This window comes from Vibrio tasmaniensis, from assembly GCF_024347635.1.
In the GTDB taxonomy this organism is placed as follows: domain Bacteria; phylum Pseudomonadota; class Gammaproteobacteria; order Enterobacterales; family Vibrionaceae; genus Vibrio; species Vibrio tasmaniensis.
The window spans coordinates 461,372-576,714 of the sequence record NZ_AP025511.1 but is presented as its reverse complement, the minus strand read 5'-3'; the positions used below and the strand labels follow the sequence as shown (position 1 = coordinate 576,714).

General features: G+C 44.0%; 93 protein-coding genes and 1 pseudogene (2 of these 94 running past the window's edge). 43 read left to right on the top strand and 51 right to left on the bottom strand.

All coding sequences use genetic code 11. The annotated features are described in order from the left end of the window. From OCV44_RS16885 to OCV44_RS16875, 3 genes and pseudogenes are all read right to left on the bottom strand, one after another. On the bottom strand, positions 1–636 hold the 5' portion of the coding sequence (locus OCV44_RS16885; protein ID WP_139683694.1) for a Gfo/Idh/MocA family protein. The gene continues 375 nt to the left of window position 1, outside the view; only the first 636 of its 1,011 coding nucleotides appear in the window; it begins with the start codon at positions 634–636; its stop codon lies off the left edge, out of view. Between the two features lie 113 nt (positions 637–749). Beyond that, positions 750–1,649, bottom strand: a complete 900-nt coding sequence (locus OCV44_RS16880; RefSeq protein WP_139683695.1) for a homocysteine S-methyltransferase family protein — start codon at positions 1,647–1,649, stop codon at positions 750–752. Positions 1,650–1,785: 136 nt separating this feature from the next. Then, positions 1,786–1,983, bottom strand: a pseudogene (locus tag OCV44_RS16875) (IS110 family transposase); the annotation flags it as partial. 91 nt (positions 1,984–2,074) lie between these two features. On the opposite strand from OCV44_RS16875, the gene OCV44_RS16870 reads away from it, so the two are divergent. The 3 genes from OCV44_RS16870 (at position 2,075) to OCV44_RS16860 (ending at position 4,086) form a co-directional block, all read left to right on the top strand. Next, positions 2,075–2,902, top strand: a complete 828-nt coding sequence (locus tag OCV44_RS16870; protein ID WP_108192308.1) for a TIGR02391 family protein — start codon at positions 2,075–2,077, stop codon at positions 2,900–2,902. A gap of 62 nt (positions 2,903–2,964) precedes the next feature. Next, complete coding sequence (locus tag OCV44_RS16865) at positions 2,965–3,312, top strand: DUF3024 domain-containing protein (protein WP_139683696.1); 348 nt, start codon at positions 2,965–2,967, stop codon at positions 3,310–3,312. A gap of 72 nt (positions 3,313–3,384) precedes the next feature. Further along, entirely contained in the window at positions 3,385–4,086 is a 702-nt protein-coding gene (locus tag OCV44_RS16860; RefSeq protein WP_139683697.1) for a lipoate--protein ligase family protein, read from the top strand. A 168-nt stretch (positions 4,087–4,254) separates the two neighbouring features. On the opposite strand, the gene OCV44_RS16855 is transcribed toward OCV44_RS16860, so the two are convergent. Beyond that, positions 4,255–5,064, bottom strand: a complete 810-nt coding sequence (locus OCV44_RS16855) for an SDR family NAD(P)-dependent oxidoreductase (protein ID WP_139683698.1) — start codon at positions 5,062–5,064, stop codon at positions 4,255–4,257. A 392-nt stretch (positions 5,065–5,456) separates the two neighbouring features. Continuing rightward, on the bottom strand, positions 5,457–6,299 hold the full coding sequence (locus tag OCV44_RS16850; RefSeq protein ID WP_246091693.1) for a DMT family transporter: 843 nt from the start codon (positions 6,297–6,299) through the stop codon (positions 5,457–5,459). 265 nt (positions 6,300–6,564) lie between these two features. Here OCV44_RS16850 and OCV44_RS16845 point away from each other — a divergent pair, with 265 nt between their 5' ends. The 3 genes from OCV44_RS16845 to OCV44_RS16835 all read left to right on the top strand — a co-directional run bounded on the left by OCV44_RS16845 (position 6,565) and on the right by OCV44_RS16835 (position 8,381). Then, entirely contained in the window at positions 6,565–6,954 is a 390-nt protein-coding gene (locus OCV44_RS16845) for a VOC family protein (protein WP_139683700.1), read from the top strand. A 51-nt stretch (positions 6,955–7,005) separates the two neighbouring features. After that, complete coding sequence (locus OCV44_RS16840) at positions 7,006–7,530, top strand: hypothetical protein (RefSeq protein WP_139683776.1); 525 nt, start codon at positions 7,006–7,008, stop codon at positions 7,528–7,530. Between the two features lie 290 nt (positions 7,531–7,820). Beyond that, positions 7,821–8,381 (top strand): sugar O-acetyltransferase, encoded by a 561-nt coding sequence (locus OCV44_RS16835; RefSeq protein WP_139683701.1) that lies wholly within the window; start codon positions 7,821–7,823, stop codon positions 8,379–8,381. Positions 8,382–8,496: 115 nt separating this feature from the next. Here OCV44_RS16835 and OCV44_RS16830 read toward each other — a convergent pair whose 3' ends face one another. Both OCV44_RS16830 and OCV44_RS16825 read right to left on the bottom strand, forming a co-directional pair. Next, positions 8,497–8,994: a hypothetical protein gene (locus tag OCV44_RS16830; protein ID WP_139683702.1), complete on the bottom strand. Its 498-nt coding sequence runs from the start codon at positions 8,992–8,994 to the stop codon at positions 8,497–8,499. Positions 8,995–9,133: 139 nt separating this feature from the next. Next, positions 9,134–9,700: a dihydrofolate reductase family protein gene (locus OCV44_RS16825; RefSeq protein ID WP_139683703.1), complete on the bottom strand. Its 567-nt coding sequence runs from the start codon at positions 9,698–9,700 to the stop codon at positions 9,134–9,136. Between the two features lie 61 nt (positions 9,701–9,761). Here OCV44_RS16825 and OCV44_RS16820 point away from each other — a divergent pair, with 61 nt between their 5' ends. Continuing rightward, the gene (locus OCV44_RS16820) at positions 9,762–10,331 is read left to right on the top strand and encodes a TetR/AcrR family transcriptional regulator (protein WP_139683704.1); all 570 of its coding nucleotides are present in this window, start codon (positions 9,762–9,764) and stop codon (positions 10,329–10,331) included. 207 nt (positions 10,332–10,538) lie between these two features. After that, complete coding sequence (locus OCV44_RS16815; RefSeq protein WP_139683705.1) at positions 10,539–12,071, top strand: phospholipase D family protein; 1,533 nt, start codon at positions 10,539–10,541, stop codon at positions 12,069–12,071. A 121-nt stretch (positions 12,072–12,192) separates the two neighbouring features. On the opposite strand, the gene nfsA is transcribed toward OCV44_RS16815, so the two are convergent. The 3 genes from nfsA to OCV44_RS16800 all read right to left on the bottom strand — a co-directional run bounded on the left by nfsA (position 12,193) and on the right by OCV44_RS16800 (position 15,832). Next, entirely contained in the window at positions 12,193–12,915 is a 723-nt protein-coding gene (nfsA, locus tag OCV44_RS16810; RefSeq protein ID WP_139683706.1) for an oxygen-insensitive NADPH nitroreductase, read from the bottom strand. A gap of 215 nt (positions 12,916–13,130) precedes the next feature. Next, positions 13,131–14,243, bottom strand: a complete 1,113-nt coding sequence (locus OCV44_RS16805) for an OmpP1/FadL family transporter (protein ID WP_139683707.1) — start codon at positions 14,241–14,243, stop codon at positions 13,131–13,133. Positions 14,244–14,431: 188 nt separating this feature from the next. Beyond that, positions 14,432–15,832, bottom strand: a complete 1,401-nt coding sequence (locus OCV44_RS16800) for a DUF1254 domain-containing protein (RefSeq protein WP_139683708.1) — start codon at positions 15,830–15,832, stop codon at positions 14,432–14,434. Between the two features lie 242 nt (positions 15,833–16,074). Here OCV44_RS16800 and OCV44_RS16795 point away from each other — a divergent pair, with 242 nt between their 5' ends. The 6 genes from OCV44_RS16795 (at position 16,075) to OCV44_RS16770 (ending at position 22,633) form a co-directional block, all read left to right on the top strand. Then, the gene (locus OCV44_RS16795; RefSeq protein ID WP_139683709.1) at positions 16,075–17,226 is read left to right on the top strand and encodes an anaerobic sulfatase maturase; all 1,152 of its coding nucleotides are present in this window, start codon (positions 16,075–16,077) and stop codon (positions 17,224–17,226) included. 17 nt (positions 17,227–17,243) lie between these two features. After that, positions 17,244–18,140, top strand: coding sequence for a LysR family transcriptional regulator (locus OCV44_RS16790; protein WP_139683710.1), 897 nt, complete (start codon positions 17,244–17,246; stop codon positions 18,138–18,140). A gap of 184 nt (positions 18,141–18,324) precedes the next feature. Beyond that, on the top strand, positions 18,325–19,863 hold the full coding sequence (locus OCV44_RS16785) for a sulfatase-like hydrolase/transferase (protein WP_139683711.1): 1,539 nt from the start codon (positions 18,325–18,327) through the stop codon (positions 19,861–19,863). A gap of 61 nt (positions 19,864–19,924) precedes the next feature. Further along, positions 19,925–20,602, top strand: a complete 678-nt coding sequence (locus tag OCV44_RS16780; RefSeq protein ID WP_139683712.1) for a hypothetical protein — start codon at positions 19,925–19,927, stop codon at positions 20,600–20,602. A gap of 12 nt (positions 20,603–20,614) precedes the next feature. Continuing rightward, positions 20,615–22,063: a DUF1254 domain-containing protein gene (locus OCV44_RS16775; RefSeq protein ID WP_139683713.1), complete on the top strand. Its 1,449-nt coding sequence runs from the start codon at positions 20,615–20,617 to the stop codon at positions 22,061–22,063. Positions 22,064–22,396: 333 nt separating this feature from the next. Next, on the top strand, positions 22,397–22,633 hold the full coding sequence (locus tag OCV44_RS16770) for a YdcH family protein (RefSeq protein ID WP_139683714.1): 237 nt from the start codon (positions 22,397–22,399) through the stop codon (positions 22,631–22,633). Between the two features lie 212 nt (positions 22,634–22,845). Here the strand turns inward: OCV44_RS16770 and OCV44_RS16765 are convergent, their stop codons facing one another. From OCV44_RS16765 to OCV44_RS16740, 6 genes are all read right to left on the bottom strand, one after another. After that, entirely contained in the window at positions 22,846–23,655 is an 810-nt protein-coding gene (locus OCV44_RS16765) for an SDR family NAD(P)-dependent oxidoreductase (protein ID WP_139683715.1), read from the bottom strand. A gap of 254 nt (positions 23,656–23,909) precedes the next feature. Continuing rightward, entirely contained in the window at positions 23,910–25,469 is a 1,560-nt protein-coding gene (gene glpD, locus OCV44_RS16760) for a glycerol-3-phosphate dehydrogenase (protein WP_139683716.1), read from the bottom strand. 270 nt (positions 25,470–25,739) lie between these two features. Then, positions 25,740–26,525, bottom strand: coding sequence for a DeoR/GlpR family transcriptional regulator (locus OCV44_RS16755; RefSeq protein WP_017096306.1), 786 nt, complete (start codon positions 26,523–26,525; stop codon positions 25,740–25,742). 275 nt (positions 26,526–26,800) lie between these two features. Next, positions 26,801–28,321 (bottom strand): glycerol kinase GlpK, encoded by a 1,521-nt coding sequence (gene glpK, locus OCV44_RS16750; protein WP_139683717.1) that lies wholly within the window; start codon positions 28,319–28,321, stop codon positions 26,801–26,803. A gap of 59 nt (positions 28,322–28,380) precedes the next feature. Then, positions 28,381–29,235, bottom strand: a complete 855-nt coding sequence (locus tag OCV44_RS16745) for an MIP/aquaporin family protein (protein WP_004732234.1) — start codon at positions 29,233–29,235, stop codon at positions 28,381–28,383. Between the two features lie 448 nt (positions 29,236–29,683). Beyond that, positions 29,684–30,115, bottom strand: coding sequence for a PACE efflux transporter (locus OCV44_RS16740; RefSeq protein ID WP_139683718.1), 432 nt, complete (start codon positions 30,113–30,115; stop codon positions 29,684–29,686). 129 nt (positions 30,116–30,244) lie between these two features. Between OCV44_RS16740 and OCV44_RS16735 the strand changes: the two genes are divergently transcribed. Continuing rightward, entirely contained in the window at positions 30,245–31,126 is an 882-nt protein-coding gene (locus tag OCV44_RS16735) for a LysR family transcriptional regulator (protein WP_139683719.1), read from the top strand. Between the two features lie 85 nt (positions 31,127–31,211). Here OCV44_RS16735 and arsB read toward each other — a convergent pair whose 3' ends face one another. Both arsB and OCV44_RS16725 read right to left on the bottom strand, forming a co-directional pair. Further along, positions 31,212–32,267 (bottom strand): ACR3 family arsenite efflux transporter, encoded by a 1,056-nt coding sequence (gene arsB, locus OCV44_RS16730; RefSeq protein WP_139683720.1) that lies wholly within the window; start codon positions 32,265–32,267, stop codon positions 31,212–31,214. 102 nt (positions 32,268–32,369) lie between these two features. Then, the gene (locus OCV44_RS16725; RefSeq protein ID WP_016794841.1) at positions 32,370–32,711 is read right to left on the bottom strand and encodes an ArsR/SmtB family transcription factor; all 342 of its coding nucleotides are present in this window, start codon (positions 32,709–32,711) and stop codon (positions 32,370–32,372) included. A 494-nt stretch (positions 32,712–33,205) separates the two neighbouring features. On the opposite strand from OCV44_RS16725, the gene OCV44_RS16720 reads away from it, so the two are divergent. From OCV44_RS16720 to OCV44_RS16710, 3 genes are all read left to right on the top strand, one after another. Next, positions 33,206–34,003 carry a Cof-type HAD-IIB family hydrolase gene (locus OCV44_RS16720; RefSeq protein ID WP_139683721.1) on the top strand — a complete coding sequence of 266 codons (798 nt, stop codon included), beginning with the start codon at positions 33,206–33,208 and terminating at the stop codon, positions 34,001–34,003. A gap of 182 nt (positions 34,004–34,185) precedes the next feature. Next, positions 34,186–34,833, top strand: coding sequence for a DsbA family oxidoreductase (locus OCV44_RS16715; RefSeq protein ID WP_139683722.1), 648 nt, complete (start codon positions 34,186–34,188; stop codon positions 34,831–34,833). Positions 34,834–34,867: 34 nt separating this feature from the next. Next, positions 34,868–36,076 carry a winged helix-turn-helix domain-containing protein gene (locus tag OCV44_RS16710; RefSeq protein WP_139683723.1) on the top strand — a complete coding sequence of 403 codons (1,209 nt, stop codon included), beginning with the start codon at positions 34,868–34,870 and terminating at the stop codon, positions 36,074–36,076. 45 nt (positions 36,077–36,121) lie between these two features. Here OCV44_RS16710 and OCV44_RS16705 read toward each other — a convergent pair whose 3' ends face one another. Further along, positions 36,122–37,060 carry a LysR substrate-binding domain-containing protein gene (locus OCV44_RS16705; RefSeq protein WP_139683724.1) on the bottom strand — a complete coding sequence of 313 codons (939 nt, stop codon included), beginning with the start codon at positions 37,058–37,060 and terminating at the stop codon, positions 36,122–36,124. 106 nt (positions 37,061–37,166) lie between these two features. On the opposite strand from OCV44_RS16705, the gene OCV44_RS16700 reads away from it, so the two are divergent. From OCV44_RS16700 to OCV44_RS16665, 8 genes are all read left to right on the top strand, one after another. Then, on the top strand, positions 37,167–37,490 hold the full coding sequence (locus OCV44_RS16700) for a putative quinol monooxygenase (protein ID WP_139683725.1): 324 nt from the start codon (positions 37,167–37,169) through the stop codon (positions 37,488–37,490). Positions 37,491–37,493: 3 nt separating this feature from the next. Then, positions 37,494–38,468, top strand: a complete 975-nt coding sequence (locus OCV44_RS16695) for a Gfo/Idh/MocA family protein (RefSeq protein ID WP_139683726.1) — start codon at positions 37,494–37,496, stop codon at positions 38,466–38,468. Positions 38,469–38,667: 199 nt separating this feature from the next. Then, positions 38,668–39,006, top strand: coding sequence for a Fis family transcriptional regulator (locus OCV44_RS16690; RefSeq protein ID WP_139683727.1), 339 nt, complete (start codon positions 38,668–38,670; stop codon positions 39,004–39,006). 304 nt (positions 39,007–39,310) lie between these two features. Then, positions 39,311–40,879 (top strand): hypothetical protein, encoded by a 1,569-nt coding sequence (locus tag OCV44_RS16685; RefSeq protein ID WP_139683728.1) that lies wholly within the window; start codon positions 39,311–39,313, stop codon positions 40,877–40,879. Positions 40,880–41,279: 400 nt separating this feature from the next. After that, positions 41,280–43,514 carry a hypothetical protein gene (locus OCV44_RS16680; protein ID WP_139683729.1) on the top strand — a complete coding sequence of 745 codons (2,235 nt, stop codon included), beginning with the start codon at positions 41,280–41,282 and terminating at the stop codon, positions 43,512–43,514. A 56-nt stretch (positions 43,515–43,570) separates the two neighbouring features. After that, a complete protein-coding gene (locus OCV44_RS16675; protein ID WP_139683730.1) occupies positions 43,571–44,761 on the top strand; it encodes a glycerate kinase in 1,191 nt (396 codons plus the stop codon). Positions 44,762–45,045: 284 nt separating this feature from the next. Next, positions 45,046–46,497, top strand: a complete 1,452-nt coding sequence (locus OCV44_RS16670; RefSeq protein WP_139683731.1) for a catalase — start codon at positions 45,046–45,048, stop codon at positions 46,495–46,497. A 259-nt stretch (positions 46,498–46,756) separates the two neighbouring features. Next, on the top strand, positions 46,757–47,629 hold the full coding sequence (locus OCV44_RS16665) for a patatin-like phospholipase family protein (RefSeq protein WP_139683732.1): 873 nt from the start codon (positions 46,757–46,759) through the stop codon (positions 47,627–47,629). 147 nt (positions 47,630–47,776) lie between these two features. Here the strand turns inward: OCV44_RS16665 and OCV44_RS16660 are convergent, their stop codons facing one another. The 5 genes from OCV44_RS16660 to OCV44_RS16640 all read right to left on the bottom strand — a co-directional run bounded on the left by OCV44_RS16660 (position 47,777) and on the right by OCV44_RS16640 (position 54,528). Beyond that, positions 47,777–48,772 carry a 2-hydroxyacid dehydrogenase gene (locus tag OCV44_RS16660; protein WP_139683733.1) on the bottom strand — a complete coding sequence of 332 codons (996 nt, stop codon included), beginning with the start codon at positions 48,770–48,772 and terminating at the stop codon, positions 47,777–47,779. 223 nt (positions 48,773–48,995) lie between these two features. Further along, positions 48,996–49,328 carry a DUF1971 domain-containing protein gene (locus OCV44_RS16655; RefSeq protein ID WP_139683734.1) on the bottom strand — a complete coding sequence of 111 codons (333 nt, stop codon included), beginning with the start codon at positions 49,326–49,328 and terminating at the stop codon, positions 48,996–48,998. A gap of 67 nt (positions 49,329–49,395) precedes the next feature. Further along, complete coding sequence (locus OCV44_RS16650) at positions 49,396–50,199, bottom strand: ferredoxin--NADP reductase (protein WP_139683735.1); 804 nt, start codon at positions 50,197–50,199, stop codon at positions 49,396–49,398. 402 nt (positions 50,200–50,601) lie between these two features. Beyond that, positions 50,602–53,736 carry an efflux RND transporter permease subunit gene (locus OCV44_RS16645; RefSeq protein ID WP_139683736.1) on the bottom strand — a complete coding sequence of 1,045 codons (3,135 nt, stop codon included), beginning with the start codon at positions 53,734–53,736 and terminating at the stop codon, positions 50,602–50,604. A gap of 9 nt (positions 53,737–53,745) precedes the next feature. Next, entirely contained in the window at positions 53,746–54,528 is a 783-nt protein-coding gene (locus tag OCV44_RS16640; protein WP_139683737.1) for an efflux RND transporter periplasmic adaptor subunit, read from the bottom strand. 188 nt (positions 54,529–54,716) lie between these two features. Between OCV44_RS16640 and OCV44_RS16635 the strand changes: the two genes are divergently transcribed. The 3 genes from OCV44_RS16635 (at position 54,717) to OCV44_RS16625 (ending at position 57,881) form a co-directional block, all read left to right on the top strand. Beyond that, positions 54,717–55,397: a response regulator transcription factor gene (locus OCV44_RS16635; RefSeq protein ID WP_139683777.1), complete on the top strand. Its 681-nt coding sequence runs from the start codon at positions 54,717–54,719 to the stop codon at positions 55,395–55,397. A 59-nt stretch (positions 55,398–55,456) separates the two neighbouring features. Continuing rightward, positions 55,457–56,749 (top strand): sensor histidine kinase, encoded by a 1,293-nt coding sequence (locus tag OCV44_RS16630; protein WP_139683738.1) that lies wholly within the window; start codon positions 55,457–55,459, stop codon positions 56,747–56,749. Between the two features lie 178 nt (positions 56,750–56,927). Then, a complete protein-coding gene (locus OCV44_RS16625) occupies positions 56,928–57,881 on the top strand; it encodes an acyltransferase (protein ID WP_139683739.1) in 954 nt (317 codons plus the stop codon). A 154-nt stretch (positions 57,882–58,035) separates the two neighbouring features. Here the strand turns inward: OCV44_RS16625 and OCV44_RS16620 are convergent, their stop codons facing one another. From OCV44_RS16620 to glgX, 3 genes are all read right to left on the bottom strand, one after another. After that, positions 58,036–58,758, bottom strand: coding sequence for a tRNA (adenine(22)-N(1))-methyltransferase (locus OCV44_RS16620; RefSeq protein ID WP_139683740.1), 723 nt, complete (start codon positions 58,756–58,758; stop codon positions 58,036–58,038). A 153-nt stretch (positions 58,759–58,911) separates the two neighbouring features. Beyond that, complete coding sequence (locus OCV44_RS16615) at positions 58,912–60,654, bottom strand: sensor domain-containing diguanylate cyclase (protein WP_139683741.1); 1,743 nt, start codon at positions 60,652–60,654, stop codon at positions 58,912–58,914. Between the two features lie 270 nt (positions 60,655–60,924). After that, complete coding sequence (glgX, locus tag OCV44_RS16610) at positions 60,925–62,898, bottom strand: glycogen debranching protein GlgX (protein ID WP_009845870.1); 1,974 nt, start codon at positions 62,896–62,898, stop codon at positions 60,925–60,927. Positions 62,899–63,330: 432 nt separating this feature from the next. On the opposite strand from glgX, the gene OCV44_RS16605 reads away from it, so the two are divergent. The 3 genes from OCV44_RS16605 to OCV44_RS16595 all read left to right on the top strand — a co-directional run bounded on the left by OCV44_RS16605 (position 63,331) and on the right by OCV44_RS16595 (position 66,694). Then, complete coding sequence (locus tag OCV44_RS16605; protein ID WP_139683742.1) at positions 63,331–64,734, top strand: carbohydrate porin; 1,404 nt, start codon at positions 63,331–63,333, stop codon at positions 64,732–64,734. A 75-nt stretch (positions 64,735–64,809) separates the two neighbouring features. Next, entirely contained in the window at positions 64,810–65,691 is an 882-nt protein-coding gene (locus OCV44_RS16600) for a MalM family protein (RefSeq protein WP_139683743.1), read from the top strand. Between the two features lie 175 nt (positions 65,692–65,866). After that, positions 65,867–66,694, top strand: a complete 828-nt coding sequence (locus OCV44_RS16595) for an alpha/beta hydrolase (protein WP_139683744.1) — start codon at positions 65,867–65,869, stop codon at positions 66,692–66,694. 115 nt (positions 66,695–66,809) lie between these two features. Here OCV44_RS16595 and OCV44_RS16590 read toward each other — a convergent pair whose 3' ends face one another. The 3 genes from OCV44_RS16590 to OCV44_RS16580 form a co-directional block, all read right to left on the bottom strand. Then, complete coding sequence (locus tag OCV44_RS16590; RefSeq protein WP_139683745.1) at positions 66,810–69,710, bottom strand: amylo-alpha-1,6-glucosidase; 2,901 nt, start codon at positions 69,708–69,710, stop codon at positions 66,810–66,812. A gap of 30 nt (positions 69,711–69,740) precedes the next feature. Next, the gene (gene malE, locus OCV44_RS16585; RefSeq protein WP_004732148.1) at positions 69,741–70,919 is read right to left on the bottom strand and encodes a maltose/maltodextrin ABC transporter substrate-binding protein MalE; all 1,179 of its coding nucleotides are present in this window, start codon (positions 70,917–70,919) and stop codon (positions 69,741–69,743) included. Between the two features lie 367 nt (positions 70,920–71,286). Next, positions 71,287–72,918 (bottom strand): glycoside hydrolase family 13 protein, encoded by a 1,632-nt coding sequence (locus OCV44_RS16580; RefSeq protein WP_139683746.1) that lies wholly within the window; start codon positions 72,916–72,918, stop codon positions 71,287–71,289. 194 nt (positions 72,919–73,112) lie between these two features. On the opposite strand from OCV44_RS16580, the gene OCV44_RS16575 reads away from it, so the two are divergent. Both OCV44_RS16575 and OCV44_RS16570 read left to right on the top strand, forming a co-directional pair. After that, entirely contained in the window at positions 73,113–74,030 is a 918-nt protein-coding gene (locus OCV44_RS16575; protein WP_139683747.1) for a LysR family transcriptional regulator, read from the top strand. A 170-nt stretch (positions 74,031–74,200) separates the two neighbouring features. Further along, the gene (locus tag OCV44_RS16570) at positions 74,201–74,449 is read left to right on the top strand and encodes a type II toxin-antitoxin system Phd/YefM family antitoxin (RefSeq protein ID WP_139683748.1); all 249 of its coding nucleotides are present in this window, start codon (positions 74,201–74,203) and stop codon (positions 74,447–74,449) included. A 516-nt stretch (positions 74,450–74,965) separates the two neighbouring features. Here the strand turns inward: OCV44_RS16570 and OCV44_RS16565 are convergent. Further along, on the bottom strand, positions 74,966–75,211 hold the full coding sequence (locus OCV44_RS16565; protein ID WP_139683749.1) for a response regulator: 246 nt from the start codon (positions 75,209–75,211) through the stop codon (positions 74,966–74,968). A gap of 502 nt (positions 75,212–75,713) precedes the next feature. Here OCV44_RS16565 and OCV44_RS16560 point away from each other — a divergent pair. Beyond that, a complete protein-coding gene (locus OCV44_RS16560; RefSeq protein ID WP_315973254.1) occupies positions 75,714–76,496 on the top strand; it encodes an IS4 family transposase in 783 nt (260 codons plus the stop codon). A gap of 78 nt (positions 76,497–76,574) precedes the next feature. After that, positions 76,575–77,585: a GlxA family transcriptional regulator gene (locus tag OCV44_RS16555; RefSeq protein ID WP_133146392.1), complete on the top strand. Its 1,011-nt coding sequence runs from the start codon at positions 76,575–76,577 to the stop codon at positions 77,583–77,585. A gap of 70 nt (positions 77,586–77,655) precedes the next feature. Here OCV44_RS16555 and OCV44_RS16550 read toward each other — a convergent pair whose 3' ends face one another. The 7 genes from OCV44_RS16550 to pulA all read right to left on the bottom strand — a co-directional run bounded on the left by OCV44_RS16550 (position 77,656) and on the right by pulA (position 88,565). Next, positions 77,656–78,510 carry a dienelactone hydrolase family protein gene (locus OCV44_RS16550; protein WP_102461743.1) on the bottom strand — a complete coding sequence of 285 codons (855 nt, stop codon included), beginning with the start codon at positions 78,508–78,510 and terminating at the stop codon, positions 77,656–77,658. Continuing rightward, the gene (locus OCV44_RS16545; RefSeq protein WP_102536781.1) at positions 78,510–79,694 is read right to left on the bottom strand and encodes an aminotransferase class I/II-fold pyridoxal phosphate-dependent enzyme; all 1,185 of its coding nucleotides are present in this window, start codon (positions 79,692–79,694) and stop codon (positions 78,510–78,512) included. Before OCV44_RS16545 ends, OCV44_RS16550 begins: the two co-directional genes overlap by 1 nt. Before the next feature lie 34 nt (positions 79,695–79,728). Then, complete coding sequence (locus tag OCV44_RS16540) at positions 79,729–80,970, bottom strand: MFS transporter (protein ID WP_102461745.1); 1,242 nt, start codon at positions 80,968–80,970, stop codon at positions 79,729–79,731. After that, positions 80,970–81,737, bottom strand: a complete 768-nt coding sequence (locus OCV44_RS16535) for a TenA family transcriptional regulator (protein WP_139683750.1) — start codon at positions 81,735–81,737, stop codon at positions 80,970–80,972. The genes OCV44_RS16540 and OCV44_RS16535 overlap by 1 nt, the downstream gene beginning before the upstream one ends. 13 nt (positions 81,738–81,750) lie before the next feature. Continuing rightward, positions 81,751–82,338, bottom strand: a complete 588-nt coding sequence (locus tag OCV44_RS16530) for a hypothetical protein (protein WP_261900940.1) — start codon at positions 82,336–82,338, stop codon at positions 81,751–81,753. Positions 82,339–82,812: 474 nt separating this feature from the next. Beyond that, positions 82,813–84,579, bottom strand: a complete 1,767-nt coding sequence (locus OCV44_RS16525; protein ID WP_139683752.1) for an alpha-amylase family protein — start codon at positions 84,577–84,579, stop codon at positions 82,813–82,815. Positions 84,580–84,851: 272 nt separating this feature from the next. Next, on the bottom strand, positions 84,852–88,565 hold the full coding sequence (gene pulA, locus OCV44_RS16520; protein ID WP_139683753.1) for a pullulanase-type alpha-1,6-glucosidase: 3,714 nt from the start codon (positions 88,563–88,565) through the stop codon (positions 84,852–84,854). Between the two features lie 377 nt (positions 88,566–88,942). Here pulA and OCV44_RS16515 point away from each other — a divergent pair, with 377 nt between their 5' ends. Continuing rightward, entirely contained in the window at positions 88,943–89,332 is a 390-nt protein-coding gene (locus OCV44_RS16515) for a DUF1294 domain-containing protein (RefSeq protein ID WP_139683754.1), read from the top strand. A gap of 54 nt (positions 89,333–89,386) precedes the next feature. Here OCV44_RS16515 and OCV44_RS16510 read toward each other — a convergent pair whose 3' ends face one another. Beyond that, on the bottom strand, positions 89,387–89,971 hold the full coding sequence (locus OCV44_RS16510; RefSeq protein ID WP_139683755.1) for a LysE family translocator: 585 nt from the start codon (positions 89,969–89,971) through the stop codon (positions 89,387–89,389). Between the two features lie 141 nt (positions 89,972–90,112). On the opposite strand from OCV44_RS16510, the gene OCV44_RS16505 reads away from it, so the two are divergent. The 3 genes from OCV44_RS16505 (at position 90,113) to OCV44_RS16495 (ending at position 93,096) form a co-directional block, all read left to right on the top strand. Then, a complete protein-coding gene (locus tag OCV44_RS16505) occupies positions 90,113–90,553 on the top strand; it encodes an Lrp/AsnC family transcriptional regulator (protein ID WP_009845852.1) in 441 nt (146 codons plus the stop codon). A 26-nt stretch (positions 90,554–90,579) separates the two neighbouring features. Next, entirely contained in the window at positions 90,580–91,509 is a 930-nt protein-coding gene (locus OCV44_RS16500) for a LysR family transcriptional regulator (protein WP_012600171.1), read from the top strand. Between the two features lie 336 nt (positions 91,510–91,845). After that, positions 91,846–93,096: a tetratricopeptide repeat protein gene (locus OCV44_RS16495; RefSeq protein ID WP_139683778.1), complete on the top strand. Its 1,251-nt coding sequence runs from the start codon at positions 91,846–91,848 to the stop codon at positions 93,094–93,096. Between the two features lie 295 nt (positions 93,097–93,391). Here OCV44_RS16495 and sstT read toward each other — a convergent pair whose 3' ends face one another. The 7 genes from sstT to malT all read right to left on the bottom strand — a co-directional run bounded on the left by sstT (position 93,392) and on the right by malT (position 102,573). Continuing rightward, positions 93,392–94,609: a serine/threonine transporter SstT gene (sstT, locus tag OCV44_RS16490; protein ID WP_009845849.1), complete on the bottom strand. Its 1,218-nt coding sequence runs from the start codon at positions 94,607–94,609 to the stop codon at positions 93,392–93,394. Between the two features lie 427 nt (positions 94,610–95,036). Further along, positions 95,037–96,101, bottom strand: coding sequence for a ribosome small subunit-dependent GTPase A (rsgA, locus tag OCV44_RS16485; RefSeq protein ID WP_139683756.1), 1,065 nt, complete (start codon positions 96,099–96,101; stop codon positions 95,037–95,039). A gap of 466 nt (positions 96,102–96,567) precedes the next feature. Next, complete coding sequence (locus OCV44_RS16480; protein WP_139683757.1) at positions 96,568–97,026, bottom strand: copper chaperone PCu(A)C; 459 nt, start codon at positions 97,024–97,026, stop codon at positions 96,568–96,570. A 113-nt stretch (positions 97,027–97,139) separates the two neighbouring features. Beyond that, positions 97,140–97,736 (bottom strand): SCO family protein, encoded by a 597-nt coding sequence (locus OCV44_RS16475; RefSeq protein ID WP_139683758.1) that lies wholly within the window; start codon positions 97,734–97,736, stop codon positions 97,140–97,142. Next, positions 97,733–98,173 carry a hypothetical protein gene (locus OCV44_RS16470; protein WP_139683759.1) on the bottom strand — a complete coding sequence of 147 codons (441 nt, stop codon included), beginning with the start codon at positions 98,171–98,173 and terminating at the stop codon, positions 97,733–97,735. The genes OCV44_RS16475 and OCV44_RS16470 overlap by 4 nt, the downstream gene beginning before the upstream one ends. A 203-nt stretch (positions 98,174–98,376) precedes the next feature. Next, positions 98,377–99,297: a DUF368 domain-containing protein gene (locus OCV44_RS16465; RefSeq protein WP_139683760.1), complete on the bottom strand. Its 921-nt coding sequence runs from the start codon at positions 99,295–99,297 to the stop codon at positions 98,377–98,379. Positions 99,298–99,864: 567 nt separating this feature from the next. Beyond that, positions 99,865–102,573 (bottom strand): HTH-type transcriptional regulator MalT, encoded by a 2,709-nt coding sequence (malT, locus tag OCV44_RS16460; RefSeq protein WP_139683779.1) that lies wholly within the window; start codon positions 102,571–102,573, stop codon positions 99,865–99,867. 566 nt (positions 102,574–103,139) lie between these two features. Between malT and OCV44_RS16455 the strand changes: the two genes are divergently transcribed. From OCV44_RS16455 to glgB, 3 genes are all read left to right on the top strand, one after another. Further along, the gene (locus tag OCV44_RS16455) at positions 103,140–105,593 is read left to right on the top strand and encodes a glycogen/starch/alpha-glucan phosphorylase (RefSeq protein WP_139683761.1); all 2,454 of its coding nucleotides are present in this window, start codon (positions 103,140–103,142) and stop codon (positions 105,591–105,593) included. A gap of 175 nt (positions 105,594–105,768) precedes the next feature. After that, positions 105,769–107,949: a 4-alpha-glucanotransferase gene (gene malQ / locus OCV44_RS16450; RefSeq protein WP_139683762.1), complete on the top strand. Its 2,181-nt coding sequence runs from the start codon at positions 105,769–105,771 to the stop codon at positions 107,947–107,949. A gap of 175 nt (positions 107,950–108,124) precedes the next feature. Continuing rightward, positions 108,125–110,305 (top strand): 1,4-alpha-glucan branching protein GlgB, encoded by a 2,181-nt coding sequence (gene glgB, locus OCV44_RS16445; RefSeq protein ID WP_139683763.1) that lies wholly within the window; start codon positions 108,125–108,127, stop codon positions 110,303–110,305. Between the two features lie 130 nt (positions 110,306–110,435). Here the strand turns inward: glgB and OCV44_RS16440 are convergent, their stop codons facing one another. From OCV44_RS16440 to OCV44_RS16420, 5 genes are all read right to left on the bottom strand, one after another. Then, positions 110,436–111,275: an energy-coupling factor transporter transmembrane component T family protein gene (locus OCV44_RS16440; protein ID WP_139683764.1), complete on the bottom strand. Its 840-nt coding sequence runs from the start codon at positions 111,273–111,275 to the stop codon at positions 110,436–110,438. Then, positions 111,272–112,966: an ABC transporter ATP-binding protein gene (locus OCV44_RS16435; protein WP_139683765.1), complete on the bottom strand. Its 1,695-nt coding sequence runs from the start codon at positions 112,964–112,966 to the stop codon at positions 111,272–111,274. Before OCV44_RS16435 ends, OCV44_RS16440 begins: the two co-directional genes overlap by 4 nt. A 6-nt stretch (positions 112,967–112,972) precedes the next feature. Then, positions 112,973–113,521: an ECF-type riboflavin transporter substrate-binding protein gene (locus tag OCV44_RS16430; RefSeq protein ID WP_139683766.1), complete on the bottom strand. Its 549-nt coding sequence runs from the start codon at positions 113,519–113,521 to the stop codon at positions 112,973–112,975. 308 nt (positions 113,522–113,829) lie between these two features. Beyond that, a complete protein-coding gene (locus OCV44_RS16425) occupies positions 113,830–114,960 on the bottom strand; it encodes an HlyD family secretion protein (protein ID WP_086050582.1) in 1,131 nt (376 codons plus the stop codon). Then, positions 114,960–115,343, bottom strand: the 3' portion of a protein-coding gene (locus OCV44_RS16420) for a DUF3302 domain-containing protein (RefSeq protein WP_139683767.1). 12 nt of this gene lie beyond the right edge of the window; 384 of the gene's 396 nt are visible here — the last part of the coding sequence; the start codon falls outside the window, past its right edge; its stop codon occupies positions 114,960–114,962. The genes OCV44_RS16425 and OCV44_RS16420 overlap by 1 nt, the downstream gene beginning before the upstream one ends.

Below are 115,343 nucleotides of genomic sequence, written 5' to 3'. Positions count from 1 at the left end.
ATAAAGACACGACATCTCTACCTGAGGTTTTGAAGGTTTCACAACTAGCGTTCGACACAGATCGTAGAAGAACCAAAGCCCATAGACCCCAACATCGAGCGTTGCTCCGCCTGACAAATCCGGATTGAAGATAAACAAGTCGGGCTCATAGTCGTGATGGTTACCAAAGCTGGCTTCGATTGAATCTATCTGAATGTTGTTGTCGACCAAGAATGATTGGAGCTCACGATACGCGGGAAACACCACGGTTTTCATCGCTTCTAGCAACATCACACCATTTTGATTTGCGAGAGCTTTCATCTCCAGCCAATCACCAAGATTAGTGAAAGCCGGCTTCTCAACCAATACGTGTTTTTTATGGCTTAGAAACAGTTGGGCGAGTGGCTGGTGGTATGGGTGAACCGTAGCGATGTAAACCGCTTCAACACTTGGGTCATTCGCCATCTCTTCATAAGACCCATAAGCCTTGTCGCAACCAAACTTATTGGCGAACGTAGCTGCGCGTGAGTGATCCCTTGCGGCAACGGCATACAATTCACCATGCAGACAGTGCTCGGTTACAGCTGTTGCGAATCGATTGGCGATATTGCCTAGCCCTGCGATACCCCATTTAATTTTACGCTGCGTGTCGCTCATCAGTTGCTCCAAATCGTTGTTTTGTATCAGTGTACTCAGAGACGCCACATACAAATAGAGAACAGATTTCTCAACCTGTTCTCTATTTATTTTATTCTAGTTGAAGCTCTGGATCAGCTCTGTGTGGAGCGTTTCCAAGCGGCTAGGGCTTTAATGTGTTTTGGCCCGATGCCACAACAGCCACCGACAATATTCGCTCCCAGCGCGTGCCAGCGTTTTGCGTAAACTAAATAACCTTGACCATCCAGTTCACGTATCTCTTGAAGCATATCATTTGCTTCATGTTCGCTACTGATCGGTGCAAAGTTATTGGCGTAGACACCTATTTCTAAATCACTGCCTAGCTCACCAATCACTTTCTTAGCATCAATAATGGCTTGATCCATCACTTCTGGCACTGAGCAGTTAAACATAATGCCTGTCGCGTTTGATTGGCACGCAAGTTTGATGGCGTCTATTACGCTTTCGCCAGAACGAATGCTGGCAGAGTCGCTCTTGGTGTCTTCCAAGCTAAAGGCGTAATAACACGGTTTGTTTGATTGCTTGAGTACCGCATGAATTGATTCGAATTCTTGCAGGCTACAGATGGTTTCTGCTATCCAAAGGTCGATGTTCGGGTCTTGTGCATCGTAAAGCGTTTGGATGATTGGCGCGGCCTCTTCGACCTTAAATAAGTCTGGTCGGTAGCTGCCAAATGGCGGTGGAATCGCGCCCGCCACTTTCACTGTGTGAGAAGCATTGTCAGCAACTGCTTTAGCCAGTTCGCCAGATAGTGCAGCGAGTTCAAAGCCTCGTTGTTCAAAGAGCTCTTCACCCAAATGAAAAGGCACACACGCGTAGCTATTGGTGATCAAGATTTCAGCACCTGCATCGACAAAGTTTTGATGCGCTTGGCTGACAAATTCGGGTGCTTCAATCAGCGCTTGAGCACTCCAAAGCGGTTGAGAAAATGGCGCGCCAATTTCTTTGAGTTCTCGGCCCATGCCGCCATCAAGTATGGTTAGTGTTTTCATATTCAATACTATCTAAACAATTGCTGAAGTTCTGCCGCCACCATATCAGACAACCTTGTCAGACAGAAGCCATCAATACCCTGTGTTAGCGAGAAAAGGTGTCGGACTGTTTTAGAGATAGCCACGGCATAATTTAGATCGCTCTTTGACAATAATGTGCACTACCACACGCATCAATATCTATACGCATGAGTGGCATATTTGCTATTGTAGTCAGCAGTTTAGAGCGAGTTACCGACTTATGAAGTAAGACTTTACCGTTTTGGTCTATGGCATGAAGGCTAAAGTGGTTCTTAGCTCGGGCGATACCGCAGAAATAAGAATAATCAGGCATGGTGCCTCCGATGCATTTAAGTACCACATAAGTGTGGCAGATCCTCGGGAGGGGGAATCCGTGTCATTCGTTATATTTTTTAAGGTTATTTATGGCAAGAGTAGAAAGTTTAGATTTTAGTGTGGTGGAATCTATTTGCCGATTACTTGGTGATACTTCTAGTGGTTTTACTGGAACAGAAATAGGAAAGTTACTTTACGAATCTGGTATTGAAGATATTGATTCAGCTAATACCAAATGGAAAAGGTTGAACTCAGCATTAGCAAATAAACAAATGATTGACGGGTGCGCTAACAATGTTTTGGCTTTTATCCAAAATGCGATTAATCCGGCTCGTCATTACAATAATTTAGAATGGTTTAATGATACTCGGTTCCAATTAAACCAGATTCTCAGTTTTGCTGGTTTCAATATTGGCGAAAATGGAAAGTTAGGCACAGTAACTAAATCGAATACGATCAGTGAAGCTGCCGCAAGGGCTTATAAATTAAAGGATCATTTAGTCTCTCGTAATGTCCATCCCGATGTTCTGAAATACTGTAAAGAAGAATTAGTTGTAGATAATTACTTTCATGCTGTATTCGAGGCGACTAAAAGTGTAGCTGATAAAATCAGAAATAAAACAGGTTTAACTTCTGATGGTTCAGCGTTGGTTGATGAGGCTTTTTCTTTTAAGCAAGTACCGCATTTAGCATTAAACTCTTTAGTTAGTGAAAGCGAGAAAAGTGAACAAAAAGGCTTTATGAATTTACTAAAAGGGCTATTTGGTACATTTCGTAATACTACAGCCCATGCACCAAAAATCACTTGGACTATAGAGGAAATTGATGCATTAGATATCCTTTCTATGGTCTCTTTGGTCCATCGCCGATTAGACAAAGCTGTCCAGGCTAAAATGATGTACGAATCAAAAATATAACAAATGCGTACGACTACTTTTACGTCGTAAACTGAAGTTGATTAATAGCTTAGGTAACTGATATGGCATTCTCTGAAATCGAACAAAAACGATATGAAAAAACAGTTGAGATCTATCTGGACTCTCGTCGACCACCTGTAGAAATTAGGGACCAGTTAGATTTAGGATATCGAGTGAATGGGCAAGCAATAGAAATATTCGAAGTTCGCCCGAAATGGAACGACCCAAGTGAAAAAATGGAAAGTCCTATAGCCAAAGTGAAGTACTACAAATCACGTAATGAGTGGGCAATCTATTGGATGAAATCTGATTTAAAATGGCACATTTACGAACCGACAGCAGAGGTGAAGAGCCTTGAGGCGTTTTTTGAGGTTCTAAATGCGGATGTGTACGGAAGTTTTTGGGGATAACTAGCCCTATCTATAATCAACCATCCCAGAACGCTAAATATTAGGTCACCACAATCTGTAGAGGAAAGTGCTTTGAAGTTAACCAATAAACTCGTACGTTACCCGCACATTGATGTTGATCGTGCGTTTGAAAAAGAAGATGAGTTATTGCAGCAAATACAGGCCGGTGAGATTGGACAAGCCTTAATGCTCTGGCAAGCAAAAACACCGACACTCGTTTTGCCTGCAGGTAAAAAGTGGCCAGTGACGTTAGAGTCTAGAAAGCAACTTGCGGCACAAGGCTGGCAACTCACCTCGCGAAAAACAGGTGGCGCTCCCGTTCCCCAACTGCCGGGGATCATTAACCTATCGCACATTTACCATTGGCCTCGCGATGAAGCCTACAACATCCAAAAAGCGTATCGACATTTATGCGATGTATTAACCCTGTTTTTTAAAGAACTGGGCATCGATGTGGATGTACACGCAACCCCCGGATCTTATTGTGATGGTGACTACAACCTCAATATCAATAAACAAAAAATAGTGGGTACTGCGCAGCGTGTATTGCTTAAACAAGGGGGCGGCCAAATTGTACTTTCGCAAGCTTGTATCTTGTTAGATGCCGACCTAGAGAACATCGTTGCGCCTGTGAATTTTTATAATCAAATTTGCGATAACCCGACCGTGGTGGATGCGCAGGTTCATACACTGTTGTCCGCGCACTTGACGAGCCTTCCCAACGTAGATTCACTCTTTCAGCGGTTAAGCCAAGCTTTCATCAAGTATGCGTAATGTCTTCCTTTCGCTAACACCAGTTAACTTGTCGGGTGGATGAACCAATTCAATTATATCTAAATATTGCTGGAGTTTGGTCGTAACCACATCAGACAACTTTGGGTTGTGGAATGCCCTATATACGGAGCACTCATTGTATCTGGCTAGGGAGAGTCGAGTTTTTAACTAAAGCTTATCTGTAAGCAACTGGTCGAGAGTCGTCACCAGTTTCTGATTTTTATCCGAATTTAATGCATCGGCATGGGGATCTTTAAATAGCCCGGAGTCATTATCAAAATATTTCCCAGAAGCGTTAGAAAACTCTTCCGATAGTGCCGCTCGGCACAAGATATCAGCGCCTATTCCCAAGTCATTGCCTTCCAAACCATACGCATCTTTAACCAATTTACTGCCAAGAAATGAGGCTGGATTAACGGGAATGATTAGGGGCCCTTGATCTCCTAATTGGTGCGCAAGATGGATTGACCACATAGTTAACGCCAACTTACTTTGTGCGTAGATGGGGCCATCTAAAGCGTCAGGATTTGGGCTGACAAGCGCCTCGAGATCGACCGATGACTGAGCAGCTGAAGATAGATTGACGATGCGACCGTTGGCATCAAAAAGTGGTAGCAGCTTTTGAGTCAGTAAATAAGGGGCAATGGTGTTGACGCTAAATCGGACATCGAGATTGTCTTTGGTAGTGATCTCGGAAACTTTGTAGACGCCGGCGTTGTTAATGAGTACGTCGAGCTGTTCATGCTTCGACTTTATTTGGTTGGCGAGCGCTTCAACTTCAGAAAGAGAAGAGAGATCGGCAACATAACTTTCGATAATCGCATCCTTGGATAATCGAGAAAGGCCGGCTTCTACTTTGCTGAGTTTGGTTGGGTTACGTCCATGGATAAGGATGTGATGCCCTTGTTGGGCTAACATTTTCGCGGTCTCTAAACCGATACCATCTGTCGCACCTGTAATCATGATCTTTTTTCGCATCTTCCTTCCTTGAATAAAGAGTCCGGATAACTTTTATAACAAAGTTTCATTGCACAAAGTTTCTACTACTTCACATGCTGAGATATGGAAAGTACGGATGTGTATTGCTATTGAGAAACCGTGAAACAAAGGTCTGGTTTAAAAAGCAGAGTACTGTTTTTCAGGGGTTGCTAAGATTATTTGCTATCGAATACCACTCATATTAAAAAGCCTCCACTTCAACTAAATTTGTTAGTTGAAGTGGAGGCTTTGCCCATGCAGCAATATATGGCAGACCAACGGTTTCTATTGGTTAAATCGTCATCTAATTAGCGTTCTGACGTCGTTCAAATAAGTACGGTTAAGATTTTTAAGTGTTCATTTCTGATCTGCTAAGGCCTATTGGGAGCTGATTAACGAGCTCCTCTCGCCGCTCGTTTTTGCTTCGCACTCTCTATCATCTTAGAAGGTGTCATACCTGTCACTAACATGGTGCCAGTGATAACCAGAATTGAACCAGTAATCGTATTGATGCCAATTGCTTCATCTAAGAATAAGTTACCCCAGAGAATACCAAATACCGGAATGATGAAGGTCACGGACAGGGCTGAAGGTGCGCCGAGTTCAGAGACTAGATTGAAGTAAAGTAGATACGCTAACCCAGTACATACCGCGCCTAATAAGATAACTGATGTAGTGATCGTAATGTCGGGTGTTTCTCTCATCGGAATAAAGAATACAAATGGTAAAACCAGCAACACCGCAGCCCACATGCTGCCATGAGCATTGTTGAATGCCTCAACTTTAGGGGCTTGTTTCGTATAGTTTGACGCTATTCCGTAGCTAAAGGCCGCCATCACTGCTGCAAAGATAGGAAGCATAGCCTCACGGCCAATGTTCATTGCATCCCAACCGACTAACACGCCAACTCCCGCTACCCCAATCCCAAGTCCTAATAGAACTTTCGCCTCAAGTGCTGTTTTGGTCCATATCGCACCAATGATTGCCGCCCATATTGGCGCGGTAGAGTTTAAGATGGCGAGTGTCGAGGCGTTCAGTGTTTGAGCCGAATAAGCGAAAAGCAAAAAAGGAAGTGTGGTGTTAAACAGCCCGAGAATGAAGAAGTGTTTCGCGTGCTCATGAAAAGAGATCTTCTTTTTTAAATAGAAAGAAACTAAAAGCAGAGTCAGTGCTGCGAACAGAACTCGGGCCTCAATCAAGACTGCGGGCCCTAATGGATTAGCCGCCATTCTCATGAAAAGAAACGAGCCTCCCCATATAGCCGCAAGTAGTATCAGTTTTAAAAAGCTCACAGTTTGAATCTCAGATTGTGTAAAACACCAACTATGGATCAAAGCTATGTATTGCACAAATTTAGATGTTAATACTGTGCTACTAATGTTGGTATTTTGATAGCGAAAATAACCATTAAACAGGAACACTTTTGATGAATTATGTTCTGTTTATCCTTCCTTGTTTGGCGAGTAATCTAGTCTCATACGTAAACATTAGGTGATTAAAATGAAGATTGAACATATCGCGATTTGGACCAAACAACTTGAAACACTTAAACGCTTTTATGAAGATTACTTTGGCGCGACGTCTAACCAGAAATATCATAATCCAACCAAAGGTTTCTCTTCTTACTTCTTGTCTTTTGAGAGTGGTAGCCGATTAGAAATAATGGAAATGGACTCGGTTCCTGAATCGAAAGACGATATCTATGACCAGTTCACTGGCTTCATTCATATGGCTATTTCATTAGGGTCGGAACAAGCAGTCGATCAACTGACTCAACGCTTGGTCGAAGACGGTTATGAGCGATTAGATGGCCCAAGAAGAACAGGCGATGGCTATTATGAGAGCTGTGTGATCGATCCTGATGGTAATCGCTTGGAACTTACCGTTTAATGTAGAGACTTAATTGAGTTACTCATCTACAAACGGAACTGAGGTATGACAATGATGAAGCTTGCTGTGACTTTCCTTTTTAGTCTTGGGCTTATGGGATGTGCTACCTCAGAACCTGTGTATGAACCAGAAGCTGACTCGAAGCCTGAACCATCAAAGCCAATAGGCTACCTCGGTTTTAAAGCTCACCAAGAGTGGGCCATTCAATTTAACGACTGTACGGTCTATGATCTAACGGGCGCACAACCTTACCAGTGGTTTGATCGCACTTCAGCCTCTGTGAGCTGTTATACGTTTAAGCCAAACGATGCTATCAAGCCTCTGTTGGTTTACTCCAGTGCTGATTTCAACAGCAATAAACTCACCCCGATTAATCGCTTTCAAGATCTGCAGGTATCAAAGTCAGGCTGGGGCAGTTTTCCTATCGTCTATGAGACAAACGGCACCAACTGGCTGAAAGTCAAAGAGGGTTGGATTCACCTCACACTTGCTGATCAAACGCTCGTACAGTTCTACTCCGGAACTCAAGACCAATCTGGAAAATCACAGCACGATCAGTATTTTGAGCAGCATTAAGAACAAACTTTAGTTCAGCGAAAGCAAATGCCCCTATTAAATTAGTTGGGGCTAATTGAATCGAGAACTACTGACTGTTTGGTGATTCGCGACTCAGTTTTCCCGCGTGTCTAGGCTCAATTAACTGTGAGTGAATTTCATATTTAGCCTACAAAAAGTGATGGGCTACGCATCTCTGAAATCATGCTCAAACCTTGCTTACTCCGCTTTATTAGATATGCGATATTGCGTTCTTTGGTCGTTGAATTGACCACCAGTAGGTAAGTAATGTGAAAGAGCAGGTAAGTAACGTGAAAACAGAAAAACAAAAAATGCTAGCAGGCGAACCTTATCAGGCTTGGGATAAAGAGCTTTATTCAGCGCGAATTGAGTGTAAGAAAACACTTCAAAAACTCAATAACAGTATTCCAGACACACCCGAATGGGAAGCGGCCACGCAAGAGCTTATTCCGGGCTGTGAAAATGCGCACTTAGAACCGCCATTTCGTTGCGACTATGGCTCAAACATCAAGCTGGGTAAGAACTTCTACGCTAACTTTAACTGCGTGATTTTGGATGTAGCCGAAGTGACCATTGGTGACAATGTGCTGCTTGGGCCAAATGTACAGATTCTAACGGCAGGTCACCCACTTGATGTGAAAGGCCGAGTTGAAGAGGGCGTTGAGTTTGGCACACCGATCAACGTCGGCAACAATGTTTGGCTTGGCGGCGGTGTAATCATCTGCCCCGGTGTCACCATTGGCGAAAACAGCGTTATTGGCGCAGGCAGTGTGGTAACTAAAGACATCCCAGCCAATGTGGTTGCTGTGGGTAACCCATGTAAGGTTTTGAAAGCGATCGATAACGACTAGCGTCGAAACCTAATTAGAGCTCGAACTATTGGGGGGCATTTCAGCTTTGGGCTTTATTTTAACTATTCTTGCTAGTAAACCGAGTCAACGGGAGGTAGCTGGAAACAGTAGAATGCTAAAAACCGCCCGCCCAAGCATCAAAGTCATCAATGTTGTCGAGTTCTTGTTGGCTTCTTGGGGCTGGGTAATAAGGTAGGGCTAATCTCACAACAGAAGGGAGCAGCTCCCATTCCGGTGTCATCTTCAGGCGTTTCAATTCGTCGTTAAGGTGCACAAACATGTAGTAGCCGTCGGCATGCGTGTTGGCGTAACTCGCTATTGTCGCTATCTCCCCACTAGTTAACTTTATATCACGACCCAATGGGTAAAGTTGGTGTAGCGCAAAACTGACTTTAGGATCTTGCAGCTTGCCTTGCTTAAAGCGTTCTAGGCCGATAGCAGTTGAGGTCGTGCGAGGTTTCCAACCTGTCAGGAACAAGCCACTCAAGCTATCTTGGAATGGCTTTCCCTTTCGATTGCCTTCATTGCTAATGAATTGAACCGTCAGATTGTCTCCCGATTCTTCCAGAATTTCTAAAAACTGTTCACCAGTGCGATCGACTAAAAGCTTCATAAGACCCAGATACCATTAAGAATGAGATACGATAAATGGTACTACTTTAGGGGAGGTTTTGGTAGGGACTATAAAGGTTATGCAGCGTGAACACTGTTTTCAGTGTTGATCGTTACATTCCCTTTATATGAACAATAGCTTAACGCTTACGTAAGTAATGCGTTTGCACTATCTCATCAAGGTATGTCGTGACGCCTTTCAATGTAAAGTCGAGAGGAGAAACTAAGTCACCAAACAGCGGAGAACCACCACCAAGAACGACAGGAATCGTCGAGATGATCAGCTCATCAATCAGGTCTTCTTTGAGGAAATTTTGAATGGTGACGCCGCCATCAATGTACAGGTTCTTTAGGCCCTTTTTATTCAAATCCGCGACAATTTGTTTAAGCTCGCCCTTCATCAAGAATACTTTACTTTCCAGTTCCTTAGGTACTTTCGTCAAGGTGTTACTCAATACATAGACAGGCTTGATGTAAGGCCAATCAATGCCGAAGCTCAACACCATATCCATCGTGTTGCGGCCCATGACCAAAGCATCAATACGATCAGTATGGGCGTTGTAACCCATGTCATCGCCTTCTGGGTTTGGGATTGCTTGTAGCCAGTCTAGATCACCTTGTTTGTCTGCAATGTAACCATCTAGACTTGCACCGATAAAGACAATATTTGACATTTTTAACTCCGAAATTGAACAGGAACTTGGCATTTGCACAGTAATAAATTAAAATATTCTACAGTGTAGAATATTGAGTTTAAAAGGTGGTGTTATGACTGTCAAGGATCAAAAACGAGGTCGACCAAAGAGTGGATCAAGCCAACTCAGCGCTGAGAAGATCTTAGATACAGCAAAAAGCATGATGCGCGATACTGGAAAAGTGCCGAGTATTCGAGGGCTCGCGACAGAACTCGGTGTGGATGCGATGGCGATTTACCATTACTTCAAGAATAAAAACGATCTCTTGGAGTCGATTACGGTCTCTTTGGTAAGAGAAGTCGTGCTGCCTCAGCAAAACCAAGTGTGGCAAGAGAATCTTTATCAACTCAGTGTAAGTTATTTATCTGTATTGAATGACTATCGTGGATTGTTAGAAACCCTGCTCACAATGAAATCTCTGGGCCCCGTTGAGGTGTTTAGCGAGCGCTTTGAAGCGGTGTTGAGCCCTTTGAATCTAACTGCCGAACAAACCGAAAACGCCCTTCATTTGCTGGTGGACTATCTGCATGGCTACGCGCTAGCACTGAGCTGCAATCCAGATAGAATTCAGATCACTGTTGGGATGGTAAGAAAGCCTTTAAGCCTTTATTGCTTGGGTATCGAACAGCTGAAATCGCAGTAATTTCAGAACAAAGGTTAAATGGAGAAGGGAGGGTTTTGGTGTTGTGTTACTCACAATGGATCGTTGATGTTTCATTTATACTGGATAATTACCTATAAATTTCAGGCTGTAGCGGTAATAATCAATGAATAGACCTGAACAGCTTGTTAATAGCACAGCTGTCGGGACAGTTTCTAAAGACGTCACCGTGAAAAGGAAGTCTGACACATGCCTGTGCTCCAACGCATCAGTTTAACCTTAATTTTAGTCGCCATTCTTGGCGGCTGTTCTTCATTACCAGAAGGCATCGACCACCCTACAGAACCGTACACCTCTTATGGACCAAGCACTTTGTCAGTTTTAGCGGATGAATATCAACCCGAAGCATCAGAGCAGGCAACTACAGCCGTTCGTCTGCAAGAATCCGGTTGGGATGCGTTAGCTCAGCGATTAGCGTTGGTTGAAAGTGCAGAGCACAGCATCGACATTCAATATTACATCTGGAACTCTGACGAATCGGGCAGGTATCTCGCCAGCCGTTTATTAGCGGCCGCTGATCGTGGTGTTAAGGTTCGAGTGATGTTGGATGACATCAACCTCAATGAGCGCGAAGGCCTGTTATCGGCACTTGATGCGCACCCGAATGTTGAGATTCGAATATTCAATCCAACACCAACACGCCGTGGTTTCAATAAATGGTTGAGCTTTGTTGGTGATTTTTCTCGTTTAAATCGCCGTATGCACAATAAGTCGTTTACCGTAGATGGCACTTTGTCAGTAGTGGGTGGACGTAATATTGGTGACGAATACTTCGATCTTTCTGACGAGATCAACTTTCGAGATCGTGATGTATTGGTGATGGGCACAGTGGTTACCACGATCCAAACTAGCTTTATTGAATATTGGGACAGCCGTTGGTCTTACCCTGTTGATATGTTGGGTGATGATGAACAACAGGATCTTTCAAAGATTGATGATATAACCGTTCCACAATACAAAAACTACCCAGAGTTACCACTAAATCGTGAAGCGTCAGAGAGCTTGTTGAAAGAGGCTCTTGACGAGATGACTTGGGTTAATGCCAGTTTCGCTTATGATCGCCCTGTGCCTGTTGACTCAGATAATACCGATCAACCGAAAGCAACGGCGGTTCTGTTAGGACAGCTAGCAAGTGAATCTAAACAAGAGATCTTGTTGGAATCGGCTTACCTTGTATTCGATGATGGTCAACTCGAAGCGTGGCAAGTATTGAACAATAAGGGCGTTGAGATAAAAGCGCTAACTAACTCTATGGCGTCTAATGACTTAGTGACTAATCACTCTGCCTATGCGGGTCGCCGCTACGACATGTTAGATCATGGCATCGACCTGTTTGAGCTAAAACCAGACTCCAAGTTGTGTGAAGCATCGACTCAAGATGTGTCTAAATGTGCGCCTGAGACGGCCTATGGCTTGCATGCAAAATCAGTGGTGTTTGACCGCAGTATCGCGAGTATTGGTTCATTTAACTTCAACTTACGCTCTACCTATCTCAATACGGAATCGGTTTTGATCATCGAGAGCAAAGAGATTGCAGAAACGTTAGCAGAAACCATTGAGCAAGCAATGAGTGAAGACAACAGCTGGCGCTTGGAACTGGAAGACGGCGATGTGTATTGGTATTCCGGCGAGCAAAGCTGGGACAGCGAACCAGAAACCGGCAAGTGGGAACGCATGCAATCAGGCTTCTTACAACTGCTACCAATTGAGAAATACTTGTAAAAGAATTAGCACCATAGAAATGAAAAATGTCAGCGCATAATACGCTGACATTTTTGTTTGTACTGCTGTTTGCTGCTAGCTCTAATCGCTTAACGGCTTAACGGCTTAACGGCTTAACGGCTTAACGCTTGGTCAGCTGCTTGCTGTTCAAGTAAGGCAGGATATGTGGGCGAGATTCGCCAGACAGTTTTTGAGTGATCTGCTGTGACCAACTGCTCTGCTTTTGATTACTTGAACGGTTTGCGTAGTAGCTTTGCATCGAATCATCGTAGCTGGCAATGTCATCTAAGCTCAGCGGTTGGTATTGGTTTTCGTGCATCACCACGTGAGCAGGCAGGCGAGGCTTAACCTCTGGTTGCTGTGCTGGGTGACCTAAACACATCCCAAACAACACGGCGGTGTGTTGTGGTAGTGCTAACAGTTCATCGACTTGTTGTGCGCTGTTACGCAGCCCGCCAATGTACACGCCACCCAGACCTAGAGACTCAGCAGCCAGCATGCAGTTTTGCGCCATGATGCCAGAGTCGACTGCGCCAATCAGGGTCAGTTCAGTAAAGTCGGTTTTCACTTCAGGGTTGATTTGAGCGTGGCGTTGATAGTCGATACAGAACACCAAAAACTCAGCCGCGTTCTCAACGTAAGCTTGGTTGCCTGCGTATTCAGCTAGCAACTTGCGCTTCTCTGTGTCTGTCACTCTCACAATAGAAACAGCCTGCAGTAAGCTCGATGATGAAGCCGCGAGACCAGCCTGAATAATCACATCAAGTTGTGCTTTTTCAATCGGTTGATTTGTATATTGACGAATGGAGCGGTGCCCCAGAATAGTTTCAATCGTGCTGTTCATAACTCTCAGACAGTCCTTGTGATGATGACGTAGAGAATCACAATAACGACAATTACCATGAGCGTAAAGGGCGTTAGAGCCTTTCTGGTTAGCAGCATGATATTCATGAAATGAAAAGGATTGCTGTTTCGGCCAATCCTTTTTTTGTACCATTTCTTGCTAGAAGCTAGAAGCTAGAAGCTAGAAGCTAAGAATGGAACGCTCAAGAGTTCGATTTAATGGCGAAGAGATAAAGTGATGAAGTGAACTCTGTTGGTCGAATAGCTGCCCGAGGGCTGAAATAGTCCTGAGTCAGCATCAATTTCACCATAGCCTAAATCTTGGTATTGGTAGCTCAACCCTAGATGTAAGTCATTGGATATCTTCTTCTCAGCACCGAATCCGATACGCCACTGTTTATCGAGCGGGAGTAACACATCCCTGTTTTGACTGCTTACAGGGCTTGTGTCACCGCTCAGTCCGCTGTATAGCAACCAATCCTCATATGCGTATTCCACACCAACCCCAAGAGAATAGGTGGTTGAGTATTTGTCATCATAATCTTGCCATGTCTCCATGTTTGAGCTGAGCAGAAGGTTTAAGTCTTCATTTAATGAATGCTTCAACCCTAAATTTAAGCTTCGAACCCACGTCAATTCAGAGCTAATTCCAAAAGCGTTGGCGGTATCAAGGGAAAGGTCGTGATCAAATTGGCTCTGATAACTGACACCCAATTGTGTGTTGTCACTGATGTGGTGATTGAGACTCAGGCCGAACCCTAGATCAAGGCTATCCCCTTGGAGTTCACGACCGTTCAAAGCTTGAGTTTCAAGCGCAGCGTGCTGCAATATCAAAGAACCACCAAGAGACAGTTGTTCATTTACTTGATATGACAATGAAGACGTTAAGTTGAGTGCGGAAATGCTATTTTCTTTGATCAATAAAGCAGGGTGTGCGCCAACGCCGTGTGAGTATTCAACGCCAGTGCCGCCAGCTGCGTGCAATGCTGCGCCAACGACCCATTGATCATTGAGCCTTGATGCGTAAGACAAGTGAGGGAGAACATCCGCGCTGCTTCCCGTGGTCGAAGCCGAGTTATCGTCACGAACAAAAGTGGTTTCAACATCGAGGTATTGAACACCGAGAATCCAAGCGCTTTCTTCAATGACCGATAACCCTGCAGCATTGGTGATCACCGCAGATGCATCGTTCGCGGTTACGTTTCCAACACCTGCTGTGCCAACGCTTTTGGTTGTCGCAATCTGAGATAGGTTTAACCCTCCCGCGTGAGCAAGAGAGCTGACTATCCCTGTTACCAACAGAGACAGTGTGATGAAAGGTGCTTTCAAGAGTAAAACCTCATTTTCAGTGTATGAGTGATGTTTCCAGTAATTTGGGTGATGTTTCTAGTAGTTCGAGCCATGCTCTTAGAGAGATAAGTCATTGCCACGAGCGGACACTAAGAACGCCGTGGCAATTGACGTGATCGACTTAATTGCCTTAGTTGGATTAATCGACGTAATTAACCAAATTGAGGCTAGAGTTTTTCAACTTGTGGCAGTGGATATTCATTGTCGAGAACGGCTTGAGTTGGCTCATACAGGCGCATGTGAAGATAGAAGTCACCTTGAGGTGCTGGTAGCCAGTTACACGTTGGATCGGACGGTTTTACGTATTGAATACATATTGGCAAGGTGCCGTCTTCTGCGTATTTCAGTTCATCTTTACGATTGGTTGAGATGGAGTAGCGTTGAATGAAGTTTTCAACCATGAATAGGTTTTTAGCGTCATACATGGTCAACGACCAAAAGGCCTCTGCCGGTGCATCGGCTGGCATGGTCATTCGATATTGATTGTCGCCCGACAGTTGCTCGCCATTCGAGTCCGTGTATCGATTTGGATAAAGAGCTCGCTCTGGCACATTCAAACCAGCCGCACGCATATTGATGCTCGCTCGGCTCAGGTAGTCATTTCCGTAGCGGCCTCCCTCGTACATCATCGACCAGCCATTATTGACATCACCGATGCTTCGACCTGCGTATTGAATGATCTGTTGCGAAGACTCAATTGCGCGCATTAGTCCTTTTTTCTGCTCTGAAGATAGGGCTTCAGGGTTAAAGGGGGTCGATCCTCCAATACCAATTTGTTGGAATTGATCAACGATGGCAGCATCTTCTGGAATCGGGTTTTTACGTAGTTCACGGTCAATTAGCGAATACCACTCTAACCCTTCAGGCCTCGCCATAGGTGGGATGCGACCTGTCGAAGCTTTAAGCTCGACGATGTCATGCTCTGCGCCGAGTTGATCGAGTGGGTAGCTGAGGAATCTATCGTGAGTAACCAGTGCGTCATTAAGATCTTGCTCGCTAAACACGCCCGTTCGTTGAATCAACCAAACCATAGGAGTGCGAGATTCTACGACGCGATCAATTCCCTCTGGCACTTCTCCAGACCATCCTTTGTTGACCAAAAGCACTTTTGAACCTTGGTCTCCGACATTCTTGACGTGCAGATCTTCAATCGAATCAGAGTAAGCATCCAATAACTGAACAATGTAGTAACGGTTATCGGTGCGAGGAATATCTATCACCATCGGGCCCGACAAATCGAGATCGTAGTGAGCTTGTGAGTAGAGCGTATCGTTGTTGACAGTAGGCACAATTCTATCCTGAGGCCCAGATAGAACGCGTGTCTTACCCATCTCATTCAATGGTGCCATGGCGTTGTCCATCGGCGCGTCAACCGATGTGGTTGTTTGCCTAACCGCCGCCACGGTTAATGGACCCGTACCGTAGATAAACGCTTGAACACCTAAGTTGTAAGCGAGCTCTTCTTCAGGATTAATAGATTGTTGGGCAAGGGATGGCATCGCGATAATACTGGACAAAGAACACACTAAACTGGTCAGTACACTTTTCTTATAGAGCAGCTTTCTCATGGAACACCTTAGATCGTAGGAACAGAATTAGGCATTTATCATATGAGCAAGTGAGATTAAGGAGTGTAATAGCCGATATTAAGGATGTTAATACTCCTTGTTCTCACTCCAAGTTATTGTTTTAAATTGTTTTTATTTAGCTTAGAGAGGTGCGTCTACGACGTGTGAAAATAGGGGGGATGGGGCGCTATTGTTTGATTGATTTTCGGTTGATATGTTGGCAAAAAAGTACGGGAATCAATATGAACACATCAACTCATCCTTTTAGCTTATTCATTAAAGCCGAAGGGGCTCAGTGCAATCTGGATTGTAGCTACTGCTATTACCTCAATAGGCAAGATGGCGAAAAAAGATCTTCAATGTCTCTGGACATGATGGAGCAAATTGTTGGTGCTCATATCGACGCACAGCCAGTTAAAGCTCAGCAAGTGGACTTTATCTGGCATGGTGGCGAGCCCATGTTAAGAGGGCTCGATTTCTATGAAACGGCAATGAAAGCACAAGTAAGCAAAGCTACAAAAAAGCGCGTCGTAAATACCATGCAGACCAATGGAACCATGATTAACGACCGCTGGGCCAGCTTCTTTGCTAAACACAATTTCATGATGGGTATCAGTATCGATGGGCCCAACATTTTGAATGATATCGCTCGGATCGATAAAAATGGTCAGTCGTCTTTTGAACGCACAATGCGTGGGATGTCTTATCTGAAAAAGCACAATGTCGAGTTTAATACGTTAACGGTTGTGAATAATAAAACTTATAAACACGGCAAAACGATCTATCAATTCTTGGTTGAAAATGGCAGTGGTTATATGCAGTTTCAGCCTTGTATCGATCATGAATTGGACAGACGAACAGGGCACGATTGGTCGCTAACAGGTGAGCAATGGGGGCAGTTTCTTTGTGATCTGTTTGATGCGTGGAGCGCCAATGATGTCGGTAAGGTGTATATCCAGTTTTTTGAGAACTGTTTAATGGTGTTGATGGGCTACCAAAGCCAAATGTGTCATCACAGTGCGACTTGTGGTCAACAGTTAATGGTTGAGCATGACGGTAATGTTTACAGTTGTGACCATTATGGGTATCAAGATCATCAACTAGGAACCGTGAAGAGTGATAAGCTTGTAAGCATGGCGACCTCACCGAAACAAATAGCGTTTGGTACCAACAAATATCATGAATTAAACAATACATGCCGTCATTGTGATTTTGTTGAACTTTGCCAAGGTGGCTGCCCTAAAAATAGAATCGCAGCGACCGAAGATGGCAGTCCTATGAATCACTTGTGCCAAGGGTATGAGATGTTTTTTCGTCATGCGTTACCTAAGTTGTTACCAATGGTAGAAGCGATGAAAAAAGGGTATTCGCCAGCGTACTTTCCACTTTTCTAAATCACTTGGAGTAGGGCATGACCAAAGATCTAAATTTACTGCGGCTTATTTTGGTGCTCAATGAAACTCGCCAAACGGTCACTGCTGCAAAAGCGCTGAACGTGAGTCAACCGACGATCAGTGTCATGCTTCGTAAACTAAGAGAGCAATTTGATGATGAATTGTTTGTTAGAGATAAAGCAAAGCTTGAACCAACCCCAAAATGTTTAGAGCTCATCGAAACCTTGCCTCTGTTACTAGAGCAACTCGACAATCTTTATATACCTAGTGAAGAGTGGGGATTGGAAGATTTAAGAGGAGAGGTTCAAATCATGCTGCCTTCTCCTTTGCTGGTTCCAGTGGGTGTGCCATTAATTAAAAAACTGACCAAAGAAGCCCCGCAAGTCACGTTTCAATGTTCACCTTGGTTAGACAATGGCGTGCAGTCTCTAGAAACCAATCGAACGTGTTGGGGAGTGAGCTATCTTCCTATGGATGTGAATAAAACGCTGACTGAGCGGCCAGTTGGTTTTGATAAGTTCATGTTGGTGCTAAGAGCTGATCACCCAATTCAAGGTAATTCCCTTGAGGACATTCTGAAATACCCACTCTGTATCAATATGATCCCTGGTTACATTCAGCCATCCAAGACTGAAATGTTGATTAAAAAATACGACTTAGATAAACATATCGGGCTCAGAAGCAACAATATGAATTTGATGCTGGAGATCGTTAAGGACAGCGACTTCATCTATGTGACATCGTCGAAATGCCGCTATTTGCTTGATCACTCTTATCGCTGTATTGAGCTACCGCCGGAACTGTTGAAAGACACCTATCGTCGAGAGTTGGCCCTATTTACTCACCAAGCAAACCGCAATAACCCGTTCACGGATTGGCTTCAAAAAGAAATTACGTCGATCATTCAATCCTAACGTCACTCTACTATTCCATCTAAATAACGCCCCCTTCTAGCAGCCATTATTAAAAATCGTAATAGTGGCTATCAAGCCATTTTGGGCGTCTTTCTTATACCATTTACCTCACAACGGTTCGCTGAGACATACACAATTTTCGTTGTGACTCCAGCGATTTACTCATAGTGAATGAGGGTTATAAATGTATAAGTCTTTTGTTAAATCCGCTTTGGCACTCTCGGTATTGGCGAGCGTCAACGTACATGCCGCGAGTCAACCCAATGTGGTTGCCATCATGCTCGATGATGTGAGCCCAACGGATCTGTCTGCCTACCACCGTGGTTTAGGCGCGGTGGACACACCGAATATTGACCGAATTGCCGAACGCGGCATGATGGTCAGTGATTATTACGCACAAGGCAGTTCTACTGCAGGTCGTTCTGCCTTTATCACGGGTCAGTATCCATTTCGCACAGGCTTAACGTCTGTCGGTCAGCCGGGCTCTTCCCTTGGCCTTCAAAAAGAAGATCCAACCTTAGCAGAAATGTTGAAGGATAAAGGCTATGCGACCGTGCATGTCGGTAAAAGTCACTTAGGCGACAACAATAGCCACCTTCCAACAGTGCACGGCTTTGATGAATTCTTCGGTTTCCTTTATCACCTTAACGTGATGGAAATGCCAGAACAGCCAGAGTTTCCTAAAGACCCGAATTTCAGAAGTCGCCCTCGTAATGTGCTTCACACTGTGGCAACCGATACGGTGGACATGAAAGAAGATCCTAGGTTTGGTGTTGTTGGTAAACAGACTATTGAAGACAAAGGTACGCTCGGTGCGAAGCGTATGCAGATAATCGATGGTGAGTTCTTAGACTTTGCCATGAACTGGCTTGATAATCATGAAGCCGAGAAAGACGAACAGCCTTACTTCATGTGGTACAACCCAACGCGTATGCACCAAAAAACGCACGTTCGTCCGGAGTACCAAGGCGCGAGCCAAATTAACACCTACTACGATGGCTTGATCGAACTTGATGACCAAATCGGTGTGCTGCTCGATAAGCTTGAAGATTTGGGCGAAATCGATAACACCATCATTCTCTTCACATCTGACAATGGCGTAAACCTAGATCACTGGCCTGATTCCGGCTCTGCCTCATTCAGAGGACAAAAGGGTACGACTTGGGATGGTGGCTTCCGTGTGCCTATGCTGGTCAGCTGGCCAGATAAAATCCCTCAAGGTGAATACACAGATGGCTTCATGACTTCTGAAGATTGGGTGCCAACCATTATGGCTGCAGTGGGTGAAGGCGACATTAAACAAGAATTGCTTGATGGAAAAGAGTTAAACGGCGAGCGTTATCAAGTTCACTTGGATGGTTATAACCAACTGGATATGTTGACCAAAGGCGAGCCGAGTCAACGTCATGAGTTCTTCTTCTACAACGAGCAAGATTTGAATGCCTTCCGAGTTGATGACTGGAAAGTGCACCTAAAAACCAAAACGGAGTGGATTGCGCCGCCTGAAGAGTGGCCACTAGGGATGCTGATTAACATCAAGGCCGATCCTTACGAGCGTAGCCCTGATACTCGAGGTTGGTTCTTATGGATGAAAGAGAAGTCTTGGGTATTACCAAAACTGCACAAAGCAGCCGCGAAATATCAGAAGTCTCTTGAAGCGTTTCCACCAAGACAGAAGGCTGGTGGTATTGGTATGGCAGACAAATCAGTGGTTGCTGATTAACGCCAAATACGACTAATGCAAGGTGTGCTGTAACAAGCACACCTTACAACCGGACAACAATATGAAGAAACCGTTACGACTATTCACGGGTATTTTTTCCGCTTTCACACTCTCTATTTTTGCGCTTACCCCCTTTGCATTTTCCGTTTCCGCCCAAGAAGAACCTGCCAGTGACATGGCTGACCCAATGGCCGTTTATACGGGAGGTGAACTTATTGCGGGCAATAAAGGACTTGGTGCCACCTTTCAATTTGGTGTGAATCGTGGCGATTGGGGGGTATTGGGTAAGCTAGAAGGCAAAAATAACTTTGAAAACTATCGAGCACGATTCTTCACACCCAACAAGAAAGCGGGCACTGGCTTGTTTGTTGATGCTGGGCACGACTTTTCCAACGACGACCTGACATCGAACTACGCCTCTTTTGGTGTGATGCAAGCATTCAAGTTGAGTGACAAATTTAAACTTTATAGCGCCTTAACATATGGAAGGATGTGGGAAGAGAACAACCAGTTTCAAGATACTCAAATCATCAGCAGCGTTAACTACCTAAAGTACGACTTTGCTGATCAATTTTATCTTCAGTTCGCCCCTCAATACACTTATGGGTTGGATGGTGAGAACACGCGAGATTTCTCTGCTGAAATGCAGCTAGGTTACAAGGTTGATAGTGACAATATCATCATCTTTAGCGGTGATACTGACAATAACTCCTGGGTCACCTTCCGTACTCGCTTTTAGTTAGGACATTAAATGATGAAAAAAAATAGACTTGCGACAGCACTGGCTTGTGCTTTCATGGTTGCACTTCCGTCTACGCTACTCGCGAGCCAATCAGTGGACGCGACAAGCGCAGCTTTAGTAACAAACACAGCTATGACGATAAAAACGGAAACTCTACCGGTCGAGATGGCGAACTTAGCGTCGCTCAAAAAGGACAATCAGCAGCTAGCACAACTTGCCTATGAGTATGCTTACTCGATAGATGAAGCCTACAAATACTTTTACAAAACCGTCGTTGAGCAAGACTACCCTTTGAATCGATTCCAAAATATTCGAATACTTGCTGACGACACTTACACTGCGCATCCGACGATTAACAATGACACATTACATTTGATGGGGTGGATGGACCTAGCTGCAGAGCCGGTCATCATTACGATTCCAGATCATGATGAAAATCGATACTGGTTGTTCCATACCATGAATATGCAGCACTTTACTGACTCGGCTTTTGGCTCTCCACAGCGAGGCACAAAAGGCGGCAGTTTCATGTATGCGGTAGAAGGATGGCAAGGTGAAGTTCCTGCGAGTGTCGACCAAGTCATCTATGTTGAGCACCCACTGGTCAAGATGATGGGTCGAATCATGGACCTTGGCGGTGACGATTCTGCAACTGCTCAAAAGTTAATGGATCAATGGAATATTAGGACGTTGTCGGAATACTTAGGTCAGAAAGGACCAGATCCTGTTGAGCGTGAGTATCCAGACCCTGAAGACTCTAATTGGGTCGAGCGAACCAATTTCATCCTGTCTGAAGGAACAATGAAGACGCATGACCAAAAGCTGCTAGAACAATTCGAGTACATTGGCTTAGGAGATTTTGAATTAGGCAAAGCCAATCATCCATTTACGACAGAGCAGCTTCGTATGATCGAGTCTGGTAAAAAAGACGGACTGGAACGAATCATTAATGCGGGCTTTGATGATTCACGTGACGTATTAGGCACTCGTGAAGAAATGACCAAGGTTGCAAGCTTTCAACACGCCTACGGTACGTTGATGGGTCAATGGGGGCTGCCTGCAAAGCACACTATGTATAGCGGTGACTTCTTTGATAGTGAAGGTGATGCGCTCGATGGCGGAAAATATGATTACACGGTAACTTTCGATGCGCCACCGCTAGAGCAGGGTGGCTTTTGGTCATACACGGCTTACAGTGGTGAAACCCGATTGATGGAGAAAAACGAGTTAAACCGCCACTCCCGTGGAGACAGAACATTAACGCCCAATGATGATGGCAGTTACACCATTTACATGAGTAGTGATGTAAAAGGGCATGAAGATGATCCTAACTTCTTACCTATCCCCGATCATCAATGGTATTCAGTGTTACGTATGTACACGCCCGGTGAAGAGGTCATAACAGACAAGTGGAAATCGACACCGTTTACCAAGGTTAAAAAAGGCTCGATTAAGTGAGCATTTAAATCGCCAATGAGTGAAAAAGCGCAGAGCGTAAACAATAACGAACTTAGAAAGCTGAACTTTGAGAAATTGAAGTTCTGCTTTTTGTAAACATAGGTTCGTTGACTAATGAAGCGATACTTTTTTCATTAAGCAAGGCTTTAGCGGTAGGTCCGGCTTTCTTCTATGTAAAACAACGTACCCCAACCGACTCGTGTTGTAAATTTGTGAATCTGAATTGTCTATATTCTAGGCTGTGTACTGGATCTCATTTGTTATTTGAGTCCCTTGCTAAGGTAAATAATGAATGTGTACTACCAATCACTTTACTCAACTTAAGAGGTTTCTATGCTAGGTGAAAATCACTCTCTTGTTCACGAATTTCCTGAAATGAAAGACAAAATTGCTGAGCTTGCTAAAACTGACGATGGCTTTGCAGCAGATATGAAGACATACGACAACCTTGATAAAGAGATTCGTAAACTAGAGCTGAAAGATTCACCCATTGATGACGGTTCGATGCACCAAATGAAACATGATCGTTCTGTACTTAAAGACGCACTGCATGCTCGTTTATCCGATTAGTTAATCGAGGTGCTATGGTTTTAAATAATTAAACTCCTTCGGGAGTTTTTTTGTTTTTGACTCAACAATATAGATAAATTAAAACCCACGGTATTGTTGGGTCAAAAATAGATTTACGGCAAGGCTCTGCATTAACAAAGTTCTACCTTACACAGTGCCGAGTTTTTTAGTATCGCGATTGCCTAAGCTTAAAAGGATAGGCTTAGGTTTCTCTATGACAAGATTTTCGTAATGATTTCATCAATTTTAGCGACAACTTGTTGTGATTTATCACCGTAAATTGCATCTGGGTGTGGGTTAGCAAAGGTGTTGTTGTCGTTATCAAAGTATTGACCGCCCGCTTGTGCGAACTCGTCAGACAATGATGCGCGAACAAGAATGTCAGAACCAATGCTTAGGTCGCCGCCTGCAATGCCGTACGCGTCTTTCACCATTTTACTGCCTAGCAGCGAAGCTGGGTTTACCGCAACAACCATAGGGCCTGTAGAACCTAGCTCTTTTGCCATTTCACGAGTCCACATGGTGATCGCAAGCTTGCTTTGGGCGTAAGCATCGCCATCAGACATTGGCTTCTTGCCTTCTAGCGCTTCGATGCTCACTGCGGCTTGCGCTGCTGAAGATAGGTTAACCACGCGGCTAGATGAGCCTAGCACTGGCAGCAGACGCTTGGTTAGGTGATACGGTGACACTGTGTTCACAGCAAAACGAACATCTAACCCGTCTTTAGTGATTGGGTTTGGAGTGTTGAACACACCCGCGTTGTTGATCAATACATCAATCTTATCGTGCTCAGCAATCAATTCGTCAGCCAACGTATCCACATCGGCCAAAACAGACAAGTCTGCCACGTAGATTTGGATTTTTGCTTCCGTAGAGAGAGTCACAAGCTGCTGCTCAACGTCTTTGAGTTTGCTTGGGTTACGTCCATGCAATAAAACGTGGTGACCTTGTTGAACGAGTACTTTTGCAGTTTCGAAGCCGATACCGTCGGTAGAGCCTGTAATCAGAATGACTTTTTGCATGGAATAGATTCCTTATTAAAGCGCTAACATCGCGAGCGTTTTTAAATGTGTTGTTTCGTTGAGATAAAGAATAGCAACCTTTTACGAAGTTGATAATCAACGGGATTAATAAAACACTATTTAGATTTTATTGAAAATGGAAGTGCGAACGAAGTCTCAGTCAGAGCGGAATAGCAGGCAATAAAAAAGCTTAGCGCGGGGGACGCTAAGCTTGGTTGTTAATCATGTTCTGAAGCATGTCTAGGCTAGTGGAATTAGCCGACTTGCGAAAAGCTCACGACTTTGCTTTGTAGTTTCTCTTTCAAGTAATCAGTCACCGCTTGCTGCTCTGACTCGCTCGTGTATAGACCAAGCTTGGTTCTGCGCCACAAGATATCTTCGTCAGTCATCGCCATCTCTTCATTGATCAAGTAATCGATTTCAACTTGATAAACGCCATGGGCTTCGCTTGAGAATTGGGTGCCAAGGTCAGCTTCGCAGGTTGCCCCTTCTAGTAGCTTCCATGTGTAAGTACCGAATTGAGTCACGTAGCGAAGCAACAACGCTTCAGGTGCCCAAGGGTATTTAGTGTGGATCATCTTCGCAAGCTGCTCTCTGCTGCAACTAAAGTTACCACCTGGAAGCGTGTCGTTCGCTGTCCATGGTGCACCCATGTTGGTTAGGTGTGGCTCAAGCTTCTTAAGTGCCGCTTCGCCTAGTTTACGGTAAGTGGTTAACTTGCCACCGAAGATTGAAAGCAGTGGTGCTTGATCCAGCTCTGCGTCCAATTCTAATGTGTAGTCACGAGTGATCGCTTGTGGTGAGTCAGATTCATCATCACAAAGCGGTCTTACGCCACTGTATGTCCAAACTACGTCTTCACGACCAAGTTGCTTAACAAAGTGCTGATTAACGATATCAATCAGGTAATCCACTTCTACATCGTCGATAGCCACTTCACGCGGATCACCTTTGTATTCAAGGTCGGTAGTGCCGATGATCGAGAACTTATCTAGGTAAGGGATCATGAACACAATGCGATTGTCTTTGTTTTGTAGAATGTACGCTTGTGGTTCGTCATGAATTCGCGGCACAACAATGTGTGAACCTTTGATCAAACGAATATTGCGAGGCGAAGCCTGTTCTAAACCATCATCGAAGAACTGTTTCACCCAAGGGCCAGCAGCATTAACAAGTGCTTTTGCTTTGCGTTCAAAGCGTTGGTTTGTCATCACATCAAGAATCGTTACATGCCAAACATCACCTTCACGGTGCGCTTTTTCAACTCGGCAGTAGTTACGTACTTCAGCGTTGTTTTCTTTTGCTGCCAAAACGTTGAGCAATACCATTCGCGCATCATCAACCCAGCAATCTGAGTATTCGAAGCCTGTCTTCATTTCTGGCTTCAGCAGGCCTGATTTCGCAAGGTTTACCGTTTTACTTCCAGGAAGTGTGGTGCGTTTACCCAAGTTATCGTAAAGGAATAGGCCACAGCGGATCATCCAAGCTGGGCGTAAAAATGGTCGATGAGGTAAACGGAAACGCATCGGTTGAGCAACATGAGGTGCTTTTCTTAGCAATACTTCACGCTCGGCCAGTGCTTCCGAAACCAAACGAAACTCGTAGTGTTCAAGGTAACGTAAGCCACCGTGGATAAGCTTTGAACTTGCAGAAGATGTCGCAGAGGCAAAATCATTTGCTTCGTATAAGCCAACGTTTAAACCACGACCTGCTGCATCTGCCGCAATGCCAGCACCATTGATGCCGCCGCCAATCACGATCAAGTCTAAAGTGGAAGATGTACTGTTGTTTGAATTGTTTTGTTGAGCACTCATGATTTTGACCTCTTTCTGAGCGAACGAGCATTTTAGAACATAATTGAATCCTATATGAACTTTCGTTTGCGGTCATTTATTATTTTCGTTTATGCGCGTTTTCTGTGATTTGCGCATAAAAAAACCTCTGCTTATGAAAGCAGAGGTTTAAATAAGTCTAATTCGAGCATAGAAGCGACAGTGGAAGCGAGCAAGTTTTACTTTTTTAACTTTTCTATAAAGAATCGAGATTCATTTAAGAAAGTGCCGTCACTGAGCTGTTGTTTTGGTTTATTCGCTCATAGGACGAGCGGTATCGATCACTTCTAGCGGTATTGCGGAATCTTTAAGGATATTGAGAATCTCTTCCGGTGGCTGCTTATTAGTAAACACCATGTGTGCCTGAGAGATATTACCGAGCTTAACCATCGCATTACGACCAAACTTAGTATGGTCGACAGCTAAGAAAATACTGCGACTGTTTTCGATGATGGCTTGTTTCACTCGAACTTCGTGATAGTCAAAATCGAGCAATGAGCCATCAAAGTCGATGCCGCTGATGCCTAAGATGCCGAAATCGAGGCGGAACTGCTTCACGAAATCGAGTGTCGCTTCGCCAACTATACCGCCATCACGGTTTCTCACTTCGCCACCCGCCAAGATAACCTTGATCTCTGGGTTCGGTAGAAGAATGCTGGCAACGTTAATGTTGTTGGTGACAACTCGTAATTGTTTGTGATTTTTGTTGAGTGCGCGAGCAACCGATTCTGGCGTGGTGCCGATATCAACGAATAGGGTTGCACCATCTGGGATGTGTTTAACCAATTCGTCGGCGATCACGTCTTTTTCGTTGAAATTAAGCGCTTTACGCGTGTTATACGAGGTGTTCTCTGAGCTTAAAGGAATGGTTGCACCACCATGATAGCGACGAATTTTGTTGCTATCGGCAAGTTCGTTTAGGTCTCGTCTGATGGTTTGTGGGCTGACATCGAACTTTTCAACGAGCTCTTCGGTACTCACATATCCTTGTGTTTTTACCAGGTCTACAATCTGCTGGTGTCTTGGTATCTGCTTCACTTAACTTTCCACTCCCTGCTCGCCATAGGTTCTAGCGTGCCAAATTCGAAAATATCAACTTGCGCTATTGTGCTCGAATTGATGAAAAGAGAGAAGTAATGATGGTAAGGAATCATGTCTAAACCGCAAAAACGCTGCTCAAAACGAGGGATTTGAGCCTCAAACGCAAAAAAGAGCACAAAATAGTGCTCTTTTTAGTTTCGTTTACTGAGGTTCGAACAATCTAGTCGACGAAAAAGTGATTATTCGCGCGCCTCTGTTAACTCACGCTTAGATTACTCTTCGTCGTCATCGTGCAGTTCAGACCAAACCTGTGCACACTTGATAGCACGTTTCCAACCTTTGTAACGGCGGCTACGCTTCTCTTCGTCGTGGTGCGGCATGAATGTGCGGTCAAGTACGGCTTTGTCTTGAAGCTCATCAATGCTGTCCCAGAAACCAACCGCTAGGCCGGCAAGGTAAGCGGCACCCAGAGCGGTTACTTCTGTTACTTCAGGGCGGTGAACTTCAGTATCAAGTACGTCTGATTGGAATTGCATTAGGAAGTTATTCGCTACTGCGCCGCCATCAACACGTAGGTTCGCTAGCTTGATGCCTGAGTCAGCTTGCATCGCGTCTAGTACGTCACGGGTTTGGTAAGCAATGCCTTCCAACGTTGCACGGATGATGTGGTTAGAGTTAACACCACGAGTTAGGCCGACAATCGTACCGCGAGCGTAAGCATCCCAGTATGGTGCGCCTAAACCAGTAAACGCAGGGACTACGTAAACACCGTTTGAAGAGTCTACTTTGGTTGCGAAGTACTCAGAGTCTTCTGCGCCAGCCAGCAGCTTCATTTCATCACGTAGCCATTGGATTGATGCGCCACCCATGAACACCGCGCCTTCAAGTGCGTATGCAGGTTCGCCTTTAGGGCCACATGCCAGTGTTGTTAGTAGACCGTTTTTCGAGGTTACTTTCTCTTGGCCAGTGTTCATTAGAAGGAAACAACCCGTGCCGTAAGTATTCTTCGCTTGGCCTGCTTCTACACACATTTGACCGTAAAGTGCAGCTTGTTGGTCACCCGCAATACCCGCGATTGGGATACGCGTACCGCCTTTACCACCCAGGTTCGTTTGACCGTATACCTCTGAAGAGCGTTTCACTTCAGGCATCATGATTGCTGGAATGCCCATTTCATCAAGTAGCTTCTGATCCCAGCATAGGTCGTTGATGTTGAACAACATAGTACGTGACGCGTTGGTGTAATCAGTAACGTGTACACGTCCTTGAGTCATTTTCCAAACTAACCAAGTATCAACCGTACCGAACAACAGTTTGCCAGCTTCAGCGTCTTCGCGAGCGCCTTCAACGTTGTCTAGAATCCATTTTACTTTGGTACCTGAGAAATACGGGTCAAGGACTAAGCCTGTATTGTCACGTACGTAGTCTTCTAGGCCACGCGCTTTAAGGTCTTCACAGATGTCTGCTGTACGACGACACTGCCATACGATTGCGTTATAAACAGGCTTGCCTGTCTCTTTGTTCCAAACAATGGTGGTTTCACGTTGGTTAGTGATACCAATACCTGCAAGCTCATCGCTGCGAATGCCTGCTTTAGCAAGAGCTTCAACCAATGTAGAGCTTTGAGTCGCCCAGATTTCCATTGGGTCATGCTCAACCCAACCGGCTTTTGGATAAATCTGAGTAAATTCTCTTTGAGAAGAGCTAACGATGTTTGCATCGTGGTCGAGGATTACAGCGCGAGAGCTTGTGGTGCCTTGGTCTAGGGCAACAATGTATTTTTGCTCGGTCATGGTAAGAATCCTTTTTCTTTTGTTATTTATATTTTAGTAAATGTAGGGTCGCTTAGAAATTAAGCTTGAGCTTGTTCAGCTTCTTCTTCTGTTTCACATTGGTTTGGAATTGTGCAGCCTTGGCCTTCTACGGGTAGGTAAGCACCAATAACACGTGGGTACAACCAACCACCAAAACACGCACCAGCAATTGGAGCAAGAATTGGAACGATGAAGTAAGGGATATCACGAGCACCGCTTAGTGCGAAATCCCAACCTGCAAAGTAAGCGAACAGTTTTGGTCCGAAGTCACGAGCAGGGTTCATTGCAAAGCCAGTAAGTGGACCTAAAGAACCACCAATTACCGCGATAAGAATACCGATCAGTAAAGGGTTCATTGCACCGCGAGATGCGCCGTTGTTCTCATCACCTAACGCTAAAATGGCAAACATCAACACTGCAGTAATCACGAATTCCACAGCAAAAGCGCCGAAGAAAGAGAGTGAAGCATGTGGGTAAGTCGAGAAGATACCAGCAGTTGATAGTGCGTCTTGGCTGCTACGAACGAAGTTATGTGCGATTTCGTAGTCAGTAAATAGGTTGCTGTACAGGCTGTAAACCAATGCTGCAGAGCAGAAGGCGCCAAGCAGTTGCGAAATGATGTAAGGCACCACTTTTGCTTTATCAAAGCCATGGAACATGGCCAGTGCAATCGTCACGGCTGGGTTGATGTGTGCGCCTGAAACGCCGGCAGTGCAGTAAATTGCAATTGCAACACCGAAGCCCCAGATGATGCTGATTTCCCATTGTCCGAATGTCGCACCAGTTAATACCAGAGCGGCCACACAGCCAACGCCAAAGAATATGAGTAATCCTGTACCGATAAATTCAGCCAAGCATTGCCCAAATAAAGAAGGGTGTTTGTTTGTTGTCATGTTCGAGTCCTTGTTAGTTTTGCTTATCTAGCACGTGTATTGTGCATAGATTTGCGAACTCGAAAATAAACGAACATCAAAAGTGAGCGTTTGAGCATAAAATTGTTAATTAAAGTCACTTGAAATGTTAATCCGAACACTTTTGCTCGGAAAAGACGCTCGCATGAACGTCATTGTTCGAATGGATGTGTTTCGAGGTCGATAAAACTACCTGTATGTAAACGGATGCACAACTGGTACGAGGAGTTTATGTTTGGATTTGTGATGCTACTTCGTGGGTGGTGGATTATTAGACTTTATTGGGAAGGGGGATTTGATGTTCTTGTTATGTAACAAGGGCGTTAACCTACGGGCTTGTATGCATAAATGAATAAACTGCCAACTATGTTGTAGTTTGGCAGTTTTAATTTGAGCATTTGTTCTTGCTATAAGCTACGAACTTGCAGTTCTAAACCAGCTCTGCAACCTTTCCTTTCGCAACTAATTGGTCTCGAACCGAGTCATACGCCCAGTTGAACGCAATCGCGTAAAGTACGAAGAAAATAACTAGGCCGATGTCCATGATCAGCACGGTTAGGAAGTCGAGTTGCAGAACCCACATCAAGACAGGCAGAGTCACTGTCATCAAGCCGAGTTCAAAGCCTAACCCATGCAGAATACGTGTTTTCTTGGTTCGTTTACTGCGGTCAGCTCCGAAGACTTTGTCGTAGCCAAAGTTGTAAATGTAGTTCCAACCCATTGCTATCAGCGACATAGCGAGCGCTAGGCCTGCCATTTCACCTGCACCGTTTCCTGTAATATAGGTTGCAAGCCCTGCCATCAAAACCAAAGCAACCAATTCAAATAGCACCATGTGCAACATGCGTTCTTTATGTGACATTTTCTAACTCTCTTTACGATTAAATAGCCGCTGATGGGCTAATGACTTGGCTAGATAATATCTTCCTAGGTGATAATATAAAGATAGTTAGTATCACATATGGTGATGGTAAGTGTTGGGAGACACCGAATGTACAACATTGAACAGCTAAAAATGTTTGTGTATGCCGTTGAATTAGGGTCATTTTCTGCCAGTGCTCGCCAACTTGGAAAAGTGCAATCGGCGGTGAGCCAAGGTATCAGTAATCTTGAAATAGATTTTAATGTTCAACTTTTTGACCGTTCGACACGCAAGCCAACGCTGACGGCGCAAGGTCAGCAGGTTTTCAAGCAGGTCAAAGCGATTATTCTGCAAGTGGAAGATCTCAATTCATCGGTCAATGCAATCAATAATCAAGAGGAAGGGCTACTGCGTATCGCTTTAGACGATGCCTTGTTACTTCCTTCATTGCCCAAAGTGTTGGATAAGTTCAGCCGAACATTCCCAGCGACAGAAATTGAGTTAATGGCAGCGGCGAGTACCGATGTGAACCGCTTGGTGTCACAAGACCGCGCAGATATCGGCCTGATGTTTACTGACCTCGCTTTTCATGCCGATTCAGAGCCGTGCTTTATCGGGAATCTGCCTTTTGTTGCTGTGTGTCATCCAAGTCATGCTTTAGCTGAAGTGTCGGTTGCGAAGTTGCCCGACTTTATTTCTCATCGACAGCTTATTCTACGAGGCAACAAAGGTAAGGTGATTGACCACTTTCCTGTAGTCGCGGGCAAGGTGTGGTGGGCGAACAGCTTTGTTGCCATCAAGGAGATGATCGTACATAGCTCGGTGGGCTGGGCATACTTGCCAAGTTACTTGGTGGAACATGAGATTCAACAGGGAAAGCTTAACCAGATTAACGTCTCGTTTGACCATAAAACATGGTCGCCTCCTGTCGATTTGGTGATCTCCAAGAAAGCGATGAAAGGGCCAGGTTTGCTGTGGTTGGAAGAGCATCTCAAAACCTTACTCGACTAATCTTTGATAAGCGATAGACAAATGAAAGGGCTTACCCCGAAAGGTAAGCCCTTAGTTTTTCTAATCTTCTGCTAGATGCTAGATGCTAGATGCTAGATTTAACGGTTTGGCCGTTGTAGTACTTGTCTTTCATTTTAAGCGCAACGTTCACTAGGTAAATCAGCACGGGTACTTCAATCAGTGGGCCGATAACGCCTGCAAACGCTTGGTCTGAGTTAATACCGAATACTGAGATAGCGACTGCAATCGCTAGCTCGAAGTTGTTGCCTGTCGCTGTGAATGCGATTGACGCGTTCTTGTCGTACTCAATGCCCATCTTCTTGCCAATGAAGAAGCTGATGAAGAACATTGCTGTGAAGTAGATAGTCAGTGGAACAGCAATTAACAATACGTCCATTGGCAGCTCAACAATCATCTCGCCTTTTAGGCTGAACATCAGAACGATCGTTGCCAGTAGTGCAATCAATGTGATTGGTGAGATACGAGGAATAAACACATCGTTGTACCACTGCTCACCCTTCATCGACACTAGGATCTTACGGCTTAAGAAACCCGCTAGGAATGGGATGCCTAGGTAGATAAGTACACTGTGTGCAATATCGGTCATCGAGATATCAACCATCATGCCTTCGTAACCAAATACAGGCGGTAGCACGCTGATGAATAGCCACGCCATAAAGCTGTAGCTCACCACTTGGAATGCACTGTTTAGAGCAACCAATGCAGCGCCGTACTCTTTGTTACCGCCGCCGATGTCGTTCCAAACTAGAACCATTGCCACACAACGAGCAAGACCAATCAGAATCACACCCACCATGTAACCTGGGTGGTCGCCTAAGAATGTTAGCGCCAACACAAACATCAGAATTGGGCCGACAAGCCAGTTCATGATCAAAGATAGTTTGATCGCTTTCTTATCTTTTACCACGGTGCCTAGCAGGTTGTAGTTAACCTTAGCCAGAGGTGGGTACATCATTAAGATAAGGCCAATTGCCAGTGGAATGTTGGTTGTGCCAACAGACATTGATTCGTTCCACTGCTCGATCTGTGGGAACAAGGTGCCAAGCAGTACACCAATGCCCATGGCGATGAAGATCCACAGCGTTAAGTAGCGATCGAGAAAACCTAATTTTGGTTTCATTATATTATCTCTTTGGTTGGTATCGTTAATCGTCGAAAGGCGATATTTAAAGAAAAAAAATACGCTTAGTTTATTGTGTTCGACAAACTAAGCGTGGTTAATCTATTTTAAAATGGTGTCGATAAGCGATTCAAATTGCTGAATATTATCTCGGTTAATGCGATAGCACATCTTAGGTGGTATCGACTCAGCAGTGATGAAGCCTGAGGTTTTTAAGATTCTTAGGTGCTCTGATACTGTTGATTGAGCCAAACCCAATTCACTCACCAAGTCACTGTTCAAACAGCCGCCCGATTTTTCTAACGTTGAAAGGATACTCAATATACGAACTCTTGCCGGGTGAGCGAGCGCTTTCGCTAGAGTTGCCATTTGCTTTTCAGCTTCGACATCACCATGTCCGATTGGCAGAGCACAGCCACCAGTTGTAGAGCAAGTTTCGTTCATATTGATGTTTCGCTTTCCATAATCGTTAAAAGACGATTAATGGTAGGCCTATTTCTTTTATTGGTCAATGCGAAATTTAAAAGTCGGCTTAAATTGGCATCTCAGAACAGTGTTTTTAGTTAAGCTTGATATTCGATTTTTATCTGTTTTTACCTTCTTATTGCGCATAAACAAGATCTTAGATTTAAACAAAGAAATCGACCGAAAAGCATTGCACTCATTGGCTATTCTAGCGATATAATCGAAGGCAGAACCGTTACACAAGATAACGAAAAATCATAATTTGCTATTTAATTTTCATACCAATCACAGTAAGTAAATGATCAGAAATAGCGCAGGAAAAAGACTTGAGAACAAGGCGGCTCTTTTCGACAAGAAGTTTTGATAAGTAGTTATTCTACAATCAAAAATTCTAACGCAGTTATCGAGTATTTTAACCAGCTAGGATGAACAGTTATTTACTACGATTGGTATTACTATAGGTAAGCCCTGAAATGCCACAACAGAACATCAAATTTATCGCTGCTGATATGGACGGCACTCTGCTTAATGAACACGGAAAGTTAGACCCTGAATTCTTCAATCTTTATGAGCGACTAGAAGCTCAAGACATCATTTTTGCTGCGGCGTCGGGTCGACAGTACTACAGCTTGATGGAAACCTTTTCCCCGCTAAAAGATCGCATGATGTTCGTTGCTGAAAACGGCACATTGGTGATGCATAAAGGCCAGGAGCTCTACAGCTGCTTGCTTGATACTGATGCCATCAAAGAGATCATTAAAGAAGCGCGTGCCATTGAAGGTGCACACGTTGTGCTTTGTGGTAAGAAATCAGCGTACATCGAAACCAAAGATGAGCGTGCTCTGGCGGAGATCTCGAAGTACTACCATCGCCGAGAGCAAGTGGAAGACTTACTGGCGGTAGAAGACGATTTCATCAAGGTGGCTATCTGTCACTTCGATGGTTCACAAGAGAAAGTGAACCCAACTATTGATGCCAAATTCGGTGAGAACTACCAAGTGGTTGTGAGTGCAAAAATTTGGTTGGATGTGATGAACGCTGAAGCGTCAAAAGGTGCGGCGATTAAGCATCTACAAAACACATTAGGTTTCACTTACGAGCAGACCATGAGCTTTGGTGACTACCTCAATGACTTGGAAATGCTTAAAGAGAGCTACCACTCTTACGCGATGGAAAATGCCCATCCTAAGCTGAAAGATATTGCGCGTTTTGGCGCGCCAAGTAACGTTGACGCGGGTGTGTTCCAAGTACTTGAGAAGTTGCTAGCGTAACGCTCTTAAGCTCGATTCGATTTTTATCAAAGCCAACTCGTGAAAATGAGTTGGCTTTTTTTGTTCGTTAATGTTGAATTTAGTTAAATTTGAACGATTGTTCAGGTTGTTGTAGTCTGAAGATAAATTGGATGCCTGCTTTTGCTGCAGACATGCCTTATCAATGAGCATTTGGAATGACGATGAGCAAGAAACTTCAACTTGATATTATTTCTGACGTAATGTGCCCATGGTGCGTGGTCGGCTACAAAAACTTAGAGCAAGCCGTTTCAGAACTTGGCTTAGCAGAGCAAATTGAACTTGAATGGCAGCCGTTTGAGCTTAACCCTGATATGCCGCAAGAAGGCGAAAACCTGCGTGACCACATCATGAGAAAATACGGCTCTAGCGCAGAAGAGAGTCAAAGTTCACGCGAACAGCTTGCGGCGCGTGGCAAAGCGGTTGGTTTTGATTTCAATTTCTATGACAGCATGAGAATGGTTAATTCCCGTCATCTACATGTGCTTCTCGATTTTGCTCTAGCGCACGGTAAACAGACTGAGTTAAAGCTACGCTTTTTTACGGCTCACTTCACAGAGCAAAAAGATCTGTCCGATCTTGAGGTTATCGCACAAGAACTTGAAGCGGTTGGGCTAGACTCAACGAAGGCACTGAAGCGCCTAAAGAACATCGATAACTTGAAGCAAATTGAAGCGCAAGAGTTTGAATGGCAACGCATGGGAATCTCAGCGGTTCCTACCGTGGTATTCAACCGCAAGAGTGCGGTCACTGGTGCGCAGACGGTCGAAACGTACAAGCAAATTCTTCAAGAACTTATTGCTGAATCATAAGCCGATTATTGGTATCAATTAGAGTCTGAATTACATGGAATCACTGTCACTCGCTCAAGCGCAAAAACTGGTATTGCTTTCGCAAAAGCTGCCGCCTAAGAAGTTACCACCTAAAAAGCAACGCAATGGGGGCACTTTGGCGAACACGCTGTCTGCGATTGAAAACCTTGGCTATGTGCAAATTGATACCATCTCTGTGATTCAGCGAGCTCACCACCACACGCTTTGGAATCGTAATCAAGACTACCAACTGAATCATCTTGATAAGCTGTTAGAGCGTCGAGAAGTGTTTGAGTATTGGTCGCATGCAGCCGCGTATTTACCCATGCGCGACTACCGCTTCAGCCTGCATCGAAAGAATGGCTTTGCGAGCGGTAAGCTCAAGCATTGGTATAAAAAAGACGACGCCCTTATGGCACATGTTCTCGAACGTATTGAGAGCGAAGGGCCATTGATGGCGAAAGACTTTGAAGGGGGTAGACCAAACCCCGGCGGATGGGGCGGTAAACCTGCCAAACAGGCGCTAGATACCTTGTTTATGCAAGGTGACTTAATGGTGCCGAGCCGAGTGAATTTCCATAAGGTGTATGACCTAACCGAACGAGTTTTGCCGAGTGGTATTGATACCTCTGAACCAACGGAACAAGAGTACATTGAGCATCTGATCACGCGTTATTTAGAAGCCAATGGTATGGGAATAGCACCGGAGATGAGCTATCTACTCAAGAACATTAAACCACTGATTCAGAAAACACTCCAACAGATGCTTGAAGACAAACAAGTCGTGAAAGTGGATGTTCAAGGTTCTGACTATTATGTGTTGCCCAATGCGTTTGAACTGTTGAGTCAGCCTCTTTCTAGAACCCAGTTAAAGATACTGTCTCCGTTCGATAACCTGTTGATTCAACGTAAGCGAATGCAATCATTGTTTAATTTTGACTATCTTCTCGAGTGCTATGTTCCTGAAGCCAAGCGCCAGTTTGGTTATTTCAGTTTGCCGATTTTGTGGCAAGGGGAGCTGGTGGCACGAATGGATTGCAAGGTCGACAGGAAGATCGGCCTACTTAATATTCGTAACGTGGTTGTGGAAGAGCGAATCAAAAACCATGAATCATTCGTTCATGCCCTATGCGATGAGCTTAAACACTTCATGGTGTTCAACCAATGTGATGAGATGGTCGTCCATAACACCACGCCCTCTGACCTTGGTAAGCGTTTGATTAGTCATTGGCAAACGGTTTAGTGTTCATCGTTGCTGCAACCCCCCTAATTACGTAGACGACCCTAGTTACTCAGCAAGATCGGCTAACAAGAACTCGACAAAGGTTCTGTTCTTCAAAGACAGTTGCTTGGTTTTGTAGAGTAAGTGAATCGGCTTAGGTAATGGTGCCATGCTGGGTAGAATTTCTAATAGCGCACCACGCTCAATTTCTTCTGCGACTAAGATAGTCGGCTGTAACAACACACCTACACCTTGCAGGGCTGCATATCGCAATACATCCCCATTGTTCGACATCAAACGTACTTGCCCTTTATTCACCGCGCTGTGCGTTGCTTGGTGGTTCTGAGGGGCTAGAAATTGCGACTCACTGTTTTGGGTATTGCGTAGTTGAGCATCACGGCCACTCACGTCACGACGACTGCTATAACTGAAGCCAAGCGATGGGTGCTGTGCGAGATCTTCCAACACGCGGATCTCTGCATGTTGGTTAAGGTACTCAGGAGCCGCGCAGTAACACATCTCATAATCCCCTAAGTATCTGGCGACTAAACTTGAGTCAGACAGATCACCGATTCGCACCATCAAATCAATATCAGAAGAGTAAGGATCAACAAGATCGTTGTTCAACACGAGTTCGATGTTAATCGTTGGGTGATTCGCGAGGAACTTCGCCACAATCGGGGCAAGCACCTTGTTTCCATAAGTGACCGGGCAGTTTATTTTTACCGTACCTTGAGGTTGGTTTTCCAAGGTTTGAATCAGGTTTTCAGCGTTGCTGATGTCTTCGAGGATTCGTTTACATTCTCGATAATAAAGCTGACCTGAATCGGTTAAAGACTGCTTACGTGTGGTGCGATGAATCAGTTGAGAGTTGAGGCTCGTTTCAAGATGGTGGACATGTTTACTGATCATGGTTGCCGACAGGTTGAAGTGGTTTGCGGCACTGCGAAAACTGCCTTGCTCGACCACGTAAACGAAGACCTTCATGCTGGTTAACTTATCCATTAAACACTCTTGGTTGATAAACAATAAACAAAAGGTGAGTTTATCAATTATTAGGGGTTAATTATATTAATGGCAAACCGATAATTAACTAAAATAAGAGCGTGAAATGCCTCAAATGAATGAAACCATCTTTGTTACTGCCGAACTTAAGATAAAAGCAAACATTGAACGTGATGCTGCGATTGAAGCCATCGAACTGTTTTGTTTAGACATGCAGAGTGAGCCGGGCTGCCTACAAGCAATTGCAACCTATGATCAAAACCAAAGCGATCGCGTGATTTTGCTTGAGCAATATGCAAACCGCGAGGCGATCAATCAGCACTTTGTGATGCCTCATACGCAAGCGTTTATTGAGCGTGATATAACGGAATTAGTACAAGCATTTGAAACCCAACGTGGACCTATCAAAACACAAGAGCAGGAGATCTAAGCCATGAAATGGGGAATTCTAGGAACCAGCTTCATCTCAGGCGTAATGGCCGATGCGATCACAGGCGATGCTCAAAGCGAGCTGTATGCCGTCGCTGGACGCACAGAGAAAACACTTAATGAGTTTGCGGCGCAGTACCAGCCAACGCGAACCTTCAACAGCTATGAAGCTTTGATTGAAGATGAGTCGGTCGACATTATCTACATCGCTCTACCTAACCATGTTCACCACGAATACGTGATTAAAGCGGCTCAAAAAGGCAAAGCGATTTTGTGTGAAAAATCGTTATCGGTTGATATGGAAAAAACCGAACAAGCTCTGCAAGCGGTGAAAGAAGCAGGTGTATTCTTCGCAGAAGGTTTGATGTATCTAAACCACCCGCTTATCGCCAAGCTTCATCAAGAGTTGGCAACCGGTGAGATTGGCGAAGTGCGATCAATTCAAGGATCTTATGTTGCGGCGATTGACCAGTTCGTGAACCCTGCGAGCAAAGGCGCACTGTACAACTTGGGGTGTTACCCAATGTCTCTGATTCACTCTGTCGCACTACAACAGTTTGGTGAGAGTGTGTTTGATGAGGTGCAGATCTCAGCAATCGGTCGACGAGGCCAAGATGGCAATATCTGTGAATCATCGGCGATGATGCGCTTCAATGACAGTTTTACCGCGCAAATCCATACCGCAGAAGACCACGGTTTAAAGCATGGCTTCACGATTTTAGGTAGCAAAGGCTGTATCACTCTCGACACAAATCCATGGCTACCGACCGAAGAAAACTCGTTCTCGGTTGAGGTTTATGAAACATCGACACGTGAAGTGAAAGTTGAAGCGCAAGGCGACGGTTTCCACTATCAAGTGCGTAATATTTGCCAAGCAGTTGAGCGAGGTGACACACAACTTGTAGCGCCAATGGCGACTCACCAAGACTCTCGTGTAATCATGAAGTTACTGACTGATTGGGAACAAGCCGCGAGCTAAGATCTTCGTAAATTCTATAGTCGCCTCATGCTTGATTGCCTTGCCAGTGATCAAGCAGGAGGCGTTTCCTCTATATCTTCTAGCCGACTCTTCCCCACAAATACTTTGCATTTGAAACCGCCACAGTGTCCAATGTCGGTTAAGACAATATTGACTGAAAAACCTTATTTTTTAAGGTGTTAAATAGGATGCTTACTTCATGCGTAAATCAGATAAGAAGATCGAAAACCAGATCAGAGACGTGTTAACTGACATTTGTGAAGACACGTTGAAAAGCTACGATGGTTTTCTTTGGGTGACTCATACGGTCAATTTCTCTTCTTTTCCGCAAAGCTTAAAAATCGTTTGCGTATTCGATACCAATCAGAATAGAACGAATTTTCTAAATGGCGAAGGTCAGCAGAGTGTCTCTGTTAATATCCTAAAGGTGTTTAGTCAGGTTGGGATTACATTGAAGAATATCGATAAGCATGTTAGCTACGATACACAAGAAAACTGCGATCGTGACCATCAAGGCAAGTGGAACAAAAGGTTGTAAATATGCAAGGAGAGCGTTTACTGGAGCGTTTAGGAAACGTGAATAATAAGGAGGTCAAATTGGTTTTGTATCCATAGGAAAAGAACCGGAATCAATTGATTTTGATTAACCTATTACTAACAATATTTGGTTTTTTAAGCTTATGAATTAACTCTACTTTGGTGTAAATATAATTGAGGCGAATGGATGTCACGTATATAAGTAGCGCTAATTGAAGTGAAAGTATTTTTATGATTTATAGAAAGAATACAATCAGTTGCCTCAGCTATGTGTGTGGGTGCACTTACATTTCCATGGTGTTTAAATGAATAAAAATAAAATTACCCTAACAATACTCGCAATTTTACCTTTGCTTTCAGCATGTGGTAGCGATAGTAAGAGTACCGCCGCCACCACTCCTAAGCCTACCCCTCCTCCCGGATATACCTTGCCAATCGAATCGAGTTTGATTACCAATTACAATGTCGATAGTGCTTTTAATACGGTATTCCCAAGTAACTACCAGATAGCGAAAGATGCGGGTTTTGATTACTTTATTAAAATACCGCTTCGCTCAGATTCAAGTATTAGTATTACCATTCTTGCGACAAAAGGCAGTGATGAGGATCTGCGTCAAGCCATTGGTGTGTGGACTTCTCTTTTGTCCGAAAATGGAGCGAATACAGAACTGAGTAAGCTTGATGTCTTTAAATCGATAAGTCAGCGTCAGGGTACGCTTCTTATGGCATCGTCAGAAGGTGATATTGGTAATCTTCAGCAAGAGCTACTGAGGTTGTTGAAAGCGCGTGAGCCTAAACTTGCCTCAGCTACAGCTGATAACTACCTGCAGCTGATAGCTTCAGATAATGATCTATTCAAAAAATATGGTTGGTTTGTTCATAGCCAAGCGCTTGGTTATAACGAAACGACATACGTTGGTGAGACAGAGTATTTCACTGGCTATAACTCAATCACCTCTATAGGCACAAGAGATGCTTCAATAGAAGAAATCCTTCATATAACACAAGCTCAAGGTATCGCTCCCTTAACTGGTGAAGGGGATAAAGGCGGGTTACAGAAGAGAATAACTGAACATAGCTTGAGTATCTTCAAAGATTATAAATATGACAGCCTAAAAGGCCTATATGTTTACGAAGATAAAGACCCTAGTAAAGATTATGTGGCTAAAAGTTCTATTTGGAGTCCACAAGCAGCAGGCGCAACTCTTGATGAAAAACGTGAAGAACAATGGGATGGCGATTGGGGCGGTGACGATATAGGTAAAGACCTAGGAATGCCTGAGCAGTATAAGATGGGGCAAACCTTTTCTCACGAGTATTTTGCTGCACTAGCAGACACGTATTACGGAATGTATGGTGGGTTTAATTCAGAGTTTGGAGGAATGGATAACTACCGTTACGTTACCCGAGAAACTTTGCCTAGTGACGCGGTTGGTTTTGGTATCGTTAAAGAGTTCTTACCTGAATACCATCAGTATACGGCAAGGATTGATAGTGCAAAGGTCAATACGTATTTAAATGCGTATCCGTCTTTAAATAATACATTTAAGATCCAAATTTCTTCTGATGATAAAGAAAAGTACACCTTTAAATCTCAATATATTAAAAATTTGAAAATCGTAGGTTCAGAGGCTTTAGATATACTTGGAAATTCTCAGGATAATTATTTTGAGGGGAACTCTGCCAATAACACTTTCGATGGTTCTGATGGTACCGATGTATTGAAAATAAACGGTAATAAAAACGATTATTCGATTAAAAAACTGGCTGGCGGTGTGACACAAATTTCTGGTAAATCGATTGGAACGGACAAGATTACCAATGTGGAATATATTAAATTTAACGATGAAGTTGTTAAGGTAGACAAAATCTAGCTAAAGCAACTCAAGCACATTTATACACTTCTGCAATTTATGCCTGATTAAAACCACTTGCACCAGTAGGTGGTTTTCATCGATTTTATACTGACACAATAAGCCTTATCCCCCTCTCATTTGGTTTTTATAGCGACCAACATAATCATTTCGTCCCGAACTCAAGTGGCCTTAGGGTTTAAGCCATGATTTCCCCCTTAAGCTGGCGATAGTTTCAGAACGTCTTCATTCGGGTATTCGATAGCATACTGAAATGCTCGTCGAACCGGCTGGCTTAACGCTTGAACTATGAACTTTTCTAGACGATACTTTTTCGTACATTGCTCCCTAAGTTGACGCGTAATTTATTGATTTTAAATTAGGTATTTTGAGTAGCAATAGCATCGATTAGGAAGGTTGAATGAAGAACCCCTACATTTTATGGTTACTAGCACTGATTCCGTCATACCTGATCGCTAGTACGTCTTTTGCTACTGGTACTGCAATTGTATTACCCGGATTGCATCAACAGGGCGTCGATTTAAGCGGTTTTTCAATGTCTGAGCGCGATGTCATTGATTGGGAAATTACCAACAGTGACCTCGTATTTGGCTCTTATGCAGATAAAGCCGACAATAAGCGCTCTACAACAATTGGCTATATGTACAACCAAGTCATGGCGATGAACTCGGGTTGGTTGGAGAACGATCTCCGTAACCAAGCTGAGTTAGAAGGCCTCAACTTCGAAGACTATTTCCTGCACTTTTCTGAAGATACTGTCATTGCCGAAGTGGATAACACCCACGGTGAAAATACTCTCTTAAGTGGAAAGCCTATGACCTTGGGCTATACAGCCAGTGAAGATCATGCTGGCTTTTGGCTGTATCAAGAGCCTCCGTGGGATGCCGATGTGTTTGAAAACTTCGAACAGGGCGGAGCTTTGTATGTCTATCATGCTGAGCAGTTCGAACGGCTAACCTTTAAATTTTCACAGTTTGCTGGCAGCGGCGAATTCTGGATTGAATACCCAACGGCTATTGATTCTCACGGAAGGGTTTCACAGTGGGAAAGGCTCGATGTAAAGAAAGACAAAACGCTCAATATGACCAGAAACCAATCGGTGATCTGGAACCTTCCGGGTAACTGGGTAAGAGCCACAACTCATGATGGCAGTGGGGTGAGTTATGGTGGCGGCCAGTATTTTGGTTCAACCTTTTTGAGAGAGGGTGGCCGTTTATACGTTGTGAGAGTTCGTTGGCAAAGTGAGAACGCAGACGACAGGCCGCGGTTAAAAGAAGTAAAACTCAAAAACAGCTTTCCAACCGTTAAGTTAACCGACGCTCCGACCACAACTCCGGATGGCAATGCTATCAGCCAATGGCGAAAAATTCGTGGCTTTGACGTGTCTGCAGACCTGAATGGCGATAACTACTTGTCGCCAAGCGAGTATCGAAATCGAACCAATAAGAATGCCACAGCTCGATTTCGTTGGGAGTCGCGTGTCATCCCATTCGGTCGAATGTGGAGCGCTAATTCTTCATGGGCGATAACCAACGTCGCAAACGCGGATTATTTATCTGCCATTCATCGCTACTATAAGCAAAGTTGGGCACGCCAAGGTTTGAATGGTGCGTACAACGACGACACAAATAAGCTTATTGGTGCGAACCAGTTTTATGTTCATTCTGGCGGACATGTTCAAGAGTTAGGAGCAGTTGCGGGTTCGAATCAAGCGGATGATCTCTATAAACAACAATTTTCAGCCTTTCTCAAAAATTTATCTGCATTAGAAAGTGATGCGTCTATTGGGTTGAACATTGGTACAGCAAACCTGCTGGGTCGAAATGGACAGTCTCATCTTAGTGATGCGGGATCTCTTTATTTGCGAGAGCACTACATTTTTCCATCTACTGGGTTTAGTGGTTACTCTGGAATCTCTAAATTCTGGGATAATTCTGCGCTCGCCTTTCATGGGCAAAGTGTTATTTTTCAGGCGACAACGCGTTATGGGCGAGTCCAGTATCTTGGAAATAGTGAAGAGAATTGGAAGCAAGACCAATACTCGACTCTAGCGATCTACCGCCTCAATCGACACGCTCAATATAGCTACTTTAATCAGTGGAATAATGGTTACGTCTATGGAAGTAGCAATACGACGGCTGACACTTTCTGGCAAAGTGGTGTCCCTAAAAACATCGCCTACCAACCAAGTTCGTTATTGGCCGTTGATTTGGGTGAGCCGAGTCATCAAATCCCTCAAGGCTTTAAGCCTATCCCTTTGATGCTATCGACAACAACACCTCAGCCCTTTGACTACACCATCGTTGGCGATTCCTCGATGAACGAAATGGTGCATGCTGATCTACCCGATGGCATGACTCACGTTCTACCGACGTTCACGTACTTTATGTATCAATCTGAAAATCAGGTGGTCGCTGGTGGTCCTGAGGACATGGTGTTAGCGAGAGAGTTCAGCAATGGTCGTGTGTTATACCGAACCGACTTCCACGGTAAGAGCGTGAAGTTTTATGAAGCGGAAAAACTCACTGTCACACTGGATGTACCAATGAAACCTGTTGATGTTAACGGTAACGTTGGTGAGTATGTGAGTGAAATAGAGATTGGCGGTTATGAAGGGTTGTTTTTGCTTTATTAGAGCAAATAGAATGAGAATCAACTGACAAAACTTAATTTTCTTTTGGATCGATCAGTATGAAAATTGTTATTGCACCAGACTCGTTTAAAGAATCTTTATCGGCGGTATCGGTGGCGGCGTGTATTGAAAAGGGCTTTCGTGAAATCTTTCCTGACGCTGACTATGTGACTTTACCTCTGGCCGATGGTGGCGAAGGTACGGTAGATGTATTGCTACAAGGTTTAGCAGGACAAAAGCGAACAAATAAAGTCCAAGGGCCATTGGGAGCATTGATTAGTGCTGAATGGGCGATGCTTGAACCATCCGATCGTAACCCCAACAAAACGGCATTGATTGAAATTGCTGCCGCATCTGGTTTGGATTTATTGACACCAGAGCAGCGTGATCCTTTGGTTGCTTCTTCTTTTGGTACCGGACAGCTGATATTAGAAGCTATAGAGCAGGGTGCTCAAACCATCATTCTTGGATTGGGTGGCAGTGCGACCAATGATGGTGGTGCGGGTATTGTTCAAGCTCTAGGTGGGCGCTTGTTAGATAGTAAAGGGCAAGATAGGAATGGACAAGAGCTTGGCCGAGGTGGGGCTGCATTAGCGGATTTAGCATCTATTGATCTTACTGGCGTAGATTTGCGCTGCGCTGATGTCGATTTGATTTTGGCGTGTGATGTTGATAACCCATTGTGTGGCGATAAGGGTGCCAGCTATATATTTGGCCCACAAAAAGGAGCGACACCTGACCAAGTTGTGATGCTTGATACTGCGCTTGCGAACTTCGCTCAAGTTGCAGAAACGCAAGGTTATCTCGGTGGCGATGAGCCTGTTTACAAGCGCGTGGGTTATGGCGCAGCTGGTGGCACGCCGATGGGGCTTGGTTTGCTATTCAATATCCAAATTAAATCTGGCATTGAGATGGTACTCGATGTTTTGCAAGCCGATGACGTGTTGAAAGGTGCCGACCTTGTGATTACTGGTGAAGGTCAAATGGACAATCAAACTCTGCAAGGAAAAACACCTTACGGCATCGCTAAACGTGCGAGCTTACAAGGTATTCCGACGATAGGTATTGCTGGGTCACTGGGAACAGAAGTAGAAGCGCTTTACGGTGAAATGAGCAGCTTATTCGGGACGGTAAGATCGCCACAAACTTTGGCAAAAGTATTACAAGAGGCGGAGCTTAACTTAACAAGAACGGCAAGAAATATCGCAGCGACTTTACGGTTAGGTCACAAAATATCGCAAAATCAGTGAGTTGTTATAAGAGTTAGTGAACTCAAACTTTGATTGCAATGTTATCTAACCTTATGATTATTATACTGTAAATATTACTATCAATATTAAATGATTATGATTTAGATCATTAATTTGATAGGTTTTATCCATGATCACGATAATTACAAACGATTATATTTTACTTTGAGTCAGGCTTATTCTATATCCTTAATTGCTGCGTGGTTTTGTGTGATGAATAACCACCATACAGAAGTGAAGGTGCAGCAAAGACGCTGTACCTAAAAGGTAATAAGGAATTGATGATGAGTAAAAAACTAACTACAGCTGCGGGTTGTCCTGTTGCTCATAACCAGAATGTTCAAACTGCGGGTAAACGCGGTCCTCAACTGCTTCAAGATGTTTGGTTTTTAGAAAAAATGGCGCATTTCGACCGCGAAGTCATTCCAGAGCGTCGTATGCACGCGAAAGGTTCAGGCGCTTACGGTACATTTACCGTTACACACGACATCACAAAGTACACCAAGGCAAAATTGTTCTCTGAAGTGGGCAAAAAAACCGACTTGTTTGCTCGTTTTACGACAGTAGCGGGCGAGCGTGGCGCGGCTGATGCAGAGCGTGATATCCGTGGTTTTGCATTGAAGTTCTATACCGAAGAAGGTAACTGGGACATGGTGGGTAACAACACGCCCGTGTTCTTCTTACGTGACCCTCTTAAATTCCCAGATCTAAACCATGCAGTGAAACGCGACCCGCGCACCAACATGCGTAGCGCGAAGAACAACTGGGATTTCTGGACCTCTCTACCTGAAGCGCTTCACCAAATCACCATCGTGATGAGTGATCGTGGTATCCCTGCGACTTACCGTCATATGCATGGTTTTGGTAGCCACACGTTCAGCTTTATTAACGCAGACAACGAACGTTTCTGGGTTAAGTTCCACTTCAAATCTCAGCAAGGTATTAAGAACTTGTCTGATGCAGAAGCCGGACAATTGATCGGTAATGATCGCGAAAGCCACCAACGCGATTTGCTAGACAGCATCGACAATCAAGATTTCCCTAAATGGACACTGAAAGTACAAGTGATGCCAGAAGCGGATGCTGCGAAAGTGTCTTATAACCCGTTCGATTTGACTAAGATTTGGCCACATGCGGATTACCCATTAATTGAAGTGGGTGAGTTTGAATTGAACCGCAACCCACAAAACTTCTTCGCTGAAGTTGAGCAGTCGGCATTCAACCCTGCAAACGTGGTTCCGGGTATCAGCTTCTCACCAGACAAGATGCTGCAAGGTCGCTTGTTTGCTTACGGTGATGCACAACGTTACCGTTTAGGTGTCAACCATCAGCACATCCCAGTGAACGCGCCTCGTTGCCCTGTACACAGTTACCACCGTGATGGTGCGATGCGTGTTGATGGTAACTTTGGTAGCACACTAGGCTATGAGCCAAACAACGAAGGCCAATGGGCAGAGCAACCAGACTTTGCAGAGCCAGCATTGAACCTAGATGGTGCTGCAGCGCACTGGGACCACCGCGAAGATGAAGATTACTTCTCGCAACCGGGTGACTTGTTCCGTTTGATGACACCAGAAAAACAAGCAATTTTGTTTGATAACACAGCGCGTAACCTAGGCGGCGTGCCTAAAGAGATTCAACTGCGTCACCTAAGACACTGTTACAAAGCCGATCCAGCTTACGGTGAAGGCATTGGTAAACTGCTTGAAATCGATGTGAGTGAATTCAAGTCGTAATCAATAAGCTTGATTAGTTAATCGAAAGGCCGTTGAGTGAATCACTCGATGGCCTTTTTTGATCCCTGTTCTAAATAAACAAATAAACAAATAAACAAATAAACAAATAAATAAGTAATTAAGCTATTAAGCTATTGAATCTTAGGCTATTACCTAATGATAGTTTTTACCTATCAAATTGATAAAAACATCCCATTATCTTTATTAAATGGACGGGATTATCCTACAGCTATCAGTTTATAAAGTAATAGAGTTTGAGATGAGTAAAAGCGCATTAATCGTTGAAGGTGGGGCAATGAGAGGCATCTTCGCTGCCGGAGTGTTAGACGCCTTTATGCAAGACGATTTCCGCCCTTATGATTTTGCTATTGGCGTATCAGCGGGTGTGTCGAACCTTGTTGGTTACTTATCTCAAGCTCCGAAGCGTAGCTACAACGTGATCACCACGATGGCAACCGACAAGACCTTCTTTAACCCTGCTCGCTTTGCCAAAGGGGGAAATTTGGTCGACGTTAAGTGGTTGTGGGATGAATCTAATCAACGCTATCCACTCGATTGCGGTGAGCTGTTCTCAAGTGTTCCCTTGATTGCTGCTGTAACCAACGTCGATACTGGCAGTGCGGATTATTATCATATCAAGCCAGAAAACCTATCTAATGTGGTTGAAGCGACAACGGCGCTACCTATCGCTTACCGTGAGACACCGTGTTTCTCGGGTGGTTGCTATACCGATGGTGGTGTCGCGGATTCAATTCCGGTTCGTGAAGCCTATCGTCGTGGTGCACGTGACATTACTGTGATTCTATCTCACCCACTTAGCTACCGAATGAAACCGCAGAAGTATCAGTGGATGCTGAAAAAGCTGTTAAAGAAATTCCCAAACATTGCTGAGTCGATGGCGGTACGTGCTGAAAACTACAACCAATCTTTAGAGTTCATTCGTAACCCTCCAAAAGATGCGACCATCAAGGTGATTGCGCCGCCAGAAGCGTTTGCGGTGAAGCGATTAACCATGGATCAAACTGTCTTGAATGCAGGTTATGAAATGGGCGTGAAGGCTGGTGCAGAGCATCTAGCTATTCGCAAAGGCGTTTATGGTTTGGATGTCGAGGATTGTCATTTCTGCGTTTAGAGCTGTTTTTGAATACTAGATAAACGAAAAAGCCACGCTGTTCACTTAGGACTAGCGTGGCTTGATATTTTAGAAAACGATCTTTTATTAAAAAACCTGTTACTAAAACGGTCTGTTATTAAAGCAGTCTGCTATTAATTCAGCCCGTTATTCGACTAATTCGTTGCCGCTGGTGTTGCCTGTAAAGAAGGCATCAACACTGGTTAGCGTTGTATTGGCGATGTTGAACAAAGCATCTTTAGTTAAGAAGGCTTGGTGACCAGTGAACAATACGTTGTGACAAGCGGATAGGCGACGGAATACGTCATCCACAATCACATCGTTAGATTTATCTTGGAAGAACAGCTCTTTCTCGTTGTCGTAGACATCAAGGCCAAGCGCACCAATCTTGCTTTGTTTGAGCGCTTCAATTGCGGCTGTCGAATCAAGCAGCTCACCGCGACTGGTGTTGACGATCATCACACCATCTTTCATTTTGCCAAATGCCGTTGCATCCAACAGGTGATAGTTCTCTTTGCTCATCGGGCAGTGCAGAGAAATCACGTCAGATTCTTGGTAAAGCTCGTCGAGTTCTACGTATTTAGCACCCAGCTCTTTTGCCAATGGGTTCGGGTACGGGTCGTAGCATAGGATGTTCATGCCTAAACCTTTCAGAATACGCATGGTCGCTAGGCCAATTTTTCCAGAGCCGATCACACCAACGGTTTTTCCGTGGAAGTTAAAGCCAACTAGTCCCTCAAGAGAGAAGTTCGCGTCACGAGTACGTTGGTATGCTTTGTGTAACTTGCGGTTCAAACACATCATCATACCGACCGTGTGTTCTGCTACAGACTCGGGAGAATAAGCAGGGACACGGACCACTTGCAGACCAAACTCTTTGGCTGCGTCTAAGTCGACTTTATCAAAGCCCGCGCAGCGCATCGCAATCAGCTTAGTGCCGCCTTTTGCTAGAATCTCTAGCACATCTCGCGATAGGTCGTCGTTTACAAACGCACAAACGACTTCGTTGTCGTGCGCCATTTTTGCTGTTGTTGTTGTGAGTCGAAAATCGTGAAAATGGAACTCGGCATTGAGTTCGCCTTTTGCAAGTTCAAATGATTTTTCGTCGTATGATTTTGAGCTAAAAAAAGCAATGTTGAGCATGGCTTCCTCTCTTACCTAAAATATAAATAATCCACTTATCCATTATCTGAAACGGGATTAAAACTAATAACTTTGTCCAGTGTGCTAGAGTTTTTTTGTCTTGTCTATCACCATTAGTCACTGTAATTACTATGGTTATTTGGTCTTCTATCATCACTTTTTGAACATCGAAAATCACACTACGAAGTAGCTTGCTTATAAGTTCATCAATATTGAATGGATCTTACTTTCGGGTGTTGAACATCTTCTTGGTCTCTTTTTCTGACCAGAAGTTAATGTTGAATTGTGCGTCGTCGCTCAGTTCTACTCGATGCCAATATTGAGGTGGGCTGGTGGCAAATTGCCCAGCTTCGATTGTGATAACGCTTTCTGGTTCTGTCGCGTCTGCATCCGCAAAACCATAGAAGGTGACGGTGCCTTCCATTACGCAGATCTGCCCAAAAACACCTTCAGCGGTATTGTGATGATTAAGCAATGCTGCTGGTGTGTTGTCTTTGGTGAAAAATGGCGTTGAGCGCTGAATTTTCCAATGTGATGGGATACGTAAATGACTCATATACAACCTCTTATCTGTCTGTATTTTGAATACAAGCTTTTAGCTTCAATTGAATTGATGACCGTGGTTACCAATAGTTCTCGCTACTAAATTGACCTGGCTTCTTACGTAAGTGTTTTTGTAATCCCAATGATGTTAGTGCTTCGCTCGTGTCTCGAACCATTTGGGGATTACCGCAAAGATAGAAGAAACTATGTCTTTGGTTGATAGCGAGAGACGAGGCTCGTTCAAGGTCGCCTCCAAGTAACAAGCTTGGGATTCGTCCGCGCAAAGTTCCGGTGACTGATTCTCTAGAAATAATTGGCACATACTTAAGTTTCCCCTGAAAGTGTTCAACGAGTTGATTGATTCGATCTTGATACGTGAGGTCTTGCTCTGTTCTTACAGCGTGAACCAGCACAAAGTTGTTGAACGACGCTGTTTTTTTGAAATCTACTTTGCCTTGTTGTTCTATCAACAGGCTTTCGAGCATAGAGATAAAAGGGCCCACGGCCGTTCCGGTTGAAAGCATCCATAGATCATCTGCGATCTCTGGGATCTCCTCTAATGTCATGAACCCAGTTGGGTCTTTACCGACAAAGATGTCGTCGCCTACCTTCAATTGATGAAGTTGAGGAGAGAGCTGACCGTTTTGATCCTTAACAATTAAAAACTCAAGCGACTGATGCCCGTGTTCGTGCTCTGGCGCATTCACCATTGAGTAAGCACGTCTAACAAACTCGCCTTCACTGTTACGTAGTCCTAGCTTAGTGAATTGCCCTGCTTGGTAGGGCGAGACTGGCGCACTGACTTGAAGCGAGAACAGTTGCTCTGTCCATTCGGTCTTGTGTACGACTTTTCCGGTTACTAAGCCATGAGGAATATCTGTCATATCATTACCTTTATTTAGAGAAGTTATCTCATTAAGGATACTCAACTATCTTACTTTTTGGAGTTGCATGTACTATGCCAATAATGAGAATGCTTATCAATACTGATTGTTTTGCTTTGTGTTGTGAATGTTTGAGTTAAATTGACATGGCCAGTTGAAAGTCATAATGACACGCAGGTGTTTTTTTTGTTTGTACAGTATAAAGACACGAAGTCCGTGGTGGATGAAACTTTTAGAGAATAGAGCGGCAGAGAGCAGGGGAGTGGAGTTAATCGTGATAGATAAAAAAAAAGAGCGCCACTACTTTAATTGCTTCAAAGTCGTGGCGCTCAAGGCAGTAAAATAAAATGGTGTAGATTCAGTGCCGCGCTATTTGCTAAGCGCGGCTTGATTAAGAGTAAACTAAGACTCCTTAGGTTGTGATTTTGCGAAACATAAGCCGTATAAACTAGGGATAACGAATAGGACGATTGGCAGTGAGAACAATAATCCGTAACCTAACGTTAATGACATTGGCCCCATGTAAACATCGGTACCCCCTAAGCCGTAAGCCAATGGTAGCAAGCCCACCACCGTTGTGATTGAGGTCAGTAAGATCGGTCGTAAACGGCTTACTGATGCCTCTATGATGGCCTCTACCACGGGATGGCCTTCCGCTCTTAGTTCATTAATTCGATTGATCAGCACCAGTGAGTTGTTAACCACCACACCTGTCATACCAAGCACGCCGATTAAGGCAAACATTGACAAAGCTTGCATGTGAACCACTAGAGCCATCAATGCAGCAATGACCGCAAACGGAATCACCGCCATAACCAGTAAAGGTTGAACCAATGAGTTGAACATAACTGCTAGTACAAAGTAGATCGCTATCATTGCTGCTGGGAACGCGACCAAAAAACCGCTCATGGTTTCATTGGTGCTTTCTGCTTCACCACCAATATCAATACTGACATTTTGTGAATATTGGCCTTGAAGTTCACTCAACATTTGATCCGACAGAACAACGGAGCTGACCGTGTCATCGGTGATCTGCGCCGTAACGGTGACTTCACGTTCTGCGTTGTAGTGTTTAATCATACGTGGTGCTTCAATTTGCTCGACTTTCGCCAAGCGGCTAAGAGGCACTTGGCGGCCATCAGGGGTGAAGATCTTAGTGGTAGCCAAACGTTGGATATCACGGTATTCCTTTTCCAGAATGACTCGAATATCGACCTCTTGATCGCCTAGCCATGTTGATGTCACTGAGTCGCCCTCAAAGGCTAAGCGCAGTGTGGTTGCTAAATCTGACACCGTCAGGTTGTATTTTGCTAACCATTCGTATTGAGGAACAATACTCAGTTGAGGATCTTTTAAGGCCTCATTATTGGTCACGCCAGCGATACCATGCTGTGTCGATAGCCATTCGCTTGCGATAGTGACGGCATGGTTACGTTCTTGTTCAGTACCACCTAACACTCGCATTTCAATGGGTTCGCCCGGAGGAGGTCCGCCTGCATCGACAGAGAATTTAACGAACATGTCTTGTTGAATATCTGCAAGCTGCGTGTTCAAGTCGACAATGATTTGGTCAGCGGTACGTGCTCGCTGCTCGTAACTCGTGAGTATTAACAAGCCTGTACTAACAGGGGACGCATAACTGAGGTTGTAAGATACTCTCTCATTACTTGGTAATGCGGCTATTGCTTCTTCTATCGCTAAATGCGCATCACGTACTTTATCTAATGGTGTGCCAGGGTCGACCTCGGTATAAATATCGATGTACTTGGCGGCTTCCGCTGGGAAAATATCGAGCTTAAGTGTGGTAACCAAGCCCGCAGACAAAGCACTGGCAACCAAGGCTCCTGCAATCACAGATTTCTTATATTGAATGCTCTTTGTAAGCCACGCTTTATAGGTACGGCTGACACCCGAAAAACGGTCTTTTTCTGAAGAATCATGGTTCTCGTTTTTGCTTTTTTTCGGTTCTAGAGCACCGCTTAAATGCGCAGGAAGCGTGAATGTACATTCTGCCAATGAAAACAGTAACGCAGCGATGACGGTTATTGGGATAACCACGACCACTTTACCCATGGTTCCCGGAATGAAGAACATCGGAATGAACACGAGTGCTGTGGTGGTTAAGCTCGCGATAATTGGTTTAATAACTTTCTGAGTACCTGAAATGGCGGCTTGCAGAGCGGTCTTACCTTGTTCTTTTTCTTGATAGATACTTTCAGCGACGATCACCGAGTCATCAACGATTATGCCGATCACCAGCAATAAAGCGGCGAGGGTAATACTGTCGAGGTTGAGCCCAACAGCTGGCAATACAATCATCACACCCAATATACAAAACGGGATCGACATCGAAACCCAGAATGCGACCTGACGCTTTAATATCAGACTAAGTACGGCTAACACGAGCACCAAGCCAATGGCACCGTTGGTCGATACAATTGAAAATTTGTCATTCATATCGTCGGCGAGGTTCAAGCCGTATTGGAAGTGGTATTGACCATCAACCTTAGCCTGTTCTTTTTCCAATAGCGCTTTTACGTTGTCTACAGTGGCTATGATGTCGGCACTGGCACTGTTGGTTATCGAAAACAGTACAGCTTCTTCACCATTGATTACGCCAAGCTGTGATGCTCTCGCAAATGTATCTTCAACGGTAGCGACGTCAGAAACCTTGATGACTGAACCATTGGGCAGCGCTTTGATGACGATATCTGCAATTTCTTGAGCACTATGCACTTGAGTCATGGTGACAATCTTTTGTTCATTGACCCAAGATTCGACTACACCTCCTGATTGAGAAAGGTTACGTCGATTAATTGCTTGGCTAACCTCGTCAAAAGTTAATTGGTAACGGCTGATTTTTTCTGGTGCGATTTCTACCCAAAACTCACGCTCGTTGTATCCAGACAAGCTCACGCTACTCACACCTGGAACTGCGTTAACTCGTTTCTCTAGTTGATATGCGTATTGCTGAAGGTTTTGTGCTTGTGTACTGTTCTCTAGTTCTAAGCTCTTTGACACCAAGTTCTCTGACATTAAGCTCTCAGAACTTGAGCTTTCTATCTCAAGGTTAGCACCGTCATTTTTTGCTGCAGCATTGAGGCTGACCCCAAAGGTGAGAACTTCAAAAGAAGATGTCACCTTTTGAGTGACCACAGGTGGCGCAGTGATATCTTTGGGTAAATTACTGACGCGATCGACGGCCTGCTGAATATCTCGCAGAACCTTTGCGGCATCTTCACCCGGCAGTAGTTCTGCCTCTATGTAGGAGATGCCATCACTGGATTGAGAGGAAAAGTAATTCAGCCCCTGTACGCTGCGCAGTTCTTTTTCGATGGGGTTGGTGATATTGAGTTCAATGTCTTGCGCTGTTGCGCCCGGATAGGAAGTTTCTATCTCGACCGTTTCAAAAGCAACATCCGGATATTCTTGTAACTTAAGGGTATACATTGAAGCGGCGCCGAGCATCAGTACCATGATAGTGACGATTCGAGCCAGAAAGCTGCGTTGTGCAAAATAAGCGATAATTGATGGCATAAGTGATTCCTATTGATTCAACGCGAATGCAGTAACCTTGGTCGATGCATGAATCGACATTCCAGGTTTGAGTGCGTGATCGGGATTACTGATGTCAATTTCTACTGGGTAGGCCATCGTTTGGCTATCCACTTCCACACCGATGCGATTAATTGTGGCAATGACTTTGGCTGCTGGATTAGCCTCAGCCCATAGCTCGATAGATTGCCCTACGTTAAGGTCATTGATGTCGTATTCGCTAGCAAGCAAACGCACCGTTAAGGTGTCGATATTCACTAGCTTGTAGAGTGGGTCGCCTTGATTTACCCAAGCGCCATTTTCTGCACTTCGGCTTACCACAAAGCCCTCGATGTCTGATGTGATAGAGGTGTCGGCTAAGTCTTGTTTTGCATTGCTCAATTCAATTTTTGCGAGTGTGAGTTTTGCTTTAGCACTCAAATAGTCGGCATTGGCGATGTCGAGTTCATTCTGAGAGAGACTATTTTTCTGGCGAAGTTCAACATAACGTTGGTATACAGATTGTTTGAGCTGCAAGTCGGCTTGAGCCAAAGCGAGGTTTGCCGTTTGGGTTGCAACAGCTAGGTCGAAGTCTTGTGTTTTTACTGCTGCAATCAATTGTCCTTTCTTAACGCTGTCTCCAGAGTCTAGATTTGCAACTTGCACGACTCCACTGACTTCGGCTACGACGTTGAGTGGTGATTTGCTGACGGTTTGTCCAATAAGATCAATAGCGTGTGCTGATGGTATGGCTACCGCATAAGTTAATAGGCAAGCAAGTAGTATTGGTTTCATAATCAATTCCCGATGTTTCAATAGGGATAGTATGAAATGGTCAATGTCGAGTTTATGTCAAAATGGATATGAAAGTGTGATGATCAACGTCGAATTTCATTGGTGTAGCTTATCGTTAAATTCGACATTAATTCGACCTAGGTTCATTATGATCTCAGTAGTGTGAATCGCAATAGAGCGAGTAGATGATGCTGTCAGGTAAACAAATTTTAATCGTTGAAGATAATGACGAGTTGCAGGGTATTTTGGCCGACTTTTTAGAAGTGAAAGGCGCAGAGGTCGATTTCGCTGACAATGGAGAGTTGGGCTTGAAGCTGGCGTTAGAAAATGAGTTTGATGCCATTATTCTCGATGTGATGATGCCAAAGAAAGACGGCATGCAGGTAGCTAAAGAGTTACGCGAGAACGGATGCAGTACACCAGTACTGATGCTTACGGCCTTAAACGGGCAAGAAGATTTGTTGAAAGGTTTCGAGAATGGCGTCGATGATTTTGTCAGTAAACCTTTTAACTTCCCGGAGCTCGAAGTTCGACTTAGTGCCCTGATTAAGCGCTATAGAGGAAATGTAACAGCAGGCAAGTTAACGTTTGGCGATCTTGAAATTGATGAAAAAACGAAAGCAGTTAGTCGTGCAGGGCAAAGGTTGATCACGACACCTATCATGTATCAAATACTGCACGCATTGGTCAAAGCCCAAGGAGAGGTGGTCTCTCGTGATGCATTGATTCATCTTTTATGGGGGGAAGATATCCCCGATAAGGATGTGTTGCGTAGCCACATTTATCTATTAAGGAATACTGTGGATAAATCATTTAAGCATTCAATGCTAAAAACGGTACCCAAGTTTGGCTATCGTCTTGAAAAGTAGCTCGATATCTTTATTGCAATGAACTTTGCATTACTCAGTCAAATAAGGTTGTGAATTTGATGAGATGGTTTAACAAGCCCAAAACGAACAATATTGCTCAGGTAAAAAGACGCTTGATCACCACCTTTGCCAAAATTGCTTTGTCTACATCCTTTATTGTGTTTCTCGCGTTCTCATTTCGTCTCGTGATTGCTGAAGATACTCAAATTGAATTACACCTTAAATCTTTCGAACGTATTGCTATAAAGCACTATGAGTTGGTGCAAGATCCAGTTGCTCAAATGAGCACTTCTGTTACGGCTTACTTTAACCCTGAATACCTACCTGAGGTACTTCAAGCCGATCTACCATACTCAGAAGGGCAGGTAACTCGGTATCGGAAATATTCTGATCAAGGGATCTTGATCTACTACGTCAATTTTGAATTCAAAGGTCATACAGTTCCGCTTTACCTTACGATAGGCGCGCGTTCTATTGATTTTGGTGACGATAACTGGGATGCATTGATGGCTATCTCGATGTTGCTCGTATTGTTTCTGGTTTTGATACTGAATTTTTCGGTTAAGCGAATGTTTGATGGTTTGATGAGGCCGGTGACGGAACTGAGCGAACAGCTCAACTCTGGCGTTAACCAAACATTTTCAGTATCAAAGCATAGTATTGATGAGCTTAAGCAACTCACCAATGAACTCAATCAATACAAGCAGATGCGGGAACGAGTGTCTAAACAGGAGATGATGTTTGCTAAGTACGCCAGTCATGAGCTAAAAACCCCGATAGCTATTGTGCTTGGTGCGGCTAACCTGCAAGCGATGAAAGACGATCCTGAATTTCAAACTAAACAACGAGAGCGAATTCTAATCGCAGCGGAAAACATGCAAGCCACCGTGGAAATTTTACTCAACATTGTGAAACAAGAAAACGCGAACGTGGTGACAGAGATGTGGCGCGTCGATGAAAATCAACTCAAACCCTCGGGGTACATTAAGAATCTGAACCCAGAGGTCCATTTCGAGTTGAGCGTTTCTGAATCGGCTCAGGTTAACTTCCCGGTAGCAGTACTTAATATGATACTCAAGAACTTAGTGAGCAACGCAATCCGCTTTACTGAGAAAGGTTACATCAAGATCAGTATCCGTTCTGACGAGATCTCTGTTGAAGATTCAGGTTCAGGGTTAATGCAGACCAATGAAACAGAGCACGGATTGGGGTTGTTAATCGTGAAGCGTTTGTGTCGTGCTTATGGTTGGGAGTTCGAACTCAAGGATAATAGTGACCAAGGTTGTACTGCTCGTTTATTTCTAGATAAGTATGTACACGATAAGCATTCATTGGGAAATGAGACGGCGTAATGCTTACCAAGTATTTTCTTAATCGATTGTTCTGGTTACTCGTACCTGCATTTTCCCTCTAATACCTGTGATTAATAAGCCGTAGTGATTTGCCCATTGGGTATTGAACCAATAACTAAAGAGAATATTTTATAGATGAGTATAATGGCGGCTTTCGATCTCAATATAGCCGTGTTTTATGCTTGATAATCTTCGTATGGCCTTGAACGTATTGTTCGTGACCATCAATACCGCAATGACTGCGTTTACCGTGAGCTTTTTTGGCCTCATCAAACTGATTCTTCCAATCCCTGTTGTGCAAAAGTCATGTACTCGCTTAGCTAACTTCACATTCTGGTGTTGGGCTTCGCTCAATCTTTGGGTGTTGAACGTGAATAATGATATCGAGTGGCAAGTGGAAGGCGGGGAAGATATCTCGACTAAACAGTGGTACTTGATGATGTCGAATCACCTGAGCTGGGCGGATATCGTGATCTTGTCTTCGATCTTGAAAGACAAGATGCCAATGACTAAGTTCTTCCTTAAGCATGAATTGCTGTACGTTCCTTTTGTTGGTTTGGCTTGTTGGGGCTTGGATATGCCTTTCATGAGACGTCACTCACGTGAGTTTTTGATTCGTAACCCTGAGCGTCGCAATGATGATTTCGATGCAATTAATAAGGCATGTACTAAGTTCAAATGGGCCCCGACAACCTTGGTGAATTTTGTGGAAGGGACTCGTGCAAACCACGAAAAACTGGCGACAGCGAAAACACCGTATCGTCATCTACTTAAACCTAAAACAGGTGGTGTGGCGTTTGCTCTATCGGCAATGGGCCCAATTTTAGATGGTATCGTTGATGTCACACTGGCTTATCCAGAAAATCAGGCTTCTCCATTTGAAGACATGCTGAAAGGTAAAATGACCAAGGTGGTGGTGCGTATTAAACTGCACCCAATGGATGAGAACGTGAACGGTAATTATTTTGAAGATAAAGCGTTTAAACGTCGCTTCCACAGTTGGTTGAACAACACGTGGAAAGAGAAAGACCAATACTTAGACTCGGTATATGCTCTTGATACGGTTGATACGCCCTCTGAGGTTGAAATGATTAATGAACCTGATGTGGCTTATAAGAAACAAGAGCAGTAAGATCAAACCAAACAAATAGCATCAAAAAAGCCGATAGTTCACTGAACTGTCGGCTTTTTTATTGGTTGGGGCTTTGTCTACTCAAACAGTGAAGTCAGTGCTCACTATAATCTAGTCGTTTTACTGGCAACGTTAGATGAAGAATCAGTGAGTGCTAAATCGCTTGGTAAGCCTCAATAATGTGCTTAACCTCACTGGGTTTGCCTTGCTTCTCTTGTCCTTGGTGGATGCGCAAGTAGTGCTGCAATGTTTTGGCTTTGTATTGCTGTGATACTTGCTTCTGTTGTTCACAGTTCGGAGTCCAGATCTTGTCGCCAACATTTGAAACCTCAGGCAGCAACGAGCTTTTTTCATTTTCATATCGATTATTTCTAACCAATAGAATCTCGTAGTAACGACGGTTCTCTTCAATCAACACTTCATCAATAAGGCCGAACTGGAGTGCTTTTAAATGGCTTCTTAGTTCGAATTGTTGATGCACAGGGCAAAGCAAAAAATCGATCGCTTTGTCTGGATGCTTGCAATGAATATCGTCGACGAGCTTTTGTGTTAGATCGCCTCCCACACCCGCAATAATGACCAGATGTCTGCCGGTGTGCTTTTCTAATGGAATCGCTGCGACATCCAAGCAGTAGACTTGCCATTGGCTGGTCATCGCTTGTTGGTCTGAATTATCTTGGGGAAAGTAACGCGTTAGCTTGCCTTCCAGCTCATTCATCAGAGTAGGGACAATATCGACAAAATGAATCTGCGGTGCTTTGTGGTCAGATAATAGCTGAACACCCAAGAAGCCGTGATCACAACAACAGTCCCAAATATGTTGGTAGTCATTACTGACAAGGGAGTGGAGAGTTTGCAGTCGGTTACTTAGCTTCATAAGGCTCGTATCGTTAAAAAAGGGTATTGTTGTATCGAACGCGCATTGTAATGACTTTCCATAAAAACAAAAGCACCTAGGGGATTAATCCTAGGTGCTTTTTTGTTATCGGTATCGTACCAATCGGTTTGATACGAGCGTGTTAGCTAATGTCTACGACGCTTTGGCTACGCCTCTAATGTGACCTTCTACTCGATTCTTTCCAAGTTGTAGTGCGATAAGCTTTGCTTGTTCCGCAAGGGCTAAAGCAGAGTCTGTTTCGCCGTCTATTTGCGAAAACCCGACGCTGATACTGAGTGACAATGTGATATCCGGAGTGACTATGGTTTTCTCGGCGATGCTGACTCGACATTGTTCCAATTGGTGCTTGGCATCCTTCGCATCATTCGCTTTGAATAAAACGGCGAACTCCTTGTCCCCAATTCGAGCAAGGCAAAGCCCTTTTGGCTTAGGAAAGTAAGAACGCATCGCTTCTGCGGCAAGCTTTATCATCTTGTCGCCAATCGCTTCACCGTAAGCTCGATTTACGTGGTCAAAGTTATCGATATCGAGCAGAGCTACATAGGTATCGGGTTCGCATGCGTAGTTGTCGATCGCGATGTTAAAACTACTTTTGTTGTCTAACTGAGTCATGAGATCTTTACTGCTCAATTGATGGTGGAGCAGTAAGTTAGACAACGAGACTTCGGTGTAATCTTTGATCATACGTAAAATACTTTGGCTGATCGGCAAGGGCGCATTGACGTAAATCACCGCGATTAGCTGGTTACGAGAGTGCAAAGGGATACAGTAGTGGCGTTGGAGTATTTTGAGTTTACGTGCCAATGGATCTGCGTATTTGCTGCTTCGATAAACCATGGTCTCGGGAGCAAATCGCTCAGCAAGGGCTTTGTCAGAATGTACCGTTGATTTGTTTCCATGATAATCGATAGTACTGAATGAATGGCTCTCTGCTTGATAAAGGCAGAATTGAATGCCTTTTTGATAGGTAAAGCTATTGAATATGGCTTTTAACTCTCGTTTAAAGCTGGCGAGATCATCAACTTTATTCAGTTGAGATAACGACATGTTCAAGCGGTGAGCCAGGTAGTGTGCGCCAATCCATAATAGAAGCAGTGACCCGAGTACTACGCCAGTTAGCGTAAATTGGTGTGAGCTGGTGAGTATGTCGTGGCGATCAGTGCCCGAGACGAATACCCAGTTTAAGCTGTTGTCAGCATCAAATACCGTTATTTTGAAATTATCTTGATAGTAGTATTCGTGTTGGCCGACGGTTTCACCTTGCGAGAGCTGGTGGCTGATGCCTGCATGATAGCTGATGGATTTTGAGCCAATGCGTTTCGGATCAGGATGGAAAACCAGACGTTCGGTTGCTCTATCAACCACAAATACATAGCCACGGTCTAATGTCTTTAAGTCTCTCAGGCCTTGTGTGGTATGCAAAAGGTCAAACTCAATCCATATTTCTTTGTTCAACTTTTCCGTCGTGTGTTTGATCGCGAAAACCCAACGACCATCGGGTTTTTGATAGATAGAAGAGATGTAAAAACCTTCTACAACACTATCTATTGGATTCCACTGGATGGTATCGATCTGCTCATTGGAAAGAGGCAGGCCACGAGTTGAAATATATTGTTGGGATTGAGGCTGGTATTGAACAATATCGGAGAAGTTAGGTGTTCTCTTAAGAATATTGTCACTGATATCCCTGAATTTTTGTTCACCGACGGGGCCTGATGTAGATAAGCTTAAACTGGTTTCCAAAAAATAGAGTTTGCCGAATGTGGCTTCGATGTTGGAATTGATGATGGAACTTGCGATACGAATATTTGATAGTGATTGTTCTTTTGCCGTCGTTTCTACTTTTTCAAGTTGAGCAGCAGCAAGATAGAGCATCCCTCCAGTTAATAAAATAATGTATGGTTTAAAAAGCCGAATTAATGTTTTAGGTAAAGCCATGATATCCAAAGACGTTATAGATTCATTTTTATAGTACGGCCATACTAAACAGTTTTCGTAATCACATCAATGCAAAATGTTCCATATAAAAAATTGAGTTTGTGACGTTCAGCTAATAAAAAAGCCAGTCATAAACATAACTGGCTTCTATGGCTTCGCGTGTTCTATTAAGCTGATTTGGCTTTTAACCTAAACCTAAACCTAAACCTAAACCGAATCAGTCTTGTTTGGCGAATAGTGCAAAATTGCCATTGAAACGGGAGATAACAGCATTTCACCTTCGGCATGACCCGGTTTCACGTTTCGCAAGTTGGTATCACAGATGGTTACCCAGTCTTGCTGACGGTCGCTCGGTAAAGAAAATCGAGCAGGTGCGTTGGTTTGGTTGATCAGATAAATCAACTCGTCGCCATCCTTGCCGATGCCTAAATGTAAGGCTACAGAGCTTAAACGGTTCCAATCATCATGTTCCATGATTGTGCCATCAACACGGCTCCAGAATATACGGTTAGAATTACGTTTATCGCCACTGAACGCTTTGATAAACGGCACCATGTATTGCTGACGTGCGGAGATCATCTCAGATAACCAAGCCTTGAAGTAAGTCTTACGCTCGGAATCTTCCCAGTTGAGCCAGCTGGTGACCCCGTCTTGGCAGTACGCGTTGTTGTTACCCTTTTGAGTATGAGATAACACATCGGCCGTCAAAATATGTGGAATACCGAATGCAAATAACAGGCTAGCCATGAAGTTACGCTTTTGCTTTTCGCGTGTTGCGATAACCAAAAGGTTTTCTGTGTTACCTTCTACACCATAGTTTTCAGAGCGATTATCACCGTGTCCATCGCGGTTGCTCTCACCATTTTCTTCATTGTGCTTATGTTTATAAGAAACAAGATCTTGCATGGTGAAACCGTCATGATAAGTGATGTAGTTGACGGTTAATTTGTACGGCCAGTGTGCGGCACTGTAGATGTCACGAGAGCCCATTAAGCGAGTCGCAAACTCTTTTAAGTAGCCTTGATCACCACGCCAGAAGCTACGAGTGATATCTCGCAGTTTGTCGTTACATTCATTCCACCCCAACGGAAAATTGCCAACTTGGTAGCCATTTGGCCCGATGTCCCATGGTTCTGCAATTAACTTGGTTTCTTTCAATACCGGATCTTGGGCGACGGCTTTGAAGAAAGCAGCCTCAGGATTGTAGTTATCGCCTTCGCGCCCCAGTGTTGCTGCCAAATCAAAACGGAAGCCGTCGACTTGGAACTCACTAACCCAGTAGCGCAGTGTATCCATGACTAAGTTAAGTGCTGGTTGGTGGGTGAGGTCGACCGTGTTACCACAACCGGTGAAGTTCGCGTAATGACAGCCATGCTTAATGTAGTAGCGGCTATCCAGTGCTTTTAGGTTGAAGGTTGTACCACCTTCCCCGCCTTCTGCTGTGTGGTTGTAGACGACGTCGAGAATGACTTCGATACCGTTGCGGTGCAGTTCTCGAATCGCGGTTTTGAGTTCACTTACGGCGTCTTTCTCTGCGTAGCGTGGGTCTGGCACCATAAACAAATATGGATTGTAACCCCAGTAATTCACTTTCCCCATATCCAATAGGTGGGGTTCATGCATACATGCAGCAATGGGTAAAAGTTGTAGAGAATTGATGTTTTGCTGTTTATAGAATGCAAGCATTTCGGGACTAACTAACCCCAAATAACGGCCTTTTGTATTGGTCGCGACTTCTGGGTGAAGTTGAGATAGGCCTTTAACATGGGTTTCGAAAAGAACGGTCTCTTCGCGGCTAATACGCGGCTTTTCGACATCTTGCCAATCGAACGTGTCATCAACTACGAGACACTTCGCCATCGAAAAGCTTTTTTCATTGGTATATGGCGTTGCGTAATCGAGCGGTTCGCTTATTGCTTTAGCGTAAGGGTCGGAAAGTAAGATCGGGCCATTATCAGTTTCAGCAATGAAACCGTATTTTTGTCCCGCTTTAATACCATCAACAAATACATATCTGATATCAGCGTATTCATTTTCCAATTTATAAGTGGTGAACTCATCGTTCTCGTCAAAAAGAGCGAGAGAAAGGGATTTACAGTCAGGGGAATAAATTGAGAAGTTACAGCCAGTGTTACCTAGCGTTGCGCCTAGTGGATAAGGGCGAGCGAGCGTTCTAGTCATTGCTTGATTTCTTGTTCGTTTATCAACATCAGTGAACTATTAGTAAAAGGCTTTGTCCCATTAAGGTCAAGCAACTTCATAGAATAAATTTTGTTGAAAAATAATTCATCGATGAAGTTCAAATTATATATTTGAAGTAGATCTCACTTATGCTGAATAATTAGATCTGTGTGCTGTCTACTCCTCCTAGATTAAGTGATCCAACCCTTTAAAATACCATTCTGTATAAACTCTACTCCCTTCTCATCCCCCTTAATTTAGTTCGGGGTGGAGGAAGTCAAACTTGTCATCCCCTCTTAATATTGGCTCCGTTGAAACGAATCAGGGGAAACCCTAAACCTCTCTATCTTACGCCCACCATTACTGCCTTTGGTTGTCGCAAGAGAGCAAAAATATAAAACCTAAAATAAATCGTCCTTAATGGAGTTAAGAATGAAAAAAGTAAGTTTGATTGCTGCTGCAGTGGCTTCTGCACTTGTCGCTGGTTCAGCGTTCGCAGAAAATGACGTTGCACTTGATGTAACAAGTGGTGACTCTTCAATGGAAGTAGAGGTGAAAAACCCTACTGACGTTATCACTGACGGCTGGGAAGTTCACGGTTACATGTCTTCTAACGTTCGTGTTGTCGACGGTAAAACAGTAGACACTGAATTCGGTAAGCCAGATTACAAAACAGCGGGTACTCACGGTAAGAGTACTAACCAAGTTGAATTTGTAATTAAGAAGCACTCTGAGTACCAAAATGGTGTGTGGGCCGACTACGTTCTTCGTACTGAATATGGTAACGGTAACTCATACGCTTATTCTTCTGAAGGCGGACAAAAGAAGAATGATGATTCTCAGTTCGAAGTAAAAGAAGCTTTCGTTGAGCTCGGCGGTATTTTAGGTGAAGACACTTCTATTTGGGGTGGTCAACGTTACCTAAACCGTGCAGCAGGTCTTTTATCTGGTGAGTTTTGGAAACAATCATCTGGTATTGGTGCCGGTATTCAAACTAAGCTTGCAGGACATACTGCTGGTATCGCTTATGTAATGGCTGATCCTGATGCAGGTTCTGCAGATTCTTACGCGATTGACTGTAAGCAAAAAGATGGTACTACATCGACAAACCCGAATGAATGTAAAGTCAAGAAAGATGGTGCAAAAGAAAGACAGACACTCTCTTCTATTGACTTGTACTACTACGGCGTGGATGCGGGTATCGGCAGCCTAGACTTTGACTTTAAATATGGTCAGCAAAACATCAATGGCGGCGAGAACGAAGACGGTATCGGTGCAGCTGTAACGCTTAATACAAGTTACTATGGCCTAGACGGTTGGACTCAAAACGTAATTGCTTATGGCTCTGGCGTAATGAAAAACCGTGGTGTTAACTTCGGTGGTTGGTCTGGTGGCGGTGATAAAGAAGAATCACTATTCTTGACTTCTTACGGTGTGCTTAACATCTCTGAAAAATGGCAGTTAGGTACGGAAGCAGTGTACTTTACAGCTCTTGACCAATTGTTTGGTGCTGACGGTTTGACTCGTTACATGGTTGCTGCTCGTCCTTCTTACAAACTGAACGACAACATTCGCTTAGAAGCTACGGCTTCTTATGCACATGAAGAAGGTGATGAAGGTTACTGGGGTCGCACTGGTGATGCTGTAGAGAGCGATATTCTTAACCTAGAAATTGCAACTGCATTTACAGCAAACTCTGACTACTTCGGTCGTCCACAAGTTAAGCCTTACATTAGCTACATTAAAGCTGATGATGAAGCAAGTGCTAAACAAATTGGTATCGATAACGGTAAAGACGAATTTGTATTCGGTGTACACACTGAAATTTGGTTCTAAACCGTTTAAAGTATAAGGCAGCCATTGGCTGCCTTTTTCCGTTTCCCCCAACAACCAATAGTGAGAGAGATTACAATGACAAATAAAAGCTCTATGTTAGCCGTGGTACTAGGTGCCTTGCTAAGCGGTTGTGCTTCCGATGCTCAGGTTCAAACTAAACTCGATGCACCCACTAATGCAGAAGTATGCTGCAGCGATTTTTCGCAGTACCCATACGCACAATTGAATGATAATGAAGATTTAAAGTTTGATATCGACTTGGGATCACCTGTAGGTACATTTACAACAGGTAATAGCCACTTTGCAGCGTTCAAGTTCAGCGAACGCTCTGGGGAGATGGTCGTTAAGCTATCGAGCTTGATGATCGATGATTCAGTTTTTGCTCCAGAAGCCATGCTTCTAGATGAAAACTTTAAGCCAGTGCAAACATTGAAGTTTGAAGACTTTAAGGTTCAGGCATCCGACGCTTTTACTCGCACGAGTTACATTGAGCGCTTGCGTATTGATGCGAGTAAGACACCTTATATTGTTATCTACACGCCTGCTGATGAACTTGGCAATAAGGTGAAAGTTGATCACCCAGCAAAGGTGAGAGCGAAAGAATTTGGTGAGGTGATGCCTATGGTCACCGATCCGGTATACACCAATCAATTAGGTGGTCGTTTAGAGTTAGAAATTAAAACTTTAAAACTTCGCCCTTACCGAGCTAAACCTGCCGTAGCGCCAGTCGCTGCTGCCCCTGTCGCTATGGCAGCGACGGCAACAGCTGTTGTACCTAAGAAAGCAGACTCGCAGATACGTGTGCAGCAAGAGACAAAAGACTTCTATTTATCCGCTATACAAAATGCGGTGAAGTCAGGTGATATACCGAAAGCTTTAGGTTTGTTAGATGAAGCGAAGGCGCTTAATGTTGAAGGTGCACAAGAAGCTTTTGTGCGAGCCGTCAACGCAAAATAGCTTGTTAGCTTAATAACTTAATAGATTAGTAGGCTTAATGGCTTAGCAGCCCAGTATCTTAGTCGCTTAGATAGAGATAGAGATAGAGATAGAGATAGAGATAAAGATAGAACGCTCCTTTAAAGGGGCGTTTTTTATATCTGAATTTATAGACACCTCAAGTTTAGAGATCGTTATGCAATCTGAATTGATTATTATCGATGAGTTCTTTATTCCACAGTTGAATCGAACTCGAACGCTCCGCATTTACCTTCCTGCGGGGTATCACCAAGAAGAGCACGCTTATCCTGTCTTATACATGCATGATGGACAGAATGTCTTTGAGAAGTCTACAGCGACGTATGGGATGTGTTGGGATGCACAAACGACACTCGATGAGATGCAAAGGCTCGGTAAGTTATCAGGGTTAATTGTTGTCGCCATCGACAGCAGTCATGAGCTTAATGGCATGGAGCGTTATAATGAGTATTCGCCTTGGCGCGCTAACCAAGAGATAAAAGAGCTGGGTGTTGGTGATGAACTGCTTAAATTTGGTGGCGAAGGGGACGAATATATGGCGTTTATCTGTCATACATTGAAGCCTTATATAGACCAAACATACAGAACAAAGCCGCATCGAGAGTTTACGTACCTTGCTGGCAGTTCAATGGGCGGGCTAATTAGCTTATATGGTGGCTCACTGTACCAGAATACCTTTGGCGTGCTTGGGGTTTTCTCTCCGGCGTTTTGGTTCAATAAACCCTCATACTTTGAGTATATGAAAGAGTTTAACTTTCTGTCTCCAACGAAAATATATATGGATATGGGAACGAATGAAGCTCGTGAAGAGGCAAGCGTAGATTTTGCTGACGTTTATCTGAGTGGTTCAAGGGCAATGAATACGTTGCTCGCTCAAAAGCCGAACGTGACGCTTTTTTATCAAGAAGGGCAAGGTCATCAACACAATGAACTGGCTTGGTCGTTGCGATTCCCGGATTTTATCGACTTTATTTTTAGACAATAAAAGAAGGCCTAACTCCGTTTTGTCTTCGTAAATGGTGTATTAGGCCTGCTTTTTATCGCGTTATAGCCGTATCGCTTTATACGTCTATAAAGCGATAGGCTTAATATCAGCGAAGTTAGTCCTTAGCTGCTGACAATTTTTGCTTATTGCGTTTATTCAACAAGTAGTCCTTGCTCATCAAGCTGTTGTGTTGCCTTGCAAAGTCGGGCTTGGCAAACTGTAAATCGCGTAAGATGGCGTTATTTGGCTTTGGTTGAATCTCAAACTGCGCTTGTTTGTCGTTAACTGTGACCTGTTGTTGGTGACTGTCGATCATGATCTCCAACGATTGTGTTAATGGTGTCGAGATTACGGCAACAGACTCATGGTTTATGTCTAGCGTAAGCACCAATGTGATTTCGGGGCTTACCGTATCTTCTAGATTTGACTGAATCTTGAAATGAGAAATCCCATTTTTGGATTCAAATGACAGTCGTAGCTGGTTTCCTTGACCAAAAGGCAACGAAGCCACTAATTCGCTCCAACAACTTGGGAAGTTTGGTGTTAGGTGTATCTGATTGTCCAATAAGCGTGGGCAATATCCCAAATAGTCCTGTTGCGCGTTACGAGCGTATTCTGAAACGGACCAGGCTTGAGCGAACGTCCCTGATTCTACAAGGTCGCGGTCACTATCTTGGAAAGCGTCTAAATTCTCACTCATTGTCCCTCTACAGCCTTGTGTAAGGATCTGTTTTGCCAAGTTTTTGGATAGTTGGTAACTGAGATCTTGCTGCTTAAACTTGTTGAGCGCCGTAATGGTAAAGCCCGCATTCCACCCCCAGATCGTCCCGTTGTGATAAGCCGCGTCCTTGTGGTACATGGCTTGATTGTCGTGATAAGGATGAAAATCGACATGCTCTTGTTGTAAGGAGCAGATCCCCCATGGGAACAATAGCGTTTCTACCGCGTTCTTGACGATGTATTGCTCCCTTTCATTCTGATTCAGCGGACTTTTCTGAGGAATTGAAATCGTCATCAACTGATTCGGGCGCACGCTATAATCAGGCACATCACCTTGCGATAAATGATCGGCTAGGCGATGGTTTGTATCATCCCAAAACTTGGTGGCGAAACTCTCTTTCACTTTTCCAGCTTGGATTGTCCAGCTCTTTTCTGATTCAGAGTCGCCCACCAGATTAGCGAGTTGAATAGCGCAGTTTAAGCTTTCAAACCACAAAGCTTGGATGTCATTGGCTTTAGGACCGCGAGGAGACCAAGGTGTCATCCCATCAATTTTTGCATCCATCCACGTATCAGGGTGGCGATGTGCCATCAGACTATCTTTATTCAGGCTACCTTCATTCAAGCCATCTTTATTCAGGCTACCTTCATTCAAGCCATCTTTATTCAAGCTATCTTCATTCAAGTAGTGTTTTTCGACACCCGTGATGAAACGCTTGAGAGTGGGGTAAATGGCCTTAGCGAACGCCACATCGCCAGAGTAGTTGATGTACTCAAGGGCTTCACGAATCATCCAAGGAGTACCATCGGTGGTGTTATAAATGATGTTCGTTTTACTGGTCACTCGATTCGGGATTCGGCCGTAATTTGTGGAATTTTCGTCGAGCATCTGCATGGACGCAAAGTTTTCAATGATCTCTTTTGCTTCACTAAACAGCCCATTAACCAAGCTTGTGCCCGACAAAGCGATAAAGGTGTCACGACCCCAACAGTCCTTGAACCAAGGTAATCCAGCCCATATGCCCGTGCCGAACTCATGACTCACAAAGGTTCGGCTTGCAAGGCGCGACCACATGACGGCTTGGTTGTATTCAAGGTCGTTGGTCCACAAATAATTCTTGGTTAAGAACTCATAAACTCGCTGTTGGTGAAGAACGTGTTCGTTACTTTTGACCGCTTGATTAACCAATGAGCTAGCGGCTTCAAGAGTTTCAGCAAAGCCGAGATAGACGATGAGTTCAGTTTGGTTATCTGACGTCGTGAGCATGAATTTTGCGTTGCTCTCTGAGAGCTGAACTAGGTCGCGAAGTTCAGGGTGAGCGTCTAGCGAGATCTCTCGCGCATGTACTGCATGGTTGCTCGCGATGGCGACAAATCTTGGGCAGCCGTTTGGGCAAACTTGAGGGCTGAGTTCTATGACGATGTTTGAGTCTGAAATATGAACTTTAGAGTGCGTTGTCGGTATGTTGAGTTCTGGAATTAGGCTTAAAGCGCTCGGTTTTGTTGATGAAACCGTAAGTGATACGAGTCTGGAACCTTGAATTAGGCTCAGCGACTCTCGACTATTCTCATGATGATGTTCAATACCATAAGGCGTCAGGCTGGCACGCTCAGCCTCTAACTTGTTATTGAATTTGCCATTGGTATAGCTGGCGAAGGTTCCCAGAATCCAACCTTGGTGGTGACGATATTTACCACCGTTTACATAGCTATAGGTTGCGCCATGATAGTAACCATCGACATTATCCCCGAACACAAACGGGAATGACTGTGTCTCTGAGATGGTGAGCTGCTGGAATAGTTGGTCATGTGGCATTGCAAATTCAGGGTGTTGCCAGCTAGGCTGCGACTCTGCTACCTCTATCAGATGTGTGTTTACAGGTTCTCGTTGAGGTGTTGATAGATCATTGTATTCCCCTTTGGTTACGGTGATCGTTGGCGTCGAAGAGCCAAATTGCACCTTCAAGGAGTATTGACCAGCGACAGCGGGAGAGAGCAGTAGGTCATTGCCAATGCCTTGTGTATTGATAAGCGGCATTGCTTGTTCCAATTCACAGAGAGTGGCTTCACTTTCATGCCCTGAAAGTGTCCATTGCTTGGTGCCATCTGAATCCGAAATTTTGAAGCGATAAAGGTCGGTAGATAAGCATAGGTTTGCTCGATAGGAGCCATCTTGCTCTTTGAACAATGGGGTGTCTAACCCCCAACCATTGAACGTACCTTTTAGGTAAAGAGTAGGGATTTGCATAGCGAGTTGATTTCCAAAACAAAAAAGGCACAGCATGCGCTGTGCCAAAGGACAATAGGATATTAATATGAGGAAAGGTTATTTGGTAATTTGCTTAGCTGCTGTGTCTAGCGCTTCTCTAACGGTTTGCTTACCCTGCATTGCGTTATCGATAGCCGCACCTTCAGCGAACCAGTAAGCCGTCATTTGCGGGATGTTTGGCATGATTTCGCCGTTTTCAGCATTCGTCATGGTTGATTTGATGCGATCATCGCTCTCAAGAATTTTTTGGAATGATTTTAGTGTTACCGCGCCAAGAGGCTTGTCATCATTCATGGTTTTCAGAGCGTCGTCTTGGAATAGGTAGTTTTCTAAGAACTCGACAGCAAGATCAGTATTTGGACTCGCAGCATTGATACCCGCACTTAGGATTCCAACAAATGGGTTACCTTTACCGCCATTTAATGTTGGTAGTTCAGCAACGCCATAATTAACACCAAGCTTGTCTAAGTTACCCCAAGACCAAGGGCCATTAATGGTCATTGCCACATTGCCATTGGTGAACTCTGCTTCTGCTACTGAGTAATCCATATTCGGGTTAACTACCCCTTGGTTTACCATATCAACTAAGAATTGAAGGCCGCGAACACCCGCTGCATTGTTAACACCTGTGCTTTTAGCGTCATAGCCTGTTGCTGTTTTTTCAAACGCAAAGGCACCACCGGCAGAGATCATCGGCCAAGTGAAGTACGCATTTTTTACATCCCACATGATGGCTTTTTTGTTTTGCTTAGCCATCTCTTTCTGAATGGCAGCAAGCTCTTCCCATGTTTTTGGTGGGTTTGGAAGTAGGTCTTTGTTGTAGATTAGAGAAGGTGCTTCGATTGCTAGAGGGTAGCCCACAACTTTACCGTTGACTGTCACGGCATCCCAACTGAAGTCGACAAGCTTTTCTTTGAATTCTTTACTTGGGTTAAGTTCGTGAAGTAGGCCTGATTCTGCGTAGCCACCAAAACGGTCGTGTGCCCAGAAAATGATGTCAGGGCCGCCGCCAGTTGCTGCGTGTTGTTGGAATTTAGCTTCCAGTGAATCTGGGTACTGAACGTTAATTTTTACACCAGTATCTTCTTCGAATTGTTTACCAATTTCAGCAAGACCGGCATAACTTTTATCGCCATTGATCCAGATTGTGATTTCACCTTCTTCCATAGCAAAAGCCGGTGCATTGAAAAGAGCAGCAAGGGTACAAATAGACAGTGTTTTCAATAGAGGTTTCATAGTTTCATTCCATATTCAGAAGGTTATCCATAACGATAATCACTTCTATCAGTTCTTATTATCTGCTGAAAATAGTATCGACTAATTTAGCCTTTGAGAAATAGGTAAACGCACCTTTGATATAGTAAAAAACTATAGCAATGCCGATACAGTGCTATTTTACAGGCTATCGCCATAGTTTTGTGAAGTGGCGCGTATAGAGAAATGTGAAGGCGGGCTCAAACTATTTTGGGGTGATGAAAGCCATCCAAAAATAAGCGCTAGGTTGCTTAGGTTAAGATGTGAAATGTTGGAGAGAATCGATGGCTTTAGTCAATAAAAAAGGCAAGGAGAACCTTGCCTTTGGTGGGTTGAATTTAACGTATGATTACAATTTTACAGCAAATGATTCATACGGTGCCAGTTCAAGCTTGGCTGACAACTCAGTGACCGTTTGATAGTTATTGATCAGACAATCAAGCGTCTGAGTTTGGTATTGTTCAGGCATATCCAGTGTCAGGTTGTCGTTTGAGAAGTTACATACGACAAATAGCTGCTCACCATCCAACTCACGTACGTAGGCGAAAACCTTGTCGTGTTCTTCAAAAACAGGAATGAATGAACCGTAGACAATCGCTGGGTGAGCTTTCCGTAACTCTATCAATGTCTTGTAGTGATAAAATATGGAACTTGGATCAGCCAACGCACTTTCGACGTTGATCTCTGGGTAGTTTGGATTCAGCTCAATCCAAGGTGTTCCGTCAGAGAAGCCTGCATTAGGTTGGTTGTTCCAGTGCATGGGTGTTCTAGCGTTGTCACGGCTGTTCTCGTGAATGGCGTCCATCATGTGTTCATGAGTGACACCCGATTCCGTTTTTACTTTATAGAAATTGTGCGTTTCAATATCTTTATATTGGTCTAGATTGTCAAAAGCGACATTGGTCATGCCAATCTCTTCACCTTGATAAATGTAAGGTGTGCCTTTTAAAAAGTGCAAACACGTCGCCAGCATTTTTGCTGACTCAACTCGGAAATGTTTGTCATCACCGTATTTTGAAACCAAACGTGGCAAATCGTGGTTGTTCCAAAAAAGGGAATTCCAGCCACCATCGGCCAGCTCAAGCTGCCACTTGGTCAGCACATTTTTGAACTCTCGAAGATCAAGCGGAATAGGGTTCCATTTGTCACCGTTCTCCCATGTCAGGGTAATGTGCTCAAATTGGAATACCATAGAAAGTTCACTTCTATCTTGTCCACTGTATAGCTTGGCTATTTCTGGTGTTGCGCCCCAAGTTTCTCCTACGGTTAACAAATCCTTGTTACCAAAGGTCGCCTGATTCATTTGTTGTAATAGCTTGTGGAGCCTTGGTCCGTTACCAGTGATTCCTTTATCGATCTCTTTACCAATAAGATCAATCACATCTAAGCGGAAGCCGCCGATGCCAAGGTCAATCCACCAGTTCATCATAGTATGAACTTCTTCTTGAACCTTCAGGTTTTCCCAGTTCAAATCGGGCTGACGTTTCGAGAATAGATGGAAGTAATATTGTTGTGTGAGTTCATCCCACTGCCAAGCACTTCCGCCAAAGATAGAACCTTGGTCATCCGGTGCACTGCCATCCGGTTTTGCATCGCGCCAAATGTAATAGTCTCGATACGGATTGTCTTTTGAAGAGCGTGCTTGCTCGAACCAACGGTGCTCATCTGACGTATGGTTTACCACTAGATCCATAACAATCTTAATGTCACGTTCTTTCGCTTCATCCATCAGGCGTTTCATCTCTTCCATCGTGCCAAACTCTTCAGCAATCGCTTGGTAGTCGGAGATGTCGTAACCGTTATCGTCCATTGGAGATTGATAAACAGGAGAGAGCCAAATGACATTAATGCCTAGTTCTTTAAGGTAATCGAGTTTGCTGATGATTCCATTTAGGTCACCGATACCGTCATTATTCGAGTCTAAAAAGCTACGCGGGTAAATTTGGTAGACCACTGCGTCATGCCACCATTTCTGTTCCATCTCAATGTCCACTTAATAAGTTAATTGATCTTACTATAGTGATTTCATCTTACACTGGGAAATAGCATTACTAATGCTCTCTATAGAAAAATCCTATATCATGAGCTCTATCCGCTGCGCACTGTGTTCAGTGGTTTAATTTGTTGAATTTCTAACCTCGCATTTTGTGATCGAATGCAAACTAAGAGAATCCTATGAACAAGCTATACCGATACTTTCTGATGGTTGCGCATACTGGCAGTATTAAAGGTGCTGCGGAAAAGCTGAATATTAGCCAGCCCTCCTTGACCGCTGCGATCAAGAAATTAGAGAGTGATGTTGGTGTGGCTATTTTTACTCGTAAGTCAAAAGGCGTTGAGCTTACCGAGTACGGGTTGTTGTTTCGGGAGTTTGCACAAGAACAGCAAGAAAAGCATCTGTCGTTAATGCACCGCTTTACCGACATGCAGCAGCGCCAATCCGGTAAATTGAAGCTCGGCACTGGGGAAGCTTGGTGGGAACAATTTGTTTGCAAGGCGGTTGAGGAATACAAGCAACAAGAACAAATGGGCTCGCTACATTTAGAGTTCGGTAACAACTTGTCTTTGATGCACCACTTGGTTCAAGGCGATATCGACTTGTTTGTTGGCCATGAAATCTATGGGCTGCATGAGCGATGCAAAGTAACGTTTTACCCACTCTTTCAAGACAAAGAAGCGGTGTTTGTTCGAGCTAAACATCCATTGTTAACGAAGAAACACTTAGACCCGAGTTTGTTAAGACGTGAGATGTTGGCGTTTCCAATACTCCAAGTGACCCCCGATCACTCTCGACATAACTCTGTACTGTCTGATCACGTAAATTCACAGCCTGGCGGGCGTGATACTGAGGTGGTTGGGCGAGATGTCTATGACGTTGACTCTCTTTTTGCGAGTTTAGATATGTTGAGAATGTCTAATGCTGTCATGCCATACAGTCATAAAATGTGTGACTGGATGAAAGACAAAGGCTTCGAAACCTTACTGATTGATGACTCTAAGCTAGGAAACGTTGGTCTTTACGCGAAACAGGGAGCGGAAGACCTCAAGATTAAGACGTTCATTGAGATCTTACAAAAAGCCAACTTTGATTAAGCATTGCATGAAATACGAAACTCGTTTTGGTAAGCGTCCAGTCTTGGTTGTGCAGAGCGGTTTAAATAAAGTCTAAATTTGAACTAGTAGTCAGGTAGTTCAATACAACTATTGAATGAGTGATGGCATTTAACTAACTAAAGCAACAAATACAAACAGGGTGAGTGATTATGGACACAGCAAACGTAGAAACCGTCAGTTTCTTAAAAAAAAATGCGGCTAACTTGCCTTTAAGTGAACCACTAACGATCACGAAAAATGGAAAACCTACGTATGTAGTTGAGTCGTATGAAGACCATAAAAAACGTCAAGATGCCATTGTGCTAATGAAACTGGTTAGTTTTGCAAAAAATGATGTTGTTCAAGATCGTGTAACTTCGTCTAGAGATTTAAGAAGTCGATTAGCTGCCCGTAAGTAACAAAGGTAAATATGACTCATTAAGCAGAAATTTAATACACGGAAACATTTGAAAATTCGCTAAATGATTCGATTGATCACCTAACTCAATGGAATGATGAAAAATCAGTCATTGAAGGGATTGAGAGTCTTTTAGATGCCTTTGAAGAAAATGTGAGCCATAACCCTAACATGTACTCTAGATGTTCTGAGCTTGTAAGGTTGGGGGTCACTAGTATCAGAGAGTTCAAAAAAATCGGGTTTTAGGCTGTTTTATGAGGTGAATAATGGCACGGTTATAGGCCTAGTCTTATTAAGGAAAAAACAAGACATATCAATGGCTCTCGTTGATTATTGCATCATACATAAATAAAGTTATAGCAGAGATTTAGCTCATGTACTTATAACCCCGTTTAGTGACTTACGGGGTGTGTTTTAATTCGAGTTAAGCGGCTGTTGTTAAAAAGCTTTATGTTGTGTTCGCTTTAAAATCCCAAGGCTATCAGCCGTTATAGGAAGCCCCTTTACACCCATTCGCCTACTCTTTGGTCTGGTGACCCGTTTTCTTCGCAAACTTTTGCATAGCTTCGGCAAAGGTTGTTGCCCCACCTTTAGCTTGTACCTGTACTACCTTATACCCCAATTTTTCTAGCGCTTGGCGCTCTGCTAAAACAGTGTCATCGTCTTGCTGGCTGCCTTGTGCTGGCTGATGAAGGTAACACCCTTCGAGTTGACCATCTTCGACCAGTTGGTGGTGTTTCAGTGCATTGATATCAAAATTCATAATCAGTCTTTTCGTGTAAATGGGGAATACCTGTGGCAAAGCCCGCCAGTATCTATAATTCGATTGTTTGTACCATAAGGCATTTTAACCATAAAAAGCGAATGGAAAAACAGTAAACCAGTGGAATGTAATCGGGAGTGGTTAACCTTAGAAAGGGGATGAGGTAATTGAGATCGTGCTGGCACGTTTTTGGACATAAGCTTGTTAGAGGTTTTCCTAAATTAGTATCTCACAAATAATTTCAGGTATTGCAAACCTCCAATCAAGTGGCCAAATTAACTCATCCACTACAACTTGATGGTCGAGCCATCACAATCTTTGAACAAGTTTTTGAATATGGCCAATACAATTCACCGAAAAGTCACCAAATATTCCTAGGAAGATTCCCCCGGGCATGCCCGGGGTACTTACCGTGACAACGCTAAAGCGTTGACCAAAATTACAAACAGCTTACGCTGTAATTTTGGAATTGGCATTCATCCACGGATAAACCCGTGGTTTTCTGTATTCACAGAATAAATTACAGAGTATTTTTCCTAAAAAAATCAGTCCGATCATCGTTTCTGATGCGGGTTTTCGAAATACTTGGTTCAGACAAGTTCAGGCGAAAGGTTGGTTTTGGTTAGGTCGTGTCCGAGGTGAAGTATCAATAAAACAACCTCAAAAACCTTGGGTCTCAAATAAAACCTTTTATCCAAACGCTATCTATAAACCCAAGTATCTTGGCCACTGCTTATTAGCAAAGAGATCACCGATATCTTGTGAAGCCTATGTTTATAAAGGATTAGAAAAAGGCAGAAAAGCCCAGCGCCATAGCAGAACCAGCCAAAAACACTCCGCTACACATCTCTATCAACGCAGTGCAAAGGAGCCGTGGTTACTCGCGACCAATGCCCCTAGACATATCTTAAATGAAGTACAAATTACCAACCTGTACACCAAGCGCATGCAAATAGAAGAAGCCTTCCGAGATCTAAAGAGTACCGCCTATGGGATCGCACTTCGTCACAACAGGACTCGTTGTACTAAGCGATTGGATATCCAGCTTCTTACTGCGTTACTCGCTGAAATCTTGATGTGGTGGAATGGCCTCATTGCAGTACAAGCCAAATGGCACTTTGACTTCCAAGCCAACAGCATTAAACACCGCCGAGTTCTATCCATACTTCGTCTAGGGAGAGAGGTACGAAATCATCGGCGATATCAATTTAACGAATCCCAATATCAATGGGGAATGTTCGAATATCAAAGGCTCACGCACAATGCAGGACTAGGGAAAATATGAGGGGATCCGTCAGAGTTCCTCTATAACGGACTGAATGGAATGATAATGAGAAAATATTTATTCTTTTAAGGTAATATTTTGACAATAATTTTATGCGCTGATATGAATAGGAAAAATAATATTGGAACGAGTGTAGTGATTGAAGTAAGTACTAGAGAAACAAATACGGACATTTATTTTCTATTGACCCCTGATGCCCACCTACTCGATTTAGCGGGCCCATGCCAAGCTTTCCATGAAGCTCAAAGTCATGGCCTTAAGCTTAAGTTGCACTATGTAGGCGCTCAGCCATCTTTTTGCAGCCATCAAGGACTAACGTTATCGGGGATAAAACCACTTCCGTCAATTTTGAGTGATAACGCTATTTTGGTGGTTTGTGCATCGAGTTACCAAGATGATATTTATAGAAACCCCGAGAGTGAGAGCTGCATAAAGTGGCTGATGGAAACCCCGAAGGCATGCACAAAAATTTTGGGCATTTGCACGGGGGCGTTTTTACTTGGGTTGTCGGGTTGGTTGAATGGACGTTCTTGTACTACACACCATAAGCTAACTCAACAGCTAGCGAATAGCTTTCCGGAAACGACAGTACTACCAGATAGAATTTTTGTACAAGATGGCCAAGTATTTACAAGTGCTGGAGTGACCGCTGGTATTGATATGGCGTTACAGATTATTCAAGAAATCAAAAATACTTCTCTGTCGATGGATATTGCGCGTGAACTCGTAGTTTATCGAAGGAGAATGGCAAACGATCCGCAAATCTCTAAACAATTAGGTTTCCGAAATCATATTTCTCCTTTAGTGCATAGCTTACAAGACTACTTCCAAAGTCATTTAGGGGACAAACTAGTCCTGCTAGATGTGTCTCAAAAATTTCGTGTTTCGCTTCGCCATATGCAGCGCGAGTTTAAGAATGCTACAGGGTTAACTATTCGAGAGTATCTGGTTGAGCTTCGCTTGGAAGAAGCCAAAAACTACCTTGGAAAAGGGGAAACTATTGAAGTTGCAGCATATAAGGCTGGTTTCCCCCAAGCCAAGGCGCTTCGTAGTGCATGGAAACGGAAATACCAATCCTTGCCTCGTTAACTCTGTATTGCTTGCAGCTAAATGATTAAGTTTTAAATTAGTTATTCAAAACTTAATCATATTTAGAGCCTTACTGTAAGTGATCAATGAAAAATTGAGAGGATAATTGAGTGGAAATGAGAGTTGCTTCAGGGTTGTATTTTAATGGGACATCTCCCCCTTTACCTTGGTAAGCATAGGGGTCAAAAAAAATAGAATCTGGGCGAGGCAACTCGAAGGCATGAGTTGCATTAGCCAAACTTTTTAAAGTGACATTCGCCTTACTGTGTTCGGGTAATTGGCTTATTAAATTTTTGCAGTCTTTTGGCCCATCATATTTGTCATCTTGAGCGGATACAATCATCAGCCGTTTATGTTCGGCGACGTTTTGGAACGAGTATCCCGGCACCTTATTGTATGCCCAGCAAACGGGGTAATTTGCAACTAGCGCTTTTATTTCTGGGATCTTATCTGGCCTAGATGTCAGCATCGCAACGACACCTCCCCATGAAAAACCAATAAGCCCCAACTTATCCTCATCAATGTCTTTACGCGATTTTAGATAAGTTACGGCAGCTTCGATATCAGGAAGCGTTTCATTAACATGTTTGGGTCTTGACAATCCTCCCTCAAGTCCTCGAGCGCTCCACATATCAATTTCAAGTGTGGCAAAACCAATAGAGTTTAATGCTTTACTATATATAGTTCCGCGCTCATCTACTCCTCCTGAACCATGGACGATGATCACTGCTGGTAATAAACCGTCTACATCATTTGGCTTAGATAAACGGCCAGCTATCGTTAGTGGGATTATGCTGTTCGATTCGAACGAAACGAATGAATACTTAAAATGTTCCTCCAGTGCCCGATTTTGAACAGATGCATGGCTGCATAAAGTGGTAATTGCTGTGATAAGAACTAAAGTTTTTAATACTATTATCTTCATTATACGACTTTCCTCAACTTGTTTTCTGAACGTACTAACGACTGCTTGAGGTCATTGATGAGATCGCTCGGATTTTCTAACCCAATACATAGCCGTATTAAGCCGTCGTTAATGCCATAAGAGTGTTTTTCTTCTGGTGTATATCGTCCGTGAGTTGTAGTTGCAGGGTGTGTAACCATGGTTTTGGTGTCACCAATATTCGTACAGCGAGAAATTACGTCAAGAGAGTCAATTAACTCCCAAGCCTCAGCTTGATTAGAATACAACTGAAAACTAACTATAGGGCTATGTCCTAATTGTTGAGTTTCGATTATCTTTGACTGTTCGTGATTTTTGCTAAAAGTACTATAAACATTTTCAATCTGTGGTTGTTTAATTAACCACTCTGCCACTTTCATGGCATTTTCTACATGAAGGTGCATTCGAGCTGACAATGTATCTAACCCATGACTCAATACCCAAGCCGTGAAAGGGCTCATACAGGTGCCTGAGCTACGAAGATATTTTTTTAATGAGTATATTAAGTCTTTGTTCCCAGCAATAACGCCGCCGACAGTACGGCCTTGTCCATCGATAAATTTACCCGTTGAATGCAATACGAGATCAGCTCCATGCTCTAGTGGCCGTTGATTTACCGGAGATAGAAGGGTGTTATCAACTACAAGCAATAGCCCGTGTGTTTTAGCAAGATCGGATAGCCAAGCGATATTTGCTACTTTTAGTAATGGGTTTGTTGGTGACTCAACAAGTATCATTTTAGTGTTGGGCTTGATAGCAGTGTACCAAGCATCGTTATCATTGACCTCTATACAGTTTGCTTCAATACCAAATTCCCCAAAATATTGACGAAAAAGGTGTGTGGTTGTCCCAAAGATTCCGCTTGCCATCAGAATATGATCGCCTTGCTTTAGAAAGGTCATCGCAAGAGCTAAGTAAGCTGCCATTCCCGATGAGAAAGCCACTGCGTCTTCTGCGTTTTCCATCATTGCTAACTTTTCTTCAAAGTGGGCAACTGATGGGTTAGTAAATCGACTATATACGTTACCTTCTACTAGACCACTAAATCGGTCACTCGCTTCCTTTGCACTTGAGAAATCGTACGCTGAAGTCATGGCTATTGATGCGGCGTGTGCGTCGTCTAATGAGGGGAACTTACAGTGTATTGCTAGAGTTGAATTGTCCATTTTATTACCTTTGTATCCTATACGCACAATTTTATTAAGAAGTCAGAGCTACTTGTTGTTTAGAGTTTTCTTTAAACATGTTTGAATAATAAAAAACAAAACCTGTTCCCATTGATATCAAACATAAGCCAGCAACTACCCAGGTGATTAAATCGTAACTTTGTGTCCAATCGTAGCTTAACCCGCCTAGCCAAACAGTGCCGAAAACAAATATTTGATGCACAGTGAAAAGGCACCCAAATATTTTTCCTTTTACTTTTTCTCCATATGCTTTTAGACACATTAATGAAGTTACAATCACCGTTCCCATATAGCTTATTCCAAAAAGAATTGAAAATATTAAACACATTATAAAATCATCTGCGAATACGATGATTATTAGAGCTGTAGCTCTTATTGCATACAATAGTGATAATATTAAGGCTGGAGCTGAAAACCGAAGAATGTACCCGGTCATAAATGCTCCGATTAGCTCTGCAGCTCCTAGTATGCTTAATGATGAGGCAACGATAGTAGTGCTACTTTCTTGAGCGGTGAAACGTTCTTGAAGCAACGGAACTAGATGAACATCGAGATAAGCCATTGATGCACCACAACCTCCAAATGAAAGCGCTAACAGTAAGAATAATGGTTTTCGTAAATAATGATGCCAACGTTCAGAATCCTTACCTTTGCAATCAGGAATAATAAAATCTTTACGGGGAAATGTTCTACATAACCAAATGCTAGCCGGGAGTATAATGCCAGCGAATACCATGACGATAATCATACTGATGTCTTTCCACGCTAGAAATGTGTTGAGCCATACCCAGAATGGAGACAAAACCATAAAACCAATCGCAGTTCCATTAGTAATTGCAGCATACGCCATGCCTTTATTTTTATTTTCGAATATACGATCAACTAATAACGCTAATGGAACAAATGTCATTGCTGTTAGCGCATAAGCGGCCAATACACCAAACAAGATTAAGAATACTTCAAAATTAAATGGGAGTATCATGGCAGTATATGTAAAAACTGCAACAATAACGCCAGATAAGATGGTTAAAGCTGGGCCAATCTTGTCGCATATCCAACCAACTATTGGTGATAGGATTCCAATAGATAAGCCAAACAGAGCACTACTCAGTGAGAACATTCCTCTACCTAACCCACAAATGCTAGCAAGGTCTAGAAAGTAAACCTGGTAACTACCTTTTATTGAAGATGCCCAAAAAGTTACTAGTACGCCAACTATAATAGCGATGACCTTTTTTTGATGAGTGAACTCCATTACACCTCCAAAAGAGCAATGTCACTTTGCGAAGTTAAGCGTATTTTGTCGTAGCCAAAATGTTCGTACACACCTTGATACATTCCGTAAAATAATTGACAGGTCTTGTCTATCGCGTTTATAGCTTCCATTTGCATTTGAGGTGTAGTGCAGAGGTCGGAAAGTAGTGCTAAACCTTGTTGAACGTGACCAACATCCTCTTCTTGATGTACTGAAAAGAACAATAAATCCTCGTCCGTTAAGTTGTATACCTTGCCCAAAATATTGTGACGGGCTTGCTCTCCAACGCTTTCTAAGTTTTGACCTTCACTTGCAACAAGAACAGCAGCAGCCCCGATATGGTAAAATTTAGGGTCCTGACATGGGTTCATTCTGTAATCTATCAATGCTTGTGTTTGGGGTAACGCAACTGCTGAGTCTCGCTCTTTATCGTTAATACCAATTGCTTTTATGAAATCTTGCATAAGGACGACATGGTTTTTAGTTTTTGACAATCTTCCGGTTTCTTCTTCATACATGTTATGTAGCAGTGCGTTTTTGTGTTTTGGAATAGGGCAATAGAAGAATAGGGATTCGATATAAGTTAAAAAGTGCTTGGTAAGCTGATAGCCTTGTAATGATGTATATTTAAGTAGTTCCTTGTTTGGGTTATCTTCATCCATTAAATATTTAAATAAAGGATGTCCGAGAGTAAGGTGTTTTTCTAAAGTGTCACGCATTAAAATGCGGAAATCTTTTTTGTTTAATAAAATTTGGCCAACTGACATTGTTATATCCTTATTATTTGAATTTTTTAAACCTATCCCATAGGTCTAATGTTTTTTGTTTCATGAAATACCCATCGAAAGATTTATTTTCGTATCGGCTGTAGTCGTTTAAGACTCCATAAGTTTCAAAACCGCATCGTTGCCACATGAGGTGAGCTTTGCTTCCACCTCTGACATCTAGTGTTAATAGATCTATTCCTTGCACTAGACACTCGTGGGAAATTATGGCTAGAGTTTTTTGGAGAAATCCAAAACCACGTAAAGATGGATGGATCATTCCTTTTTGAAGGTCACAAATATGCTTTGTGGTTTGTTGATGGCTCTTTTTTAAAAAGCAGCAAATAACTACTAGTTCATCAGTTAATCCAATGAGTATTTGTAATTTCTGAGCTATGATTTCTTTTCCTAGAGAGCCTAGGTATCGTTTCGAATCTTCGTTATTGAAAGTATTATCAAAACCTAATATCGCATCATCTGATTGACTTAGTTTTAATAAATCTACAAGTTTAACTTTGTATATATCGAACTTTTCGATGTTATTAATTAATATATAATTTATTTTTTTTTGCAAAGATAGAGCCTTTCTAAATTGTAATCTCAATTAAATGTACCGTCATAATATTGAGAACATTGATATTTTGATAGGCCAACATGTGACATTTTTTGGGCAAAAAAGTGACATTAAACGGAAGAGTTATCAAATTTTTTAAATTATAAATAGATTAATAATATAGGTAAGGCGAAAACTAAAATCACAAACTAGATCGAATACAAGCAAAGAGAAGGTTTTTGTGGCGCGATCTTTACCAGTAGATTTTGACACTAAGTCAAGTGAGTTTGAGCCGCCCAACAAAGATATTAGATAAACTTAGTCAAAGAGGAACTTGTCGAAATGTTACGGGCGTATGCTCTGTCACGTAATGGGGAAAAAACAAGCTACAGCCACCCGCCATAGCTGCTTAGAGCGTGCTTTGAAAACCAATGACTGTTTGAATTTCACTTATCCGAAGACGACGTTAAGTACCGTTTCCTCTGATTTAACGCCGTCATCACCAGTTACTTTTAGAACGATTGATTAAAGGGGTAACACCCAAGCGAAAGCGGCTAGGGGGTTTAATTCTGCACTGAAGTAACCGACACCATTTTCCACATACAGAGTCTGTTGTTGGACGCCTTCAATATGTTCTTTGAGCGTATAGCTTCCGTCAGCAATGCCTAGTTTTTGAATAACCTCTGCCGTCACCTTCAACTGAATATGGTCTGTTTTGCTTTGGCTGAAGTTAGCCGCGGCGATAACCAGTTCTTGGCTATCAAAACGCAAGAAAGCATAAACTGAATCACTTAGCTGATTGGATTGGTGTAAATCTTGGTACGCTCCGGTCATCGATGAATGGTTCAATGAAAACGTCATCACTTGTTGGTAGAAGAGTCTGAGCTGCTTTTCATCATCGTTGAGCAGCCCACCATCGAACTTTCCTCCGTTCATCCATTTTTGATGTTGAGGAACACCGATGTAGTCAAATATAGACGTGCGAGAAGGTTGCCCAAAACCTGCGTTCTCCGCACCCGGTTCGCCGACTTCTTGCCCGAAGTAAATCATAGTAGGAGAGCTACTTAATAGCGCACTGACTAACATGGCGGGTTTGGCGATGTGTGGGTTACCAACAAACTCAGGAGACGCGACACGCTGCTCATCGTGGTTGTCTAAGAAGTGCATCATGTGGTGTTCGATGTCCATCATTTGATGTTGGATCTCAGGGATGATTGCCGTTGAAGCCTTACCTTGCATGATTGCTTTTAGGCCGTCGTAAAGATCGACTTTGTCATACAGGTAGTCCATTTTACCCAAGCGAATGTAATCGCGATAAAGATCCGGTTGATACACTTCCGCCATCAAAAAGGCGTCTTGATTCTTTACTTTGATTGATGAATTGAGATAGCTCCAGAATTCGACCGGCACCATTTCTGCCATATCGTAGCGAAATCCATCGACGCCTTTTCCTAACCAATATAATGCGATGTCTCGAAACTTAATCCATGAATCTGGCACATCAACGTGCTGCCAGAAATGGTAGTGGGCGAGGTGATCACGCATCGCGTAATCATCCGGTAGTTCAGGGAAGTCTTTCGAACCGTCTGGTCGCACGCCATAGTTAATCTTTACGGTTTCATACCAATCATCGAAGTTGGGTTTGCTCAAGCGCGATCCGTTGCCTGTCCATTTGGCTGGGGATTCAAGAAACGGTGAGGCTAAATTCGGGTGTTGTTCGCCACCAAGAGGAATGAACGCAGGTTCGATCTCGGGCAGTTCAAATGCGCTGTCAGGAATGTAATAGAAGTTATTGTTGCGATGATACTCAACCGTCGTGTCATCTTGATCGCCAAAGTCATGTACGCCTTCTGGGTTATTCAAGCCTTGGTAATTACGGGCAATGTGGTTAGGGACGATATCAATGATGACTTTCAAACCATTGTCATGGCTTCTTTTGATCAAGGCTTCGAATTCCTGTAAACGCTGCGCTGGGTTGTCAGCAAGATCTGGGTTTACGGAGTAGTAATCTTTGACGGCATAAGGTGAGCCAGCCCGTCCTTTCACAATGCTTGGATGATCGTCTGAGATGCCGATGTGCTTGTATTCGTTGATCACAGCATGATGTGGTACTCCGGTGTACCAAATATGAGTGATGCCGAGTTCTCTAATTTCTGTCAGCGCTTTATTGGTGAAGTCACTGAACTTGCCCACGCCATTTTGTTCAATGGTTCCCCAAGGTGTGTTCTGTGTATTCTGATTGCCGAACAAACGGGTAAAAACTTGATAGATTGAATGTTTCTTGTTGTACATACTTATATTCCATCTCGAGAAGTGGAGCTGTAGGGCTTTGTCGTTGAAGCTGTGTTAGACGTTATATTGGATATAGACGTTGTATTTGATATAGAAGTTATCGTTAGGAGGCTAGCTTAATCAGAATGCGGCTTTATCCTCCTTGGGTAAGAAAATCGGGGCGTAGTTGCTGTGGTATGTGAGCGGCTGCTCAAAAAAGGGGAGGTTAATACCTCCCCTCGCTCTTCCCCAAAAAAACAGGCTCGTCTGTGATGATTATGTGAATGTGAAGCTTATTGTTTCGTCACAGATACCACGGCTTTTTCTGCGCTGTCATTGAGTTGATGAATCGCATTCAGTGTGAATGTGTAGTTGCCGGCTTCGGTTACATTCAACTTACAGTCGCCTTCGCTGCCAATATTGATCGAGTCCTGAGCTAAGTCGACGGAGTGACAGCCAATATCCAAGATACCCCAAGTAGAACCGCCAAACTTGAAGCCATATTCACCCACAGCCAAAGCGCCAGTGACAGAGTAAACGCCGTTATCAACGAAGTTCATCGCCCAAGCGTCCGTCGGGTTCCATCCGTTCATTGCACCACGTACATAGACGGTCGTTTTGCCATATGGCGGAATCTTAGATACGTCCTTTTGTGAGTTATCAACCGATAACCCAGCACCTTGTGACGCGCCTTGAGTTTGCACAAACACTGCGGTGGTTAATGGCGGTACGGTGAAAGTCTCAGCGGAAAAGGTGGCGCCTTTGACGATGTCATCGGCAGAGTTCTTCTGAATGGTATGGAGTGTAAAGCCCGTCGCTCCCGTGATCTTGAACGATTGAGATTTACTCGTTGAGTTTACAACAACCACAATCGCATCAGCGGTAGTATCTAGGTCTTTGCCTGTGGAGATTCCGTCATCAATAGACATCACGATCAGGCCTTCGATTTGATCTTTGCCCACATTGCGGAAGTCGACACGCTTCATGACTTCTTCTGCTGTGTCTAAGCGGAACAGTTCACTTGAGCTGCGGATTTTTAACAACTCTAGGAATTGCTGCTTGGTGAGGTCAATATCCTCTTTTGCAGGCTTGGCTGTGCTGTCGGCAATGATGGTTTTGATGAGTTCCCAATTGGCACCATCTTTGTCTTCACGAGGTAAGCCAACATTCCAGTTATTGCCAGTACCATCAAACATCACACGGTTGTACCAATCGCCAGAGTCGTAAGAATCACGCTGCATCGATTTAGAACGCAACAGTTCAGAACCCATGTGTATGAACGGGATGCCTTGACCCAACATGACGGTCGAGAGCGATACCGACTGCATACGAGCTCGTTCTGCAGAGCTTGTGCCTTCGGCGATTTTGTAAGCGTTGTTATCCCAAAGAGTTTGGTTATCGTGCTTGGAAACGTAAGAGATGTTCTCTGATGGCATTTTGGTATAGCCGGCAGGTGCGCCGTTGTAGTCGACGTTTTTGCCCAGTTTGGTATCGCCTTTGTAATCCAGTAATACGTATTCGGCTAAGTTACCGGCCATGCCTAAACGCACAAGATCTTGGTTGTGTAAACGACCGTTGACTGAATCTTGATCAACTTTGGTTTCTTCGTTGGCAAACGCGGCGTTACCGAAGCCTTGGTTAAATCGAAGTGGGTGCTTACCTTCAGAATCGACACCACCATCAAATGGGCTACCGCCGCGTACTGCATCACGCAAACGGTCAGAGAAGGTGCCAATTTCGGTGCCTGCCATATTGATCTGGTTGGCTTGTTCGAAGCGAGCGTTGTTTGCTACTTCGCCAAAGTCCCAACCTTCGCCATAGAACAGGGTATTTGGGTCGATCTTGCGCACTTCTTTCAATGCTTCAACCATTACGCTTTTTGGCTGGTGGCCCATTAAGTCAAAACGAAAACCATCAACCTTATAGTCGTCAGCCCATACCTTGAGTGAGTCGACCATCAACTTACCCATCATTAGGTTTTCAGTTGCGGTGTTATCACAACACGTTGAGCTTTCCACGCCACCAGTGTTCACATTCAGGCGGTGATAATACCCAGGGACGATCTTATCCAGTACGGACTTATCGTTCACGCCAGACGCATTGGTATGGTTATATACCACGTCCATGATCAGTTTAAGATCCATTTCGTGCGCAGCTTTAACCATTTGACGGAATTCTAGAATACGTTTTGAACCGTTAGGATCTGTCGCGTAACTTCCCTCTGGAACGGTGTAATGAAATGGGTCGTAGCCCCAGTTGAAACTATCTAGCATACGCAGATCGTTCATTAGAGCTTGGGCATCGCCTGTTGAAGAGTTATAGCTGTTGAGTACGGTTTCGATGGTTTTGTTTTCATCTTCGGTGCCGCATAAAGTCGCCGTTGGTTTTACGTTACAGAGTTTGCCAACGGTGTCGGTGATATCCACGCGGCTCGCGTCATCTTCATTGATGGTAGCGATATCGAATGCAGGTAAGATATGAAGCGTAGTTAAACCGGCATCTTTCAGAGCTTTCAAGTGTTTTACTGACTCACGATCGGCTTCTGTTAGCGCTAGGTACTTGCCGTTTAAGCTTGCTGTACCTAACTTATCACTGAAGCTAAAGTCACGAAGGTGTGATTCGTACAGTACGTGGTCTTCGTCTTTCTTCACCGTTGGGCGCTTATATCCAGCCCAACCTTGTGGCATCAGTGCTGCTTCATCAAGGTCAATCACTTGAGAGTATGCTGAATTCTTCGACAAGCCGAGTGAGTATGGGTCGGTCACAAGACGAGTTTCGATATTGCCTGTGGTTGGGTGATAAACCTTCACTTGGTAGCGATAATAACTGTTCACGGCGTTAGAAATTGAATCCGTTGTCCAAATTCCTGATTCCAAGCTTTCCGTCATTGGGATCACTTTTGAACTTTGTCGGTCTTCGCTGTAGAGGACGAGTTCAACATCTTGCGCGGTAGGGGCCCAAAGCTTGAAGGTCGTCGTGTTGCCTTCCACAATCGCCCCCAGTGTTTCTCCCATTGCGTTACCCGTCTCTTTGTTGGCAAATACAGCATCAAGTACGCCGGGCTTTTGAACTTCAGTTGAAGAGATAACGTCGCCACTCGCATTATACGCAACAACAATGATCTGAGATTTCAAGATGGTCCTCAGCGTGCTGGTGTCAACATCAATTGATAAAGCGGGTAGGCTTGCTAGATGACGGAAGCGTTCTTTTAATGCAGAGGATAGCTTGCCATCTTTTTTGAGTTCAACGGCCTGCCCACCGACGATCGCCTTATCATCGTTTATCGTGATGCTGTTATCGAGTGCGTAGAACAACTTGAGAGAATCGGCACCGTCTGCTGCTTCCCAAGCGATTGTGTTTGAGTCCAACCAATGTGCCTTCTGGCCATCAATCTTAACTGGGCGTTCTGAAATCGGTTCGTAGTACAACGCGCTGCTGCCATGGAAACCGAATACAGATTGAGATTGACTCAGTTTGGTGAGATCAATTTTCGAGTTGGCGCTGCCAAACGCCTTATCGCCGCCATTATGCAAAATGAAGTTGATGCACTTATGAGGGTCAGATGCATCGGGGTCGACTTTCAATACGTAGTAGGCGCCATAGGTATCATTGATGCCCTTGAATTCATAAGGTACATCCCAGTCAGTCCCATTGCTACCTAATCCCATGCCGACTAAGTCAGTGCTCGTACAACCTTCGCCATTCCAAAGGTGAAGCCCCCAACCGTCGTAGGTCGAGGCAGAAGCGCGAGCCGCTGCAACATCTCGTTTGTAATAAATAACAACTTCGTTTTCAGCGGCTTTATATAGACTATTGCTGTCAGAGTTTGTTTTGCTCGTGTCGCTTCCACAGCCTGCTACCAAGGTCGCGGTGACGAGAGGCAATATCGCCTTGGCTAAAGATGAACGCTTGAAGCTGTTTGTTTGCGCAATATTGAAGCTCTTTGTTTTTGCAATCTTCAAGGTACTTTGTAGAATCTCGTGTTTATTGGTATTTATTTCGTTCACGTTTTGATATCCATATTTTTTACGAAGATGAATATCCTAGGCTTAACGATGCTCCACTATTTGTGACGCTTATGTATTAAGTTATTTTTAATCCGTAAAAATAGGAAACCTAGTGTCGATATCACGGATTGTGGTGGTTAACGCGCTTTTTTATTGGTTCAATAGCTCATAAAATACAGTTGGTTAGCCATAGGCGTAGAAGATAGGAGTAGTCTCTAGGGGTGATAACTACGCCTTATTTATGTGAGCTTAGTGGCACTTCACTCGCTGGTTGTTTTTCCTATCAAAAAAAGTTTGTACTCATTCGCCTCAAATAGCCTTAGTGAGTCTTTAATGTGGAATGGTGACGCTATGTTGTTCATTATCCAAAGGAGTTGATGTTGTCTTCATCTATTCAAATCGCTATTACTTATCTGGTATTGGTAGCGGTATCTGCGTTGTTTTCAGAAAGTTCAAAAGCGCTGTTGGTGTGGTATTTAGTTATCGGAATAGTGACGTTTTTTGTGTACGCGAAGGACAAGAGAGCGGCAATCAATGGTAATTGGCGTGTACCAGAGAAAACTCTGCATATTTTTTCTGTTGCTGGTGGTTGGTTAGGGGCGTTAATTGCTCAAGATAAACTGCGTCATAAAACGCAGAAGCAACCATTTAGATTTGCATTTTTCGTGACGGTGTCACTTAATGTTGTGGCTTTTGTCTGGACGTTAACGCCGAGCGGGCAGGCGACATTTGGTCAATGGCTAAGTGAGATTATTAAGCTCTTTTAAAGAAACGGATGGTTAGCACCGGTGTACTAACCATCAATAGATAAAGTAAGTCGATTAGATCATCGGAATCGTCGATGCTAAAAGTAACCCTGCCATACCATAGTTGAAGCTTTTGATTCGAACGGGTGTTGTTAGCCAATGCTGGAGCTGTTTACCTGCCGCTGTCCAGAATGTCACAGAAGGCAAGTTGGCTAGTGTGAAGATACCTGCGATGATCGCAAGCTCCCACCATGAACTACCACTGCTATACACTGAAATTGCCGTCAGCGCCATCGACCAACCTTTCGGGTTCACCCACTGAAAACTCGCTGCGCCAATGAAGGTCATGGGTTTGTAAGCCTTAGTACTTTTCGCTTTACCGCTCAATGCTATCTTAATCGCAAGGTACACGAGGTATGCAAGACTTAGGTATTTCAATATTTGGTGCGTCACTGGGTATGCGTTGAAAACGCCCATCAAGCCGAAACCAACCAGCAGTAACATGGCTGCAAAACCTAGAGCAATGCCTAGCATGTGCGGAATGGTACGGGCAAAGCCAACATTGGCTCCTGATGTCATGAGCATGATGTTATTTGGACCAGGTGTGAAGGTCGAGACAAACGCAAACAAGGCAAGTGCGCTAAGTTGTTCTAAAGGCATTGTGATTCTCCAGCAGTAAAATGAACGAAGTGACTGACCGGTCATGACTTTCACGTGTTGAGAAACATAGTAGGTGGAAAGTGAGGCAATTATGTGCTTTTATTTCCTCAATTATCACTTAATGCACAATAATAAGTACTTATGGATAGATTTGACGAAAGGATATTGCAAGAGCTTAAATTGGACGGCAGAATCTCCAACATTGAGCTTTCAGAACGTATAGGATTGTCGGCTTCAGCGACCTTAAGGCGAGTACAGGATCTTGAGCGTAAAGGGATCATTCAAGGTTACCGTGCGGTTCTGGATAATGGACTGATGGGCGTTGGCTTTATTGCTTATGTTTCGATTGGCTTGTCGAGCCATAGCAAAGCGGCTCAGCTTGAGTTTGAACAGCACGTCAGTATGGAAAAAGAGGTGGTGGAGTGCCACAACATTACTGGTGCCAATGAGTACTTGCTAAGGGTAGAAACCAAAGATCTACCGGGCTATAAGAAGTTTCATGCCGATGTGCTTGGGGAATGTGCTCAGGTGCAATCGATTACGACTATGGTTGTGATGGACACCCCCAAAGATGAACGTTAGTCGAGTTTTATTTCAGGAGAGGCGCAGTGCCAAATACTAACCAGTTGTTGTTGTTCTTAGATGTGGTTCAACAAGGGTCGTTTACCAAAGCGGCAACTTTACACGATATGGACAACTCATCACTCTCTAAACAGATAAAAAAGCTTGAACAAGATTTAGGTGTTCAGTTGCTCAACCGTTCTACGCGTTCGTTCTCGTTGACGTCGGCAGGGGAAGATATTCTCGCGCAAACCTATGTACTGAAAGATACTATTAATCAGATTCAAGGCATTGCCGACTCGTACCAATCTGAGCCCAAAGGTGTGTTACGAATTACGTCGCCGATCTATTTTGGTCAGCAATACTTGCAACCTATTATTACTCAGTTCATGAGAAAGTATCCGGATGTTCAGATTGTGCTGTCACTAGACGACAAGATCGCCAACATCATTGCCGGGCAGTTTGATATTGCATTTCGCTTCAGTAAGCTTGTTGAATCGAATTTGATTGCTAAAAAAATTGCCGACAGTAACTTCATGCTCGTTGCATCGAACGACTTTGTGAAAGAGCACGGTGAGCCAAAGACGCCACAAGATTTGCTCTCCTTACCTGCGGTTATCTATACCAATGGTGATATGACAGTCGATCACCTGCGGATCAGTGAAGAGCCACATGGCAACATTTTCCAAAGCCTGACGATTCGTGGCAACTATAAGGTCAGTGATGTTCGCACCATGGTGTCTTGCGTAAAAGATGGCTTAGGTTATGGCTTCCTTGACCAATCAAACTTGTATGCCTCAATGAAAGAGTTGGGCTTGGTTACGTTACTTCCTGATTATGCAATATCGACGGTTGATACGGCTATTTATGCTGTGTATCCGCATCGTAAGCAGACCAAATTGGTGAAAGAGTTCATTACTACGGTTCAAGACTATATTGGCTCTCCGACCATTTGGGAGAAGATGCAGCAAGGTTAGTTGGAAAGTCTAGGCCATAAGCTGCTAGATAAGATAGATAAGATAGATAAGATAGATAAGATAGATAAGATAGATAAGATAGAATAAGTAACGCCCCAAGACTTATAGATAAAAAGCGAGCGGGATCACAGCATTAATGGAGTGCTGACGGATAGATACTCGTAGGCTTTTTATCATTATGTATTCCTGAGATACTGAACAAAATTCATTTTAGGGCGGATCGTTTTAATAACTGCGCTTTTCCCTGTCATTCAAACATACTGCTCGCTATAGGTTGATTGCTTTCCTGTGTAGGGTGCTATTAGCCGAGTTAGGATAAAATATTTTATGAGTACAATGGGAATCGCAATTGGTGCGACCGCTCTTTCGCTAATACTGATTGCTGTTTGGTTGGTCTCTTTGTCGCTAAGAAAAAAGCGCTTGGAACAAGAACGTAAAGCTCGCGCTGTCGCTTACCGAAAAGCGATTGAAAAAGCACGTATCCAAGAGCAAAAAGATCGTCAATTTAAGGCTGAAACAGGGCATGTGCCGTCGATTTTGTATTTGGCGAAAGAGGCCGAACGAGTCAATCTTAAGGAAGCTCTGTATTGGTACGATAAAGCTGCCCATTTAGACAATGTCAACGGCATGTACGGCATTGTGCGTCTGAGTATGAAGTGCAAAGAAGACCTAATTTTAAGAGAAAAGGCCAATTTTTGGCAGTTAGCGATATCAGCACTGGATAACGATCCGCTTGCAAAATTCGAGGTGGGTAAAGCACTCGTGTTTGGTCGCGGAGTTGAGAAAAACCTCCCGAAAGGCAGCGCCTATATTGAAGAGTCTGCCGCTAGTGGTAACACCGAAGCGATGCTTTTTATGGGGGACTGGTGTTTAGATAGAGATAACCCAGATTATTCTCCAGAAAGCTCTTTCATGTGGTACAGAAAAGCGGCTGAAAAGAATAACCTAGACGGAAAAATCAAATTGGGTATGAGCTATTTGAACGGTGTTGGCGTTGTCGCTAATCATCGTGAAGCGGTTTACTGGTTTGAAACGGCAGCTGAAAAAAACTGTGCAGAAGCGATGTTTAAAGCCGGTGAGGCGTGGATTGACCATGGTGAACACGGCAATGCTATCGCGTATATCTGGTTATTCTTATCGGCTCATTTTGGCTATGCGGATGCGAGGTATTTGAGAGATAAAGTTGGTGGGGATCTTGGTGTTGATGCTGTTGTGGGGTTACAGGCTCTGACTAAGCCAATAATGACCAAGTTGACGCAAGAAACAATCACCAAGCACTCTATCGTTAAAGCGCTCAACAAGCTCTACAAACGCGATATCCCAGTGCATAAGAAAGTGAAAGAAGCCTCTGACGAAGAGAGTGATGAGTTAGGCGTCGATAAGGTGGATTTGGATACTGAAGCCTCAAATGCTCCAGGTTCAAGTGCTCAAGGTTCAAATGCCAATAATCACCAACAGGCGGCTGAAAACCATGATGGTGACAAGGCAAGCGCGAATCGAGCATCACAAGATAAGCAAGCTAACTCTAATAGCGGTTCTTTGGACTTTAGCCAACCGGCAGTCGAGTCTAACTGGAAGAGCAATTAATAAACCGTGTTTATGAGTTATTACCTGTATTCTGAACATGACTGAAACGAGTAGTTCTACAATTTATAGTTCTACAATTTAAAAAATCCAACGATGTTATATGAGTGTAGATGTTATAACTGATTGTATTAAGCCGCTAAGGTGATCCGTTATTCATACGGTCGGTATTATTGACTGCGGCGGGTAAAGCACTCAAACAAAAAAAGGGAAGCATCAGCTTCCCTTTTTGTTTATGTACGATTTGCTTTTTAGAGCTTAGAGCTCAGAACTGTTTAGGTTCAGAGCAGCTAAAGGCTTATTGCTCTTTGTTTTGCTCGGCTTTACATACAGCAGCAGTGAACACGACGTCTGTTGAGCTGTTAAGCGCTGTTTCAGCTGAATCTTGAATCACACCGATAATGAAGCCAACCGCTACAACCTGCATCGCTACATCGTTCGAAATACCGAATAGGCCACACGCTAGCGGGATAAGCAGTAGTGAACCGCCAGCAACACCCGATGCGCCACATGCTGATACTGCAGCAACAAGGCTTAGTAGAATCGCAGTGAAGATATCAATCTCAATACCCATAGTGTGTACAGCAGCAAGCGTCAACACGGTGATGGTGATTGCAGCGCCTGCCATGTTGATCGTTGCGCCTAGAGGAATCGATACAGAGTAAGTATCTTCGTCTAGCTTTAGCTTCTTACAAAGGTTCATGTTCACTGGGATGTTTGCAGCGCTTGAACGAGTGAAGAATGCCGTTACACCAGATTCACGAATACATTGCAGTACAAGTGGGTATGGGTTTTGTTTTGTTTTAATAAATACAAGCAGTGGGTTAACCACAAGTGCGATGATCAGCATAGAGCTTAGTAGTACTGCTAGTAGTTGACCGTAGCTTGCCAGTGCATCGAAGCCTGTTGTTGCGAATGTTGCAGAAACAAGACCGAAGATACCGAATGGGGCAAGGCGAATAATGAAGCGAACAATGTGTGAAACACTGTGGCTTAGGTCTTCGAAAACCGCTTTGGTTGTTGCAGATGCGTGGTGCAGAGCAAGACCAAGACCGATTGCCCAAGCAAGAATACCGATGTAGTTCGCATTCATTAGTGCGCTAACTGGGTTGTCTACAAGCTTGAATAGAAGCGTATGAAGAACTTCTGCAATACCTTGAGGAGGGTTAGCACCTTCTGCACCAGCAACCAGTGTCAAAGTGGTTGGGAACATGAAGCTCAGTACTACAGCAGTCAGTGCTGCAGAGAACGTACCAATCAGATAAAGCACAATGATTGGACGCATATGAGTATGCTGACCTTTCTTTTGGTTTGCGATAGAAGCTGCAACAAGAATGAATACTAAAATTGGGGCAACAGCTTTCAGAGCACCAACAAACAGGCTACCTAATAGGCCTGCATCTTGAGCTGCTGAAGGAGAAACCATGGCGAGAACGACACCGAAAACAATACCAGCAAGGATCTGTAGAACGAGATTTCCACGAGCGATGCGGGCGAGCATGTTGTGATTTTGCATAAAATACCTGCAATTGTTAATTTATTATAGTGATGTATCTTTTTATGAAGTTGTACCAAATCCAACTATACACTAGCGGAATTGGCGGTCATATTAGCGGGATCTAAGAGGGTGTCTAGGGATAGTTTACTTTTAGGGTTATTGTTTGCGCTATGTGGTGTTTTTAGAGCTAAATGTTAAATTGATGTGTTTTTATTGAGCTATAAATCTGCTGATTCTCATTTGATAGATTCAAAACACTGCAGATGTAGAAATGTAAATGGCTATAGGAAAGAACATTGTGTGCATAAATAACCACGCCGTTACCAAATCGAAATAAAAAGCCCCACGTGATTAACACGATGGGGCTCATTGTCTTAAATTAAAGTTATCTTAAGTTAGGTTATCTTAAATACAGCTTATAGCTGTTAACCTTAAACCTTAAACCTTAGTCAGACGCTTTTTTAAGATTGCGGCCTTCTGATTGCACGGTTTTGTACATCTTGGAAAGCTGCTTACTGCTGGCGCGTTGTTCCGCTAACGAGGCGCCATTTCGGGCTTGTTCTCGCAATAACTTTCGATAGTTAGCAAATCGTCGCTCAGACAATTCTCCACTTTCAATCGCCTTGCGTATCTTGCAACCCGGTTCTGATTCATGATGACAATCAGAGAATCGGCAATGCATGGCCAACTCTTCGACATCAGAAAAGGTTTCACTCACGCCTTCAGCGCAGTCAGCAAGTTGTAGCTCTCGCATTCCTGGAGTATCGAGTAGTAAGCCGCCCGATGTTAGCAAGTGGAGCGATCGTGATGTGGTTGTGTGTCGGCCTTTGCTGTCGTCTTCACGAATACCACCTGTGGCTTGTTCAGCCTCACCAAGTAACGAGTTAACCAAGGTAGATTTACCAACCCCAGACGAACCCATCAAAGCCACAGTCTTGCCAGTTTTACACCAAGGCGACAAAACTTGAGTTGAGTCTTGGTCTAGGCTATTCACCGCTTCGATCATCAGCATAGAATCTAAGCTTTGCACTTGTTGTACTTTGCCTGCGTAGTCGTCACACAAATCTTTCTTGGTGAGTACGATAACCGCTTCAACCTGTGCTTCATTGGCGAGCGCTAGGTAGCGTTCAATACGGCTTAGATTAAAGTCGTTATTTAACGAAACCACGATAAAAACGGTGTCGATGTTAGCTGAGATATATTGCTCAGCCACACGACTGCCCGCGGCTTTACGACTGAAGAGCGATTGACGCTCTAATAAACGGCCGAATTGCAGTTCAGAGTTCAAGATTACCCAGTCGCCAACCGTCATTGCGGGTTGGTTTTGATGGATGGGTAGAACAATTTCGCCTTGCTCTGACGCTAATGTATAGCCGCTACGATGATGCGCGACGATACGAGCAATGACGGATTGGTCATAGTCTTCGAGTGTCAGTTGTTGTTGGAATACAGGTTGCCATCCAAGTTGTTGAAGTGACATTGGATTAGAAAATGCGTTTTGTGAATTCATGTCTTTTTACCCAGACGAGCGAGCTTTCTTTTCTAATGAGAGCATTAACTTCTTGTGAGATCTCAGGTTGTTGATAGGTCACAAAGCCTTGATGAAATCAAAAAGCGTCGAGCGTCAAAAATGTTTTGAGTTTGGGTCGAATTCAAATAGATAGGACCCCGGATTTAGTCATGCGCTATTGGGCATGCAGGTATTGATCACTTACGATCAATAGTAAACCGGGTAAAAGTGTGCGGTAGTCACGGGTGACGAGATGTTGGTCGATCGGTATTTAAGTTTGATTAACCAAACAAATTAACGCGTTACTTTTACTGCCAGTTTTAGTGTTTTCATTACAATCATCTTCTATTCTCCTTGGGTTATTTATGTGTTTAGGCTTTGAATAAAAAGCGAGCTCAGTTTAGCAAAAAGCCACGATGGCGAGAAGTCATCGTGGCTTAAATTATTTCATCGATTGTGAATCTGATTAATGATGATCGTGATTCATCTTTTTCATGCCGCTCATTACTTTCTTAACCGGTGCATCAAAGGTCTGTGTTTCACCGTTTGCGAAAGTCAGTGTCATTTCGATTTGTTCGCCTTCTTTCAGGCCATCTTTTAGGTCAAACAACATAATGTGCAAGCTACCAGGTTTAAGTTCAACTTGGCCGTTCGCAGGAATTGCGATGGTTTGAACTTGACGCATCTTCATTACGTCGCCATCAACGATAACATCATGGAGTTCTACCTTTCCTGCTGCTGGCGTTGTCGCAGAAACAATAGCGCGATCTTTATCGCTATGGTTCATCAGAGTCGTGAATACCGCGCTGTTCACTGCTGAAGGCGGAGTTGCACGCGCGTACGCGTCATGAACCATAATGTCGCTATTCGCTTGAGCAAGAGGAGTGAGCAATAAGCCTGCTAGAGCAAGTGCTTTTAACTTCATGTTGTTGTCCTTAATTTTTATGTTGGTCTGGGACCTGACTTTTTGTTCGAACTTTATTGGTTAAGTTCTTTATTTTTGTACACGTTGTTTCTCGTCGTTGATGACTTGGTACGCTAGCGCGTTAATGTGTTGATAGCTTCAACAATTGGCGCTGGCGTCAACGTGTGCGGTACTTTAGTAATCAAAGTACCGTCGGGCTTTAAAAAATAGAAATATGAGCTGTGGTCTAGGGTGTACTCCAACTCTGAACCTTCCAGTTTGGTCTTCCTGAAGATAACACCGTAGTTATGTGCCAAAGTCGTTGTTACATCTAATGGGCCACTTAATCCTTCCATCATTGGGTGGAAGTATTGCGCGTATTCATACGAGGCTTCAGCGGCATCACGTTCAGGATCAAGAGAAACAAACATCGGGCGAATCTTGGCTTTTGCTTCATCAGAGACTTGGTTAAGTGCTCCGGCTAACATTGCTAGAGAAGTAGGGCACACATCTGGGCAACGTGTGAAACCAAAATAAACGATACGAATTCTGTCATCGGTTTGGTCAAAGATTTCCGTTGGCTGGTTATCTTTGCCGAAAAGGGTTGTTGCGGAGAATTGTTGTTTTGCCGCGTGTTGTTTTTGAGCTTCGTTTTGCCCATCAAGATAACTTTTAACGCCAAAGCCAAGGACAAAAGCGACAACCAATGCTAACGACCAATTTCTACTCATCTTGCCATCCTTATTGCCGGATTTACAGTATCGACACCATCAGTGAGCTCACCGATCCATGTCATCTTGTCTAAAGTACATACAGGTAAAATCACATCACCTTCATAGGTATTATTGCCCATGTTTTTTAATTGAAAACGTGCCGAGCCCATTTCCATCTCTAAACCTGTAAGCGACAGCATTAATGTGTCAGAGGCTGCGCCTTCCCACACTACTTTGATTTTGGTGGGAGCCAGAGGTTGAGCCGTCTCGCGATCAAGTGTCATCGTAACTGTATTTTGCTCACACGATGTGGTGGAAAGCATGCAGTAATCATCTAAGTTAACCTCAGCAGAGGCTCGCTCCATTGCTGATTCAAATTGCTGAATTACTTGCGGCCCATAAAAGCCTGCCACGAGAGCGATCCCAAGAGCAGCAACCTTTAATGCAGAGTGCATGTCGTGTTCTCATCTAATTTTATAAGAGCGGCGATGTTATCATATCCCTCAATATGTGCTTGTATCAAAAAGTAATTTTGTGCGTATGGTAGAACTAAAAAAGCGAAGCCATTGGCTTCGCTTTTGTCTGTGTCATAGGGGCGTGAGCTTAGTTTTTCTAAGCATTATCCGTTCTAAACGCTTTCCAGAAGTTGGCTGAATGATTAGTCAGCGTTGCGCTCTGCAAATTTCTCTAACCCCAGAACCAAGGCAATGGCAACAATCATCATCGCAATAGCCATTACTAGCTGTGAAGGCTGAGAAGTGACGGCTTCAAAATCAAACGGTGACAAGTTTTCTTGAATCAGAGGAACTTGCTCACCTTTAGAGTTTGTACGCCAGCTGATCGTTTCTTTCCACGGCCAAATCTTCGGCAGTGTACCGATCATCAAACCAGTCAAGAATACTAATGTGAAGTCGCGGAATGAGCGCAGTAACCAAGAAAGTACGTGCGAGAAAGTCAGTAGGCCAATCACACAGCCACTAAGGAATAGCGCAAGCACATCGATTTGGAACTCTTTAACCGCACCAAGAACCGGACCATACATACCAATTAATAGCAGAATGAAGCTACCCGAGATACCCGGCAAAATCATCGCACAGATTGCAATCGCACCTGCAATGAGAATATTGATACTGGTAGGTTCCATTTGCAGCGGCTTAAGCACGGTAATGCTGTAAGCGAAGGCGACACCAAGCAGCAAAAATACGAATCGAATCATATCGCGCTTTTCTACTTGTTTAAGAATATGGAAAACCGACACCAAGATAAGGCCAAAGAAGAAAGACCATAGTGGAACTGGGTGGGTGACTAATAACCAAGAAATCAGTTTTGCAAATGTCGCAATGCTCGTGAATACGCCTGCGAACAGTGAAATTAGGAAAAAACCATTGATGTGGCTAAACGCGGCTTTGAAACCTTCACGCTTCCATAGTCCAAGTAAGCTAGGGTTAATTCTTCGAATGCTTTCTAGTAGCGTATCGTAGATACCAGTGATGAATGCGATGGTTCCGCCCGACACGCCAGGGACAACGTCGGCTGCGCCCATTGCCATGCCTTTGAAAAAAGTACTTAAGTAGTTCATTGCTTCATAGAGTTGAGAGTGATTTTGTGCAGTATACAAACTTTAGTGTAAAAAAAGTATGAATATGCCTTTGGCGAGGTGCTTTATTACCTCTTTAATTGTAAGGCAATACGTTGATGTGAACATCTGCCTTACATTTAAAATACAACTGCTTGGTGTCTTATTATTACCGGCTGCAGTGAAACTTGTTTTCTATCGATATTGCATCTTGGTTGCATTATGCAAATGCACTTTGCAATTCGCATCATGAATTAGAGGTTTTTATGCGATGCAGGGCTTATAAAACGGCTGAATTAAAGTTGGCACGCTAACTGCATTATATACATTGACCCTTCTTAAGCCGAGGGTCACCTAGCCAACTGACGTTGTTAGTGAACTTATGATTTGTTCACAAATATATAGAGCCAATCGCGATTATTGCGGTTGGCTATTTTTTTGTCTGTCGTTTGGCTCTCTATGATCTGCTATCTGCTATTAACCCCATGCTCCAAACGAAAAAAAAGCCAGTCACCATAGGTAACTAGCTTAAGCTTTTCTCGAATCAATCTCGAATCAATCTCGAATCGTTTAGTACCCCATCAACTGCAGTAAATTCTCCGCTGTGCTGATCGCTTCTTTACGGTTAGCAATGTTTAGCTTTTGGTAAAGGTTACGGATGTGAGTCTTGATGGTGGTACCTGCTACATCGAGTTCTTGAGCGATCTGCTCGTTACTGAACCCTGAATAGATCAAACCAAGTACTTGCCATTCACGCTGGGTGAGTGGACTCGTGCGCACAAGTTCAGGAATGTTTGGGTGATTGACTAAGTTTTCAACAAAGTCTTCATCAAAGTGAACCGAGCGGCTGCGTTGGGTGGTCGAGATATCTTTCATGATCTGTTGAGCGCGATGGCGTTCTAAGTCACCTAAGCCAGGCTTGTTGCTCAACTTATCCAAGATATGTCCGATAGTCCCGCCGTCTACTAAGAAGTTGCCGACCATACCGGTTTGGTTAGTCATATGAAGCGCTTCTTCAAGTAGCACGCGTGCGCTGTCTTCATCGTTAATTTGTGTACGTAATACGGCTTCAACGATCAAGTTTCGGTTGGTGTCTGTAATCAGATGTGAACGCTGAGCTTCACTCTTAAGGAAAGTCAGCGCTTCTTCCGCTTCTTCATACTGATCAAGAATGATGTGAGCGCGAACGATGTTTCTCCATTGCAGTTGGCAGAAGTGGTTGCTTGCCGATTCAGGTCGAACAGCCACATTTAACCAATCGCGTATCGCCTCTTTATTGCCTTTTACTTGCCAAAAAAGAATCAAAGAAAGGGAAGCGTTCGCCGTCCAGTCCACGTGGTAAGTCGATTGACGCAATAGGTGCTGAATTTGGTCGATAAACTTAGATGCTTTATCAATTTCACCGCGACTCAGTGAAATACGAGCCAGCATTGAATAGCTGTGAAGGTGCTTACTTGGCGAATGGTGACCAAGGATATCTAAGCCTTTGTAACAGCACTCTTCCGCTTCATCTAATCGGTTCCAACACCAGAATATTTGAGCTCTAACACGCAGTAAGAATTCATGCAGAGGCACGTATTTTAGCTGGTGTTCTTCGATCAATTTGAACGCACTGTCTTGCAGCTCGAATGCTGCTTGAACGTAACCCTGTGCAATTAAGATCTCGCTCTGTTGTAGAATTGCCCAAAGCGCTTGGTGGTAAACTTGGTACTGGCGTGCAAGTTTTTCTGTTTGCTGCATCATCGGCAGTGCACGGCTCAAGTTGCCCATTACGTGATTGACTTCACCAACAACAGACGTGGCGACAATTCGGCTACGATAGACGGTGGTGTTCAGCTGACTTAGCGAAAGCTCTGCCAATTCCAAGGCCTTTTCAGGTTCATTACTGTTAATCGCGACTTGCGCGCGTAGGGCGTTGTATTGACCTTGTTGTTGAGTATCGAGTTCAATATTTCGAGCTTGATATTGTGTTTCAGCCTCTTCCAATAATGTCCCTACTTGTTCGTAGCGGTGCTGACTTTGTGCTAGCCAAGCTCGTAACATGGACAGTTTAGGGTCGCTGTAAAGTTGATCCGTAGTCAGTTGCTTGATCGCCATCTCTAACGAGGAAAGTTCTCCTTGGTTAAACATCGGCCAACCGTGATCTGTCAGTATTTGAATGATCAGTTCTGGGTCTTCAGCGCGCTGTGCATGGCGTAGTGCTTGGTGTGGTGTGTCTTGTTTAATCCACGCCTTCGCGGCACTTCGGTGCAACTCTGCTTCTTGTTGAGGGATTCGAGCTTGACGCTCATGTGCCAAAAATTCACCAAAGAGGTTATGGAAACGATACCAGTTCTTTTCGCCTTCAAGCGGGTAGATGAATAAACCGAATCGATTTAATGATTCGATCATACCCAGTGCGTCTTCACGTTGTGTTAGCGCACAAACCAGTTCGTCGTTGAAGTGGTCAAGCACTGAACACTGCATCAAGAACTGTCGAGTTTCTTTGTCTAACAGGTCGAAAACCTCTTCAACCAAGTAGTCCCACAGATGGGCTTGATTAAAGTGGGAGAAGGACTCTGCAGACTGCGCCAGCGTGCGTTTTTGATGTTGGGCTTGCAGCGCAATAAGTTGAAGGGCAGAAGGCCAACCCTCTACATAGGTACAAATACTGTCTGCCGTTGTGTCATCAATACCATCGGCAACACGCTGATTAAAAAAGCGCGTCGTCTCTTCGGTATCAAAAGCCAGCGAGTCATTACCTAATTCGATCATTAAGTCTCGAACGCGAAGGTTTGCCGTACCAAGGGGTGGTGTACCACGACTGGTTACAACTAGCGTGAGATTGTCGGGCATGTGTTTGAGGAAAAAGCGCATTGCTTCTTGAATGTCATCATTGTTGACTAAATGGTAGTCGTCTAAAACAAGAAAACACTCATGATGATAGTCCGACATCTCGGCGAATACTTCGCTCAATAAAGAATGCAGCGATGAAAACTGTCGTTTCTCTGCCAGTTTTTGGGCATTGGGACAGGAATTTTGAGTCGCTTTATTGAGTGATTGGAGTAGGTAGTTGATAAAACGGAAGGCATCGTTGTCACTATCATCGATGCTGTACCAACCCACATTCGGCTTATCTAACAGCCACTGTGCAGCCATGGTGGTCTTGCCATAGCCCGCAGGAGAACGGAACAATACAAGCTTATAGCAATCTGCGTTCTGGAGCAGATCGAGAACCCTAGGTCGTAGGATTGCATTATGTAAGCGGCCGGGACGAGTCAGTTTCGAAGGGATCCACATGTCGAAGTTTTTCACCTATTCCGTGGCGTATGTTCTGGGGATTCTAAAACCGTAAAAGAGTTGCCCAATCACATCTGCCTAATTACGTAAGTCTGTGCTTATGTTACGTGAAGAAAAATGGCACCGACTATGATTCTCCTCAGAAACCTTGCGGTCTTGCATGTTTTTGGCTTTCTACGCCCTTAATTTGAGACTTTGCTCACGTTGCGTGGTGGTTTGTGAATGTGACTTTGTTCAGTCTTACACTGAGATTTATGCAAAAGATGAGATATGGGAAATAATTTCGTGATCTCAAACTCAGATTTGCTAATCAGTTTATTCCGGTTAAATAAAACTCACATCAATTAACGTTAAGTTATCGAACGGGAGCTTGTGATCCCAGTCACTCCAACTTTTTGTTCGAAGTTAGAACATGAGAGTCAGATCACTAACCTTACATCGGTACGCCCCCTACGCCCTCTCATCTACTCCTAGTTAGTCGTATTAACGGGAGGATGTTTAGTTAATGGTGACCATGCACGATATGTCACAGATGAATTAGAACTATTAAAAGCGAGATTTCTGAAATGAAACCAACTCAGCAAAAAACTTTCGATAAAGTGTCGTTCCAAGAAAGCGTTAAAAAGCATTTATCTGCAACTTACGCAACAACGATTGAAACAGCAGATAGCCGCGCATGGTACCTAGCAATGGGGCGTGCGCTAGCAGAATTGACAACATTTGATCTGCTAGAAACTGAAAATGATGAAAAAATCAAAAACGCGAAGAGCGTTAACTACCTTTCATTAGAGTTTTTGATTGGTCGTCTAACAGGTAACAACCTGATCAGCATGGGTCTGTACGAACAGATTACTCATGCAATGGAAGAGCTAGGCCAAAACCTAACTGACCTTCTAGAAGAAGAACGCGACCCATCGCTAGGTAATGGTGGTCTTGGTCGTCTTGCTGCTTGTTTTATGGATTCTTGTGCTGCACAAGAGTACCCAACAGTAGGCTACGGTCTTCACTATGAATACGGCCTATTCAAACAGTCTTTCCAAGATGGTCGTCAACAAGAAGCACCAGACGCATGGCGTGGTGTTGAAGGTTACCCATGGGAAGTCGCTCGTCCAGAACTAGCACAACACATTGGTTTTTACGGTCATGTAGAAGTTGAATTCATCGACGGTAAAGAAGTTCGTACTTGGGTTCCAGGTATGGAAGTAAAAGCAATGCCTTGGGATCTACCTATCGTAGGTTACGAGTCAAACACGGTTTACCCATTGCGTCTTTGGGAATGTCAGGCAATTGCACCATTCTCACTAGCAAGCTTTAACAACGGTGATTACTTCGAAGCGCAACACTCGCTAATCGATGCAGGTAACATCACGAAAGTTCTTTACCCGAACGACAACCATGAGAAAGGTAAGACACTGCGTCTAATGCAGCAGTACTTCCACTCAGCAGCGTCAGTTCGCGATATTCTACGCCGCCACGAAGCAGCAGGTTTCTCTCTAGAAGATCTGCCTAAGCAAGAAACGATTCAGCTGAACGATACGCACCCAACGATTGCGATTCCTGAGCTAATGCGCATCCTGATTGATGAGAAAGGTTTAACTTGGGACCAAGCTTGGGAAATCAGTGCTCATACGTTCGCATACACGAACCACACACTACTTCCTGAAGCGCTAGAGACTTGGTCTGAATCTCTGATCAACCGTCTTCTTCCACGTCACATGGAAATCATCTTTGAAATCAACCACCGCTTCATGCAAGAAGTTCGCAAGATGTGGCCTGGTGACGGTGAGAAACAAGCGAAGCTTTCTATCATCCAAGAAGGTTTCCACCGCATGGTTCGCATGGCAAACCTATGTGTGATTGGTTCTTACAAAGTAAATGGTGTAGCTGCACTTCACTCTCAACTTGTTAAGAAAGACTTGTTCCCAGAGTTCAACGAAATCTTCCCAGGTAAACTGACTAACGTAACGAACGGCATCACGCCACGTCGTTGGTTGAAGTTCTGTAACCCAGGTCTATCTAATCTAATCACAGGTAAGATTGGCTCTGAGTGGCCAGCAAAACTTGAGCAGCTAGAAGGCATCGCTAAGTTTGCAACAGACGCGAAATTCCAAAAAGAATTTATGGCTGTTAAGAAAGAAAACAAACAGCGTCTTGCGGATTGGGTTCAAGAGAACATGGGTATCGAGCTAGATACTAACGCTATCTTCGACGTTCAAATTAAGCGTCTACACGAATACAAGCGTCAGCACCTAGATTTGCTACACATTCTGTCTTTGTACCACCGTATTCTTAACGAACCTGGTTTCGAGTGTGAGCCACGCGTATGTTTCTTCGCAGCGAAAGCAGCACCGGGTTACCACCTAGCAAAAGAAATCATCTTCGCGGTTAACAAGATTGCAGAGAAGATCAACAACGATCCTCGCATCGGTAACAAGCTTAAAGTGGTATTCATCCCTGACTACCGTGTAAGCATGGCTGAAATCATCATCCCTGCAGCAGACGTTTCTCAGCAAATCTCATTAGCTGGTAAAGAAGCTTCAGGTACGGGCAACATGAAGATGGCTCTAAACGGCGCTCTAACTATCGGTACGATGGATGGTGCAAACGTTGAGATTCGTGAAGAAGTTGGTGATGAAAACATCTACATCTTCGGCCTAGAAGTTGACGGTGTTGTCGCATTGAAAGCTCAGGGTTACAACCCATACGACTACTACAATGCAGACCCACTATTGAAAGCATCTCTAGATCTACTGACTGGCGATGAGTTTACTCCAGGTCAACCAGGTCTTCTACGTGCAACGTTTGATAGCCTATTAGACGGTGGTGACCCTTACCTATGTCTTGCTGACTTCGCTTCTTACGTGAAAGCACATGAAGACATGGGCACACAATACAAAGACCAAGCTGGTTGGGCTAAGAAAGCGATTCTTAACACGGCATTGGTTGGTAAGTTCACATCAGATCGCTCAATTCGCGACTACGTGAACAACATTTGGAAACTTGAAGCCGTTAACCGCTAATAGTTGCAAAGTAGCCAAGGCAGTTTCTGCCTTGGCTCAATTAGCTTGTGAGCAAATAGACGGCTTATTTAGATAGCAATGCTTACAAACTGATTGTCACAAGCTAATTGATTAGTAACAAATTAGATAACAACCCTACAAAATTGAAAGCGTCAGAACGTTTTCGGAGAGAGCGATGAAAGAACAGACCGTATTAAAACAAGTCGCAGAAATGGCAAATATTGCCGATAGTTACGTTAGTGCGTGGGGCGATGAAGCACAAGTATCAGAAGAGACAATTACGTCTCTATTGGCTTCATTGGGCTACGACACAAGCAGCGATGATGCACTGCTTAAATCTGCAGAAAGAAAGCACAGAAAAGATGTACTAGACCCGGTTCTTGTCTTGCGTGACGGTGAACCAGTAGAAGTGACACTTAATTTGGGTGTGAGTGCTCGTGAAAGTGAGTTCAGCTGGCGTTTAGAAACCGAGCAAGGAGAGGTACTTGAAGGCTATCTTCAATCTCAAGTCGTTCGTGACGAGCGTGCCGAGGGTGGCCCTTTAGTGTTTGCATTGCCAAGTGATTTGGCATGGGGTTATCACAAGCTCATTGTGAGTCGTAAGCGCCGTAAGAAGCCTTACGAGATGACATTGATCATTACGCCTAAAGCGTGTTTCAAGCAGTCACCTATTGAGCAAGGCAAAAAGCTTTGGGGACCAAGTGTTCAACTGTACACACTAAGAACTCAGCACAACTGGGGTATTGGTGATTTCGGTGACCTAAAACAGCTTGTTTCGGATATCGCGTCTCGCGGTGGTGATTTTGTTGGTCTAAACCCAATTCATTCACTGTTCCCTGCGAACCCAGAAGGTGCGAGCCCATACAGCCCGTCTTCACGTCGTTGGTTGAACGTCTTATACATAGATGTGAGTTCAGTACCTGAGTTCGCATTAAGCGCGGAAGCGCAACAAACGGTAGGCAGCGCCGAGTTCCAGCAGCGTCTACAGAAAGCTCGTGAAGCACACTGGGTGAATTACACCGAAGTGTCTGAGCTTAAGATGAGCATCTTGCCTCTGTTATTCGCAGAATTTAAAACTCGTCATCTAGACAAGAACAGCGATCGTGCACAAGCGTTCTTAGCGTTTGTTGAAGAGGGCGGTGAAAGCCTGATGCATCAAGCCGCGTTTGATGCGCTGCACGGTGAACTGCATGCTAAAGATTCAGGTATGTGGGGTTGGCCTGTATTCCCAGAGAAATTCCGTACATTTGACAGCCCAGCAACACAGAAATACATCAAAGATAACCTAGATCAAGTACATCTATACATGTACTTACAATGGTTAGCCGATTGCCAAATCAACGATGCTCAGTCTCTTGCTGAAGAGAAGGGCATGGCGGTTGGCCTGTACCGTGATTTAGCGGTAGGCGTTGCAGATTCTGGCAGCGAGACATGGGCTGATGAAGGCAACCTAGTGATGGATGCGAGCATTGGTGCTCCACCGGATATTCTTGGTCCTCTGGGTCAGAATTGGGGTCTACCTCCACTAAACCCAGAAGTGCTTCAAGAAACAAGCTACGACGCTTACATCAAACTACTTCGTGCCAACATGAAGCATTGTGGCGCATTGCGTATTGACCATGTTTTAGGTCTGCTGCGTTTGTGGTGGATTCCAAAGGGTGAGAACGCAACGAAGGGTGCGTACATCTACTACCCAGTGCAAGACATGCTGTCTATTCTGGCGCTTGAATCTCACCGTTACCAATGCAGCGTTATCGGTGAAGACTTAGGGACGGTACCAGATGAAATCGTAGACATCCTTGCTGATGCGGGCGTGCATTCTTACAAAGTATTCTTCTTCGAAACATCAGAAGATGACGGTGGTTTTATTTCTCCGAAGCACTACGCGTCACAATCGATGGCGGCACTGTGTACTCACGATATGCCAACGCTTCGCGGCTTCTGGCACTGTGATGACTTGAAAATGGGTCAAGAGATTGGTTTATACCCAGACGCACAACAGCTAGAAACTTTGTTCGATAGCCGCTTGGAGTGCAAGCAAGGTATCTTAGACTCAGTGGCATGGCACGGCTTCCTACCTGAAGGTGTTGGGCGTGATGCAAGTCAAGTACCGATGGACTCTTATCTTGCTGAAGCTCTTCAACTGCACGTTGCGGCTGGTGGCTCAACACTTCTGAGTGTTCAGTTGGAAGATTGGCTAGAAATGGATAAGCCCGTTAACATCCCTGGTACGGTCGATGAGTACCCTAACTGGCGTCGTAAACTATCAATGAACTTGGACGAAATCTTCGCTCATGAAGGCGTGAATCGTATCGCCTCTAAGCTTACTGATGTTCGAGAAAAAGCAGCTAAGTAATGGAATCGAGTGACTTGGAAATAGGTGGTTTTTTGCTTACGCCGTACGAAACTACAACCTCGGTCACTCAATACTGAATGCTCATCTGGTAGAATAAATCGTCGTTATATTGCCCGCACTAATAGCGGGCATTTTTGTATTATGTTTTTTGGATGTTTGGTTAGGGAGAAGCGTTTTGGAACTAAGTTCGATTTCAAAGCAAAAACAAATATATACCCAACTATCACAGGCTTGCTTCACAGACCCATTTGCGTTTTTAGGGCCATACTTACCGTCTGAACAAGGTTCATTACGAGTGTGGATTCCTGGAGCAGATAAAGTCGAGTTGATTGTTGGAAAGGAACCTCGTATTAAGTTAGCGCGAGAGGGTGAAAGTGGTTTCATTCTTAAGCAAGAAAGAGACTTACGTTTTACTCACTACAAGCTTGCGGTTGATTGGAATGGAGTAGAGCAGATCATCGATGATCCATACCAGTACCATGATCTGTACGCGAGTTATGAGGATCTTCATACACCTAAAGATATGTATCATCACATGGGGGCTCAGTTTATTACGCTAGAGCGTGATGGGCAGACGATTTCAGGCACGCGTTTCTTGGTGTACGCACCGCATGCAACAGCGGCTAGCTTGGTGGGTAACTTCAACGCTTGGGATGGTCGTCGCCACCCAATGCAACGCTTAGATTACGGTATGTGGGGCTTATTCATTCCCGATCTGGAAGAAGGCGCACAATACAAATTTGAATTAAAAGGACCTGATGGCGAAGGCTTGCCACATAAAGCTGACCCATGGGGTTTCTATTCTGAGCAGTACCCATCATTTTCATCTGTTACCTACGATCACGCTCGCTACCAGTGGCAAGATTCTCAATGGCAGAATCGCCCGGTCACGCAAAAGCGCAAAGAAGCCCTTTCATTCTATGAATTGCATGCCGGCTCTTGGAAGCGCAATGCTGAAGGTGAATTCCTAAACTACCGTGAGCTAGCGGCAGAGCTAATCCCATATCTAACGGATCTGGGTTACACACACGTCGAGTTGATGCCGGTTTCAGAACACCCGTTTTACGGCTCTTGGGGTTATCAGCCAATAGGCTTGTTTGCGCCAACAAGTCGTTTTGGCTCTCCAGATGATTTCAAATTCTTCGTCGATCAATGTCACCAAGCCGGTTTAGGTGTTGTTCTGGACTGGGTTCCTGCCCACTTTCCAAGTGATGATCACGGCTTAGCTAACTTTGATGGAACGCCTTTGTTCCACGATCCCGATCCACGTCGTGGTTGGCACCAAGATTGGAACTCGTACATTTACGACTTAGGCAAAGAGCATGTTCGTCGTTTCTTGGTAGCAAACGCTCTGTACTGGTTCGAACAATTCCATATCGACGGTATTCGTGTTGATGCGGTTGCTTCGATGTTGTACCTCGATTACTCGCGTAGCCATGATCAATGGATTCCGAATGTTGACGGTGGTAATGAAAACTACGACGCTATCGCGACCCTTAAGTGGATGAACGAAGAAGTGTACAAACACTTCCCGAATGCGATGACAATTGCTGAAGAATCGACGGCTTTCCCGGGTGTTTCAGCACCAACCTTTATGGGCGGTTTAGGCTTCGGTTTTAAGTGGAACATGGGTTGGATGCACGATAGCTTGTCTTACATTCAAGAAGATCCAATCAACCGTAAATATCACCACGATACGATTACCTTCCCGTTGGTTTATGCTCACAGCGAAAATTACGTATTGTCTCTATCTCACGATGAGGTGGTTTACGGTAAAGGCTCTATCCACAACAAGATGCCGGGTGATGAGTGGCAGCAAACGGCTAACCTACGCGCTTACATGGGTTACATGTATGCACAACCGGGTAAAAAGCTGAACTTCATGGGCGCTGAATTCGGTCAAACGGCTGAATGGAATCATGATGATCAACTGCAGTGGTTCTTGTTGGAATATGAACGCCACCAAGGTGTTCAACGCTTAACCAAAGATTTGAACAATCTATACCGCTCTGAGGCGGCAATGCACGATCTTGATTTCGACCCGAAAGGTTTTGAATGGCGTCTACAAGATTCTGCTGAAGCAAGTATCTTAGCTCATGAACGTATTAGTGAGTCGGGTGAACGAGTCTTGGTTGTTTCTAACTTTACGCCTGTTCCTCATGAGCGTTTCCGTTTAGGTGTTCCAGCCCAAGGCCAGTACTCGCTATTGCTGAATACTGACTCGGCTGATTACGCAGGCAGCGGTTTTGAAGTGAAGCAGGTTGCTGAGGTTGAATCAGTCGCGAGTGAAGGTTTAGACACGTCGATTGAGCTGCGTTTACCACCACTTTCAACGGTGTTTTATAAATTAGACTAATAGTCACAAATACGAAAAAGGGAGCCTTGAGGCTCCCTTTTTTTGTTTCGTTTTTCATTCTAAGACGGCTTGAATTTCATTGAGTAGAGCATTAATCAGCACGTAATTTAAGCGTCGATTTCAATGAAAACTAAAATGGATACCAGAATAATTGTGGTTCTAAAACACGTTTTACGATCGCTAACACAACGATAAAGGCGATAACCATTAGCCAAACAAAATCGATACTTTTCAACGGTGCATAGCTATACCAGGTCCGTGACTTGTGTCGACCAAAACCTCGTAGCGTCATTGCATTTGAAATCTCGTCTGCACGGTCCAAGCTAGAAAAAATCAGTGGGCCTAGAACCTTAGCCACGTTTTTGATGCGAGTGAGTAAAGGTGCTTTCTTCGATAGTTCGACGCCACGAGCCTGTTGCGCGTGCATGATATTGATGAAGTCTTTTTTAACTTCAGGTAAATAACGTAGCGTTAAGCTGACCGCATAGGCGATTTTGTATGGAACACCGATACGGTTGAGGCTTGCTGCAAACTCGGTCGGATGCGTGGTAAAGACGAATATTAACGCTATCGGGAACATGCTCATGTATTTGAGCGTGACAGTGACTAAGTAAAACAGGGTCTCTTGGCTTAACGAGTAGCTTCCTGGCAGTGTCAGCAATAGAGTCTCGCTACCGATGAGCTCTGTACCTTGCTGTGGGGCAAGCAGGTACATGAACAAAGCATTTAGGCTCAGTACACTCACCGTTCCCAATAACAAAGGCTTATAAACGCGCACAGGCACATTGGTAAGCTTTAGCAGGAACAAACCAGTCACAATAAGCAACGCAATCAATCTCAGGTCGAACGTAGTCAAAACCACAGTCACCCAAGCGAGAAAAAGTACAAATTTAGTGATGCCGTTCAGTGCGTGTAGTGGTGATTTAGTATCAATGTAGTTGATGCCAAATTTCACTTTTGATGCATTCATAGCGAGCTTCTCTCGTTGTCGATGAAGTACTGCATAAATGCGTTGGTGTCGTCGATTTTCATCATAGTCGCAAGTTCATAAATGCTGGTGGTACAAAGGTTCGCACGTTCTAAAAGCGATGGCTGACTAAACACTTCCGTCATGGCTGCATTCGCAATCAACTTACTGTCTGCGATTACGATCGAACGTGTGGTGTATTCTAGAACCAAGTGCATGTCGTGTGAGATGATCACAACAGTAATACCCAAATCTCGGTTAAGCTTTTGGATGAATGCCAGCATGGATGTGTAGTTACGGTAGTCTTGGCCTGCTGTAGGCTCATCTAAGATGAGGAGTTCAGGCTCCAACACTAAGATAGAAGCTATGGTTACGCGCTTTTTCTGACCGTAGCTCAGAGCTTCAATGGGCCAGTGACGGAACTTGCTTAACCCACATAGTTCAAGAACATGCTCTACTTTTTCTGTGATCAGCTGCTCTGCAATACCGCGGTTACGAAGACCAAAAGCAATCTCATCAAAAATCATATGATGTGAGATCATATGATTCGGATTCTGCATCACTACACCGACTTTCTGGCTTCTTTCAAAGATGGAAAGTTCAGATAAGTCTTGACCATTTAGATAGGAAGAGCCTGAATCAGCATCGATCACACCCATGATCAGTTTGGTGATAGTGGATTTACCCGAACCGTTCTTGCCCAGAATCGAGACAAACTCACCTTTACCAATTTTGAAACTCACATCTTCGAGTGCATTCTTTTCGCCATCGTAAGAATAAGTTAAGCCATGAACTTCGAGCAAAGGCTGGTACTGCTTTTCTGCAGCAGGGGCAGGGCGCTCAGCAAACCAAGCTTGAACAGCAGGGCGAAACCTTTTGTAATCCAAAGCTTTGAGGTTTGATAGCTTATCTTCGCTTCGGAGTGGGGCTTGCGCTGCTTTAAGTGCGGATAAGTAAAGAGGCTCACGAATACCGTGAGTTTCTAGTAACTTGGACGCTAAGATGTCATCCGGAGTCATATCCGCGACGATTTCACCGCGCTCCATTAAGATCACACGATCGATATCGCGATGTAGAACATCCTCAAGACGATGCTCGATAATCACGATAGTCTTGTTGGTTTCTTTATGAAGTTGGTCGATGATCTCAATCGTTGCTTTGCCCGTTTTCGGGTCAAGGCTTGCTAAAGGCTCATCAAACAGCAAAATATCGACGTCGTCGACCAAGATTCCTGCCAACGATACTCGTTGCTTTTGACCACCTGAAAGGTCATGAGGAGAGCGCTCAAGCATATCCGCTAGGTCGACCATTTTTGCAGTCGATTTAACTAACGGGTACATATCAATGTTCGACATCAACTGGTTTTCTAATGCGAACGCGATATCTTCACCGATACTTAACCCCACAAATTGGCTGTCAGTATCTTGTAATACTGTGCCTACTTGCTCGGTATAGTCGTGCATTGAAAATTCAGAGATATTCTTACCGTTGATCTCTAAAGACCCAGATACCTCACCTTTGATTGCATGAGGTATCAGACCATTGAGACACTGACCTAGCGTAGATTTACCACTACCACTTGGTCCAATAATGACGATTTTCTCTCCTTTCTCTATCCTTAGATTGATATTTTTTAGCGTCGGTTTATCCAGCGACTCATATCTAAAAGAGAAGTTCGAAAATGCTATAGTCATTAGCGTTTATGCCTCGGTCAGGTTACGGCTTTGTTTGTTACGTTTAGCGACTGATTTTAGAATCAGGAAGCCTACCACTGCGATAAGAATAGTGTTGCCCGCAGCGATGATAGACAGTTGAGTGAAGACTTTAGTAAACGGTTCTGCGTATAGGATGGTGTCTAGGAACGCAGAGCTACCATAACCCACAACGTTACCCGTAAGCGCAAGTACCACGAACAGTGCAAAATCTTTCATTGGTAGTTCGCCTTGTTGAAGGCGATTCTTAGTCATCATTGGGAATAAGCCGATAACCATACCGACAATACCTGAGCCTAATACCCAAGTTAACCATACCCCCCAACCTGCAAACAAATCCGTTACCCAGTGACCGATAAAGCCAACCAAGAAGCCAACAATAGGGCCAAACAAAACAGAAAACAGTGCTAGGACAGCCATTGCTGGTTTCAATGTCGTGTTAGCAAACACTGGGACACCAAACATAGGTAAACCACCAATGCCGTACAGTGCCGCGCCAATAGCAATAACGACGACTGTTTTAGCTGAAAAGTTCATAGATAACCTCGAATACTGAAAATAAAGCATAATATTCGCCATTATTAATATGCGTTTCAATGAGAACGTTTTTTGGGCAAATATAAAAAATAAGGCGCGCATTATACAGTAGAACCCTTCCATAAGGGAAGATAAGTGTCTAGATGTCTAAAATTCCACCTTAGTAGGCTAATGCGGCGTAAAAAACGCGACTTTACGGTTAATCAAGCAACAAAAAAGCCAGAACGAGTCTGGCTTTTTTATTCGTCTTAACAATATGTTAAGCGGGGTCGTCGTATATCTACGACCGTTTAGTGGTCTAGCTCTAGTTAGTGGTCTAGATATAGGTAGTTTTGCCAGCTCTTCATGCGAATAAGTACTTTACGCATGATAGATACGTGAGTGAAGCTGTCAGAATAAACGGCTACTTCAACGGCAGTACCCATAGGCAAATGGTACTCAGACAGGTCATCAGTGATGGTCAGCTTAACAAATACACGGCCGCTGGTACGCAGTGCGTCAGTACCTAGAAGTGTGCCTCGAGCTTGGAATTGACTCTCACCAATCGCTGGGATCACTTCATCAATGCGTCCTTTAAACACTTTTCCTGGCAGTGCTCTAAATAGAAACTCAGCTTCGTAGCCAGGTTGCAGGCGTTGTAGTGAGTTTTGTCTAAAGGCTGCGGTATAAAATTGTGCTTCAGTGTGAACAAAGGTCATCACAGGCGCTAATGGTAGTGGTACAGCCATTACACCTGGACGCAGTGCTAGTTGAGTTACGTAGCCATCGGTTGGTGCTCTTACCACCGTTTGGTCAAGGTTGAATTCAGCTTTACGCAAATCAGCAAGTAAGCCTGCTACCGCGGTATTCTCACCACCAATCTCAGAGTTAAGTGCGATCTGAGCTTGTTGCTGGTTCGCTTCGGCTACTTTTACTGCGGCTTCTGCACCCTTATAAGCTTGTCTGCGAGTATCTAATTGTTGTTCAGTGAATGCACCACTCTCAAAACCACGTTTGTAACGAGAAAACTCGCGCTGAGCTTTATCTCTTTCGGCAATGGCTTTGATTTTGGCGGCTTCTGCTTCTCCAACTTGGGACTCTAGACCTAAGGCGCCTTGGCTCGCTTCTTTTACTTTGGCTTGCAGCTTAGCCACTTCAGCTTCAAAAGGAATTGGGTCTATCTTGAAAAGGATATCGCCTTTCGTGAGAGGTTTATTCGCTTCAACCGGAACCTCGATAACTTTGCCTCGAACCCCAGAAACAATCGGTGTGGTTGAGTAAACTTGATTACCGATTTGTGTGAAAGGGTGGTTGTAGTTCATCAATAGAATCAAAGTACCGATGAGGACAACACCACCTAGTACGGCAGTGGGGACAGTCCATTTGTTTAGCGGGATGTTGAATACTTTGAAAATCGTAATACAAAGTGCCGCGTAGGTCATTATCAGCAGTAAATCCATTACTTAGCCTCCTGATCTTGAACGTTGTTTGTCTCTATCTCTGTGCTATTTTGCTCAATGCCCGCTTGCTTTAGCTGTGCGATTTCGTTCTGAAGTGAACTCACTTGGTCGATGAGGGTGTCGACTCGGTGATGAATATCGTGTTGTTCTTCTTCAAGCTTAGCGAAACCCCAACCACGATCTTTGCGCCACAACGTAGCCCAAATCCAAAGGAACGGCCAAATAGTGTGTAAAGTGAATAGGCTAACCCAGCCTGAGACATGGATAGCATCTTGATGAGGGTGATTGCGTTCTTTCGCAATTTCATAGGGAATATCGTGAATAACGATGATGCCGTAAAAGATAACTAATGCTACGAAAATCAGTAGACCGAGTGCAAAGTA

What these genes read in the sequence shown, in the direction of transcription:
- OCV44_RS16550 (WP_102461743.1), bottom strand. Translation starts at nt 78,510, where the DNA reads ATGAAGATAATAGTATTAAAAACTTTAGTTCTTATCACAGCAATTACC.
- OCV44_RS16565 (WP_139683749.1), bottom strand. Translation starts at nt 75,211, where the DNA reads ATGAATTTTGATATCAATGCACTGAAACACCACCAACTGGTCGAAGAT.
- OCV44_RS16785 (WP_139683711.1), top strand. Translation starts at nt 18,325, where the DNA reads ATGTATAAGTCTTTTGTTAAATCCGCTTTGGCACTCTCGGTATTGGCG.
- arsB (WP_139683720.1), bottom strand. Translation starts at nt 32,267, where the DNA reads ATGAAACCAAAATTAGGTTTTCTCGATCGCTACTTAACGCTGTGGATC.
- OCV44_RS16705 (WP_139683724.1), bottom strand. Translation starts at nt 37,060, where the DNA reads ATGGATAAGTTAACCAGCATGAAGGTCTTCGTTTACGTGGTCGAGCAA.
- OCV44_RS16580 (WP_139683746.1), bottom strand. Translation starts at nt 72,918, where the DNA reads ATGGAACAGAAATGGTGGCATGACGCAGTGGTCTACCAAATTTACCCG.
- OCV44_RS16635 (WP_139683777.1), top strand. Translation starts at nt 54,717, where the DNA reads ATGCTGTCAGGTAAACAAATTTTAATCGTTGAAGATAATGACGAGTTG.
- glgX (WP_009845870.1), bottom strand. Translation starts at nt 62,898, where the DNA reads ATGACTAGAACGCTCGCTCGCCCTTATCCACTAGGCGCAACGCTAGGT.
- OCV44_RS16735 (WP_139683719.1), top strand. Translation starts at nt 30,245, where the DNA reads ATGTACAACATTGAACAGCTAAAAATGTTTGTGTATGCCGTTGAATTA.
- OCV44_RS16725 (WP_016794841.1), bottom strand. Translation starts at nt 32,711, where the DNA reads ATGAACGAAACTTGCTCTACAACTGGTGGCTGTGCTCTGCCAATCGGA.
- OCV44_RS16795 (WP_139683709.1), top strand. Translation starts at nt 16,075, where the DNA reads ATGAACACATCAACTCATCCTTTTAGCTTATTCATTAAAGCCGAAGGG.
- OCV44_RS16605 (WP_139683742.1), top strand. Translation starts at nt 63,331, where the DNA reads ATGAAAAAAGTAAGTTTGATTGCTGCTGCAGTGGCTTCTGCACTTGTC.
- OCV44_RS16670 (WP_139683731.1), top strand. Translation starts at nt 45,046, where the DNA reads ATGAGTAAAAAACTAACTACAGCTGCGGGTTGTCCTGTTGCTCATAAC.
- OCV44_RS16700 (WP_139683725.1), top strand. Translation starts at nt 37,167, where the DNA reads ATGCCTCAAATGAATGAAACCATCTTTGTTACTGCCGAACTTAAGATA.
- OCV44_RS16690 (WP_139683727.1), top strand. Translation starts at nt 38,668, where the DNA reads ATGCGTAAATCAGATAAGAAGATCGAAAACCAGATCAGAGACGTGTTA.
- OCV44_RS16570 (WP_139683748.1), top strand. Translation starts at nt 74,201, where the DNA reads ATGGACACAGCAAACGTAGAAACCGTCAGTTTCTTAAAAAAAAATGCG.
- OCV44_RS16685 (WP_139683728.1), top strand. Translation starts at nt 39,311, where the DNA reads ATGAATAAAAATAAAATTACCCTAACAATACTCGCAATTTTACCTTTG.
- OCV44_RS16475 (WP_139683758.1), bottom strand. Translation starts at nt 97,736, where the DNA reads ATGAGTAGAAATTGGTCGTTAGCATTGGTTGTCGCTTTTGTCCTTGGC.
- OCV44_RS16640 (WP_139683737.1), bottom strand. Translation starts at nt 54,528, where the DNA reads ATGAAACCAATACTACTTGCTTGCCTATTAACTTATGCGGTAGCCATA.
- sstT (WP_009845849.1), bottom strand. Translation starts at nt 94,609, where the DNA reads ATGCAAAATCACAACATGCTCGCCCGCATCGCTCGTGGAAATCTCGTT.
- OCV44_RS16830 (WP_139683702.1), bottom strand. Translation starts at nt 8,994, where the DNA reads ATGAAGCTTTTAGTCGATCGCACTGGTGAACAGTTTTTAGAAATTCTG.
- OCV44_RS16525 (WP_139683752.1), bottom strand. Translation starts at nt 84,579, where the DNA reads ATGTACAACAAGAAACATTCAATCTATCAAGTTTTTACCCGTTTGTTC.
- OCV44_RS16455 (WP_139683761.1), top strand. Translation starts at nt 103,140, where the DNA reads ATGAAACCAACTCAGCAAAAAACTTTCGATAAAGTGTCGTTCCAAGAA.
- malE (WP_004732148.1), bottom strand. Translation starts at nt 70,919, where the DNA reads ATGAAACCTCTATTGAAAACACTGTCTATTTGTACCCTTGCTGCTCTT.
- OCV44_RS16435 (WP_139683765.1), bottom strand. Translation starts at nt 112,966, where the DNA reads ATGACTATAGCATTTTCGAACTTCTCTTTTAGATATGAGTCGCTGGAT.
- OCV44_RS16865 (WP_139683696.1), top strand. Translation starts at nt 2,965, where the DNA reads ATGGCATTCTCTGAAATCGAACAAAAACGATATGAAAAAACAGTTGAG.
- OCV44_RS16515 (WP_139683754.1), top strand. Translation starts at nt 88,943, where the DNA reads ATGTTGTCTTCATCTATTCAAATCGCTATTACTTATCTGGTATTGGTA.
- OCV44_RS16680 (WP_139683729.1), top strand. Translation starts at nt 41,280, where the DNA reads ATGAAGAACCCCTACATTTTATGGTTACTAGCACTGATTCCGTCATAC.
- OCV44_RS16715 (WP_139683722.1), top strand. Translation starts at nt 34,186, where the DNA reads ATGAGCAAGAAACTTCAACTTGATATTATTTCTGACGTAATGTGCCCA.
- OCV44_RS16840 (WP_139683776.1), top strand. Translation starts at nt 7,006, where the DNA reads ATGATGAAGCTTGCTGTGACTTTCCTTTTTAGTCTTGGGCTTATGGGA.
- OCV44_RS16495 (WP_139683778.1), top strand. Translation starts at nt 91,846, where the DNA reads ATGGGAATCGCAATTGGTGCGACCGCTCTTTCGCTAATACTGATTGCT.
- OCV44_RS16480 (WP_139683757.1), bottom strand. Translation starts at nt 97,026, where the DNA reads ATGAAGTTAAAAGCACTTGCTCTAGCAGGCTTATTGCTCACTCCTCTT.
- nfsA (WP_139683706.1), bottom strand. Translation starts at nt 12,915, where the DNA reads ATGAACAGCACGATTGAAACTATTCTGGGGCACCGCTCCATTCGTCAA.
- OCV44_RS16660 (WP_139683733.1), bottom strand. Translation starts at nt 48,772, where the DNA reads ATGCTCAACATTGCTTTTTTTAGCTCAAAATCATACGACGAAAAATCA.
- OCV44_RS16430 (WP_139683766.1), bottom strand. Translation starts at nt 113,521, where the DNA reads ATGAACTTTTCAGCTAAAACAGTCGTCGTTATTGCTATTGGCGCGGCA.
- OCV44_RS16850 (WP_246091693.1), bottom strand. Translation starts at nt 6,299, where the DNA reads ATGAGAATGGCGGCTAATCCATTAGGGCCCGCAGTCTTGATTGAGGCC.
- malQ (WP_139683762.1), top strand. Translation starts at nt 105,769, where the DNA reads ATGAAAGAACAGACCGTATTAAAACAAGTCGCAGAAATGGCAAATATT.
- OCV44_RS16575 (WP_139683747.1), top strand. Translation starts at nt 73,113, where the DNA reads ATGAACAAGCTATACCGATACTTTCTGATGGTTGCGCATACTGGCAGT.
- OCV44_RS16470 (WP_139683759.1), bottom strand. Translation starts at nt 98,173, where the DNA reads ATGCACTCTGCATTAAAGGTTGCTGCTCTTGGGATCGCTCTCGTGGCA.
- OCV44_RS16620 (WP_139683740.1), bottom strand. Translation starts at nt 58,758, where the DNA reads ATGAAGCTAAGTAACCGACTGCAAACTCTCCACTCCCTTGTCAGTAAT.
- OCV44_RS16665 (WP_139683732.1), top strand. Translation starts at nt 46,757, where the DNA reads ATGAGTAAAAGCGCATTAATCGTTGAAGGTGGGGCAATGAGAGGCATC.
- OCV44_RS16440 (WP_139683764.1), bottom strand. Translation starts at nt 111,275, where the DNA reads ATGAATGCATCAAAAGTGAAATTTGGCATCAACTACATTGATACTAAA.
- OCV44_RS16765 (WP_139683715.1), bottom strand. Translation starts at nt 23,655, where the DNA reads ATGCAAAAAGTCATTCTGATTACAGGCTCTACCGACGGTATCGGCTTC.
- OCV44_RS16630 (WP_139683738.1), top strand. Translation starts at nt 55,457, where the DNA reads ATGAGATGGTTTAACAAGCCCAAAACGAACAATATTGCTCAGGTAAAA.
- OCV44_RS16745 (WP_004732234.1), bottom strand. Translation starts at nt 29,235, where the DNA reads ATGACAACAAACAAACACCCTTCTTTATTTGGGCAATGCTTGGCTGAA.
- OCV44_RS16695 (WP_139683726.1), top strand. Translation starts at nt 37,494, where the DNA reads ATGAAATGGGGAATTCTAGGAACCAGCTTCATCTCAGGCGTAATGGCC.
- OCV44_RS16720 (WP_139683721.1), top strand. Translation starts at nt 33,206, where the DNA reads ATGCCACAACAGAACATCAAATTTATCGCTGCTGATATGGACGGCACT.
- OCV44_RS16545 (WP_102536781.1), bottom strand. Translation starts at nt 79,694, where the DNA reads ATGGACAATTCAACTCTAGCAATACACTGTAAGTTCCCCTCATTAGAC.
- rsgA (WP_139683756.1), bottom strand. Translation starts at nt 96,101, where the DNA reads ATGAATTCACAAAACGCATTTTCTAATCCAATGTCACTTCAACAACTT.
- OCV44_RS16780 (WP_139683712.1), top strand. Translation starts at nt 19,925, where the DNA reads ATGAAGAAACCGTTACGACTATTCACGGGTATTTTTTCCGCTTTCACA.
- OCV44_RS16615 (WP_139683741.1), bottom strand. Translation starts at nt 60,654, where the DNA reads ATGCTCTATCTTGCTGCTGCTCAACTTGAAAAAGTAGAAACGACGGCA.
- OCV44_RS16625 (WP_139683739.1), top strand. Translation starts at nt 56,928, where the DNA reads ATGCTTGATAATCTTCGTATGGCCTTGAACGTATTGTTCGTGACCATC.
- OCV44_RS16740 (WP_139683718.1), bottom strand. Translation starts at nt 30,115, where the DNA reads ATGTCACATAAAGAACGCATGTTGCACATGGTGCTATTTGAATTGGTT.
- OCV44_RS16600 (WP_139683743.1), top strand. Translation starts at nt 64,810, where the DNA reads ATGACAAATAAAAGCTCTATGTTAGCCGTGGTACTAGGTGCCTTGCTA.
- OCV44_RS16425 (WP_086050582.1), bottom strand. Translation starts at nt 114,960, where the DNA reads ATGGATTTACTGCTGATAATGACCTACGCGGCACTTTGTATTACGATT.
- OCV44_RS16825 (WP_139683703.1), bottom strand. Translation starts at nt 9,700, where the DNA reads ATGCCAAGTTCCTGTTCAATTTCGGAGTTAAAAATGTCAAATATTGTC.
- OCV44_RS16650 (WP_139683735.1), bottom strand. Translation starts at nt 50,199, where the DNA reads ATGACAGATATTCCTCATGGCTTAGTAACCGGAAAAGTCGTACACAAG.
- OCV44_RS16655 (WP_139683734.1), bottom strand. Translation starts at nt 49,328, where the DNA reads ATGAGTCATTTACGTATCCCATCACATTGGAAAATTCAGCGCTCAACG.
- OCV44_RS16770 (WP_139683714.1), top strand. Translation starts at nt 22,397, where the DNA reads ATGCTAGGTGAAAATCACTCTCTTGTTCACGAATTTCCTGAAATGAAA.
- OCV44_RS16815 (WP_139683705.1), top strand. Translation starts at nt 10,539, where the DNA reads ATGCCTGTGCTCCAACGCATCAGTTTAACCTTAATTTTAGTCGCCATT.
- OCV44_RS16880 (WP_139683695.1), bottom strand. Translation starts at nt 1,649, where the DNA reads ATGAAAACACTAACCATACTTGATGGCGGCATGGGCCGAGAACTCAAA.
- OCV44_RS16855 (WP_139683698.1), bottom strand. Translation starts at nt 5,064, where the DNA reads ATGCGAAAAAAGATCATGATTACAGGTGCGACAGATGGTATCGGTTTA.
- OCV44_RS16510 (WP_139683755.1), bottom strand. Translation starts at nt 89,971, where the DNA reads ATGCCTTTAGAACAACTTAGCGCACTTGCCTTGTTTGCGTTTGTCTCG.
- OCV44_RS16820 (WP_139683704.1), top strand. Translation starts at nt 9,762, where the DNA reads ATGACTGTCAAGGATCAAAAACGAGGTCGACCAAAGAGTGGATCAAGC.
- OCV44_RS16540 (WP_102461745.1), bottom strand. Translation starts at nt 80,970, where the DNA reads ATGGAGTTCACTCATCAAAAAAAGGTCATCGCTATTATAGTTGGCGTA.
- OCV44_RS16505 (WP_009845852.1), top strand. Translation starts at nt 90,113, where the DNA reads ATGGATAGATTTGACGAAAGGATATTGCAAGAGCTTAAATTGGACGGC.
- OCV44_RS16675 (WP_139683730.1), top strand. Translation starts at nt 43,571, where the DNA reads ATGAAAATTGTTATTGCACCAGACTCGTTTAAAGAATCTTTATCGGCG.
- OCV44_RS16775 (WP_139683713.1), top strand. Translation starts at nt 20,615, where the DNA reads ATGATGAAAAAAAATAGACTTGCGACAGCACTGGCTTGTGCTTTCATG.
- OCV44_RS16845 (WP_139683700.1), top strand. Translation starts at nt 6,565, where the DNA reads ATGAAGATTGAACATATCGCGATTTGGACCAAACAACTTGAAACACTT.
- OCV44_RS16645 (WP_139683736.1), bottom strand. Translation starts at nt 53,736, where the DNA reads ATGCCATCAATTATCGCTTATTTTGCACAACGCAGCTTTCTGGCTCGA.
- OCV44_RS16535 (WP_139683750.1), bottom strand. Translation starts at nt 81,737, where the DNA reads ATGTCAGTTGGCCAAATTTTATTAAACAAAAAAGATTTCCGCATTTTA.
- OCV44_RS16870 (WP_108192308.1), top strand. Translation starts at nt 2,075, where the DNA reads ATGGCAAGAGTAGAAAGTTTAGATTTTAGTGTGGTGGAATCTATTTGC.
- OCV44_RS16595 (WP_139683744.1), top strand. Translation starts at nt 65,867, where the DNA reads ATGCAATCTGAATTGATTATTATCGATGAGTTCTTTATTCCACAGTTG.
- glpD (WP_139683716.1), bottom strand. Translation starts at nt 25,469, where the DNA reads ATGAGTGCTCAACAAAACAATTCAAACAACAGTACATCTTCCACTTTA.
- glpK (WP_139683717.1), bottom strand. Translation starts at nt 28,321, where the DNA reads ATGACCGAGCAAAAATACATTGTTGCCCTAGACCAAGGCACCACAAGC.
- malT (WP_139683779.1), bottom strand. Translation starts at nt 102,573, where the DNA reads ATGTGGATCCCTTCGAAACTGACTCGTCCCGGCCGCTTACATAATGCA.
- OCV44_RS16710 (WP_139683723.1), top strand. Translation starts at nt 34,868, where the DNA reads ATGGAATCACTGTCACTCGCTCAAGCGCAAAAACTGGTATTGCTTTCG.
- OCV44_RS16800 (WP_139683708.1), bottom strand. Translation starts at nt 15,832, where the DNA reads ATGAGAAAGCTGCTCTATAAGAAAAGTGTACTGACCAGTTTAGTGTGT.
- OCV44_RS16790 (WP_139683710.1), top strand. Translation starts at nt 17,244, where the DNA reads ATGACCAAAGATCTAAATTTACTGCGGCTTATTTTGGTGCTCAATGAA.
- OCV44_RS16465 (WP_139683760.1), bottom strand. Translation starts at nt 99,297, where the DNA reads ATGAACTACTTAAGTACTTTTTTCAAAGGCATGGCAATGGGCGCAGCC.